The sequence below is a fragment of the Providencia sp. PROV188 genome (assembly GCF_027595165.1).
GTDB classification, from domain to species: Bacteria; Pseudomonadota; Gammaproteobacteria; order Enterobacterales; family Enterobacteriaceae; genus Providencia; species Providencia lanzhouensis.
In genome coordinates this window covers 576,714-692,056 of record NZ_CP097291.1, presented here as the reverse complement: position 1 = coordinate 692,056, position 115,343 = coordinate 576,714, and the positions used below count along the sequence as shown (strand labels likewise).

Below are 115,343 nucleotides of genomic sequence, written 5' to 3'. Positions count from 1 at the left end.
TTTATTAACTAATTCTTAAATACAACTCATTTACTATAAACGAAAAAGGTAAGTTGTTATAGAATAGCCACTCATTGATTACTCATATCTGTTCTGTGAGTCGTATTGCCTGGGGATATCCATGGATCAAACAAATATTATTCGCGACCTTCTTCGTTGGATAGATGATAACCTTGATAAACCATTGTCATTAGATAATGTTGCCGCGAGAGCGGGTTATTCAAAGTGGCATTTACAGAGAATGTTCAAGGATGTGACCGACCAAGCAATTGGTGCTTATATTCGCGCTAGACGCCTATCTCGTGCTGCGGTTGCACTGCGCTTAACGAGCCGTCCCATTCTTGATATTGCATTACAGTATCGATTTGATTCACAACAAACTTTCACTCGCGCTTTTAAAAAACAGTTCAATTTGACGCCTGCATTTTATCGCCGCACTGAAGAATGGTGCGCAACCGGTATTTGTCCACCGATCGTGTTGGATGAACATTCTCCATTGGATTATGAATTTGTCACGATGGTCGAGCAGCCATTGGTTGGTTTGGAGCAAAGTTGTTCCTATGTGCTTGAAGAGTGGTCAACTGCCTGCTCGCAAATGCGTCAGTCTTTCTGGCGCTATTATTTAGAGCACACCACCAAAGTGGCTTCTGAAGTCTTTGGCTTACATCATGCGATTCATAGTGCCGAGAAAGATGATGAGCAAACTGTGTTTTACACCACCGCAGTGAAACCCGAAGATGCGAGCTTTAGTAACACCGAATATAGCCATGTTACGATCCCCGCAGGCGAATATGTGAAATTTAATTATCGCGGTGAGACGACGAGAGAAAGAATGCAGGAGTTCCTTTACCATGTTTATGGGGTCTACTTGCCAAAACTGAATCTCACTCGCCGTCCAGGCTATGATGTAGAAAACTACAAAATCAAGAATGTGACGCACAATGAGATAACGGATACGGATCCAAGAACTCACATTGAATCATTCAGCTATTATGTTCCCATCAAAAAGCCTGAAGCTAATTAAGCAGTCATAATCAGACACCCAAAATAAAGGCGCTTCATACACTGAAACGCCTTTTTTCTTTTTCGCTGATTTATTTCTTAACCTTGCTGTTCATCAAGAGCAGGCTGAGAAAGATGTGTCACCTCCCCCGCGGTTTCCACAATCCAGCCATTGGCTAACCATGGGCTATTTTGGTAATCAACGCGAGATAACGAGCAGTTACGCAGACGTAAACGTCGTGGAGAGTTTGCAGGCACACCTAAGATACGACTTAATAATGTACTGAGCGCCAAGCCATGACTAACCAATAATGGACGGCTTCCTTCTGGTAGTTCAAGGCAATTATTTAACGCCGCAAACATACGCGTGAAAAGTTCATCCATCGATTCCCCTTCAGGAATACGACCACCTTCGACACCATTTATCAGGCTTTGACGCCACTGTTCTTCTTGTTCAGACAACGAGCCAATTTCTCGTTGCTCCAAGACACCCATATTTAATTCACGCAAACGCGGTTCTGTGATAATTTCACACCCGCACACTTGTGCAATAATTTGTGCAGTTTCAAGTGTGCGTCCCATATCACTAGTGATAATATGGGTAATACCTTCGGATTTAACCCGTTGAGCAACCTGCATGGCCTGTTGACGACCAAGTGAGGTCAGCGGGCTATCAGATTGTCCCTGTATGCGACGTGCAACGTTCCATTCAGTTTCGCCATGGCGAACAAGATAAACCTGTAACATAGATGTGTTCCGTTATTACTGTACAAAGTATGTGTTCAAAGGAAAATAATTAATGTACCAAGTTATAGCTGCAACGACGAATCCAGCCAAAATTAAAGCGATTCATCTTGCTTTCGATGCCGTTTTTGGGCCTGGCAGTTATCAAATTGAAGATATTAATGTCGATAGCAGTGTTCCACAGCAACCTATCGGTAATAATGAAACCCGTACAGGAGCAAGACAACGTGTGATGGCATCACGCCAAGTACGCCCAGAAGCTGACTTTTGGGTAGGTATTGAGGCGGGTGTTGAAGATGACATGACATTTGCATGGATTGTGATTGAGCACCATCAAATCCGTGGAGAATCACGCTCTGCCAGTATTATGATCCCAGAAAAAGTGCTTGCGGGGATCCGTGAAGGTCGTGAGCTGGGTGATGAAATGGCTGACCTTACTGGTATTGATAATATCAAACAACAAGGCGGTGCGATTGGCTTCTTCACCAATGGCGTATTGACGCGCACCAGCGTTTATCAACAAGCACTCATACTGGCTTTAGTTCCTATTAAACACGAAATTTATAAAGAGCTAAATCACATAGAAGACTAATTATACTCAAAACGATTTAAAATGCATGTGGGGCTCTTAGCAATAAGAGCCCCACATTTATTTTTAGAGAATAATCATTGGCTGCTATAAAAGATAATCAAAAACTACAGTAGCTTAGATTCCAGCCACTCTTTTACCGGAATAGGGGCTGATTTCAAACTGTTTGAACCACGAGTAATGGTGGCAATGCCTACACCGAGCTCATTTTTTAATTCACGCTGGCTCATTTCACCGCGCATTAATTCTTGAACAATCCTAACGCGAGTCCCTAAAGCCGTCCGTTCATCCGGTGTGAGTAATAGCTGAAGAATCGAATCCTGTATATTTTGCTCAAAGGCCATTTGTAGCAGTTCCACAAAACGTTGCCAATCCGCATTTTCATCGGCGGTTAACGCCGGGTCTGGTTTATATTCTACAGTCATCATTCTACCCTTCCATACTATTAAACTAGTACAAATAATAGCACAGAACACTATTTCGTATAGTTAAAAATACAGCGCTCATCTTGTTGGAGGTAAACCAAACCGACCAACAAGATGAAACGCCATACAAATTAATACTTCATATTCCATTCGTTCACGGATAACACATTGCCTTTTTCACCTAAGAAATGTTTATAAAACAAATCATAAGAGAGAACATTTTTTACATAACCACGGGTTTCTGCAAACGGAATACTTTCCACAAAAGCCACCGCATCGATACGCCCTGCGCTGTTACCTAACCAGCGAGTCACTCGTGATGGGCCGGCATTATACGCCGCACTGGCTAAAATACGGTTATTACCAAATTGCTGATAAACATCGTCAAGATACGCGGTACCTAACTCAATGTTCATCACAGGGTTAGTCAGTTGCCCTGCATTCACATAACCAGTGATGCCTTGCTTTTGCGCCGTATGTTTTGCTGTCGCTGGCATTAACTGCATTAAGCCTGTCGCGCCAACTGGAGATTGTGCTTGCGGGTTCCATGCGCTTTCTTGACGAGCAATGGCCATCGCATAGCTTTTTTGGATCATTTTACTGCGAGTGTAATTATCAAACTGTTTTTCCCATGCCAGCGGGAAACGCTCTTCAAGATGATCCCACAGTTTTGCGGTTATCGTGGCTTGAACGCTCAGATCTGCCCATTTATTATCGAAGGCATAACGGGCGAGCTGCTCTTGTTGATTAGGTGACATGGAAGAGACCAAATTGATCCACTCGGAGCGCGCCAGATTATCCATCTCCCAATACATTAGCTCACGGATGCGCTGAATTTGCGGCATGCTATGAATACTGGAGTCTGGTTTCACGGCTTTATTCACCATGACTGGGTAATCCATTTTTAACTGCTGAGCGGCAACCATTGGGTAGAATCCACGCTTCGACGTTAACTCTCGCAGTATGCTTTCACCTTCAGCAGTTTTACCTTGATCAATCAAGGTGATAGCCTGCCAATATTGCCACTCTTCCTTATTTTTTACGTCGTTCGGTAGTTGTCGCAACCATGATGCTAATCCCGTTTTATCCCCTTCTCCCAGCGCTAAACGTACACGGCGCTCTTTTAAGGCGGCAGAATTAGTTTCACGGATCACTTCATCACGCCACATTTCCTGCTCAGGAGTGACATCAACTCCCATATATTGCCACGCAATGCTATCTTTCATTTGCTGGTTTTCTGCCATATTCATTTTCTGGGCAGAGCTGATCCCTGCTAATGCAGTACGGGCTGCATCAGGGGATTGACGCGCATAGCGGCTAAATCCAGCTAATGTGGCTTGACGCGTAAAATCCGTCGGCGTCAATGTTTTCGCAAACGAGACAACCGAAGCGGGGTCATTTTGTAGTTTAACCAACGCATCAGAGATAGTTTTGTAGCTGCTTGGTAAGCGTTTCGCGAGGTAAGTTGCCGTTGAGGTGTTACCGTCTTTAATCGCAAGGTGAATACGCGCCAAAATCATATCCGTTGAAAGATATCCGGCTTTTTCCCATTCAGTAAACAGTTTGTCACATGCAGCTGGCATGGAATTACCATTGAGCCACATTTTTTCAGCGCCCTGCCACGCGACCTGTTTATTTCCTGTCGCCCAATTCGCAAAATAGAAATTACATTGTGCTTCCGCAGGTTGTGGCGGCTCAGGGCTAAATGCCAATAACGATGTCCACTCTTGGCGACGCGCCAGCTCATTCACAAACCGGCTTTTGAGGGTTTTCGCCACAGGCAACGTTGGGTATGCATCGATAAATTCTTTCGCTTGTTTTGGCGAGATAATATCTAAATCTTGCGACAGCTCGCGGTATTCCAAATACGGATACAGCGGGTAATCACGTAAGGTTGGTAATAAACGCTCGACTTCATCCATCTTATTGGCATCCCAAGCGACTTTAATTGCTTGATAACGTTCACGTTGTGCCTGTAAAGAATCTGCCCAGACTGTTGTGGATACCAACAGCATGGTGACCGGAACTGCCGCTAACCAACCTTTCATGTTTATTCGCTCCATCGCTTAAATCTTGTTAGAGATTGCTCTCAAACATACTCAAAGCATTCATTAGATATATCAATAATGTTAATGCTACCTAAAGTTTTCAGCCAGCGACAGAGGAGATTTCTTGAAATGGTTGGGTTTACAATCTTTTACTTATTCGATTCGTTAACCCTGACAACACGGATAACCTAGACCAGCCTAGGGGCAATCGGGTATAGGCCTCTGCCGACTTTCCCTAAAATAAGATAATTATAATTAGATTTTCTGCCCTACTATTGCAAAGGTCATATTCAAGAAGCAGGTTTGACAGAAACTCAGATAGTGAATATTTAAAATTTGTTGAGTTTGGCATGTTAGAAAGTTCCAAGCCGAAATGTCTCAATTAAAGTAGGGAGATAGAGTTATTTATTATCTTTTCATTTTTATTGAACAAAATTAAATTTTGTAATGATAATCATTTCCATTTACGGATGTTATATGTAATATTTTTTTTATGCTTTTTTGACAAACTAAAAGTGGATTTGTATATGAATTTTAGTTGTAAGCCTAATGTATTAATGTTCAGTATTGTGCTAATTCCTTTCTTTACAAATGCATACTCGATGCATAAAGGAGATTCGTTTGGATTTATCCCTTCTATTGCGGTACAGGATGCCGCTACATCTGCATTAATGGAAAATATTACTGGTAAAAACATCTACGCAGCTTATGCAACTGGCTTAATAAAAAATAATAAAAACAAAAAAGTATCTCAACACTTATGTAATGGAAAGGATGAAGTTGTAAATACTGCCTTAATTGGAGGGTGTTCGTTAGTTGAATCCGATTCATTTACTTTATTAGAGACTAAGCATTTCATAAATAAAAACGGTGAGATGGTAGAAATTGATGTTCATGATCCTAATACAATTATAACTCCCACAATGAGAGTAACAGTCAAATATATCACTGAACCAAATCCTCTAATTCGGCAAAACAGTTGTAATGACTATCGCATCAATGACACACCAACCTCTTGTTTTGTTTTCAAAATAGCACCTTTTATTTTTGATAATTTACAACAAAGAGAACTAGTCATTAATGCCATGGAAAACCCTTGTGCATTTTTAACCTCTGTTGAAGATGCAAAAAAATTTACCAACTTAAAATATCCATACATTTCATACTTAGGCAGAACAGGAGGTGAGGCACGTTACATTCTAGATTGTGATACAAAAAATCCAGAAACTTACTCGTCGATTGTAGATGAAAAGATGCAATCAATATTACTTATTCGCAATAAAAAATAAGGATATTTTTTATGGCTCAACCATATATCCGTATTAATCAGTTTGAGGCTAATTACTCTGATGTAGGCGTTAAATCTGCAACAGGGCATGTTAATTTTACTTTTATCGATGGTAATGGTGTTAATAAAGGAACTTTTGGTGCAAATCTAAAAAATAAAGATCGCCCATCTGGTGTATCTAATGAAGAAAGTGATAATCGACGTAAAATCGATGCAAAATCACCGCATCATTTCAGTTACGCAAAGTTGTCATCTAATGATTTTACGAACGCGTTAAAATATGCCCAAAAAGCACATCATGAATCTAGTATTGGTAATATGAAATATACGCTGGCTTGTGGCAATTGTGTTGACTTTGGAATGCAAGTATTTAATCAAACTACTTTAGGGCGTAGTCAATTGCCTAATTATTTACAACCAAATACTGCAGTGAGTATTTATGCAAACCTAAGTAATGCTCTTTGCTCTGGCGATAATTATCAAATTAAAGAAGCACGCAAAGTGGTATTAACCCCTAATAGATGGAGACCTGAACAATTACCTAATTGGGCTCAACCGTGTATAGATGCTGTTGTGCCAACTACAATTTCAGGGGGGAAATGGCTTGACACTAAATCAACGGATGCATGGGATGTTGCCAAGCATTTTACTATGGAACAGGGAACTTGCGAACTAGAAGTTCAGGAATTTGTGGTTAAGAACCTCACTGTTGCTTCACCGATTGTTATTAATCTAGACGGCTGTGGCATAAAAACGACCTCAATTTTTGATCAATCCGTTCAGTTTGATTTATTAGGAATTGGCCATAACGTTACCTCCGCGTGGATTATGCCAACTTCTGGTTTTTTAGTTTACAACAAACAAGGTATTGACAACGTAACTAGCGTTAATGATCTGTTTGGTGGCTCTGAGCGCATGGAAGGTTTCTTTAAACTTGTTGATTTGGACAAAGACAAAAAAGGATATATCGACAAAAATGATGAAATTTACGCTTCATTGCGCATATGGGTAAATCATCAAATGGACGGCATATCTCATGCAGGTGAAATATATACGTTACAAGAATTAGGTGTTGAGCGAATTAATACAGATTTCGACATTGTTGATTTTATTGATGAAAATAGTAACCTTATTGGCGAACGTTCTACAGCTATTATAAATGGTATCGAATGTGAAATGTCTGAGGTTTACTTCACTTATCTTTAATACCATTACTTCATATATTGGGGTCTAGCCGTTTGCAGTTCAGATCCCATCAATTATCATCCCAACCCTACTCAACACCTATTTCGAGCCTTTTGTTATATGTAATAATCGACATCAATAATGAATTAATATTGATTGCATGATGAGGTGATAGCCCCCTGAATTGTCATCACTTGCATGGGAAGTTATTGACATAAAGGCAGGAACAATTACAGTTAGACGCAATTACTTTTGAGTGGCTCGTTTTACACACTTTCGCTTTTGGAATCTCACTATTCGCCTTGAATTTATGAGTTCTTACAAAGTGAATAACCGAGCGATGCGATTAAAAATTATGTTATAAAACAAAAGGTAAATAAATTGGCTCAATACGTTTACAGTATGTATCGAGTGGGAAAAGTGGTTCCCCCGAAACGTCATATTTTAAAGAACATCTCTCTGAGCTTCTTCCCTGGGGCGAAAATTGGTGTTTTAGGTCTCAACGGCGCGGGTAAATCAACATTACTGCGCATCATGGCTGGCATTGATACTGAGATTGAAGGGGAAGCACGCCCTCAACCAGGTATTAAAATTGGTTACCTGCCACAAGAACCGAAACTGAATCTGGAACATACCGTTCGTGAAGCCGTTGAAGAAGCGGTCAGTGAAGTTAAAAATGCTTTAACTCGCTTAGACGAAGTGTATGCACAATATGCCGATCCAGACGCTGACTTTGACAAGCTTGCGAAAATCCAAGGCGAGCTGGAAGCGATTATTGCCGCACAAGACGGTCATAATTTAGACAACCAACTGGAACGTGCTGCTGACGCACTGCGCCTGCCAGCTTGGGATGCGGTTATCGGCAACTTGTCTGGGGGTGAACGCCGCCGTGTGGCTATCTGCCGCCTGCTGCTGGAAAAACCAGACATGCTGCTGCTCGACGAACCAACCAACCACTTGGATGCTGAATCCGTTGCTTGGTTAGAGCGCTTCCTGCACGACTACGAAGGCACCGTTGTGGCGATCACCCATGACCGTTACTTCCTCGATAACGTTGCAGGTTGGATCCTTGAACTTGACCGTGGTGAAGGTATTCCATGGGAAGGTAACTACTCTTCTTGGTTGGAACAAAAAGATGAGCGTCTGGCGCAAGAAGCGTCAACAGAAGCGGCTCGTCGTAAATCCATTGAGAAAGAACTTGAGTGGATCCGTCAAAACCCGAAAGGTCGCCAATCCAAAGGTAAAGCGCGTCTGGCTCGCTTTGAAGAGCTTAACAGCGTGGAATACCAAAAACGTAATGAAACCAGCGAACTGTTTATCCCACCTGGACCGCGTTTAGGTGACAAAGTTATCGAAGTGGAAAACCTGAGCAAGTCTTATGGTGATCGCGTTCTGATCGACAACCTGAATTTCTCGATCCCGAAAGGAGCGATTGTCGGGATCATCGGTCCAAACGGTGCAGGTAAATCTACCCTGTTCCGTATGATTTCCGGTCAAGAGCAGCCAGATTCTGGTTCAATTACCTTGGGTGATACCGTGAAAATTGCTTCTGTGGATCAGTTCCGTGATGCAATGGATGACAGCAAAACTGTATGGGAAGAGATTTCCAACGGTCAAGACATCATGCGTATCGGCAACTTTGAGATCCCAAGCCGTGCTTACGTCGGCCGCTTTAACTTTAAAGGCGTTGACCAAGGTAAACGCGTGGGCGAGCTGTCTGGTGGTGAGCGTGGTCGTTTACATCTGGCAAAACTGCTGCAAGTTGGCGGTAACGTATTGCTGCTCGATGAACCAACCAACGACCTCGACGTTGAAACCTTACGTGCGCTGGAAAACGCCCTGTTAGAATTCCCGGGCTGTGCAATGGTTATTTCCCATGACCGTTGGTTCCTTGACCGTATCGCAACGCACATCATCGACTACCAAGATGAAGGCAATATCACCTTCTTCGAAGGTAACTTCTCTGAGTACGAAGATTACAAGAAACGTACTTTAGGTGCGGATGCACTGCAGCCACACCGCATCAAGTACAAAAAGATGACTAAATAATTCGTCTATTACGATCAAAAATGGCACCCTTGGGTGCCATTTTTTTATGCGGAAAGTGAATCATCCAGCATCAATAATTGCTGAACCAAAGAAACGCACTCTAAGAAGCGTGAATCGTAGTCTGACGACTCCACATGCACAAATTCAATATTATTTTTCTTCAGCATTTCAATCAGTAATGTTTGAAATTCCATTCTGTCTTTATCACTGCCTAAGCTGCGTAGACCATCTGCTACCCACGGAGTATTATTTTCCAGCAAGATAACAAGGTCAAAACGGTATTCATCGATCAGCGCCTGCACAAATGGGTGTTCTTTCCCTTCATAGCGCAAACAGAATGCTTGCGTGGTGACAAAATCCGTATCAATAAACGCCACTTTATTCGCATATTTAATTGCAAAATCAATATATTGAGCGTGACCCAACGCAATTTTATCGTAATCAGAATATTGCAGCGCCATCTCGTCACCGCCAAGGTGGCTAAACACATAATCGCGCCCATATTCCCACGCACTGGTAGTATTAAAGATATTGGCTAATTTATTGACGAGGGTGGATTTACCGCTTGATTCACCGCCTAACACCGCCACTTTACGCACAAAGAATGGCTTCACTTCGGTTGGAATATATTCCCAATAGCGGAATGGCGCTTGGCGAATTTGGTTGCCGCTAATATTCATAAATGTGCGTTCAGGATCGATAAGAATAGTTTCAATTCCCAGGTATTTTTTATAGCGATGCACATCGTGAGGCTCGCCGGAATAGATAAAGCTCGGGTTGATATTGTGCTTTTTCATAAAGCCTTTCATCCCGTCGCTCCATACTTCCCAACCGTGAGGGTATGGCTCTATCCCTTGCTCATCAAAAGAGTGAATATGAATATTTTTCTGATACTTAAAGGTTTGTAATAACCAACGCAGGCGGTCACTGACAGTAGGCTGTTGTGACATGGAGCTATTCACAAACAGTTCTTTATCACGAGGCTCATCATGACAGAGGATCACGTGCAACTCATCCACTTGGCTACAAGCCCGTTGAATCAAATAGATATGCCCTGTATGGAGCGGATAAAACTTACCGAAAACAACACCAATCGTTTTTTGTTGAAGCGGATACTCTAAGCCTAAAAAGCGATGAAGCGCCGCGATTTTGTGCGCGCTGGGGCTTTTAATTTTGTCATTAATTAACTGGCTGAGATAGCCTTTGGTCATCTCGGTCGCATCCGCTACTTGCTGCAATGTGTAACCCGCACCTTTGATGGCACTCTTTAGATAGTCAAATTCAGCCATATTATTTATCCTTTCGCTTTTATTCCCTTTTTAACAGAGAATCTTTTCTCTCGCTATCTCATCATTATCTGAACATTATATTATCTAAATGATCCGTGTTGTCGCTAGGCGCTAAGTGCCGCTAATCCCTAGGAGCATACACAAAGTATGTGACTAGGGTTAGCAAGCGCAAGCAACAATGCGACAGCTCGGAGCATGACGATAATTTAGAATTCATCGAGAATACTAAGCGCATCCGCCAACTTCTTCACCCCATAAACCTTCATATCGGCAGGTAACTTTTTCGGCATATTGGCGTGAGGCACAATGGCCCGCTTGAAGCCATGTTTTGCGGCTTCGGAAATACGTTCTTGCCCACTTGGGACTGGGCGAATTTCCCCAGCCAGCCCCACTTCACCAAATACCACAAGGTCGCGAGGTAATGGGCGATCACGGAAACTTGAAACCAATGATAATAGCAGCGCGAGGTCAGCACTGGTTTCCGTCACTTTTACCCCGCCCACGACGTTCACAAACACGTCTTGGTCGGACATTTGTAATCCACCGTGGCGATGCAATACCGCCAGCAAAATCGCTAAACGGTTCTGTTCCAGCCCCACCGCAACACGGCGCGGATTCGACATCATAGAATGATCGACAAGGGCTTGGATCTCCACCAGCAATGGTCGCGTACCTTCCCAAACGACCATCACAGAACTGCCCGAGGTAATTTCATCTCCACGACTTAAGAAGATGGCGGACGGGTTACTGACTTCTTTTAAGCCTTGTTCCGTCATGGCAAATACGCCCAGCTCGTTGACGGCACCAAAGCGGTTTTTGTGGCTGCGTAAGGTACGAAAGCGGTTGTCGGCATCACCATCGAGCATAATGGAGCAGTCAATACAGTGTTCAAGCACTTTAGGTCCTGCTAATGAGCCATCCTTGGTGACGTGACCCACCATAATAATCGCCACGCCGCGAGTTTTTGCGAAGCGAGTTAGATATGCCGCGGTTTCACGCACTTGCGCCACACTGCCCGGCGAGGATTGAATATCCGCCATGTGCATCACTTGGATGGAGTCGATGACCATCAGCTTGGGTTGCTCTTGCTCTGCGGTCAGGCAGATTTGTTCAATACTGGTTTCCGACAGCATATTGAGTGAATCAGTCGGTAGTCCTAATCGGTGGGCACGCATGGCAACTTGCTGTAAGGATTCTTCCCCCGTGACATACAGGGTTTTCATCTCCCGCGATAGTAAGCACATGGTTTGCAGCAGCAAGGTACTTTTCCCCGCTCCGGGGTTTCCCCCTATCAGGATGGCACTACCTGGCACAACCCCACCACCTAGCACGCGGTCAAATTCTTTAAATCCAGTGGTAAAGCGTGGCAGTTCTTCGAGGCTAATCTCAGAGAGTTTTTGGACTTTACTGACGCCCGCCGCATTACCGGCATAGCCCGTCAGCCTATCCGTACGTGCCGCAGTCGTCGATGCCAAACGCACTTCCGTAATGGTATTCCATGCATTACAGGCACTACACTGCCCCTGCCAGCGCGGATAATCCGCCCCACACTCATTACACACAAATGCCCTTTTCGCACCTTTCGCCACAGCCACTCCTTAATCACCCAAAAAAAATGTTTAACGCTTTATCTTTAAATCTTTAAATCTTTAACTGACACAAGTTCTAATCTTCAAAATTATTCGCGTGACAACTAGGCGGCAAACGCAGACAGCCCTAGGAGCATACACAAGTATGTGACTAGGGTGGCTAAGAGCAGCCAACAACGTTGTCACGCTAAGAATGAAGAAGATTTTAGCGTTCTTCGTGCTTGAGGCCTCCGCTAAGGACACAAAGGACTCCCATGAGGTCCGCATGCTTAATCCCCACTTTCGCCCTTGCAAACACTTTTGGTTTTGCATGATACGCTATCCCCAGTCCTGCTTTTCTGAGCATTTTCAAGTCGTTTGCTCCGTCACCGATGGCGACGGTTTGCTCCATTGGGATATTCAGTTTTTCTGCCAGTTTAACGAGGGTTTGCGCTTTGTATTTTGCATCGACAATCGCCCCTTTAACTTTACCTGTCAGTTTGCCATTTTTGACTTCGAGGTGATTGGCAACTGCCGCGACCAGTTTTAATCGCTGGCGTAGGTTATCGGCAAAGAACGTAAATCCGCCGGAAGCAATAGCAATATGCCAGTCCATCGCTTGTAACTTACGAACTAAGCTGGTTAACCCCGGCATTAACGGTAAGGTTTCGAGCACTTGGTCGAGAATAGCCGCGTCGGCACCTTCGAGCAGTGCCACACGAGCACGTAGACTTTCTGTGAAATCGAGCTCCCCTTGCATGGCGCGTTCGGTCACTTCAGAGACTTGATCGCCGACTCCTGCCAGACGGGCGATTTCATCGATACACTCGATTTGGATCGCGGTGGAATCCATATCCATGAGTAAGATCCCTGGGGATCGTAAACGTGGGATTTTACCGAGTGGCACCACATCCAATTGGCTTTCATCTGCCAATTTTTTGATGCGAGGGGTAATGCTGCCCGCGATGCGCACAACTTGGTAATCATCAATGCGCCAAGAGGAGACAATCACAATCGCTATCCCTAAACGCTGTTGGAAATCACTGATACGTGCTTTATCTAAGCCGCGACCATATAACAACCACCCAGTGTCCCCCGCACGATAATCCAATGGCATCACTTCTTCACCACTTAGCGATAAGGGTAAACCCGGCCATTTTTGAATTTCATCAGGCAGATAACAGTAGGTCAAACTCGTTGGCATGAAAATTAGCTCCTGTTGTGGATACAACTTTTTTTATAATGTATACCCTGCATAAAATTACTATACTTAAATTTTCCAGCAAGTTAACGCTTCATAACTTTGCTAATTGCGATAAAACAGACAAAGAGCACGATTATTCCTATGAAACTCCCATTTAGGCTGCACAAAACCGTTATTATCATTGTTTGCGTTGCGCTGATAACCTTCCTAATGCACGGGGTTTCATATTTAGGTTATAACCAAAGCCAGAGCAGACTAGAGCAATTTAAGCAATTAACTCAAGTATTAGCTGAGCAAGTGGCATTCAGCTTATCCGATTATGTGGTTCCCGGCAGCAAAGATTTTAATTTAGAACGAATTAATGCCAATTTAAATCATCTAGCTAAAGATCACTATATTTTGGATGTCGGTTTATACACGGCGGCAGGCGTGTTAGTCACCCAAGTGGGGGAACCCGCCACGGTCAAAGAGCGACTTTCCCTCGAAGGAAACACTGGACTACAGAATTTTCAGTATCAATTAGTGGTTCCCGTTCAAGGCGCCAAAGAACCTAAAGGCTATTTACGCCTGACCATCGATACTGAGTCGCTCACTACTGATCTTCAGCAAGCCGATAACACCGTTAATATCATGCGCGTATTTATTTTATTATCTTTGTGTATTGGCTTTATTTTGGCGAACACCCTAATGCGCCTGAAGAAAAAGAAAGGTCAGCAGCAATTGATTATCGAACCTGACGAAAACGCGGAAGAGAGTGAAGATAAGCCCGAGGAACAGAGCATAGGGACAAATGGGGCTAAAAATACACGTAGCCCCTTAAAATCACCACGCGCCAAACGCCGAAAAGAGCCAAGTCCACATCGACCAAGACGGGTGGCGCGCAAGTTTACAGAAAAACAATAACCGTTAATTCCGCCTAGATTGACGTCGTATCAAACACGATCGGTGCAATTAGTTCCACTTTTCCGTTGGCTAGCAAAGTCTCAGGTGGCATCGGAAACGGTGCTGCGCGTTCGATAGTCGCTAGCGCTTCTTTATCGAGGAGCTTGGTACCTGACGAATTAATCAAGCTAGCACTCACTAACTGGCCTTGATTATCCACAATAATTTTGACTTGAGAAACGCCCGTTGAACGAAAACGCAATGCAGCGCGTGGGTATCGCTTTGCTTTCGCTAATCGTTGATGAACTTCACTTTCCCACCCATGATGACCACTGACGGGTGCAACGGCACTGCTCGCAAAATTCGCACTGCTATTCGAAGCGCTGCCAGAAGTTGGCACCGACGTCACTTCGGATTCTTGAGTCGAAACGGGAGCTTCTTCCACCACTTTTTTCTCTTGAACTGGCTTTTTCTTTGGCGGGCGTTTTTTCTCGGTGACGCGCGTCAATGTCCCATTATCAACCAGTGGTGTTTGGGGTAACTTCTCTGCTTTTTCAACAACTTCAGGCTCAATTTCTTCTCGTGTTGCCATCTGCTGTTTAGGCGCATTATTAACTTCAGGCTCCTGCTGCTGTTCCAGTTGATAAAGCCCTAATTGTAAAGAAATTGCGGGGGGTAAAACCCCAGTTTTAGGTAGGTTTGATGTAAACCACCCAATAAAAAGCATTGCCAGTATTCCATGGAAAACAAGACTTCCACATAAACCGCCCAGAGGACGAAAAATTGGGCTTCCCAGCTGCCCCACACTGCTGTTCATATTTTGCCTCACATCTTTATTTTTCGCTGATTATAGGCATAATACAAATCAAAATGATATTCATTATTATTAATAAAATAACAATAGTAACTACAAGATATTGATTTAATTTATAAAGTCAATTTGAGCTAATTATTAAACTATTTTCACTTTTGACACCAGAAAATGACTATCGATAAATCCCTTGCCCGCAAAATCAGCGGCGCATATCAATCAACCTACGGTCAGCTTGTGCGATTTTTCCGCAGTCGACTAGGTAATAGTAACGATGCGGATGATTTATCACAGGATGTGTTTACACTATGGCTAAACCGTAAAGCGCAGGATCCTGTGAAGGAAAACCGTGCTTATCTGTTTAAAATCGCTAGCAATGTGTTAATTGACCATTGGCGACGGAATCATCAACAGAGCCAGTCCCATACCTCGATTGATGAAGTGGTGCATGAACAAAGTTTTGAGCAAACCACCGCCGACCCTAGCGAAATTTTAGAGCACCAACAGCGAATTGCGCGACTTGGCGAGGCGATTGATCTTTTGCCTCCACGGCGTAAAGAAGCCTTTTTGCTGTATCGCTTTGATGGGTTATCTCAAAGTGAAATTGCAGAGCGTATGGAAATTTCGATCAGTATGGTGGAAAAACATATTGCAGCGGCATTAGTGCATTGTAAAAAATATCTAGACGATAAGAGCAATCATCCGTAATGGCAAACAACCAAACCCAGCAGCCAGAAAATACCTCGTCAGTCGAGCAACAACGCATCGACGAAGACGCGGCGCTGTGGTTTACCCGTGTTCATAGTCAACAGCTCAGTGACCAACAATCTCAAGAATTTAAAATTTGGTTACGTGCTTCAAAAGCCCATGAGGATGCCTATGAAGCAATTGCGGGGATTTGGCAAGATATTGAAAAAGTTCCGCGCCCTGCGCTTGTTAAATCGACAGCGTCAAAATTTGGTTTTTCATCGTTTTGGAAGCCTCTCGGTCATCTAGTTGCCGCCTGTTTTATTGCTGCCGTCCTGTTTTTACCTTACAGCCAGCTTCCCTCCATGTTGCTCAATAACATGACGCTGGTTTCCACTGACTCCACCAAAGAAGTGACATTGTCAGATGGCTCTCAGCTGTTTCTCAATCGCGATACCCGCATTCGAGTCGCTTATGAAACGCCAATCCGCCAGCTCTACTTAGACCAAGGTTCCGCTTATTTTAAAGTGAAATCCAACCCTTATCGCCCGTTCGTTATCAATGTCGATCAACGGCGAATTCAGGTCGTCGGAACGGAATTTGAAGTGAATAAAAAAGGCGAGCAGGTGGCGGTCAGTGTCAGCCAAGGCATTGTGAGTTTTCAAAGCCTCAACAGCCAAAAACCCGTATTACTGCTTGCCGGACAAGGGGCGTTAAGCCCGAGCATCAATGGAAAAATCGCGCTCAATTCAGTCTCCCCGCAAGAGGTGGCAAGATGGCGTTTCGGTGAGCTCAACTTTGTGGATAAGCCCCTCGGTGAAGTTTTGTCTGAATTAAAAACCTATTCCGACTTTCAGGTTGAACTCTCTCCGAGCAATTTAGCCAACCGGAAAATATCCGGACGCATTAACCTTCAGCAGCCAGATGCCTTTTTTCAGGCACTTCCCTCACTCCTTCCTGTGCAAGTCGTGTATCAGGATAAAAATAACCTACTGATTATCCAAAACAAAAAAAATAAATAAAAAATATTTTCATTTGCAGGTGAGGATAATTCTCATTTCACCCTCTTCTTAAGTAGCTTCATTTTATTGATGACTTTTTAGCACATTTTTCGTGCAGCTTAAGAATAAGGGATATCCATGGCAATTCAATTCACACTCGGTCGATTCAAGCCGATTGCGCTGTCACTGGCGGTCACCAGTGCTTTAGTCAGCCAATCTGCTATCGCCCAAGAAATTACTTTCTCATTACCAGAACAAGGATTGGCAAGTGCGATTGAGCAAATCAGTCGCCAAGGTCAGGTTTCACTGCTGTATGACAAAAGCCAGCTCAACGGGCTACGCGCACCCGCCCTTTCTGGCAGCTATACCCCGCAAACCGCATTACAAAAAATTCTTATTGGTAGCGGGTTAGAGCTGGTTAACGAAAACGGCATGCTGGTTATTCGTCCTCAAAACTTAAACCAAGGCACGTTAGTTTTACCTGAAACCCAAGTGTCGGGCGTGGTACAAAATCATCCTGCCATGGACGTCATGTCTGCACCGCAATACGTCACCTCAGAAGAAATCAGCCAAAAAAATACTGGTGACGGCAATATTACCGATTTAATGAAAACCAACCCTGCCGTGCAGTTTGCGAATAACGATAGCAACTCCATGAACCAAGGGGAAATTAAGCCTTCGCGTATTTCTATTCATGGTTCCAGTAGCTACCAAAATGCCTATCGCCTTGATGGCGTGAGCTTCAACAATGACTTTGACCCTGCCGACAGTGGCTTAGGTGAAACCGCCACACGACTGAGTAGCAGCGACCAAGGGATTTACATCGACAGTCGCTTGATTGATAGCATGGCCGTTTATGATAACAACATCCCAGTGGAATTCGGTGGTTTTACGGGAGGAACCGTTGAGGTAAACAGCCGTCGTTGGCAAGGTGAAAATAGCGCTCACGCTTACTACCGCTTAACCCGTTCTGGCTGGAATAATCTGTTCAACGATCCGAGCCAGCCCATTGATACCACCAAAAATGACACTGCCAACCCTGCTCGTTTCCAAGATCGTTACGATAAAAATGATTTTGGTGGCTGGTTTGAATTGGGTGTGACAGAAAACTCAGGTGTGGTGTTCTCCGCATCTCGCCGTAGTTCGACGATTCCGATGACGGTGACGGGTGGAACGGGAGTGACACTCAATGGTAGCGGTGAACTAGAAGAAATTTATTCCGCAGAAGGCACCAGAAAACAGCGTCGTGATTCCGATAACTTTTTCCTGAAATATACGATGGATTTGACTCCACGGGACTCTGTTGACCTTTCTGTAAACTATGCAAAATACGATAGCTATCTATTCGCTAGCTCAGTATTAAACTCAGGCTATGACAGCACTCATGATGGTCTTGGGTTTACTGGTGTATTCAAACATGAATTTGATATCGGAAAATTAGAGTTAACCGCCAGCACACAAGATCTCAAAGATGATCGTAAAAATGATCAGAAAGATTATGTGGAGCTGCTGGATTATAGCGATTGGAAAAACCCACAATCCTTACGCAGTGGTGGTCAAGGTGACTTAACCACAGAGCAAAGAATGCATTCTGCAAAAGCAGTAATGCGTTTAAACTCAATGGTAGATGGACTCGGAATAACCCACCAGCCAACACTGGGCTCCGAAATTGCGTATACCAAAGGTACCTATAAGCGTGATAAAGACTATTATCGTTACCGTTTTGTGGGCAATGCGGATGATCTCCAATGGGTTGGCGCGGCACAAAATATCACGCGATTCCAAGCTGGCACTCACTCGGCTGATTACACCAATTACGCTATCTTCCTCGATGATAATCTGCAATATGGCAAATTAACCTTACGTCCCGGCGTTCGCCTTGATCGCGATGACTTTGTTAATCGTACTAACGTTGCCCCTCGTCTTTCAGGCACCTATGACCTATTTGGCGATAAGCAAACCCTACTAATTGCAGGGGCAAACCGTTATTACGGTCGCTCAATGCTGACTTATGCCCTTTATGGTGCGCAGAATGCGGGAATGCAGAACTGCACCTTTATGTGCGATGTTGATCCTAATAAAAATGATTGGGATGACGCCCGTGACTACGAAGGGATCGATTCTCTTAAAACCCCTTATAACGATGAGCTAACCCTCGCGCTACAACAAGAAATTTTATCGACCACTTGGCGCTTACAGTATGTTCATCGTGAAGGCTATGACGAAGTGCGTACCCGCACCAAATACGACAGTCGCGATGCCAATAAACGTAGCATTCGTATGTACGACAACGGTGGGCGCAGTTCTCACGATACCGTGACATTATCCGTCAACAATAGCCAACCGTGGGAATGGGCAGAGGCATCACATGTCATGACCGCCTCGTTCACATGGCAGCAAAGCGAAAGTAATACACCAAAAGACTCTGGCTATAACTCATTCGATCCAGGTAACAAAGTTAACCTCAACAAAGTGTGGTACGACGGCAAAGTGATTGATTCATCAAAACTGCCATCCACCAGCTTTAACTCGCCGATTAAGCTTAACCTAGAGATGACCAGTGTTTGGGATGAGTATGACGTCACATGGTACAACCGCCTTCAATGGTGGGGTTCTCGTGACCAAGCGGTTCGTTATGACAACGCTTACTACACCGATCCTGAATATGGTCAGTTACGCAAATACACCAAGCAAAACTTTGCGAGCAAATACACATGGGATACCCGCCTAGGCTGGAAACCTGACTTTGCTTACGGCTTTGGATTCTCGGTTGAAGTAAATAACGTACTGAATAATAAAAATATTGCAGACCGCTTTATGTTCAATGACCGCACGATCAAATCTTATGATCCGGGTCGTCAGTTCTGGCTGCAAGTGAATTACGATCTCTAAGTGATAGCCGTGCGCAATGTCAAACACATAACCTAAGAAATCGAGTCATGAAGACCATTAAACAATTTCTCTATTTAGTTAAACCTTTTTGGGGGCAGCGTGCTGCCCTTTTGTGCTGGGTGCTGCTGTTTGCCTCGTTAGGGCTTACCCTTTCTTCCGTCTGGTTCAATGTCAAAATGAACATGTGGAACGGGGATTTCTATAACGCCCTGCAAAAGCTAGACGGACAAGCACTGTATGGGCTGCTGCAATACTTTGTGATTTTAGTCAGTGGGCTGATTTTTGTGGTGGTGATGGGCACCTACCTCAAGCAGATGCTAATTATCCGTTGGCGTAAAGGCATGACCGAGCAAGTACTTGGTCGCTGGCTTTCGGGCAACAGTAAGCACTATATGCTGAGGCTCGCCTCCCAAGAGCCAGATAACCCAGACCAACGTATTGCGGAAGATATTCGCTTACTGATTGAATCCACACTGAATCTGTTAGTCACCTTCCTGCACTCAATGCTGACATTGATCTCCTTTGCCGCGATTTTGTGGACCCTTTCAGGAAGCCTTTCATTTAATTTCGCCGACAGCGATTGGACCATTCCGGGCTATATGTTCTGGGCCTGTATTATTTACACCATCATCGGCATCGCGCTAACCCAGCTCATTGGTTTCCCACTGCGCCGCCTGCATATGGATAAACAGCGCCGTGAAGCAGATTACCGTAGCTCGTTAATCAATTGCCGCCAACATGGGGACGCTATCGCAGGGCAACGGGGTGAGCCACAAGACCGCAAAGAGCTGATGGCCCGCTTTAGTGAAATTATCCGTAACTGGAATCAGTTAATTCGCTGTGAACGTAATTTATCGTTTTATACCGTTGGCTATCAGCAAGTGACCGCTCTCGCCCCTGTGTTACTCGCATTACCTAAGTTTTTAGCGGGTGAGATTATGCTGGGTGGATTAATGCAGCTACGCCAAGCTTTCACCAGTGTTGCAACTTCATTGGGCTGGTTTATTTTTGCCTATAAAGAGATTGCCGCATGGCAAGCCACCGTCGCGCGTCTGTATAACTTCGTGGTGTTATTGGAAAACGATAAAACCCCAGAGGCCACTATCAACGAAGATAGCGTACCATTAACGGCAAACTTGAGCCTGTTTACGGCAGATCATCGCCCACTACTGAGCACCGTCTCTCTTAGCATCAACAGCGGTGAGCTGATGTTGATCTCCGGCCGTTCGGGTATTGGTAAATCCACGTTACTGCGCACATTAAGCGGTCATTGGCCATTTTTTGACGGCAAAATTACGCGTACGGATAACTTAATGTGGATCCCGCAGCGCCTTTATTTACCAATAAGTCGTTTAGATAATTTATTGGCTTACCCACAAGATGCCAGCCAATTTGCAGCGTCGGATCTGAAATATGCGCTAACCCTTGTTGGGCTGGAAAAACTTCATTCACAACTGGCTTTGGAAACCGATTGGAACAACCGACTTTCTGGCGGGGAACAGCAGCGCATTATGTTTGCGCGACTGCTTCTGAATCGACCTAAGTTAATGCTATTGGATGAAATGACCTCCGCTCTTGATGAGCCAAGTGCACTCGCTTTACTGAACATGCTGAAAGCTCAGCTTCCCGCCAGCAGCATCATTTTGGTTAGCCACCAAGGCTTTATTGACCAATTAGCTGACAAGCATCTGCGTTTATCTGAAACAACGCGAAATACCCCATTTATGACAGGAGCCCCAGAATATGCTTCGTAAAATTACCTTGGTCGCCGTCATTGCCGCACTTTTAGGCGGCTGTGTTAACGGCACACCTAGACAATCTGGCGAGCAAACATTGCTGCCAGTACGCCAAGATCTGCAACATTATCAACTCGATAATGGGCTGCAAGTTTATCTGCTTCAGCGCAATCAACCCGGGGTCGAGCTGCGTTTACTGGTCAATGCAGGTTCATTGCAAGAAACCGAGCAGCAACTCGGTTTAGCTCACTTCACTGAGCATATGGCGTTTAAAGGCACCCAACATTTTCCGGGTACCACTGGCTTTAAGCAATTAGAACAACAAGGGCTGAAACTCGGTAGCCACGTCAATGCGATCACCAGCATCAACAGCACCCTATATAAATTATCCTTGCCAAATGCCACGCCAGCGCAAGTCAGCACAGGATTACAAGTGATGGCGGATTGGGCGGCGAATATGACCTTCGATGCAGAAGCATTTGAAAAAGAGCGCCCCGTCATTATTGAAGAGTGGCGTTTACGCCAAGGCATGGGCTATCGCATTAATGACAGCCTCGAAAAATTACGTTACCACGGTAGCCGCTACGCAGAGCGCAATCCTATTGGCTCTCTTGATGTGGTTCGCCAAGCCCCTATTGAACAAGCCAAAGCCTACTACAAAACGTGGTATCAGCCTCAGCGCATGAGCTTATTGGTTATTGGGGACTTCAGCGCATCAACAGTACGTGATGAAGTAAAAACGTTGTTTGCGTTACCAAAGCCGGAAAAAATTTCCCAAGACTCTCCAGAATGGAAGCGCTTTACCGATTCCAACAATATGCTTGTTCAAGGGGTCTTTGATAAAGAACAAGGTGCGCGCTACGTTCAGTTTTCACTGCAAAAAAATGTCTCCGCGCCGCTGAATACTCGCCAAGGTCAAACTGACGATCTGATGGATAATTTATGGTTAACCATCTTGAATCAGCGTTTTTCCGTGATGGTCGATAATGGTATTTTGCCGTCGATTAGTATTAATGAACAAGGAGCAATGCTAGATAACCAACGCCTTCAGCAGCTCATGATTATCCATCCAAAAGGTAATGATTATGCGGGTGCAACCGAAATTTTGTTTACTGAGCTACAACGCCTAGCGACCGAGCCTGTGACGCAGCAAGAGCTGGATAGCGCTAAACAAGGCATGCTGAAGAAACTCAGTCAACAAGCCAGTTCCGAGCAGCGTTACAGTAATGAATACTTAGCAGGGCAACTGACCACCGCACTCGAATATGAGATGCCGATGTGGAACAAACGCCAGCAGTTGGATAATAGCTACCAATTAACCAAAAATATCCAGCCTCAAGATTTACAACGCCATGTGGCTAACCTTTTACAGGTGGCATCCCCACGCTTAGCGCTGATTGGCCCTGATACCGATGAAAAGGCAGTGAACAAACAAACCTTCAGTGAACAGTGGCAACGTATTCGCCAAACACAGCCGGGATCGTTCACACTACGCTCGCAAGCCATTAGCCTGAAATTACCTGTCGTAGCAAAAGGCACAATTACCGAGCAGACGTCACTACCTATCGAAAAAACGGAACAGTGGACACTCAGTAATGGCATTAAAGTGATTGTTAAAACGGATAAAAATCTTAAAGATGATATTCAGTTTAACTTACAGCTACCGGGTGGACGTTCCCTTGAAACCCTGCAAACCGCAGGCTTAACCGACTGGGCAATGAAGCTGCCAGAAAGCAGCGGTTATGGCAATTACAGCGCCCGCGACTTAGCATTGTTGGCGAAACAAAATCAGGTCAGCGTTCGCCCTTATAGCGAATTACTCAACCACGGTTATCGCGGTAAAACCCCGGTAGATAATCTTGAAACGGCGTTGCAATTACTGAATTTAAAACTGACTGCACCGCAATTTAGTGGAGAGAAACTCGAGCAGCAAAAGCAGGCTTTCGCACTGAACTTATCGAAAATGCCTGTAGAGCGCACCTTCCTTGACCATATTAATCAGCAAAGTTACCAACATGGTGAGCTGCTGGTGATCTCCCCTGAAGGCGCTTGGAAAACCTTTACCGCTCAGCAACTTCAACAAGCCAACCGTCAATTACTCTCCTCCACATCAGATATGACATTGGTGATCACTGGTGCGATGAATGCCCGCGAACTGAAACCATTATTGGAGCAGTGGATTGCGACGCTACCTGCCCATGATGGAAAACTGGCATGGCGCAACCAAGGGATCATGCCGAAGATGACGAGCTTTAATCAGCAGTATCCGATCAGTAGCAGCGATAAGAGCATGATCAGCATTCAATTTGCTGCACCTGCCCAGTGGTCTCAGCAAGATCAGCTGGCTCTGCAACTGATTGATACCATTGTTAGCCAGCGCCTGCGTAGCGAATTGCGTGAAAAAGCCAGCGGTATTTATGCCCTTAGCTTCTCGCAAATGTTAGCGAAGAAACCACAACCCTATTATACCGGACGCTTAAATTTCACCACCGCGCCTGAACGAGCTTCAGAGATGGTGACGTTGGCACACAATACCGTTGCGCAGCTGCGCCAAACGGGCGTAACGGAAAAAGAGTTAACGGAAGCCAAAAATATTTGGCTCACTGAAAATGCGCAAGTCACGGATAGCTCTAGCTATTGGACTGAAGCCCTCGCGCAAGTTGCGGCGGATGATGGGCAATATCAGCGCCTCACGCAAGAACGTGCGGTGATTGAATCCTTAACACTCCCACAGATAAATCAATTAGCTAGTAAATACTTAGGTCAAAATCAGAAAGTATTTATGATGACGCCATAAGATCGGCAGCAAAAAATCAACCGCTTAATTTATCAAGCGGTTGATTTTTGTAGCCACATTAGCCACACCCTTATTTAAATGCATGTCTTACATTATAAATGAAGTTTAACACCCGATTATTTAAGTCATTAAATAATGAATAAAAACGCTCTTTAAATGATGGTTTCTTGGATTTTGCCATTTCAACCTCTGCTCGTAATTCATCTGTTGAAATATTCAGATAGTGTTCAATATCGTTAGCAATTTTGTTGGCCTTGACTCTCTTACACTGAAGAATATCGATAATTAAGTCAATTTTAGAGGAAAAAACATCTACCTCCGTGCTACTTCTTTTTTTATTAATAATTTCAAACACAGCACCCACAATATTTTTAGATATGGATTTCATTACTAACATTGATTTAACTCTATTAATACCAGTCTCTATAACTTCATTTTTCTCTTTAATGTACTTATCATATACGATTTTTTCTTCGTCGCGTTTGGCATTATATTCAGATTGTAATAATTCAATACCCGAATTCATTTTCTCTTTGATAAATTCAATAATGCGCCCATCTTTTACATCATGGCTCAGCTCCGTTAAAAACTTTCTATTCTCGCTGGTAAATTCATTTTCGGAAAGAATACCTTTGATTAAATGGATTTTTTCAATACTTTCAACTCCCTTAAAAACCTCAAAATCCGAATGTTTCTTTATATTTTTAATGAACTGTTCATACTCAGGCTCATTTATTTTAAGTTTACAGAGGTATTTATAAGAATAATCAATAATATAATCTTTGATTTTCTTGATTATTTCTCTAGGGAATCCTTGTTTCTCAAGTAAATAGACTACTGCACAAGTTTCAACTCGACAGGATGCGTTATATATAGAAATGAAGCGCTGCTCTTTAAAAACTCTATGAACTATTTTCTGTTTATCAACATCATGGTTTAATGCGTTAATAATAATCTTGAAAAGATTATCTAATTCTACTCTTACCTTATCTTTTTCATCAATAGTTTTTTTCGATATAATATAGCTCATCAACATTTTTATATAGCTCAAATCGTTTTTGGATAAGCTTTCTCCGTTTTTTAAATTATCGATAAACTTATCATAATCACTATAGTACGTTTTTTTTTCCTCTAAGCTCTCTTTATTTTCATTTATTTCTTTTAGCTTATTTAAATCAAGCTTATTTTTTACCTCTGCTGATAATTGAGTAAGCGTTCTCTCAATTTTTTCCAACACAGGGTGTGATTTTACTTTTTTCTCGCCAGAAGGAGAGGCTTCAGTAAGTTTATCTGGTGAATTTTCGCTTTTCGGTTCTGATTTTAAATTCGCCTTTACACATTCATTTTTCATAATACTCACAACCTTTAAGGCTTTATGAAAATACTTTTCAGCTTTTCTTTTCGCTTCCTTACACCCATTCTTCTTAGCAATGTCCCATGCCTCACTTATTTCTTTTCCACCATCCGAACTATTATTGTTAACTTTTTTTATTTCATTGATGATAATATATTTTCTCCCTTCGAAAACTGTTGGGTTTTTGACTATTTCCCTTACCATATCGCTTAATGAATAATTCATTAATATAGAATCTTGCAGTTTAGTTTGAAAAATTCTCATATATATTCCTTTTTGTATAAACTAGTTTAGCTTTAAAAAAGAGCTTATCCTTGGTCTTAATTAAGAAACAAGCTCTATTGAGAATGGTAAAATTACTTTATTAAAATTATTTACTTAAATTTTTCCTAACTATAGTAGCATCGTGAAAATCTAATCCATTAATTATATCCCCATGGGTCTCTTGTAAATTAAAATATTCATCAGTTATTCCCTTGATTTTATTTTCAAAAACGAAAGGGTTATTTTTATTACTGTTTTCCTCATCAACTTTCTCAATCGAAGGAATAATATTAATATTTTTATCGAGAATATATTTTTTGTTTTCAGCTAAATTCATTTCAGTACTAGGATGTTCTTTATTATAATAAATATCAATTCCAAATTTACGATTAAGCATATCGCTAATTTTATCACGTACAGGTTTATTAGCTTCTCTCGTTTTAGATATGATTGCTTCATTAACTCCCTTACAATCTAGGAAAGATTTTTTCTTGTAAATTTCCGTGATTTTATGCTCTATTTTTCTTAGTGATTTTTCTGAAATATCATTATTCGCTGACTTAAATTCAATGGCTTCAATAACTGAATGATAGCTTCTAATTATTTTTTTACGGAAAACCATTTCACTGATTGAATCAAGATTATTTTTAATAGATAAAATAAAGCATCCAATCTTTGCATTCAATGCATTTTTGAACCCAGGATTTTTCTGAATATCATAATTTATCGACTTTTCCAGGGAAATATTGTTGTTGTTTTTAACTGAACTATGTTCAATAAGAGACATACTCACTTCCTTAATTTTAATGACATAAAATAAAAATAATAATATTTTTTTAATTTCCTCAACGATATCAAATATCGCCACTTATATATTTCCCATATAAAAATTAATATTTCTTATATTAATCCAAGGAGATAAATCATTTACTTCGTTGACATACATTGCTTTTAATGTGATTAATATTCTTCTAAAAAACGATAATAAAAGGAAAAATTTGTGAACAACGTAATAATACGTAGAGCCACCTTGGACGATGTCCACGCTATCACACAAATGCACGCGGATTACTCCGCTTATGCCAACACTTTGCAATTGCCTTATCCCACTGAAAAAACCTGGGAAGCACGACTGGGAGCCAACGATCCGCTGGTGACTCAATTTGTCGCCACACTCGATAACGCAGTGGTTGGGTTACTTGTCGTGCATCAACCAGCTCAAATACGCCGCCGACATGTGGCGAGTTTCGGTATTACCGTGAGTCAGGCTTATCAAGGCAAAGGAATTGGTTCGAAATTAATGCAAGTTATGGTGGATTATTGTGACAATTGGCTGAATGTTCACCGCATTGAATTAGAAGTCTTTGCCTCTAATGGTAGCGGCTTGGGTCTATATGAGAAATTTGGCTTCAAGCAAGAGGGGATTTTACGCGATTATGCTTTTCGTGATGGTGAGTATGTGGATGCTATTGTGATGAGTCGAATTAAATCAAAAATTTAAGCAGATTTATAAATCAAAAATGCCACGTTTAAAGTGGCATTTTTGTATTCAGATTAGAGCGCTAATCAACGATTATTTATCACCTAACAGAACTGAATCCAGTGCAATTTCAATCATTTCATTGAACGTGGTTTGACGCTCTTCTGAGGTTGTTTGTTCGCCAGTTTTGATGTGATCAGAAACGGTACAAATAGTCAGTGCGCGGGCACCAAACTCAGCAGCCACACCGTAGATACCAGCAGCTTCCATTTCCACACCAAGGATGCCGTATTTTTCCATCACTTTAAACATGTCTGGATCTGGGGAATAGAACAGATCCGCAGAGAACAGGTTACCAACACGAACGTTTACGTTACGCGCTTTTGCCGCTTCAACAGCGTTATGCACTAAGTCATAATCTGCAATTGCCGCAAAATCATGGTCTTTGAAACGCTGACGGTTCACTTTAGAGTCTGTGCATGCGCCCATACCGATAACCACGTCACGCAGTTTCACATCATCCATGACTGCGCCACATGAACCAACACGGATCAGCGTTTTAACGCCAAAATCAGTGATCAACTCTTTTGCATAGATGGAGCATGAAGGAATACCCATTCCATGACCCATAACGGAAATTTTACGACCTTTATAAGTCCCTGTGAAACCTAACATACCGCGTACGTTATTCACTTGGCGAACATCTTGAAGGAAAGTTTCTGCAATGTACTTCGCGCGCAGTGGGTCACCTGGCATCAGTACGACGTCTGCGAAATCACCCATTTCTGCATTAATATGTGGAGTAGCCATTCGTATTCCCTTTTAATCATTAAAATTGTGCACAATAAATAAGGCAGTTTCCTGCCTTATTTTCAAATCACCCTGTCGCAAGCTTAAAACATCGGCTTACCGTATTCCATCGGTGATAAATCAAAATAATTCGCGACTGTCTGGCCAATATCCGCGAACGTTTCACGGTGACCTAAAGAACCAGGTTTAACTTTTGGTCCGTAAACCAGCACTGGGATGTGTTCACGAGTGTGGTCTGTGCCTGGCCAAGTTGGGTCGCAGCCATGGTCAGCGGTTAAGATCAGAATGTCGTCTTCTTTAACCAGTTTCAGCATTTCAGGTAAGCGGCTATCGAATAGCTCTAATGCTGCGGCATAACCAGCAACATCACGACGGTGACCGTATGCAGAGTCAAAATCTACAAAGTTAGTGAAAACGATGGTGTCATCACCCGCGATTTTCATCTCTTCTAAGGTTGCGTCAAACAGAGCATTAATACCTGTTGCTTTGATTTTTTTGGTGATACCAACGTGTGCGTAGATATCGGCAATTTTACCGATAGATACCACTTCACCTTGTTTTTCTTCCACTAATTTTTGCAGAACGGTTGGCGCTGGTGGCTCTACCGCTAAGTCATGACGGTTCCCCGTACGCTCAAAGTGACCCGCTTTGTCGCCAACAAATGGACGCGCAATGACACGACCGATGTTGTAACCACCTTTGGTTAACTCTTCACGGGCAATTTCACACAGCTCATACAATTTGTCTAAGCCGTAAGTCTCTTCATGGCACGCGATTTGGAATACAGAGTCCGCAGAGGTATAGAAAATTGGCTTGCCAGTTTTCATGTGCTCTTCACCCAATTGGTCCAGAATGACCGTACCCGATGAATGGCAGTTACCTAAGTAACCCGGTAAGTTGGCTTTTTCTACCAGTGTATCCAGCAATTCTTGTGGGAAACTGTTTTCGTGTTTTTCGAAATAGCCCCAATCGAATAGAACAGGAACGCCCGCAATTTCCCAGTGACCAGACGGCGTGTCTTTACCTGAAGATAACTCGCTTGCATAACCATATGCACCGATAATTTCTGCATTTGGATCCAGACCCGCAGGGAATTTTCCGCTTGATTCTTCCCCTGCTTTTCCTAAACCTAATTTAGTTAAGTTCGGCAGGTGTAATGGACCTTTACGACCTTTGTCTGCTTCCCCGCGAGCACAAGCTTCTGCGATATGACCCAGAGTGTTCGAACCTTCGTCGCCGAATTTGTGGGCATCACCTGCAGCGCCGATCCCGAAGGAATCCAGTACCATGATAAATGTGCGTTTCATATTTATTCTCCTGCGATACAGCTTATCTGTTCATCGCGTCATCTAACCCGCACCCTTCTGTGAAAGATGCGGATATCGGTTTATTCACTAATTTGACGATAGACCATTGGTGTCGCTTCTGGGGCTTTATCCCCAATAATCATAGCAGCGCGAACTTCTTTCGCCGCCTCTTCCCATGATTTTTCGCTATTGGCATGAATGATCGCAAGTGGAGTTTGGGTATCAACTTTGCTACCTAATGCTGCGATATCACTTAAACCAACGCTGTAATCGATAGAATCTGAAGCTTTACGACGACCACCCCCTAACGTTACCACAGACATACCCAGTGCTCGTGTGTCCATTTGTGTGATAATGCCCGCTTGAGGCGCGTAAACGGCTTTACTGAGGACAGCTGTTGGCAGATATTTGCTGTAATTCTCAACAAAATCTTTTGGCCCTTTTTGTGCTGCGACCATACGCCCAAACACTTCAGCCGCTTTACCGTTATCCAGCACCGCTTGTAATTTCTGACGCGCATCGTCACGATCCGATGCCAATTTACCTGAAACAAGCATCTCCACACACAGCGCCATGGTGACTTCGAACAAACGTGGGTTACGGTATTCGCCCGTCAAGAATTGCACGGCTTCGCGGACTTCAACGGCATTACCGGCGCTAGATGCCAGTACCTCGTTCATGTCAGTTAATAATGCGGTGGTATTGCAGCCTGCTCCATTGGCGACTTGCACGATAGATTCAGCCAGTTGCTCTGATTTTTCGTAGGTTGGCATAAATGCACCAGAACCCACTTTAACGTCCATCACTAACGCATCTAACCCTTCGGCTAATTTTTTACCTAAGATAGACGCGGTGATAAGCGGAATAGAATCCACAGTCGCCGTGATATCGCGAGTCGCATAGAAACGCTTGTCAGCGGGCGCTAGTGAGTTGGTTTGACCAATAATCGCTACGCCCACATTTTTGATAATGTCGCGGAAACGCTCATCGTCAGGGAAGATATCAAACCCAGGGATAGCTTCGAGCTTATCAAGGGTTCCACCGGTGTGACCTAAGCCGCGACCGGAAATCATCGGAACATAACCACCACATGCAGCAACCATAGGTCCCAACATGAGTGAAGTCACGTCACCCACGCCACCGGTGGAGTGTTTATCCACGAGTGGGCCATTAAGATTCAGTGATTTCCAATTTAATACGGTACCTGAATCACGCATCGCTAGCGTTAGAGCTACACGCTCAGGGGTTGTCATATCATTGAAATAGATGGTCATTGCTAGGGCTGCAATCTGACCTTCAGAAACCGTGTTATCACGCACACCATTGATGAAGAAGCGGATCTCTTCTTCGCTTAATGGTTTGCCGTCACGTTTTTTACGAATAATTTCTTGAGCGAGAAACACAATAGGCTCCTTAATTCACATCGAATTCTTCGGCTAAATAGTCACGGCTGTTGCCCAAGTGAGATTGGGCAACAGTCTGATGTCACTAATAATTGCGATTATTAATAGCTGCTGGAAGATTTTTTAACGTCAAATCCCAGCGTATTTAATAAATTCGCTAATAAGCTAGATGCGCCGAAACGGAAATGGCGAGCATCAGCCCAGTTATCGCCTAAGATTTTGCTTGCTAAGGCTAAATATTGTGCTGCTTCTTCAGCGGTACGAACGCCGCCAGCAGGTTTGAAACCAACACTTTTCGCAACGCCCATATCATGAATGACTTGCATCATGATTTCTGCGCTTTCTAAAGTGGCATTCACAGGCACTTTACCTGTAGATGTCTTAATAAAATCAGCACCTGCATTAATTGAAATTTCAGACGCTTTACGGATTAAAGCGGCATCTTTTAGTTCGCCAGTTTCAATGATCACTTTAAGTAATACATTTGCAGCCGCACAAGCATCCTTACATGCTTTCACTAAATCGAAACCGATTTTTTCATTACCAGCCATCAGTGCACGGTATGGGAATACAACGTCAACTTCATCCGCACCATAAGCAATGGCAGCTTTAGTTTCTGCTAAAGCAATCTCAATATCATCATTACCATGTGGGAAGTTGGTGACGGTTGCAATGCGGATATCTGGCGTTCCTTGCTCACGTAAAGTTTTACGTGCGATAGGAATAAAACGAGGATAAATACAGATAGCAGCGGTGTGACCTGCTGGGCTTTTTGCCTGGTGACATAAGGCGATCACTTTTGCGTCAGTGTCGTCGTCATTTAACGTGGTTAAATCCATCAGGGTCAGTGCGCGTTGCGCTGCTGCTTTTAAATCAGTCATATAACTCTCCAACGATGTTAATTCTTTCAGAACGATACGTTCTTTGTTGGCGAGCGGGCTTGTTCCATAAAGATGCTAGTTAGGTTTTCCAAACTCAGCAGCTGAGATCCATCTCACCGCACGATGCCCTAGAGCCAGTTGACTCTATGAACTATCAGTTCCGTGGCAACTTACTGTTACCTATTTGACCACGTAACTGGGGTATTTTATGCGCTACAAATCACATTTATCGACTGAACGTTACATTATTAAATATATATTCGTGAACGATATCACAATTCCATAGGTAATTGCTCACTCTTTGTCAGCCATTATACAGGCTGCAGCCTTCTCGTCTTAAATTGATTACGTTAAGAATAGTTGAAAAAGTAAGAGTTACGATAAAAACCAGAAAAAGAATATCGCAGAAGAAAATGACAGCGGAAAGACCAATCGCCTTTCCGCTACACAAACAGGGGGATTACATTGCGGTCATTGCAGCTAATGTTAAGAAGAAGCCAGCAATCGTTGCACTCATTAAGTTAGAGAGTGTACCCGCCATAACAGCTTTCATACCTAAACGAGCCACATCACTACGGCGATTTGGTGCCATTCCACCTAAGCCGCCCAGCAAAATTGCCACAGAAGATAAGTTCGCAAAACCACACAGCGCGAAGGAAATAATCGCTTTAGTGTGATCAGACAGAACTTGTTTGCCCGCCGCAATCACATCCGCATCTGCTTTCATATATTCGCCGAAGTTCATGAAAGCAACGAATTCGTTTACAACCACTTTTTGCCCGATGAAAGAACCGGCAATTGTCGCTTCGCTCCACGGCACACCAATCAGGTATGCGATTGGGGCAAATACCCAACCTAGTAATAATTCGAGGGATAATTGCGGATAGTCAAACCAGCCACCCACGCCACTTAAAATACCGTTAATTAATGCAATTAATGCGATGAACGCCAGTAACATTGCCCCCACGTTCAGAGCCAGTTGCATACCGGATGCTGCACCAGATGCGGCTGCATCGATGATGTTCGCTGGGCGATCTTCTTCTGCCACTAAATCTTTAGCATCCACATCATCTTTAGCAACTTCAGTTTCAGGAACCATTAACTTAGCAAACAGTAATCCACCCGGTGCCGCCATGAAGGATGCCGCAATCAGATATTCCATTGGAACACCCATTTGCGCATAACCCGCTAATACTGAACCCGCTACAGACGCTAAACCACCACACATGATGGCAAACAGCTCAGAGTTAGTCATGGTAGAAATATAGGGACGAACAACCAGAGGCGCTTCAGTTTGACCGACGAAAATATTCGCGGTTGCAGACAGTGATTCGGTTCTTGACGTTCCCAGTACCTTTTGCAGACCACCACCTAGAATTTTGATGACCAGTTGCATGATGCCGAGATAATACAGGACTGCAATCAGAGATGAGAAGAAGACGATGATCGGCAATACACGGAAAGCAAAGATAAAGCCGCCGCCGCCAAATAATTCAAACATTTTGTCGGAAACTAGACCACCAAAGATGAAGCTCATCCCATCTTGACCGTAACCGATAACTTTAGAAACACCGTCGGACATGCCTTGTAAAACGCTACGTCCCGCTGGGGAGTAAAGAACGAATGCGCCGATAGCGACTTGGATTAAAAAAGCACCGCCGACTGTACGAAGTCTAATTGCGCGACGATTGCTGGAGAAGAGAACGGCTATCGCAATAAGCACCGCCATCCCAACAATACTCAAAATGAGTTGCATGGAAGTATCCCTGTTCACTTAATTCTAGGTTAATGTATAAAGAAACTCGCAAGATTCCACGAATCTTAGTTCGATGATTATAACCAGTCATCATTAATAACCCCCAACATTCATCACAAATCCAAAGTGCAATAAGTAACATAAATTCAAATATTGTGACGAAAATCACAATAGAAGATCAGTTTAGTCTGGAAAAGCACTAAAGCGATAGTCGAAGAGGTAAAAAGCTGAATGGATTTACTCGGATAACTACATAAAATACTTAAGAAATAATTATTAATTGACTAATTATAGTCTAAATTAGATTAAATAACGTCCGGCTATTGTTGTAAAGTTGTTGTGCTATTTCATCCGGAGATTCGTGGCGCAGCTCACACAAAGATTGAAATACCCATTGAATACGCTCAGGCCGATTAGGCTCACCTTGAAAACCGGATACAGGCATATCCGGTGCATCGGTTTCAAACACAAGACAACTTAGCGGGAGTTGAGCCATAACTTGGCGGGTTTTATTCGCGCGCTCATAAGTGATTGTCCCGCCAACACCAATGTAATACCCCAGTTTCACAAAACTTTCGGCTTGAGAAAGGCTGCCAGCAAAACCATGCACTACACCACGTGCGGGGACTTCATAGCGACGTAACATCGCAACCAACTGGTCATGGGTTTTTCGTGAATGCAGAATAACGGGTAAGTCAAACTGCTTAGCTAGCTTCAACTGGCGTTGAAGTAATATTTGCTGCCTTTCAAATTGAGGATCTTCCATATAGAGATCAAGCCCAATCTCTCCTACCGCCACGCACTTCTGGCTTTTACGCATCAGAAAATCCGTCAGTTTTTCAAAATGTGATTCTTGAAACTGACTTAAATATAGAGGATGAAATCCCATTGCTGCATGGAGTTGAGAATACTCATGCGCTAAATTCCATATGCGTTGAAAGTTATCCTGACTAACCGCAGGAATAATAATATCCGTAATTCCACCTTGCTTCGCGGTTTCTAGACTTTCTGTAAGTGCCTCACTGAACGGGGGAAAATCAAAATGACAGTGGGTGTCAATAAATCGAATATTATCACTCATGAGCAGGATTGCCTTGCAGGGCGCTAGCACTTGCTGCCTCAACTGTTTTTCCTGCTAATAAAGACTCTCGCTGATCTTCCATATGCATCAACTCTAATGAATTCGAGTTTTTAGAAAATCGACCGAAATCAGCATCATTACTCGCAAACTGTTGAGCTAATGCCGCAATAAAGTAACGCCCACAGCGTCGTCCGACATGGTAATCTTGGTTTAAGGCACTAATTTTACTGCCTAAAGCACTGCTTTTCAGTGGTGTTGGTGGGTATATTTCAAAAATCTGCACGCCATCGGGTGGATTTTCGATAAATTCCTGGGTTTTTCGATAACTCTTCAAGTGAACTTTTAACATGGCCGCCATGCGTTGCAGCGCCGAATTATCACCTTCCAGCCAGCGTGTCATTCGTTTTACCCATTCAGGCGTAAAGTACATTTGAGAAGGTACAGTGCGGATCACAACTATCGTATCAGCCCCACGACGATAAGCTTCCTCGACAGGGATCGCTGCGCTTATTCCTCCATCGTGGTATCGCACGCCGCTAAACTCTACGCCAGTTCGATAAAATCCTGGAATGGCGCTAGAGGCACGAATGATATCCAACCAAGAATCCGCATCAGGCTGTAAAAATGCTGCTGAAAAATCATCGCTACGACTGGCTCCCATATAGAATTCACGACCAGAATCTAATAATTCAAGCCCTGCATCCATATTAAGTGGAAACTCTTTAGCCGTCGTTTCAATCAACCAATCAAGGTCAATTAAGTTTCCTCCACGAATAAATCTCAGCGGGTTAAAAAAATTAAGATTTGTGGTATAGCGAGTAATAACTCGGCGGGCATATCCTGCTTGACCACAAATATAAGCGGATAAATTTTGGGCGCCCGCAGACGTCCCTATCATCAAATCAAAAGGGTTAAAGTTTTCTATCAGAAATTCATCCAATACACCGGCCGTAAAAATACCACGCTGACCGCCACCTTCGCAGATAAGGGCAGTTTTTCTTCCGTTAATTTCATCAGAAAACGCGAGTGGCTCAATCGTGCCTAAAGTGACTGGAACATGCTTTCCCATAGTAACCCTTTCTCTATATTGACGTGTATTTAATCAATCCCATTATAAATATGATTAAATTAAATGATTCTCATTAAACCGCTTTTCTCAGGGAGAGCAAATAGTAAAATGAGCTTTCGGCTGAAAGCCCATTTAAAAGAAATTACTTGTTCGTCAAAACTAAACCATTCTGTACTGATTTTACCCCTTTCGCGGTCGATGCAATCTGTACAACTTGATTTATCTGCTCGCTAGATTTGAGAAAACCAGAGAGGTAAACCACACCCTGAACAGTTTTCACCGACACACTATTACTTGGGAGCCCACTGGTACCTAAGAGTTTGCTTTTAATATCCGCAGTAATGGACGAATCATCAATATAGGTATCGGTGCTTTTCACACCACTAGAGATGGCATTACCTGTATCTTTTCCTGCCATTTCAACAGTTTTAGCTGCGCTGTCCCAAGTTTCTGAAGCTTGTTTTTTCAAGGCACTATCAGATGATGAGCTACAAGCAAAAAGTGCCCAGCTCAATCCAATGACACCTAAAGAACGTAAAACGGCGATCTTTTTCATTGGAACCTTCCTCTTGGTATGATTAATAAACTAACAATGTCATAGCCTAAGTAAAAAACAGGTAAAAATAAAGTCAAATAACTCATCTTACAGAGTATGACTCAAGGTAATTTTTAGTTTTGAGATAATTAATCTTAATTAGATGATTTGAATAAGAAATTAAAAATAATTGTCTAATATCTATCGATGAGAAAAATAGAAAAAGGGTGCCTGTATCACCTAACCCGCAATCAGAGAGAAATGTGGGGGATCGCTCCCCCACCAGACTACTCAACGCATAACAGAGTAGCTTGAACCATTGTGTTTCCACTCACTACGTTAACCGAACAAAGTCGGTCCCGCAGCAGCAGTGAAAGGCACAATACCGTGGCGCACACGGTCATTAGCCCGATAAGAGCAAACTTGGTCATTCCTCTTGACTCCTGTACAAAAAGGAGACAGAATCCAATTGTTGGGTTGGAGACTGCCTCGAGTTACTGTTAATGGAACTCGGGGCTTTCGTCTTTTTGGTCTCACAACTTATTGTTCACTTAAAGCGATTCTTTATTTAAACCAATAGTTTGCTTGAACCAAAATGATCCAAGCACCCACCGCCATCATAGCAGCATGCTCATCGCGAAAAAATATCGATTCGATTAGTTATGACATTGAAAATATTAATAATTAATAGAATAAATAACAAAAATGGCCAACTCAGTTGACCATTTAAATATAAACACATTAATTAGAGATAATGATTAGTGTTCGCGTGTTTTGCGGAATCTCACTTCAGGATAACGTTCACTGGTTAAGTTCAAATTAACCATTGTCGGTGCAATATACGATAAGTTATCACCACCATCTAAGGCTAAGTTTTGCTCATTTTTGCGCTTAAATTCTTCGAACTTCTTCACATCATCGCACTCAACCCAGCGAGCAGTAGAGACGTTAACCGCTTCATAAATCGCTTCAACGTTATATTCGCTCTTCAAGCGAGAAACCACCACGTCGAACTGGAGCACCCCTACCGCGCCCACAATCAAATCATTATTGATTAATGGACGGAAAACCTGCACAGCCCCCTCTTCGGATAACTGAACCAAACCTTTCAGTAGCTGCTTCTGCTTCAGCGGATCACGCAGACGAATACGACGGAATAATTCAGGTGCAAAGTTCGGGATCCCTGTAAATTTCAGCTCTTCACCTTGGGTAAAAGTATCCCCAATTTGGATAGTTCCGTGGTTATGCAGACCGATGATATCCCCTGCATAAGCATTCTCAACTTGAGAACGGTCACCCGCCATAAAGGTCAGTGCATCAGAAATCACCACGTCTTTCTTAATGCGAACTTGGCGCAGCTTCATCCCTTTTTCATAGGTACCCGAGACGATACGCATAAAGGCGACACGGTCACGGTGTTTTGGATCCATATTCGCCTGAATTTTGAATACAAACCCAGTGAATTTTTCTTCTGTGGCTTCAACTTCACGCACATCAGTTTTACGTGCCTGAGGTGCAGGAGCCCACTCAACGAGACCATCAAGCATATGATCCACACCGAAGTTACCTAAGGCAGTACCAAAGAATACAGGAGTCAACTCACCCGCTAAGAATGCATCGTGGTCAAATTCATGGGAAGCCCCTTGAACTAACTCCAGCTCTTCGCGAAGTTGAGAAGCTAATTCATCACCAACAGCCGCGTCTAATTCAGGGTTATTTAACCCTTTAACGATGCGAACTTCTTGAATTGTGTGACCTTGGCCTGTTTGATACAAAATGGTCTCGTCACGCAGTAAGTGGTAAACACCTTTGAATAATTTACCGCAGCCAATCGGCCATGTGATTGGGCAACAAGCAATTTTCAGCTCATTTTCCACTTCATCTAATAGCTCCATTGGATCGCGAATATCACGGTCCAATTTGTTCATAAAGGTCAAAATCGGTGTATCGCGCAGGCGGGTAACTTCCATCAGCTTACGAGTACGATCTTCAACCCCTTTACCGGAGTCGATAACCATTAAGCAACAGTCAACGGCGGTTAGTGTACGATAAGTATCTTCCGAGAAGTCTTCGTGTCCTGGGGTATCTAATAGGTTCACTAAACAATCATTATAGGGAAATTGCATCACAGAGGTGGTGATTGAGATACCACGCTGCTTTTCCATTTCCATCCAGTCTGATTTGGCATGCTGGTTAGAACCGCGACCTTTTACTGTTCCCGCGCGTTGAATTGCGTGTCCGAAAAGTAATACTTTTTCAGTGATCGTGGTTTTACCTGCATCGGGGTGAGAAATGATAGCAAACGTTCTACGGGTGCTAACTTCATGGAGAAAATTCTGATCTGTCATTTAACCGTTCTTTTCGTCTATATCCAGATTTGTATGGGCATCAGGAAGAGGCTCGAGGTGGCTCTAAGCGCAGCAAATCCGTATTGTTAATCGTAATTGGCGGTTATTTTCGCAGATCTTGGGGTTATAAACAATCAGAGCCTGAGATGTTAGGTGCTCCACCCACTGGATGGAGCCCAATAAATTTACATCGACGCTGCCACTAACTGAGCAATTTCTAGTCCTAATTCTTGTGTGCTGGAATTTCCTCCCATATCGCGAGTCAAGTGACGACGTTCACGAATCGCCGTTTCAACCGCTGACATGATCGTATCGTGCATTTCTTGACAACCGAGATGCTGCATCATCATCGCTGCCGCCCAGATAGTCCCAATTGGGTTGGCAATATTTTTCCCAGCAATATCTGGCGCAGAACCGTGTACCGGTTCAAACATCGATGGAAACTGTTTTTCAGGGTTGATATTCGCTGACGGTGCAATGGCAATCGTCCCCGTACACGCAGGACCAAGATCCGACAAAATATCCCCAAATAAGTTTGATCCCACAATCACATCATAAAATTCCGGCATTCTCACTAAGTTAGCCGCAAAAATATCAATGTGGAATTGATCGACTTTCACATCTGGATACTGTTTTGCCATTTCAGCCACACGGCTATCCCAATACGGCATGGAGTGGAATAATCCATTGGATTTCGTGGCTGAACTTAAATGTTTTTTATCCCGAGAACGGGCAAGTTCGAAAGCATATTTTAAAATTCGGTCAGTCCCTTTGCGGGTAAAAATACTTTGCTGGGACACCATTTCATCTTCCGTCCCTTCATACTGAATCCCGCCAATTGCAGAATATTCGCCCTCTACGTTTTCACGCACTACATAAAAATCAATATCCCCTGGTTTTTTATCCGCTAATGGGCATTTAATCCCCTCAAATAAACGAACTGGGCGCAGATTCACATATTGATTAAACGCACGGCGGATTGGTAGTAATAAGCCCCATAAGGAAATGTGGTCAGGAACCCCCGGAAACCCAACGGCACCAAGGAAAATAGCATCAAATTTTTTCAGTTGCTCTAAGCCATCTTCCGGCATCATGCGTCCTGTACGATGATAGGTTTCACACGACCAATCAAAGTGTGTAAAGTTAAGTTTTACACCATGCTTCTGCGCCGCTGCCTCTAAAACACGTAATCCTTCAGGGATCACTTCCGTTCCAATTCCATCACCCGGAATGACTGCTATATTGAATTGTGCCATTTTCAACGCCCTTATTATTATCTATGCATGTCCTCCAGTTTATGGCTTGCTGTGATAAAGTATAGGCATGAACTGTAATCCCTAGGTTTACAAACTATGAACAAGCTACCTTTGCTTGAAGATATCCGTGTATTTGTCACCGCCGCCCGATTGATGAGCTTCTCTCAAGCGGCAGAGCAACTATTGGTATCTCCAGCCTATATATCGAAACGCATTAAATTACTGGAAGAAAACTTAGGGCAAACGCTGTTTTTCCGTAATGCTCGCGCCATTCAATTGACCCCGGAAGGGAAAATTGTTCTGCGTAGTAGTGAGCGGTTGCTGGAAGAATTGGAACGTATGCAGGGAGAATTACAAGCTTGCCGCGAGGAGATCAGCGGAGAGCTGCGTATCAGTTGCAGTACAGGCTTTGGTAGCACCTATCTGAATCCCTTTATTCTGGCATTACGTGCTGATTACCCTCTTTTAGGTATTGATCTGACGTTAACGGATCGATCTGTCGATATCATCAGTGAGAACATCGATCTTGATATCTGCATTGGCGGCACCATTTCGGATCAATTTATTGCACGCCGGTTAGCCCGCAATAGCCGAGTACTTTGTGCCTCACCTGCGTATATTCAAAAATATGGACAGCCTTCTTTGCCCCAAGAGCTAGAGCAGAAACATTTGTGCATTGCCATCAAAGAGCGCAATCAAGCTCCCGCAATCTGGAAACTAGAGCACCAACAAGAAAGCATGACCATCACACCGAATAGTAAATTAATGGTCAATAACGGTGAAGTCGCCAAACAGTGGTGTCTCAGCGGTGAAGGAATTTTATTACGTTCACTTTGGAGTGTACTTCCTGAACTTCAGTCAGGAAAATTAGTGCGCGTTCTACCACAATGGCATCAAGGTGCTGACGTTTTTGCTGTCTATTCACGTAGTTTACGTAATAGTGCTAGTCTTAGAGTTTTCATTGAAAATCTTGAAAAGTATCTCGCCACCCATTTACCACCCATCTTTGGGGATGAATATAACCAATTGGATGCCCATTAATGACCGAACCAGAGACTTTTAAAGAGCGCTTACTCAAGCTATTAAAACAGAAAAAAATGAGCCAGTTAAAAGTTGGGGAACAGCTTGGTGTTTCCCGTACTGCCGTCAATAAATGGACAAAAGGCGGAATGATTGACGAAGATAACCTCAATAAGCTGGCAGACTTACTCGATGTCGATAAGATTTGGCTCAAGTATGGTGAATACACGCAATCCCAACATCCCCAGTCCAGCGTAGGCGGCACACGCAATATCAATGAAGTACATTTACAAGAATCGGCGGAGATAGTCACTTGGGAATGGGATTTATTGACTGGCGAACTGAATTATTCCGATAACGTTGAAGCGGTGTATGGCATAAAAATCACCACCAACGAAGATTTCTGGGCGTTAATGGATCCGGCATCCAAAGATAAGCTGGTCAATGGTTACTCCAAAATTATTAAAGAAGGCGGTGCCCATGAAATGGATTTTAAAATCAACTGGGAAGGTGACTACCGCTGGATAACATCCAGAGCCGCGGGCGTTAAAGGACCTAACGGCAAAGTCACAAAATTAGTTGGGATCAGCTTGGATAATACTGAGCGAAAAAACAATGAGTTACGTCTACGAAAAATCAAATGCTACTTTGATGTGTTACTGACACACTTCCAACATTTGGTTGCCTTTACCGACAAAGCCGGAGAAATCCTCGCCAGCAATCTTAAAAGCCAATCAACAGATATTGATTATTTAGCCTTACAGCGCCTTCTCTATCAGTTAGCCATTAATCATAAAACGTGGCTCGACGATGTTATCCAAACAGGTCGTGGGCAAATTGTGTTTCAGGACAAGCAGATCACCGCCTATCATCATCTTAATGATGAGCATCAATCCTTCTTGATGTTTGAACTAAAACCCTCGTAAATATCAGTAAAAACCCCAGTGATTAAACTGGGGCTTTCCACTACCAATCTACACATTCACCATCATAAATCTAACACCAGCCGCTTCCCCTTAGCCCGAGAAACACACAGCATCATAGTTTTTTGCTCCGCTTTCTCATCATCGTCAAGGTACAAATCACGATGGTCAGCTTCCCCTTCCAAAATTGCCGTTTCACAGGTTCCACAAACGCCATTGCGGCACATACACTCCACCTTTATACGCTTATCCGCTTCGATAACCTGCAAAATGGATTGGTCTTCCGCAACCTGTAAACTGAATCCTGAACGCTGAAAATGCACTTCAAAAGAATCCCCCTCACTCGCCACTTCGCCAAAATTTTCAAAATGCACTTGTGCGCTACCAAGGTGCTGATTGCCCTGTTCAATCACGTCATTAATCAATCTTTCAGGCCCGCATACATACACATGGCTATTTTTAGGTTGGGATTGGATTAATGTGGCGACAGGCATCCGTTGAGCTTGGGATTTATCATAAGTGTATAAACGGGGGCCAATGCGTTCCTGTAATTCATCGACAAACGCCGCCGTCGCTTTATCACTGAACCCGTAATGAAGCTCAAAATCCATTCCTGAGTGCTCAAGCTCATACAAGTAGGATAAAAATGGTGTGATCCCAATCCCTCCAGCGATCAAAATATGTTTGCTGCTCTGCGCTTGCGCTAATGCGAAAAAATTTTGCGCAGGGGATAAATAGAGTGCATCCCCCTGCGCAATGTTATCGTGCATGAAAACAGAGCCCCCTTTCGAGTTCTGGTCACGCAAAACAGAGATACAGTAACGATCGCACTGCTGAGGGTCACTTATTAATGAATAAGCACGTTGTAGCCCAATTTGCTCATCCATATGAACCGTGACATGGCTCCCCGCGCTAAACGGGCTAAGTTGTCCTTTTTGCGCCACGAATTCGAACATTTTAATGGTTGGGCTGACCTGTTCAATTCGGCTAACATTCACCGCTATTTTTTGTTGGCTCATCACAGTTCCTTTTTCCGTTACGCAATATCAAGGCACAGATATTTGATGCTTAAATAATCATCGATACCATAATGGGAACCTTCTTTACCTAACCCCGACTGTTTAACCCCACCAAACGGAGCCACTTCATTTGAAATCAAACCGGTATTGATCCCAACCATTCCGCTTTGCAGCTTTTCAGCCACTCGGTAAATACGGTTTACATCCCGAGAAAAGAAATAAGCGGCTAAACCATAAATGGTGTTATTGGCACGGCTGAGAACTTCATCTTCATCACTAAATCGAATCAATGTAGCAATAGGGCCAAAGATCTCTTCGTGGACGATATCCATTGAATCATCGACATCCACCAGCACTTTCGGATTGATAAAGTGGCCATGCTCCTCAATTTCAGAACCTAATATCACTCGACGGGCGCCTTTAGCGAGAGCATCCTCAAGTAATTGGTTCATACCATCAATTGCCTTAATGGTGATCATCGGTCCAATATCCACACCAGCATCCACGCCATTACCGACTTTCAATTTGGCTACTTGTGCCACAAACTTTCGTTCAAATTCATCAAAAATGACATCATGAAGATAAAAACGGTTAACGCAGACACAGGTTTGCCCACCATTACGGAATTTGGCTTGAATGGCGCTAGTGACCGCTTTATCAATATCCGCATCCTCGAAAACAATAAATGGTGCGTTTCCACCTAATTCAAGCGATGTTTTCTTGATAGTCGATGCACATTGCTCCGCTAATACACGCCCCACTTGGGTGGAACCCGTAAAAGAAAACTTACTGATCAGCGCATGTTTGGTCAGCCTTTCCCCCAAAAAACGTGATTCTCCAGTCACCACGTTAAAAATACCCGCAGGGATCCCCGCTTCATCGGCAAGTTGAGCCAGTGCCAATGCGGTAAATGGTGTTTCTGTAGCTGGCTTGATGATGATACTGCACCCTGCTGCAAGTGCGGGTGCCGCTTTGCGTGTGATCATCGCAGCAGGGAAATTCCATGGCGTAATCGCACTGCATACGCCAATAGGTTGCTTAATCGTAGAAAGGCGATTAGTTCCAACGGTTTGTGGGATAGTTTCCCCATAAACACGTTTTCCTTCTTCTGCGAACCACTCAATAAAAGAGGCGGCATAACGAATTTCGCCTTTTGCTTCATGCAGCGGCTTACCTTGCTCAAGAGTCATCAACAACCCAAGATCATCAATATTTGCCTCAATCAACTCAAACCAACGGCGCAAAATAATTGAGCGCGCTTTCGCAGTTAATTGGCTCCATCCCGCCATCGCGGCATGGGCTTGTTCAATGGCTTCATCAACCTGCGCTGCTGTTAGGCTAGGAATGGTGCCCAGCACAGTTTGAGAGGCAGGATTTGTCACGGGAATTGTTTTCTCCGTTTCCACCCAGCGACCATTGATATAGCAGGCTTGGCGAAATAGCGCGGCATGTTTTAACCTGTTCATCGTCACATCTCCCATCCCTTGCGATTATTCCGTATGAGCGCCAGCCACAATTTTGTGGAAATGAGCAACACCGTGCTCACTGATCCCACTGCGTTGTCTATCAGCCATAATGCGCCCTTGACCACGATATCCACGGGAACGCAGACCTTTTTGTACACTTTCCACCAAACGTAAATCTTCAGGGCGGAATACCGTGCGGTACCATTCCACTAAATTTTTCTGATATTCAGTCAGTTCTTCATTCAGGAAATAGATATCGTAATGCTGCAATGTCTCACCCGCATTCACAGGGAATTCATAAATCACCGTCATAAAATCGCCGCCAGGAGGCATATTGAACATGGTGCTTGGCCAAATCCAAAAACCAAAGAAGCGCGGGTCTAATACTGACTCATCGAACTGATAAGAAGATTCAGATGGCTTGGCTTTGCCGATTTGTACCGTCCAATTATCTTTAAGCAAATGCTCATACACATTCACATCCACCGAACTGGCAAAGCTAACGTGGTTAGTCGGGCAGTGATAGCATTCAATGTAGTTATCAACGATGGTTTTCCAATTAGCTGGGGTATGGCTAACAAAGCGCGCTGCTAATTTCAGGTCATTGATAACCGCGCACGCTTCTTCCATTTTTTCTGCTAAACCAGGTAGCTGCTCTTCAATTGGCTGAGGTTCACCTTCCGTCAGGTTTATATAGATAAAACCTGCGTGCTCAGTCACATGGAAAGAACTTAATGACATAGCATCCGCTTCAAAGTTGTTCACATTTTCACAGTTGGTTGCATGCGCCAACTGCCCATCCAACTTGAATGCCCAAGCATGGTAAGGGCAGGTAATCACATTTTTCATTTTCCCGCCATCACCACTAATTAGTTGATGACCACGGTGTGGGCAAACATTGTAGAAACCGCGCAGAACATCATCACGACCACGAACAATCACAAGGCTTTCACCAATTAGTTGGCGTGTAATATAGGAATTTTTTTCTTTTACCTCACTCACATGACCAACACAAACCCATGAATTAGCAAAAATTTTTTCTTTTTCAAAATCAAAAATGTCTTCAGATGTGTAATAACGTGCAGGGATAGTCCATGCATTATCTATATCAAGGTGATCATTAATCGAAATGACTTTAGCTGCATTGCTCATAATTGCCCTCTCTTTTTGTAAACTTATAGTTAACATATTTTAATCGGATGTTAACGAAGATCGCAATAATGATCAAACAAAATATCATCAGGCTTTATAAAAAAATTATTAATCATAAAATTCAATCAGATAAAAAATAAATACACAAACGCAATGTTAATGCTTGGTTAATTATTTGTTGACTATGCAATCTTTGCATGGCTATTCTTTGTAAACCCAAAGTAAGCATCACCTGCAAAATAACGACTCAATAAAAGAGATAATAAAGAAGTGAGCAACTGGAGAAGAGGTATGATGAATCATAAAAGGTCTGTATTTTACGTATCCCTCGCTTTTAGCCTGATCCTCATCGGCTTAGGGGCTTTTATTCCCGATAAACTGGAAACATTTTCACACTCTGCCCTGAGCTTTATCTATAACAACTTAGGTTGGTTTATCCTTGGTGCCGTGTTTATTTTTTTTAGCTTTTGTATGTACCTTGGATTTTCGAAATTTGGCCATATTCGCTTAGGCGATGATAATGACAAACCGGAATACAACACGGCTACTTGGGTTGGAATGCTGTTTAGCGCATCCATAGGGATCAGCTTAGTATTCTGGGGAGTCGCAGAACCCGTTTCTTACTACATCAGCCCACCAATGGGACCCGGAATGACTGAGCAATCGGCAAAAACAGCGATGCAATATGTCTATCTGCATTGGGGGGTTTCCGCTTGGGCGTGTTATGCCTTAGTCGGGGTTTCTTTAGCTTTTTTCCAATTCAGAAAAAAATTACCATCCTCATTAAGTTCCGTGTTTTATCCATTAATTGGCGATCGTATCAAAGGATCAATTGGAAAATGGGTGGATGTATTGGTCGTGTTATCCATTGTGATTGGTATCGCCACATCCCTCGGGTTTGGTACGCTACAAGTCAACAGCGGAATGCATTATCTGTGGGATTTGCCTGTTAGTATTTATATTCAAATCGCGATTATTGCCGTTGTGACTGTGATTTATATCGCTTCTACCATTTCAGGATTGCAGGGCGCCATCAAGCATCTTTCTAACCTCAACATGTTGCTTGCCTTCGCATTAATGGGGTTTATTCTGTTTGCCGGTCCAACACAAACTATCTTGAAAGTACTGTTCCAAGGTATCGGAGATTACATGCAAAATTTCGTCAGCATGTCATTTCGTACTGAGCCTTATAATGATGGTTCCTGGATTGCTAACTGGACACTGTTTTACTTCGGCTGGTGGATTGCATGGGCGCCATTAGTGGGTAGCTTCGTGGCGCGTATTTCCAAAGGTCGTACAATCAAAGAGTTTATGATTGGTGCCGTATTTATTCCGGTATTAGGTTCATTTGCTTGGTTTGCGGTGATGGGCGGCTCAGCCATCCATATTATCCAAAATCTCGGTGAAGTGGCCTTGGCGGATGCTGTCAAAACCGATGTCACGTCTGCACTGTTTAAATTCTTAGATTATTTCCCAGCACCGACGTTAATTAGTATTTTAGCCATGGTCTTGGTGATGGTGTTCTTTATTACGTCAGCAAACTCAGCGGTATTCGTTTTAGGTATGGTCAGTGAAAATGGTAACCCAAATCCAAGTCATGTGACCAAAACTATCTGGGGAGTGGTAATTGCAGCAATTGCTATCGTGCTTATCATGACCGGAGGGCTAACGGGTTTGCAGTCCGCACTTGTCGCCACAGCAATTCCACTTTCGGTATTAATGTTGATTATGTGCTACTCAACCTATAAAGGTTTGAATGAAGAAGTCAAAACCACGGCCAAAGTAAAAAGGAGCCTGAGAGAAAAAGTTGGTCGCCTTAGAAAACCTATCTTCACGGAAACAGAAAAATCGTAAATTATAGGTTCATTAAGGCATAAAAAAACCACGGTGGCTGCTGACTTTATCGGGTCACTTCAGGCTACCGTGGTTTTTCTTTAGAAAAATGTATTACGCTTTTTGGCTAAACATGTCTTCGCTGAACAAGGTTAATGCCAGTACTAACGCATCTTCTCGACCCGTTTTCGTCGGATAATAGTCTTTACGTACTGTCGCCTGTTGAAAACCAAGTTTATCATACAGATGAATGGCTGAAGCGTTAGACTCTCTCACTTCCAACCACAGCGTTGAAATCCCTCGATTAACAAGATCGTGAATTAATCTTTCTAATAGCATTCGTCCATAGCCATGTCCTTGAAAATCAGGGTGAATAGCAATATTGAACAGCGTAGCTTCATCTAATACATACTGAGTTATTGCATACCCAACAATTTGATTATTAACTGATATTTTTAGATTATGGTATTTTTCACCTTGGTTTCCATAAAAAACTCGCTCAGTCCATGGAAAATCATGACTTAACTTTTCAATTAAGAAGGCTGTCGCGAGATCAGATTGCTTGAGTGTTGAAATTTTCATCATATTGATAAATTTGTTTCCATAGTGCCTGTTTAGCATTGCTGCTTGCTATCAGTTCAGACAAAACAGGAGAAAGAAATGTGACTTTTGAACCTTCGGGATGAATGCCATCCCCTATCACCCAACAAGGTATTGTTATTGGTGTTGGAATGAGTTTGAGCTGATCGGAATTAATGCACACAACGTCAATCTCATCGATCTTCATTGTGAGAAAAATATCTTTTAACAGCTGGCTGTTTAAATCAAGGTTCTCATCAGTGATAATAATAAGCTTAGTCGACTCAGGAATGCGTACACCACGTTCACCACGTAACACAGTCGGATTTCTCACCATCCATTGAGTGATCCCCATTTGTTCTAAAAGTCTGTCACGTCGTGTCATTGCTTTACCCAGTCGTTAGTTAACAACCACATCTTATCAAAGGGGATTAATAGCGCCAACAGCAATGCTATTTATCTTTTTTCTGGTAAGGTAGTCCGCGTGGTTATATTCATTTTAGGAGATAGACAGAATATGTCATTACTGACACCCGCCAGCGAAGTTATTCAACGCCATTTAGAGCACTTTACCGATCGTCATGTTCTTTTGGCAGGCGATATTCAGGATGAACTGGGTGCAATTTTAGAAGCCGCCAGCGTGCGCGTGCTCACTAACCAGTACCATCGCTGGAAAAACTTACAGCCGGCATTGGGTGAAAATGTTCTGTTTGCTTCAACAGCAACCGCGGAATTCGTTAAACCTTGCGACACCTTAATTTACTTTTGGTCTAAGAACAAACAAGAAGCCGCGTTCCAACTTGATGATTTATGTACCCATCTTGCTGCTGGCAGCCAAATTTTTATCGTCGGCGAAAACCGCAGCGGCGTAAAAAGTGCCGAAGCGATAATGGAAGGGATTGCGACACTGCAAAAAATTGATTCCGCACGCCGCTGTGGGCTCTATTACGGTGAATTAGAGCAACCAACCGAATTTGATATTAAGCGCTGGTGGCGTAACTATCAGGTTGATAATGTGAAAATTCATGCACTTCCAGGTGTATTCAGCCATAACGAGTTAGATATCGGCAGTGATTTACTGCTCTCCACATTGACTGAGCCAATGAGCGGTAATGTGCTTGATCTGGCTTGCGGTAACGGCGTACTCGCCGCGGTTATCGGCTCACAAAATCCAGATGTCACCTTAACCCTGAGTGATGTCAGCGCATCCGCGATTGATTCAGCTACAGCAACATTAGCGGCCAACAACCTGACCGGAAAAGTGATCCCAAGCGACGTCTATTCCGATCTTGATGATAAATTTGATTGGATCATTTCTAACCCGCCGTTCCATGATGGGATCAACACCAGTTATAACGCGGTAGAAACGCTTATTTTCCAAGCCCCTAAATACCTGAAAAAAGGTGGGCACTTACGGATCGTGGCGAATGCATTTTTACCTTATCCTGACTTACTGGATAAAGCGTTTGGCGGTCATGTGGTTCTGGCTAAGACAGGTAAATTCAAAGTTTACGAAGCCATTAAGCGCTAAAACGACGAAATTATCTCATTGTCGATTTTGTTTCTAACGGTCAACTTTCTAAGTTGACCGTTTTTTCATCAAACAAAATTACGCGGATAAAAATTTATTGACGTCTGCGCAAATTAGCCTAAAATCCGCACCGTACTATTGATGCATGAGCAATTATGCAAAAGAGTTAGTATTGCGAGGGTGGCGGAATTGGTAGACGCGCTAGCTTCAGGTGTTAGTGTCCTTTGGACGTGGGGGTTCAAGTCCCCCCTTTCGCACCACTTACTCTTCATAATTTCAATTATCTATGCGTTGACTGCTCTTCGCTATCCGTATCACATAGTTATCTATGTATTGAGCATGATATACACAAGTATCAATAGAAAGAATTTTGACAGTATTTGCGAGGGTGGCGGAATTGGTAGACGCGCTAGCTTCAGGTGTTAGTGTCCTATGGACGTGGGGGTTCAAGTCCCCCCTTTCGCACCACTGTTAATGATTCGTAACCTTAATCTTCAAGAATTCAATCTTCAAAGGTTCAATCCTCGATAGCCATTCGCCCACCAACATTCCTAACCTAAATATCGTTTAAACAATCTTAGCTTCGCATAATAAAAATCAGCAAGAAGCAGCCTAAAGACATTACTGCTGGAATAATGAGTAAACGCCGTGAGCCACGATTAAACAGCATGCCTGCCGTCGCAATCATCAAGGTGATCATTGCCACTTTCAGTGGATCAAACCCCATATTGCTCAGCAAATACATAATACTCAGTAACACCACCGCGAAGACGCCCCACAAACCAGCGCCAATACGCCGCAACCCTGTTGCTTTTGATACGCTAGTTCCCATAACGCCTCCCATTTATAGCTAACGAGTCTTTAGCTAACTCATAATTAGTCTATAATTTCGCTAAAGATGATAATGATTATCAATCATATCTGCGTTTCTATAAAAATCAATCAAATTTTTGTGGGGAAAATATTTCCCCCACGGTAAAAACATCACTCAAAAATACAAATAAAGTGAATATCTTCAGGCTCTAGCGCAAACAGCACAGGATCGGGCTTTTCGAGTAGTTCACAGCCCATATATTGATAAAAATGCACCGTATTTTCGGAGGGGGTTGCAGAAACATACAATCCACCAGCGCCTTTCTCCAACGCCCTCTGCTGACATAGTTTGAAAAGCTGGCCGCCCAGCCCTTCACCACGATATTGGTAACTAACATGAAGAAAAGAGAGCTGTAACAGATCCTGATTTTCCCCTCGCCATACATTATCTAAACTCGCTGCGGCGATCAGTTTTTCCTCATCAAAAATACCAAAGAAAACAGCGCCATTATCATAACTTTCCAGCAAATGCGGGGTGTATGCATCGGTTTCACCTTCCGGCCAACCTTTCATATCAAAGCGTTGAGCAGAAAGAACTAACTCTCCTTGTTGGTGAAGATAAAGGTGTTCAATCAATTCAGTTCTATCAATCGACCACACATTTGGGATCTCATCCCGCGTGAGCTCGCGTGTTATTCTCATTTTTATTGGTCTCTTAATGCTTGTATAAAGGCTATATAAATCGGATACATAGAGAGCATACAGGCTACACAATCAAAAAGAAATCAGGGCATGAAGAAGGAAACTTAATGAGGATTTATTGGACTTTATAAACAAAAAAGTTCTCTGTAGCATCCTGCCGCAGAGAACTTTTAACTACAGGGGTTGGTTTATTGCTTCAATCCCATCGCATCGCGCATGGTAAAGAACAAATCGGTTTGGTCAGTCAGACCCATCACGTTCGCGGCGTGTGGACCATAGGCCGCAACACGTAGCTGAGCACCTGTATGCTCCTGTGAATCTTCTTCTTCAGAGTTACCGTAGTTTACGGTCATCACGGTACCATCTTTAGTAATCAGCGCTTGAGTTAAGCCTGATGATTTAGTTCCGTTTGGAATAATTTGACTAGAATGCGAGTGGTCAGCGGTCACGATAACCAGTGTATCACCGTGCTTCTTAGCGAAATCTAATCCCACTTGTACCGCTTGATCCAGCGAGACAGTCTCACCGATTTGACCACATGGATTCGCTTTATGATCCTGCTTATCGATAGAAGCGCTTTCAACTTGTAAGAAGAAGCCATTCGGATTTACTTTCAATAAATCAATCGCTTTTTCAGTCATTTGCGCTAATGTCGGTGCATTCGGGTCTAACTTAGAATTCGGTTTACACTCTAATGCTGCGTTATTTAAGTTACCGTGATAAGTAGCTTTTGGGCCTTCCCACGCCACGGTCATGTTGCCATCATGGAACAGACCTAACACAGGTTTATCTTGGTTAGCTTCTTTGATTGCATCGAGTGACTTAGCATCACGGACGATAGTGAATCCACGCTCTTCCGCTTGTTTTTCCAAGGTTTTCCCTTTGTAATCACCCGCTTTAGCTTCCTGCTTAAAGCTTTTCGCACCACCACCTAATGTGACATCGGCACGGGTGATCATTAACTGTTCAGAGATAGAACCACGACCGCCATTTTCCAGCGCATTGGTTGCACACTTTTCACTGGTCTCTTCAGGACCGTAACATTTACGCCCCGTCACATGAGAAAACTGAGCCGCTGGCGTTGCATCTTGGATTTCAGATGTCGTCACGTTACCCGTTGCTTTACCATTACGTTTCGCAATTTCAATCAATGTGTCATGGTCTTTACCGAATACATCAATCCCTAAAGCGCCGTTATAGGTTTTCACACCGGATGACCATGCTGTTGCAGATGCCGCAGAATCAGTTACATAGTCTGGTTTTTGTGTTTTCTTATCTAATGCGTAATGGGTGTATTGTCCAGTGATTGGCAATGCATCGATTCCTTTAAAGAAACCGCCAGCCCCTTCAGCATAGTTACGTGCGACGGTAATTTCAGAATCCCCCATACCATCGCCGATAAATAAAATGACGTTCTTTGCTTGACCATTATGCAGTGCCGCTTTCATGATATCCGTCTGTTCAGTCGATAAACGGCGAGCACCACCAAACTTAGTGATATCCCCTTTTGCAGCGCGACTTTCTGAAACTGCATCATTTTTATCCGCGGCATAAGCGGGGATTGCAGTTCCTAAAATTAACGTACTTACAGCGACGGCTAACATAGATTTCATAAAATTACCTGTCATAACTTTTATCCTTGCCAATCAATAAAAAGAAGAGTGAATATACTTCGAATAATTGACCAGCATGCTAGAGCAGCCAGATGACAGTTGAATGACGGTTTTATGTCGATATAAAGATGATTGTCATAAACATAGCAGCCATAAACATAACAATCATAAAAGCGAAACGCCCGATCAGGGCGTTATCGATGAGAAAAAATTATTGATGAGGTGTTTGTTGGCTCATGAGTTGAGAAATCAGCTGTAGTGCGCTTAATAAGCGATGTCGCTGCTGATCAGTCAAACGTAAATAACGCCGAGCAGCAGGGAGCCGACTAACCATTTCAGAAGCGGTGTAAGGCTCAATTTCGCAACGCCAAACGCCATTTTTGACAGCAATATGACAGTGAGTGAAATCTAGCTCTTCGAAAGTTTGGCGGATCACGGGGTACTGCTCTAAGCTTTCGACCAAAAATTTCCCTTCCGTTTGTTGGGTCGTGAACTGAACGTGTTTTTTCCGCGCTGACCCTGCTGTTTTCACATCAATCTGTGCCACCAGCGCACTGTCACATTTTCCCGAAACTGCAAAGCGACTATGCACAATAAATGCCATAAACAAGGTTTTCACACGCTCAGTCACTTCCACTTTAATACCTTGAGGCAATTGGATGAGCAACACTCCAGGCGCCCCCCACTCACAAACATAAGGAGCGATATCTTTCTCAATCCGATTTAAAGTTAACCCCGCTTGATACCCTGTCGGGAGGCGTTTTTGAGTTAACCTTTTCCACCATGGTGACTTAGGCAAGGTTACGTAAAGGCTCAAGTTCCACCTCCTCTGCATTGTCATCGTCAAATGAGTTGGACAATACTTGTTCAACCGGAACGGGCTTAAATGGATTCACTTTCTGCACTAACACGGTCCAACCTAATGCATAACTCGCGGTTAATCCCAACATAATGGCAAATGGAATATACACGTCCGCTTTATTCATGCCCGGCGGCGTGATGTAAACAATCGCTAGAATAATCCCCACACTCGAAATAATTTGAGGGATAGGGAAGAATGGTGAGCGATAAGCACGATGTAAATCAGGGCGACGAATACGCAATAGCACCACAGAAATCGTCACTAATAAGTACGCCGTTCCCCACGAACACACAGCCGCCAGCACCAACGGGATAATGCGATCTAAATCCCCTTGGATAGCAAATGCGTGTAAACATGGGATCATCACCGCCACTAAAATACCAAACACTGGCGTTTTAAAGCGAGGGTGTAAATAAGCGAACACTTTTGGTAATGCACCATCTAATGCCATGCCGTAAAGAATGCGTGGAACTGCCGCCATCAATGTATTGATAGTTGCCCCACCCGCCAGCAATAAGGCGATTCCAATCCAGTATTTACCGAAGTCACCCATAATTTGCCCAGCAAACGCAGGAATAGCCATCGGTGTTTCTAATAGGCTCACACCATTTTGAGGGTCAACAATCACGTTTTCGACTTGGTTTGTCAGTGCCGCACCAAACAGGAACATACAGAATGCCACGCCACATAAACCAATCGCCATCGCACGCGGGATCACTTTGGCTGAATTTTTAATTTCCGGCGCCATCGGTGTCACTAATTCACAGCCGACAAACATAAACATCGCCATTCCCACAAAGCTAAGAACAAGGGTCGGGTCAGAAATATTCAGTCCTTGACCAAACCAGCCTTCTGCGGAAACATGGAATGGCATTAGCAGCCCACAAATACTGAAAATCACCAACGTGCTCCACATTGCAAAAGTGAGCACCACTTCCACTTTGCCGAAAGCTTCGATACCAAATGCATTCAATAAGCCGAATGCCACAACTAAACCAACCCCCACCATCCAAGAGGAGTTATTGGTTTCCAGCACTGTATTCAAGCTTTCAAAGTTCACTAACGCCATAATACCGGACAAAATGGTCTCTGCTGTACCTGCAAAAACGTGAACTATCAGATAGGCAGACAGTGCCCCTGTAATCGCCCAAAAGCGCCCCATACCGCAAGAGATATAGTCGTAAACAGAACCGGAGGTCGGTAAAATTGCCGCCGCTTCGGAGAATGTGGTTAATTGAGCCTGCATCATGATAAAGCTCAGTAAAACAGCTAAGGCAAAAGTATCACCGCCGATCCCAAAACCACTGGTTACAGTGAGGATCACAGGGCTTGCCATAATCACGCCAACCGAACTAGCGAGCGTTGTTGGAAAGCCAACCTTACCTTTTTCAATGTGTGATGTTAATTTTGAGGATAAATTCATTTTGCTTCCCTCTCTCTGCTCACAGCCCAAATTGTGAATTTTTTGTAAAAATGAAGTGACTGCATTCTCACTATAGAAATAAGCCTAAACATCTCGCCATCGTCCTTTAGAACGATACCCAGAGAGAGGGGTGCACACAGAGCCTAAAACGAAAAGTACCCTTTTAAAACTCAAATAATATAATAATCATTGAAATATCAATGGTTAGTAAAAAACAACCTCATTAACATATTAACAAACACACTACGAAAGATACCCAAAGGCAGTAAACTCCCTTTAAACGATAAAAAACAAGTTTTAAATAGTGTAACCACGCTCACGTTATTAACATGTTTATTTTATGTTAATCGAATTAAATTACATGATAGTAAGCTGTATATTTTGATGGGGTATGATGATGGTTCAACCGCTATTTAGTGAGAGTCAACAGGGCTTAATCGACTGCTGCCTAAATACAATTGCCCATATCATTCCTATTTCTGCGGCGGTTTATTATCTAGTAAATGAGCACTGGCAGCCAGAAAACCATGTACTATATGGAATTTCTGCACGTATGCATGAAGAGTATCTCTCTGCCTTTTCCCAGCACGACCCTCTACATCCCGACCATTTTCGTGGTGAGGATCTCCGTTTAGTGAAGATGCCAGTGGAAATGCGTCAGCACGATCAAACCTTCTTCCATGATTTTATGCAGCCAAACCATATCGCAGATATGGCAGAGATTTTTATTCGCCGTAAAAATAAGATTGTGGCGGGAATTTCCGTGCTACGCGATACGCCATTTACGCCGGAAGAGGTGATTAGGCTCAATGCAATCTTACCAATTGCGGAGCTTATGACATTTGATGTGCGACCCGATTCTCTGGTTTCCTATACCCCGAAAGAGCAAGAAATTATTCATTTAGTGCGAGAAGGCGCCAGTAATAAGCGTATTGCGCTGCTGTTGGGTGTTTCGCTTTCCACTGTAAAAACCCATCTACGCAATATTTTTACCAAAGCCAATGTGAGCAACCGGACAGAATTAGTTTCCTCCGGATTTATACTGCGCCAAGATAAAATTTTATAAAAAATCCCGGCGCATTGGCCGGGAAAACTGTTGCTTTACAGAAAAAACAAAACTACTAACGCTCTAATAACGCACCATGACGGACTTTAATTCAGTGTAGTGCTCGATGAATGCACTACCAAATTCACGACCAATTCCAGAGGACTTAATACCACCGAAAGGTACTGCTGGGTCGAGGAAGGTGTGCATATTCACCCAAACAGTTCCAGCTTCAATTTGTGAGACCATGCGCATTGCTTTACTAAGATCATTTGTCCATACGCTCGCAGCCAAGCCAAATGGCGTGCTATTCATCATCGTAATCAGCTCATTTTCATCATCATAAGCCAAGAAAGTGCCGATAGGACCAAATGTCTCTTCTTTCATTAACACATCATCTGGGCCATTTGCTCGGATAATCGTAGGCGGAACAAAGTAACCCGCACCAGCAATTGGCTGCCCACCATAGACAATTTCACTGCCATCTTGGCGTGCTTTTTCAAATAGGCTTAAGATCTTATCGTAATGAGCTTTATTGGCTAATGGTCCCATTTCTGTGGTTTCATCCAATGGCGAGCCAACCTTCATTGCCGATAAACGCGTTTTTAGCGCTTCCAGAACCGTATCCATCAATTTAGATGGAATATAGAAACGCTCTGCCGCTGCACAGATTTGCCCTTGGTTTAAATAACCCGCTTCAATGATGCCGCTCACAATCTTATCCACGGATAAATCCGCTAAGAATGCTGCACCATTTTTACCGCCCAATTCTAATGTGACGCGAGTCAGTTTGCCTTCCATCGCTGAGCGCCCTACCGCCAATCCAGTCGGCACTGAGCCTGTAAAGGTCACTTTCGAACAAAGTTCATGGCTAATTAAAGCAGGTCCCACTTCGCGACCACCACCATTTACAATATTGATTACACCATCAGGAATACCCGCTTCTTTGGCTAATTCAGCCACGCGCAACATGGTCAGAGGGGTAAACTCACTTGGCTTCAGTACAATCGTGCAGCCACATGTCAATGCAGCCGCTAATTTCCAAATGGAAATCATAATGGAGAAGTTCCATGGGATAATCCCAGCAACCACCCCGACAGGCTCACGCTGGGTAAATGCCGAGTATTTTTCGCCATTAAATGATGGCAAAGAAACATTCAGGGTTTCACCGCTAATTTTAGTTGCCCAGCCCGCAAAATAACGTAAAAACTGTGCCGCTGAACCTACTTCCAGAAAGCGTGATAACTGAATGGTTTTCCCAGAACTTAAGGTTTCTAATTGCGCTAATTCTTCTAAGTGTTTTTCGAGCAAATCCGCTAAACGATTCAAACAGTTGCCTCGTTCCATCGGCGTGGTATTTGCCCATGAGCCTTTAAATGCGGCATATGCCGCATTCATCGCTGCATCAACTTCTTCGCAAGTTCCTTCTTTCACTTTCGCAATCACTTGCTCGGTGGCTGGATTCACGACTTCAAAATAAGCATCTCCCTTGCCAGAAACAGGCAATCCATTAATAAAATGACCGTGTTGACGGTTCAAGAATTCTCTAACTTCTGGTAACAGGGTTAACTCACTCATCGTTATCTCCACCTCGTTAATTTATCGAATTACGCATTCACGCAGGCTAAATAGTGTTTTACAAAACGTGGTGCGCTGATTTCCCAAAGTACTTCAGTGCCTTTGGCTGCAAACCAAGAGTCGCCTTTATGGTATTCCACGGTGACGCCTGTTTTTACGTCGGTTAATTTCACCGAACCTTCATGGACAGTTGCCATTTCATCAAATGGGTAAACCATCTTAAATTTGCCTGTTGTACAAGCAAAAATACCGCAAGTCAGATTATCTGTTGGCTCTCCGTGGATCATCGCCACGCTTGCTTGTGGATCACCTTCAACAACCACAGAACCTAAATTGCTCACGCTACCAATGTTCAGTAATTCAGGAAGTGCTTTGTTTAACAGTAATGGGCTGATCATCTTTCTTACCTTCTCTTATGTAATAAAATCAAAAATGGACATTAAATTTAGGAAAACTTAGCGGCGACCTTGCCAATATCCTGATAACTGATGCCAACACTTGGCAAGTGACACAATGGCATTACGCATGCTGTCTTTCCCCATAATGTCAGCATGAGGAATCGAACTCATCAGGTCATAGCGGCTGGAGCCTTCAACCATTCCCTCAGCAAGCACCTTGCACACGATCTGGCTTGGCGTAACACCAAAGCCTGAATAGCCTTGTACGTAGAACACGTTTTTATGACCAGGGATCGTGCCAATTTGCGGGAATAAGTTAGCACTACACGCCATTGGCCCTCCCCATGCCAGCTCGATTTTGACGTCTTTCAGGTATGGGAAAACATTCAGCATCAATTTGCGGTTCCACTCTTTCAAGTCGGATGGAATGTATTCTAAAAAGTACGTCGAGCTACCAAATAGCAGGCGATTTTCGTTTGTTACACGGTAGTAATCGATGACTGGGCGAATATCGCTGTATGCCCCGCGAATTGGGCTAATGCGTTCAATTAATTCATCGGAAAGCTCTTCCGTCATTAACTGATAAGCATAGGTGTTAATTGTTTTTGGGTATAACGTCGGCTCAAGACCATTCAAGAAGCCATCGCACGCCCACAACATTTTTTTCGCTTTCACGGAACCCATCGCGGTACGAACCGTTACTGTATCGCCGTACTCAACATTCAAAACTTGGCTGTTTTCAAAAATTTTTGCGCCATATTCACTCACCGCTTTCGCTTCCCCCAGTAACAGGTTAAGTGAATGAACATGTCCGCCTCCCATGTGTTTGATTCCACATGTATAAGCGTCAGATCCGATAATCTGCTTTAAATCTGAACCTGTATAAAATTCAATTTCTTCATCTGGTGCGACGGCTTTAAAATCTGCAAGCCAACTGCGCAATGTTTTTTCTTGGCGCTTGTTACTACCTAAGTAGGCATAACCATGGCAAAAATCCGCATCAATATTGTATTTGGCGATACGGTCACGCATGATCCCCGCGCCCATGTTGCTCAGTTTAAAAATCGTTTCTAAACCTTCAGAACCAACGTGTTTTTTAATCGCATCGAGGTCATGACCAATACCAGCCATCACTTGCCCACCGTTACGTCCTGTACCGCCATAACCAAGATGGCGACCTTCCAAGATAGCAATGTTGGTAATTCCCTTTTCACACAATTCTAATGCTGTATTAATCCCTGAGAATCCACCACCGATGATCACGACATCCACATCAATGTCTTCTTTCAAAGTTGGGAAACGCAGATCATATTTTTTGGTTGCTGAGTAATAAGTTAATGATTCTACTTGGTTATTCATAATGGATACCCTATCTAGTATCTTGCAATAACCTTGATTATCTTAACCAATCATTAACAGTTACATAGCCCTTTAGGGATATTCGAAACATAAAGTTAACATTTGTGACGTGGATACAATATTTACTTATAAATAAGATTAAATCAATTTAAACCTTTTATGTTTTAATTCAAAAGGATAAATATTTATTATTATATTAATAGAAATTATTACATATTTTAGTAAAGGATGAAGGCAAGGAGTATTTCATTGCTAAGAGAAAATACAACTAATTGAAAAATAAAGATTTATCAAGGTTGTCTAGTTTAACCATCTGATATATACAAGAAATACACTAACTCTACTCAATTACTGTTTTATTGGAGTCATTAATAAATTAAACAATTCAACTTGAGAGTTAATCTCTAATTTTTGATAGATATTCTTGCGGTGATTTTTGACAGTACCCAAGCTAATAAACAGCGCCTCGGCAATTTGTGGGGAGCCTTTACCTTCCAAAATTAATTCAACGACCTCACACTCTCTTGGCGTCAAACCAAAGCAAGTTTGTAAGTCAGTATTACGGTAATGGCTGGATACTGAGTTAGGCACGACTTCCTTATGTAATCGAGCGATACTTCGAATAATATCAAAGGCTTCTTTTAATGAGGCTTGTTTATTTTCGTCTGAAAGAAAAGGCTGGTCTTCATTACCAAAGAAAATACCTAATTGTTTATCGGCCGATAGCTCCAGCAATAGCCCCGCCTCATCGCACCAACCGGTCTTACGATAAAAGTTAAGATAATAATCAGTATGATAAAACCCTTTCGGTGCAACTTCTTTCAATGTCAGCACCTTCGAGCTGCCACCTTTTTGTAGTTCTTGATAGAAAGGATCCATCAGATAAGCGCCACGCTGATAAATACGATTGATACTGTCACTATTGCGCTTCTCAACTTTCGACAGAAAACGCGGCGCACCTTCTTTTTCAAAGGCATAAATAATGGCGTTATCAAAGACCACAAAAGAGGACAGCCATGACAACAAATTGGGGTAAAACTGGTTGGTTGCCACGGAGTCAATAAGGTCAGGTAATTTATGCAGATAATGATCCATTCAGCCCTCACTCATTAACTTATTAATAATTTATCACCGTGTATATTCAGGCGAACTATAACCCTATAAAGACCATATTCTGAGAGGAAGCTCAATTTTTTTGTTATTAATATGTTAATTAAATCACAATATATGCTATGGATATTAATAATATTTTATCAATTATTTAATAAGTTGAAGGGGTTCGAAGAAAGTACAGGAGTAATAAAAGAGAGCAGCCCCGAAAGGCTGCTAGAGAACTATTTATTGATAATGGCCTTCAATTTGCTGTAACGACGGATCAAACGCCACTTTAATTTCAGCGTTGTGGCATGCTTCCAAACAATATCCCAGTAACCTTTATCGAAAAACAGCTGAACCATCTGCTTTTGCGTTTCCGGTGACTTGATGGCTAATAGCGCTAAAACAACCCCTAAGCCTTCTTTCCCCACTTGCCATAAGCAAGCCGGTGCTTGTTTCACTTCTTCAGGATGGCGCTTATAGATATCCATCAACATATCTAAGATCTTCAGATAGGTATTGATCTTACGTACTGAGCGCTCATCTCCGGTTAAAGAGTGAGAAACGGATTGGTTATGGATCAGATATTCATAATATTGTTCATTGATAAACTGCACTCGTTTAGCAACGAGCAGCATTTCGGTAGTCCAAGGAATATCTTGATGGTGTAATCTTGGTTCAAAGGAAAAATTGTGTTCTCTAATTAATGACAAGCGATACAGATTCAACCAAGTTACATGGAGAAATTTACGAGAGCTCAAGCCAATTTGCAGCCATTGAGGGCCCGTGATCACGCCAGTAGAAGGCACTTTATTTGGCGGAAAAATAGCTTTTGGCGCATCCCCATTGGTGTACACATAAGTACCATTGCAAGTTGCTACGTCCAGATCCCCCACTAAGGCAATCTCTAATAAACGACCATACATTCTGGCATCAATTTCATCATCAATATCAGGGAAAGTGATGTATTTCCCTGTTGCGACAGCCATTCCGGTATTACGCGCAACGGAAACGCCACCGTTTTCCTGAGTGAGTACTTTGAAATTCTCAAACTTATCTTCGTATTGACGAATGACTGATTCGCTATCATCTGTTGAACCATCGTTCACAACGATCAGTTCCCAGTTTTCGAGCTTTTGGGCAATTAAGCTGTCAAAAAAATGGGGTAAAAACTTTTCGCCGTTATAAACAGCAACAACGATACTCAATACAGGCTGAAGGGACATGGATTAACCTTACGCTCATTAAAAATGATGATAATGACAAAATATATTCTTGTTTTTCATGAAAAATTCATAATCAAATCAAAGCTGTTATGATAAGAGCAACTTTACCTATCCCGATTATTACTCAAATTATCAAATCGCTGTGAACTAATTTTGACTTATCTTACCTAAGAAATGTCAATTATACCTCACCTTAACAAAAGGATCCTCCTGTGGCTGGAAGTAGCTTACTTGCCTTATTAGATGATATTGCAGCAGTTTTAGATGATGTGTCCGTGATGACAAAAATGGCGGCAAAAAAAACATCTGGTGTTCTGGGTGATGACCTCGCTTTAAATGCGCAACAAGTCACAGGCGTTCGCGCTGAAAGAGAGATCCCTGTCGTCTTGGCTGTCGCAAAGGGCTCATTCATCAACAAACTCATTTTAGTCCCACTAGCATTACTGATTAGCGCTTTCATTCCGTGGGCAGTCACACCATTATTAATGATTGGAGGCGCATATCTCTGCTTTGAAGGCGCTGAAAAACTTGCCCATAAGTATCTACACAAACATGAAATCTCACCATCAGAAGCAGCACGAGAAGCTCAGCGTTCAGAACAAGAAATAGCGGCATTTGAAAAACAAAAAATTAAAGGTGCAATCCGTACTGATTTTGTTTTATCGGCGGAAATTATCGCTATTACTTTAGGTATCGTTTCTTCAACAACGCTCCTAAACCAATTTGCAGTTTTATCAATTATTGCCATTGTCATGACTGTCGGGGTGTATGGATTAGTTGCTGGTATAGTCAAACTAGATGACTTAGGCTTCTATCTACAGAAAAAAGCCTCTACTTTGCTGCGTAAATGCGGTAATGGGTTAATTTATGTAACCCCTTATTTAATGAAAACATTATCTGTTGTAGGAACGGCCGCGATGTTTATGGTCGGAGGGGGGATACTCACTCACGGAATTACCTATCTGCATTTATGGATCGAAAAAATGGCAGAAAAGACAGGCAGCATCGGTGTTGTTGGTAATACACTACAATTTTTGACTCCTTCCATTCTTAATTTAATTTTTGGTCTAGTTATCGGTTTACTTATTGTTTTCATTATTAACTTTTTTGCTCGATTTAAAAAAACAAAATAAAGCTAAAAACTGACTAATATCCTTAAATACATTATGGTAATAGTCAGTTTATTTTGTATCAGGAAAAAGAGAGAATGCCGACACTTTACCGACGATTTTCGATCATCAACCAGGTTATTGGGTTAATGCTACTTATTGCTGTTTTAGGCATTATCGGTATGACAATTTCCAACCGTATGATCATCAGTGTACAAGGCAATGCTCATGCCATTAACACATCAGGTTCCTTGCGCATGCAAAGTTACCGCCTACTTTCTTTAACGCCCATAAACCAGCATAGTCAGAATTATCTTGATGAATTAGAGAAAGACTTACTCAGCCCCGAACTCACCCAAGTGGTTAAAATTGAAAACCTTACACCTGAATTTAATAAAATACATGAATTTTGGCTAAACACTTTAAGACCCGCACTCACAAAAGCATCTTCACCTGATGATGCCCGTTATGAAGTCATTACTTTTGTTAATATGCTCAATGAGTTAGTTCATAACATTGATGATAAAACTGAGAAAAAAATCGCTTACGTTGCAATGACTCAGCTGATTTTTATTAGCTTAGTCTTTTTACTGTTGATGGGAACAATCTGGCATTTAAGACGAAAAATTTATTACCCATGGATGAAACTGCTTTCTATGGTTAATGCTATTGGGCGTAAAGACTTTACTCAGCGCTATCCCATGAAGAATAATAAGCAAGATGAGCTCAATGCCCTAGGTGAAACCCTCAATCATATGTCTGATGAGCTGGCGCAAAGTTACCACCAACTCGAAGAACGTGTGGCCGAAAAAACCGCGGACTTACTCGCTAAAAACCGAGTTTTGTCATATCTTTATCAATCAAATCAAATATTACACTCATCGGAAACGCTTTATTCAAGATTACAAAAAGTTCTCGCCGAGCTGAAAAACATTACGCAGCTAGAGAACTTGCGCCTCAAATTATATGAAGATAGCAATGAACAATATTTTCATGAAATCTCTTATGCCACGACCAATCTCGAAATAGATAAAACAAAGCTATCTTCCACTAATCAGCATCCATTACACAATGATCCAGCAAAAGAATATCAAACGTTACAGTGGGATCTCTCTGATAACATGCACCGATATGGTGTAATTATTGGTGAAATTGAGCAAAAACAACCATTTTCTGATGAAAAAAACAGATTGGTTCTTATGCTAGCGAAACAGATTTCAGGTATGCTCACCATGGAGCAACAGATAGAGCAACAGCAGCAGCTGCTAATCATGGATGAACGTGCCGCTATTGCTAGAGAGCTTCATGACTCTATCGCACAATCACTCTCATGTTTAAAAATGCAAATTAGCTATCTGCAAATGCAACCAGAACCATTACCAGAAACAACTCTACATTTGCTCAATGAGATGCGTACAGAAATTAATACTGCATACAGCCAGTTACGGGAATTATTAACGACTTTCCGCTTGAAACTCACTGAATCAGGTCTATTACCTTCACTCAAAAGTACTTTAGGTGAATTTAGTGGGCGTATTGGCTTTAATATTCAGCTTCATTATGAAATTCCAGCGAAAAGTATCTCACCACACCAATCTATCCACATAATACAAATAATTCGAGAAGCACTAAGTAATATTCTGAAGCATGCTAATGCAACTTGGGCTAAAGTTTCATTAAGCCAACATAGAGGCACTGTCACCATTACAATTGATGATAATGGCAATGGTATTGATGACAATCCAAATAAACTTAACCATTATGGCCTCATTATTATGAGAGAAAGAGCACTTAGCCTGAATGGCGAGTGCTACATTACTCAACGTGCCGGAGGGGGAACCGAAGTGAAAGTCACATTCCCCTTATCTGACATCTAAAACATTTGATATTTAGAACACCGGATCAAATCATTCATGGAGACTAAAAATATAATGACCGAAAAATCAACGATCCTACTTATTGATGATCACCCAATGCTCCGAAATGGTGTAAAACAGCTGATTAGCTTAGAGCCTTCACTTAAAGTTATCGGTGAAGCTGGAGATGGAAAAACAGGTATTCAGATAGCAGAAGAGCAAGATCCTGACCTGATCCTTTTAGATCTCAATATGCCTGGAATGAATGGCTTTGAAACCCTAGATGAACTCAGAAAACGTGAACTCTCAGGCAGAATTATTCTCTTTACCGTATCGAATTATAGTGATGATTTGATCAGTGCGCTTAAGCGAGGTGCTGATGGTTATTTGCTAAAAGATATGGAGCCTGAAGAACTGATTATCGCACTCAAAGAAGCCGCAAGTGGAAAAATGGTGGTTAGCCCGACATTAACCTCTGTCCTTGCTGAATCATTAAGAGAAAACCAATCACAAAATGAAAGCGATGCAATCGCACTAACACCACGAGAATCCGACATTTTAGAGCTTATCGCTCAAGGATTATCAAATAAAATGATCGCTCGAAATTTAGATATCGCAGAGAGCACAGTAAAAGTACATGTAAAACATTTACTTAAAAAACTAAATCTAAAATCTAGAGTCGAAGCTGCTGTCTGGGTGCTCCAACAAAAATAATATTTTTTCATCATACCGTCTTCATTCATAGCTAAATGATTGATTCATCTAGCTATGAGTGCACTTATCAATCTCACTGTATAAATTAGCAAGGGCTATTAATAGCTCTAATCTACAAGTCATTTTTTTCCAGTTATAATAAGCTTGCTTTTGACTCTTACTGATACAGATTATCCTTATGATAGAAGAACAACTTATTTTAGTTAATGAACAAGACACGCCAATTGGTAGCATGCCAAAACTACTTGCTCATCAGCAAGGTTGCCTACATCGTGCATTTTCTATCTTTATTTATAACCGTAAGAACGAATTACTCATTCAACAACGCGCATTTCATAAATATCATTCCGCTGGGCAGTGGGCAAATTCCTGCTGTAGCCATCCAAGGCCGCAAGAAGATACCCATGATGCAGCTTTACGCCGCTTAACAGAAGAACTCGGGTTTTCAACTTCATTAACTCATGTTGGTGAGTTTATTTATAAAGCTGATGTGAATGGCGGGCTAATTGAGCATGAGTATGACCACCTATTTGTGGGCTACTATGACAATCAAGTCATTCCTAATCCTGAAGAAGTCAGTGCTACCTGCTGGATTAGCCTTGAAACTTTAGCCCAAGAAATCAGTACTCATCCTGAAAAATTTACTCCGTGGTTCAAGAAAATCTGGGAAAAATACCCGTTACTGAATTTTTCTTCCTAATCCTTCTTTTATATTACGTCAGCCATAACGTATTCCTTTTTTCTCTGTTACCAGATAGTCTTTTCATAAGCAACAGATAGTATAACCAATTAATATATAGATATTTTCTTACAATAGAATAGCTAAAATGGCTTAGACTTTTTTGATCTGAAGTAGAGAGGATTTTAAGACTTATGATTTCTTGAATCATGATTTTTGGGTGGTAGTTTTTGCATAGTGGCCTTTAAATACAGGCATCCAGAGAGTAAGAACAACGAAATTAGTGAGATCTGAAGGGGGCTGTTTCGATAATCACGCTTCAAAGGATGACTATCTTGCCTTTTATCACCTATTTTTTAGGCCCCAAAACGCAAAAAAGCCACCCAATGGGTGGCTTCTCGGCTAATTTAATGTCTGGCAGTTCCCTACTCTCACATGGGGAGACCCCACACTACCATCGGCGCTACGGCGTTTCACTACTGAGTTCGGCATGGGGTCAGGTGGGACCACCGCGCTATTGCCGCCAGACAAATTCTGTTTATTCCCGTCTAAGTTTTCTCTTAAACCAGAAGTTCAATCCTGAACAAGCTGTGTGCCTACCTTTCGGCTTCTCACTTTCTTTGAAAATCAACTCAATCTCTCTTCTCGAAAACACCTTCGGTGTTGTCAGGTTAAGCCTCACGGTTCATTAGTATTGGTTAGCTCAACGTATCGCTACGCTTACACACCCAACCTATCAACGTCTTAGTCTTAAACGTTCCTTTAGGACCCTTAAAGGGTCAGGGAAGACTCATCTCAAGGCAAGTTTCCCGCTTAGATGCTTTCAGCGGTTATCTCTTCCGCACTTAGCTACCGGGCAATGCCATTGGCATGACAACCCGAACACCAGTGGTGCGTCCACTCCGGTCCTCTCGTACTAGGAGCAGCCCCTTTCAATCTTCCAACGCCCACGGCAGATAGGGACCGAACTGTCTCACGACGTTCTAAACCCAGCTCGCGTACCACTTTAAACGGCGAACAGCCGTACCCTTGGGACCTACTTCAGCCCCAGGATGTGATGAGCCGACATCGAGGTGCCAAACACCGCCGTCGATATGAACTCTTGGGCGGTATCAGCCTGTTATCCCCGGAGTACCTTTTATCCGTTGAGCGATGGCCCTTCCATACAGAACCACCGGATCACTAAGACCTACTTTCGTACCTGCTCGAGCCGTCACTCTCGCAGTCAAGCTGGCTTATGCCTTTGCACTAACCGCATGATGTCCGACCATGCTTAGCCAACCTTCGTGCTCCTCCGTTACTCTTTGGGAGGAGACCGCCCCAGTCAAACTACCCACCAGACACTGTCCGCACCCCGGATTACGGGGCTACGTTAGAACATCAAACATTAAAGGGTGGTATTTCAAGGTTGGCTCCACGCAGACTGGCGTCCACGCTTCAAAGCCTCCCACCTATCCTACACATCAAGGCTCAATGTTCAGTGTCAAGCTATAGTAAAGGTTCACGGGGTCTTTCCGTCTTGCCGCGGGTACACTGCATCTTCACAGCGAGTTCAATTTCACTGAGTCTCGGGTGGAGACAGCCTGGCCATCATTACGCCATTCGTGCAGGTCGGAACTTACCCGACAAGGAATTTCGCTACCTTAGGACCGTTATAGTTACGGCCGCCGTTTACTGGGGCTTCGATCAAGAGCTTCTCCTTACGGATAACCCCATCAATTAACCTTCCAGCACCGGGCAGGCGTCACACCGTATACGTCCACTTTCGTGTTTGCACAGTGCTGTGTTTTTAATAAACAGTTGCAGCCAGCTGGTATCTGCGACTGGCTTCAGCTCCATGAGTAAATCACTTCACCTAATGCCAGCGTGCCTTCTCCCGAAGTTACGGCACCATTTTGCCTAGTTCCTTCACCCGAGTTCTCTCAAGCGCCTGAGTATTCTCTACCTGACTACCTGTGTCGGTTTGGGGTACGATTAATGATAATCTAGAGCTTAGAGGCTTTTCCTGGAAGCGGGGTATGAGCTACTTCGCCACCGTAGTGACTCGTCATCAGACCTCAGCATATAGTGAACCGGATTTGCCTAATTCACCTGCCTACATCCTTAAACCGGGACAACCGTCGCCCGGCCAGCCTAACCTTCTCCGTCCCCCCATCGCAATTATCACCAGTACGGGAATATTAACCCGTTTCCCATCGACTACGCATTTCTGCCTCGCCTTAGGGGTCGACTCACCCTGCCCCGATTAACGTTGGACAGGAACCCTTGGTCTTCCGGCGTGCAGGTTTTTCACCCGCATTATCGTTACTTATGTCAGCATTCGCACTTCTGATACCTCCAGCATACCTCACAGTACACCTTCACAGGCTTACAGAACGCTCCCCTACCCAACAATATTTACATATCGCTGCCGCAGCTTCGGTGCATAGTTTAGCCCCGTTACATCTTCCGCGCAGGCCGACTCGACCAGTGAGCTATTACGCTTTCTTTAAATGATGGCTGCTTCTAAGCCAACATCCTGGCTGTCTGAGCCTTCCCACTTCGTTTCCCACTTAACTATGACTTTGGGACCTTAGCTGGCGGTCTGGGTTGTTTCCCTCTTCACGACGAACGTTAGCACCCGCCGTGTGTCTCCCGTGATAACATTCTTCGGTATTCGTAGTTTGCATCGAGTTGGTAAGTCGGGATGACCCCCTAGTCGAAACAGTGCTCTACCCCCGAAGATGAGTTCACGAGGCGCTACCTAAATAGCTTTCGGGGAGAACCAGCTATCTCCCGGTTTGATTGGCCTTTCACCCCCAGCCACAAGTCATCCGCTAATTTTTCAACATTAGTCGGTTCGGTCCTCCAGTTAGTGTTACCCAACCTTCAACCTGCCCATGGCTAGATCACCGGGTTTCGGGTCTATACCCTGCAACTCATTCGCCCAGTTAAGACTCGGTTTCCCTACGGCTCCCCTATACGGTTAACCTTGCTACAGAATATAAGTCGCTGACCCATTATACAAAAGGTACGCAGTCACACCATAAAGGTGCTCCCACTGCTTGTACGTACACGGTTTCAGGTTCTATTTCACTCCCCTCGCCGGGGTTCTTTTCGCCTTTCCCTCACGGTACTGGTTCACTATCGGTCAATCAGGAGTATTTAGCCTTGGAGGATGGTCCCCCCATATTCAGACAGGATAACACGTGTCCCGCCCTACTCGTCGAGTTCACAACACTAACACCTTCGGATACGGGGCTATCACCCTTTACTGCCGGCCTTTCCAGACCGTTCTCCTGATGCTAATGCTGATTAAGACTCTGGGCTGCTCCCCGTTCGCTCGCCGCTACTAGGGGAATCTCGGTTGATTTCTTTTCCTCGAGGTACTGAGATGTTTCAGTTCCCTCGGTTCGCTTCGTTTGACTATGTATTCATCAAACGATAGTGCAACGAATTGCACTGGGTTTCCCCATTCGGAAATCGTCGGTTATAACGGTTCATATCACCTTACCGACGCTTATCGCAGATTAGCACGTCCTTCATCGCCTCTGATTGCCTAGGCATCCACCGTGTACGCTTAGTCGCTTAACCTCACAACCCGAAGGTGTCTTTACCAACTGACCCGACGGTCAATTGAACACATTCACGTTGAGATTTTTGAGAGACTCTCACATTGTTTAAGCGATAAACAATGTGCGTTGTTTTCAATTTTCAGCTTGTTCCAGATTGTTAAAGAGCATAATTGTTAAACCAACTACAACGTAATTGGCTTAATCATTATTTTTGGGGAACGTCTTTCACTCATTCTCCGCGCAATTGGCGTCCCCTAGGGGATTCGAACCCCTGTTACCGCCGTGAAAGGGCGGTGTCCTAGGCCTCTAGACGAAGGGGACACTACAGTCAGCTTCGCAGACGCGCTTTTTGCTCTACTTTCTATCAGACAATCTGTGTGAGCACTTCACAAAAACACTTCAATGGTAAGGAGGTGATCCAACCGCAGGTTCCCCTACGGTTACCTTGTTACGACTTCACCCCAGTCATGAATCACAAAGTGGTAAGCGCCCTCCCGAAGGTTAAGCTACCTACTTCTTTTGCAACCCACTCCCATGGTGTGACGGGCGGTGTGTACAAGGCCCGGGAACGTATTCACCGTAGCATTCTGATCTACGATTACTAGCGATTCCGACTTCATGGAGTCGAGTTGCAGACTCCAATCCGGACTACGACGTACTTTATGAGTTCCGCTTGCTCTCGCGAGGTCGCTTCTCTTTGTATACGCCATTGTAGCACGTGTGTAGCCCTACTCGTAAGGGCCATGATGACTTGACGTCATCCCCACCTTCCTCCGGTTTATCACCGGCAGTCTCCTTTGAGTTCCCGACCGAATCGCTGGCAACAAAGGATAAGGGTTGCGCTCGTTGCGGGACTTAACCCAACATTTCACAACACGAGCTGACGACAGCCATGCAGCACCTGTCTCAGAGTTCCCGAAGGCACCAAAGCATCTCTGCTAAGTTCTCTGGATGTCAAGAGTAGGTAAGGTTCTTCGCGTTGCATCGAATTAAACCACATGCTCCACCGCTTGTGCGGGCCCCCGTCAATTCATTTGAGTTTTAACCTTGCGGCCGTACTCCCCAGGCGGTCGATTTAACGCGTTAGCTCCGGAAGCCACTCCTCTAGGGAACAACCTCCAAATCGACATCGTTTACAGCGTGGACTACCAGGGTATCTAATCCTGTTTGCTCCCCACGCTTTCGCACCTGAGCGTCAGTCTTTGTCCAGGGGGCCGCCTTCGCCACCGGTATTCCTCCACATCTCTACGCATTTCACCGCTACACATGGAATTCTACCCCCCTCTACAAGACTCTAGCTGACCAGTCTTAGATGCCATTCCCAGGTTAAGCCCGGGGATTTCACATCTAACTTAATCAACCGCCTGCGTGCGCTTTACGCCCAGTAATTCCGATTAACGCTTGCACCCTCCGTATTACCGCGGCTGCTGGCACGGAGTTAGCCGGTGCTTCTTCTGTTGGTAACGTCAATCGTTGATGATATTAGCATCAACGCCTTCCTCCCAACTGAAAGTACTTTACAACCCTAAGGCCTTCTTCATACACGCGGCATGGCTGCATCAGGCTTGCGCCCATTGTGCAATATTCCCCACTGCTGCCTCCCGTAGGAGTCTGGGCCGTGTCTCAGTCCCAGTGTGGCTGATCATCCTCTCAGACCAGCTAGGGATCGTCGCCTTGGTGAGCCATTACCTCACCAACTAGCTAATCCCATATGGGTTCATCCGATAGCGCAAGGACCGAAGTTCCCCTGCTTTGCTCCTAAGAGATTATGCGGTATTAGCTACCGTTTCCAGTAGTTATCCCCCTCTATCGGGCAGATCCCCATACATTACTCACCCGTCCGCCGCTCGTCAGCGAGAAGCAAGCTTCCCCTGTTACCGCTCGACTTGCATGTGTTAGGCCTGCCGCCAGCGTTCAATCTGAGCCATGATCAAACTCTTCAATTAAAAAGCTTGATGCTCAAAGAATGTTACTGTCGTTTGATTTCCGAAGAAACCAAATTACCTATTAGTTCATATATATGAATTAACGTGTTAGTCACTCTTCAAGACTTAAAATCAAATATTTTTTTGATAGTGTCCTGTGAGTGCCCACACAGATTGTCTGATAAATTGTTAAAGAGCGGTGCGACTTAATCTTTTGATTATCGACTTTAGGTCGTTGTCGCGAGGTGTCGTATACTACGTTTTTTATTTAGAAAGTCAAGCGATTATTTTCAACTATTTTCTTTCTTCACCTCTGTTATCACGGGGCTTCGAGGTTTTCTTCGAGCCGGTTTGTCGTGACAACGGATGCGCATTATAGGGAGCTCGAAAAATCTCGCAAGTGTTTTTTGAATATTTTTATTCAACCGTTTCCTTTTTAAACAAATCGTGCAAAACAGCCACGATTCGTTTAAATATCGAGCTAGAGATTATCAAATTCAGTTGCGAAAGCCGCAACATTATCCCAATTGGTATATTCAATTTCTGTATTTGGGTCGGTTGGTCCGTCTGTCATTTTCATAATGAGCCGGATCATCACTCTATCAAACCATTTATAGCGAGGGTAAAACAGCGCGCCTGCAAAAACAGACTTCACGGTCGGCTGCCATGGGCACTTCTCTAAGAACTTACGAGTATAGGCATTCGTCTCAACGGTATTCTTGCCTTCTTTTCTTGCTGTAAGGTTAACGGCAAAGAACCCCGTTTTCATCGAATTAAGCTGAGTCTGATGGGTTGTGGCAAAACGTACTAACTGCTTATTGAAATGTCCATAACGAATAGAAGCTCCCACTAGCACCTTTTCGTAAGCAAATAAGTTAAAGCTTTTATCTGAATTCAAATCACGAATATCACACTCACGCCCAGCGCGACGTAATTGATCTGCCATTTTAAGTATGATTTTTTTGGTTTGCCCATCGGTGCTTGAGTGCAAAAGTAGATAACTCATTTTTATTCCTAATCGTTACTATCTATATACGTTAGCGGCGCAGCTATATTACTCACGCCAGAAAGTAGGGGTCAGTAATACTAATAAAGTAAACACTTCCAAACGACCAAACAGCATCGTGACAACTAAAATCCATTTACCTGCAGGATTCATTGTCGTGAAGTTATCAGCAACAGTACCTAAGCCAGGGCCTAAGTTATTCAACGTTGTCGCAATCGCTGAGAATGCAGAAAACTCATCCACCCCAGTGGCGATTAAAAGCAGCAAGCTAACCACGAAAACTAAAGCATAAGCAGAGAAGAATCCCCAGACAGCTTCAATGATCCTTTCTGGCAGCGCCCGTTGTCCTAATTTAATGGTATAGACCGCATTAGGATGCACTAATCGTTTTAACTCTCGGGAACCTTGCAGGAACAGTAAAAGGATACGAATCACTTTTAATCCCCCACCCGTTGACCCTGCACAACCACCGACAAACGCCGCACATAGTAGAAGCATTGGCAAGAACAGCGGCCAGCCAGAAAAACTGTCAGTGGTGAAACCCGCAGTAGTCGCCATCGAGACCACTTGGAAAAAGGCTTGATCCAACGTTTGCCCAAAGCCAGCATATACGGAGTGATACATCAGCACCGCGGTACAGATCACGACTAGAACAAACTGGAAACTGATGAACATTCTAAATTCAGGGTCGCGCCAATAAATTCCGAGGCTTCTTCCCGTTAAAACCGCAAAGTGCAAGCCAAAGTTACAACCCGAGATAATTAGAAACACGCCAATAATGGTATTAATGGAAGGACTATTAAAGTAGCCTATGCTGGCATCATGAGTAGAAAACCCACCGATCGCGATGGTTGAAAAACTGTGTGATATCGCATCGAACACATCCATACCGGCGATCCATAATGCAATCGCACACGCGATAGTTAGCAACACATAAATAAGCCAAAGGGTTTTTGCCGTTTCCGCAATTCGCGGACGCATTTTGTTATCTTTTAATGGCCCCGGCATCTCTGCACGATAGAGCTGCATCCCCCCGACACCTAAGAGAGGCAAAATCGCGACGGCGAGTACAATGATCCCCATCCCTCCAAGCCATTGCAGCATCTGCCGATAGAATAAGATCGCTTTCGGAAGAGAGTCTAATCCCGTCAGAGTTGTTGCACCAGTGGTTGTTAGCCCAGAAAAGGACTCAAAGAAGGCATCTGTAACAGATAAATTGGGTTTTTCAGAGAAGATAAACGGCAGTGCCCCGACACTCCCTAGCACCGTCCAAAACAGAACAACAATTAAAAAACCTTCTTTTGCTTTTAATTCATGTCGACTATTTCGCGTAGGCAGCCATAAAAAAAGCCCAATCAGCAACGCCGTTATAAAAGTTTGACTGAATGCTCGTCCCGCACCATCGCGATATATCAGTGCGACAATACCAGGTATGACCATAGTAAAAGAGAAGATAATGACGAGTAACCCGACAATACGAGTTATTGCGCGAAAATGCATTCGGCCGGTTCCTTGCTATGCTGTTTGCTCTTGTGACGGTTCTAAGAGAGTAACTTCCCCACGACTGATATCACGTAATTTATCATTGACCTCCTGCTCACAAGTAGCAGGAATAGAAATTTGCAAAGATACAGACTCATTATAATCACTGAGCAATATAGTACCATTTACCTGAGCTAATAATTGCTCAACTCCATTGATAAGTGAGTAATCACATACCACATTGAAGATTTTTTGAGGGACTTTAGTTTGTGTTGGGAGCAACTTCAGCGCCTGCTGAACCCCACTGCCATAAGCACGGACTAACCCACCCGTACCTAGCTTTATTCCACCAAAATAACGCACAACAACGCAAGTGATCTCACCTAAGTTGCTACCTAATAGCTGCGCCATAATGGGTTTACCTGCCGTTCCCGTAGGCTCTCCATCATCGGAAAAACCTAATTGCTGGGAATCATCAGGTCGCCCCGCAACAAATGCCCAGCAATGGTGCCGGGCATCGGGGTATTGCGCTTTAATCGATTGAATATAATCTTTCGCAGCGTCAATACCCTCGGTATGAGCGATATAAGTAATAAAACGGCTTTTTTTGATCTCTTCCGAAAAAGAGATCGTTTCTGCCGGAATTGAGTACGCTTTCATTACGGTAAATGCAAATCTCGAGTCATATTTTCAATATGGTTATGATGGATAACGATATTATCTTCAATTCGAATACCACCGTAAGGTTTGAAGTGCTCGATTTTATCCCAATTAAAGTGCTGACTGAACTCCCCTGTACGCCAGGCAGAAAGCAAGGACTCAATAAAGTAAAGACCCGGTTCGATAGTTAACACCATTCTTGGTTCCAAAATACGAGTACAGCGTAAGAATGGATACATTTTCGGCGCTGCTAAATGGGTACCGTCTTCATCCTGCATAAAACCTGCTACATCATGCACTTGCAAACCTAATGGATGACCTAATCCGTGTGGTAAAAATGGTGTTGTTAAACCATTTTCAACCATAGCATCTTCGCTAATCCCTTTCACAATTCCATGCTTAGTAAGTAATTTCGCAATACGGTGATGCATATCTACATGGTAATCGGTATAACGCACGCCAGCTTTAATTGAAGCGATCAAAGCGAGTTGTTCTGTATTCAAATCTGCAACTAATTCTGCAAATTCGCTTTTGTTCTTAGCGGCATAAGTACGAGTAATATCAGCGGCATAACCGTTATACTCAGCACCAGCATCAATCAAGAAGCTACGTAATTCACTCGGAACCGTTTGCTGTAATTTAGTGTAGTGAAGCACGGCTGCATTTTCATTTAAAGCTACAATGTTACCGTAAGGCACATTCGTATCACGATGCCCTGTCGCTTCTAAATAGCTAATATTAATATCAAACTCACTTGCCCCAGCTTGAAAAGCTTCGAAAGCTGATAAGTGACCATTCACCGCCATTTTTTGGGCTTCGCGCATGCAGTACAGCTCATAGTCTGTCTTATATGAACGGTGATAGTGATAATAATCGAGTACAGGTTTTGGGTTGATATTGTGTGTCGAAATACCTAAAGATTCGGCTTTGTTTGCAGAGGAGCCGATATAAGCTAGATGCTCTTTCGGTAAATTCGCTAAAAAGCCTTTAATTTCATCCGCATTTTTCAGATGAATAAGCTCAACTTCTTTCGTCCAGAAGCTAGTTGGTAAAGGTTCAACGCTATGCCAATAATCAACTGGTGAGTAAAACCATAACTTCGGTTTATTCACTCCATCGACTAATAACCAAGAATGCGGGACGTCCGTCACTGGAACCCATGCTTTGAAATGTGGATTCACTTTAAATGGGTAGTCACTATCATCGAGGAAAATGCGAATTGGCTCTCCTGAATGAATCAAGATGGCATCTAATTTACTGCGTTGCAAAACTTGCTGAGTCGTTTTTTGTAGCGTTTTAATATGTTCTGCGTAGAGTCCAGCCAGTTTTTCCATTTCGTTCAACCTTTCAGTATTAGTTAGAAAAATCAAGCTTATCACGTTCTGCTAATAACGTGTATGCACTCAATGACAAGATAAGTTTAATACATTGATTATTAATAGAAATATCATTTTCACCTTGTGTTATTTACCTTAATTCCTGTGAGCCGCCTTCCAGTTTTGTTATTAATCATTTGCATTTAATTAACATTATCGTCACACTGATTTTCATCTGGTCATACCAGATAAGACCGCCACATAAAGGAGAACAGCATGCTTTATCAAAGTGAGACAATCTCTATTCAATGGTTGAAAAAAGGTATTGCAGAACTGGTGTTTAACTCATCAGGACCAATCAATAAATTGGATACTCATACCGTCGCTTCACTTGATGAAGCAGTTGCAGTACTCGAACAACAAAGCGATTTACAAGGCGTTATTTTGCGCTCAGATAAACCCGCTTTTATTGTTGGCGCAGATATTAAAGAATTTTTATCTCTATTCGAAGCATCCAAAGAAACCCTCAGTGACTGGCTTGGTTACGCGAATAGTATATTTAATCGCCTTGAAGATCTCCCTGTTCCAACTATTAGCGCAATTAATGGTTATGCCCTAGGCGGTGGATGTGAGTGTGTACTCGCTACCGATTTTAGAATTGCGTCACCCGATGCCAGAATTGGCTTACCTGAAACAAAGTTAGGAATTATGCCTGGCTTTGGCGGATCAGTCCGTTTGCCTCGACTTATTGGTCTTGATAGCGCTCTGGAAATTATCACTGCGGGTAAAGATGTTAGTGGATCTCAAGCATTGAAACTCGGTTTAGTGGATGCGATTGTCGAAACTGAAAAATTACCACAGGCAGCCTTGCACATCATCGAACAAGCTATTTCTGGCGTATTAAATTGGCGTCAAGCACGGCAGCCAAAACTTGAGCCGCTAAAACTTAGCGCACTAGAGCAAGCAATGAGCTTTAACGTTGCTAAAGGTATGGTCTATCAAGTTGCTGGAAAACACTATCCAGCACCAATGAGTGCAGTCAATACTATCGAGAAAGCTGCAAACTGCACTCGAAATGAGGCACTGAAACATGAAACTGCTGCTTTCGTCCCGCTGGCTCATAGTGATGTTGCTCGTGCATTAGTTAGCGTTTTTCTGAATGATCAACAGGTTAAATCGACCAGTAAAAAAATCGCAGGTTCCTCTACTGCACCGGCACACGCAGCTGTACTGGGTGCAGGCATTATGGGTGGAGGTATTGCTTATCAATCTGCGAGCAAGGGTGTTCCCGTTCTGATGAAGGATATCAATGAGAAATCCTTAGATTTAGGTATTGATGAAGCTAGAAAGCTGCTTAATGGTCAATTTGAACGAGGAAAAATCACTGCAGATAATATGGCAACAACCTTAGCCTCTATCCATCCGTCTTTATCTTATGCTGGCATTGATAATTCTCAGGTGATCGTTGAAGCTGTCGTTGAAAACCCTAAAATAAAAGCCGCCGTGTTATCCGAAGTGGAATCACTAATCACATCAGAGACTATACTGGCTTCAAATACTTCAACTATTCCAATCACTGAACTAGCGAACTCTCTTAGACGCCCAGAAAACTTCTGTGGTATGCATTTTTTCAATCCTGTTCATCGCATGCCTTTGGTCGAAATTATTCGAGGTGAAAAAACCAGTGATGCCACCATCGCTAAAGTGGTTGCTTATGCGAATAAAATGGGAAAAACCCCTATTGTTGTAAATGACTGCCCTGGCTTTTTCGTTAACCGCGTTCTTTTCCCTTATTTCGCTGGGTTTAACTTATTACTTCAAGATGGCGCCGATTTTAGAGAAATCGATAAAGTCATGGAAAAAGAATTTGGTTGGCCAATGGGGCCGGCTTATCTACTTGATGTTGTCGGGATTGATACCGCATTTCATGCAGAGCAAGTCATGGCTCAAGGATTTCCGCAAAGAATGCAAAAAGTCGGTAAGAACGCCATCGATATTATGTTTGAACAACAACGTTTTGGTCAGAAAAATGGCAAAGGCTTTTATCAATATGAAAAAGATAAAAAAGGAAAACCAAAGAAAATTGATGACCCAAAAACCGATGAATTATTAAGTTCGATTCGCCAAAGTAAGCGTTCATTTACTAAAGATGAAATTATTGCTCGAATGATGGCGCCAATGGTGAACGAAGTGGTTCGCTGCCTTGAAGAAGGCATTATACACAGCCCTTCAGATGCCGATATTGCGCTAGTTTATGGACTTGGTTTCCCGCCATTCCGCGGAGGTGTTTTCTGCTATCTTGATACACTCGGTAGCCAGTCTTATGTCAAAACTGCGGAGTCCTACTCCCATTTAAGCCCGCTTTATCAAGTTCCAAATGGATTGAAAGAAAAAGCGGCCACTAACGCCAGATACTATCCGCAGCCACCGGTTGTGGCTATTGATGTTAAAAAAGTTGCGAGAGGTTAATCCTATGGAAAATGTCTTCATTATTGATGGTATACGCACACCAATGGGCCGTTCCAAAGGCGGTGTATTTCGTCATGTAAGAGCAGAAGACCTCTCTGCACACCTGATGAATGCAATTTTTGAACGCAATCCCAATGCGAAAAAGAAAGAGTTGGATGACATTATTTGGGGATGTGTTCAGCAAACCTTAGAGCAAGGTTTTAACATCGCAAAAAATGCCGCTTTATTGACTGATATTCCTCATACAGTTCCTGCGGTCACGGTCAATCGCCTATGTGGTTCTTCGATGCAAGCCATTCATGACGCAAGCCGTTTCATTATGACTGGAGATGCACATTCCGTTTTGATTGGAGGTGTTGAGCATATGGGTCATGTTCCAATGACTCACGGTATTGATTTCAATCCAAAGCTCACATTACGCGTAGCAAAAGCCTCTGGAGCCATGGGTTTAACTGCCGAAATGCTCGCCAAAATGTATAAAATCAGTCGCGAAGAACAAGATGCCTTTGCATTGAGATCTCACCAACGCGCGGCAGCGGCAACTAAGAATGGTAAATTTAGCCGTGAAATCGTTCCGATTTCAGGACATGACGCTGATGGCAAACTTATTTCAATCAACTATGACGAAGTCATCCGTTTTGATGCCAATTTGGAAGGACTTGCTGCATTAAGACCCGCTTTCGACCCTGTCAGTGGTACCGTGACCGCAGGTAATTCGTCAGCACTGTCCGATGGTGCTTCAGCCATGCTACTTGCCAGTGAGTCTTATGCCAAACTGCATGGATTGAAACCTCGTGCAAAAATTCGCGCCATGGCCGTGGTTGGTTGCGATCCTTCAATCATGGGTTTTGGGCCAGTTCCTGCCACTGAATTAGCATTAAAGCGTGCGGGGCTGACGTTGAATGATATTGATATTATTGAACTTAATGAAGCTTTCGCGGCTCAGTCTATTGCTTGCCTAAAAGGGCTGCAAATTTCAGAAAGCCAAGTGGATCAGAAAGTGAATTTAAGTGGTGGAGCAATCGCTTTAGGGCACCCTCTCGGTTGCTCTGGCGCAAGGATCACAATTGCGTTACTTAATCAGTTAGAACAACATGATAAGCAGTTTGGTTTAGCTACAATGTGTATTGGATTTGGGCAAGGCATCGCCACAATTATCGAAAGAGTCTAATTCATTTTGCCGTTACATTGTCGTATCTTGCAATGTTCCCGCCTAGTCAGGGGCGGGATTTTTTTATCCACGAACCAGCTCAGTGAAATCAATCAATCAATCAACCAATCGACCAATCAACCAATCAACCAATCAACCAGAATATTGAATACAACTCAGTTCATCCCCTAAATAGTTCAGGTCACAGGTAGGCGGCAAGTAAAGCTATCCCTTGAGCATACTGGAGTATGTGATAGGGTAGCTTTATGAAGCTAACACCCCTGTGGCTTGAAATATGACGGGGATACTCAAATCACAAAAAGTCGAAGGCATCGCCGAACAACTGGGTGGACTTTGCCCCCCTCTCATTACAAAACCTATCCCGCGCAATCTTCGCCATCTCAAAACGACCCGCAATATAAATATCATGCCCAGATAAGTCACCGAAATCTTCTAGCACGGTACTCAAAACAGTTCCTGTTCTTCCACGCCAATTTTCATCCGGTTGCTCGACAACAGGGACCACTTTCAGATTAGGATAACGCTCACTAATAGCCTGCAATTCACCGAGGTCATACAAATGCTCTAACTGGCGACCGCCCCAATAGAAAGTAATATCCCGTTGAGGGTTTTCAGCCAAAGCAGCCAATAGAATAGAATGGGTATAAGAGAAGCCGGTACCGCCTGCGATCAAGATCATCGGGTTTTGGCTATTTTCGCGGAACCACGCTTTACCGTGAGGAATATCAATATCAATACGTTGCTGTTCTAAAATGCGATCCATCACCGCCATAGCGTATAAATTAAATTCCGACGCGCCAATATGCAGTTCGATAGATTGATTATTTTCGGGAGTAGAGGCCATAGAGAATGGTCGTTTGTCTCTTTCATCCATAACGACCATAAGATATTGACCCGCTTTAAAATGAAAAGGTCCGTCTGGCAACAAAATAACCCGATAAACTGTATCCGTGATAGATTCAACAGATGTGACTTTACAGCTCAAAGTTGCCATGATTTTCCTCTTACTTTTCAATAATATTTAACTGTTCCCAGATATCATCTACGCGGGATTTGACACTCTGCGTCATGACAATAGGGCGTCCCCATTCACGGTTGGTTTCTCCCGGCCATTTATTGGTCGCATCCATTCCCATTTTGGAACCAAGCCCAGAAATCGGTGATGCAAAATCGAGATAATCAATCGGCGTGTTTTCCATCATGACAGTATCACGAGCAGGATCCATACGTGTTGTGATGGCCCAAATAACATCTTTCCAATCACGAGCATTGATATCATCATCACAAACAATCACGAACTTCGTATACATAAATTGGCGCAGGTAAGACCAGACGCCCATCATTACTCTTTTTGCGTGTCCTGCATACTGTTTTTTCATGGTAACAACCGCCAGACGATAGGAACAACCTTCTGGTGGCAAATAGAAATCCACAATTTCAGGGAACTGCTTTTGCAAAATAGGCACTAAAACTTCGTTCAGCGCTTCCCCTAATACTGCAGGTTCATCTGGTGGACGGCCTGTATAGGTAGAGTGATAAATCGCATCGCGACGTTGAGTCACATGAGTCACAGTAAATACTGGGAAGTCATCAATCTCGTTATAATAACCAGTGTGGTCACCGTAAGGGCCTTCTGGTGCCATTTCGCCCGGTTCAATATATCCTTCAAGGATAATTTCCGCCCCTGCAGGAACCTCTAAGTCGTTAGAAATACACTTTACGACTTCCGTTTTATTGCCTCGGAGTAACCCAGCAAAAGCATATTCAGATAGCGTATCAGGAACTGGTGTCACTGCGCCTAAAATCGTTGCGGGGTCAGCACCTAGCGCCACAGCGACTGGGAATCGTTCACCTGGATGTGCCTGACACCACTCCTGGAAATCCAGCGCACCACCACGATGAGATAACCAACGCATAATAACTTTATTTTTGCCAAGGACTTGCTGGCGATAGATACCTAAATTTTGGCGTTCTTTATGGGGACCTTTAGTGACCGTTAAACCCCAAGTAATCAGTGGCGCAGCATCTTCCGGCCAGCAATGCATAACGGGGATCTTAGTCAGATCAACATCATCACCTGCCCAAATTTCTTCCTGACAAGGCGCTGAGCTTAAGCGTTTAGCTGGCATATTCAGCACTTGTTTGAATTTCGGCAACTTGTCCATTAAGTCACGAAAACCCTTAGGAGGATCCGGTTCTTTCAAGAAAGCGAGCAACTTACCCACATCATGTAAGGCTTTAATATCTTCTTGCCCCATTCCCATAGCAACGCGCTTGGTTGTACCAAACAAGTTACACAGAACGGGCATATTATAGCCTTTAGGGTTTTCGAATAGTAAGGCTGGTCCCCCTGCTCTTAGTGTACGATCTGCGATTTCAGTCATTTCCAAATAAGGGTCGACTTCCATCGTAATGCGTTTTAGTTCGCCTTGCTTTTCAAGCTGCGCGATGAAATCTCTAAGGTCACGGTATTTCATTATCTTCTTTTACTATTACAGGGGGAACCTCATTATAAGGTTCCCAGCCAAGGTTACAAGTTGCTGTTAAACATACTTAATAATCAATATCTTCAGATTAAGTATATCACTTTACTTGCAATCAAACGGAACATAATCCTTTAATGATACGGTATCAAATTGCTCAGGGAATGTTTTGTTGTGCTGAAACAGCTTGAAACCTTCATTTTTACCACTGAAGTAGCTTAATTCATTTCCTTTGATCTGTAATCCGCTACCTTCGCGTAACGCGACAACAACTTCATGAGGGTTAATAACACAGAATTCTTGTAAGCGCTCATCTCGTGTTTCACCCATATGCCCAGAAATATGCGCATCGATATAATGTGGGTTAATTTGCATTGGAAACAGCCCTAAAGACGGCATGATAACCGCATTGCTCACAGGCATATCATTCGTTGTACGAATACTTGGGGTCGCCACGTTACAACCCGCACTCCAACCAATGTAAGGTACACCGCGTTCACGTACTGCACGTTGGATAGCAACAATTAAGCCATTCTCATGCAAGCATTTGTTTAACCACCATGTATTACCGCCACTCACAAGAATACATTCTGCTTGTTCGATGGCTTCGACTGGGCTTTCAAAATGTTCAATCGAAGTTACCTTAATGCCTAAAGCATCGCTTAACTGCTCTGCACGCTCATCGTGAGAACCACGTAAAACAGCATAAGGCACTAATACTGCTGACTTAATCTGTTTACGTTCAATCATTTCGCTAATTCTTGGTAATGCGTAACTTAGCCATACAGGGTTGCCGGAAAGTTTGCCATTACTCAGTAAAAAGATATCCATGGTGTCTCCTACAAAAAGTGTATTAACTGCTATGTTTATTGTGTATCTAATTTCGTAACTATCGAATTAATCTATACTTGTGTAGATGAATAATATTGTGCAACTCATCATTAGTCACATTCTTATGCCTTAATTTGTTATCATGAGCATAAATTTGTTGGATGGGATCAAAAAATGGAAAAATGGTATTTGCTGTATTGCAAACGAGGGCAACTGGATAGAGCGGTTGAGCACTTAACTCGACAGCATGTGACTTGTATGACTCCAATGACTGAAATGGAGAAAGTCGTTCGAGGCAAGCGCACAGTTATTACTGAAGCGTTATTCCCCAATTACCTGTTTGTGAAATTCGACCATGAGCAAATTCATACAACCACCATCCAATCTACACGCGGTGTCAGCCACTTTATTCGCTTTGGCGCATTACCGGCTGAAGTTCCTGAAGAGATAATTGAACTCATACAACAAACGCCCGTCAGCCATACTCAATCACCGGATCTCCCCTCTCAGGGAGATAGTGTTGTCATTACTGAAGGTATTTTTGCCGGCGTTAAGGCCATCTTCAATGAACCAAATGGTGAGTCGCGCTCAATCCTCTTGCTTAACATCTTAAATACCACTGTCGCAAAAGTCATTGATAATACGCAATTTAGAAAAGAGTCTGAATAAGTTTTTCACGATATGTTTGCTTCAAACTGGCATAAAAAAAGCCCATCGATTGAATGGGCTTTTTATTTCACAATAACGTTGTCACCGTGATTATTCTTCAGGCTCTTCTTCGTCATCACCTCTACGTCGACCTTTGCCAACATAGAAATTAGACAGTAATACCCCAAGCTCAAACAGCAAATACATCGGTACTGCAAGTAGAGTTTGTGATAAAACATCTGGCGGAGTCAGGAACATCCCGACAATAAACGCACCCACTAAGATATATGGACGTTTACGTCTAAGTGATTCTGGAGTCGTTACGCCAGTCCAGCATAGTAAAATAATCGCAATTGGTACTTCAAACGCAGCCCCGAATGCCATGAACAATGTCATGACAAAACTGAGGTATTTGCTGATATCAGGTATAAAGTTAACACTTTCTGGTGTTGTTTTTACAAAAAAACCAAAAGCTAACGGGAATACCACAAAGTAAGCAAAAGCCATTCCTAAATAAAATAGGAAGCTACTTGATACCAGTAACGGCAGCATTAATCGACGTTCATGCTTATACAGCGCAGGCGCGATAAATGCCCAGACCTGGTACAAAATGACGGGTATCGAAACAAATACAGATACCATCATGGTTAGTTTAATCGGAGTAAAAAACGTCGATGCTACGTCTGTCGCACTCATTTGAGAACCAACAGGCAGCTTATCAATCAAAGGCGCAGCAACAAGGCGATAAATATCATTTGAAAAATAAGCGAGCGCCGCAAAGACGATTAATACCGTAATCAAACAGTTTAGTAGCCGCTTTCTTAGTTCAATCAGGTGGCTAATAAGTGGTTGAGCATCATTGACAGCCATGTGTTATTTTTCACTTTCTGTTTGATTGGAGTTTGTTACTTTAGCATCGAGTGGCTTAGAGTCTGTTGGTGTTGCTGAAGCAGGTTTTTCTTCAACAACGCCAGCCATCTTAGCAGCATACTCAGGATCAGGATCTGACTCTTGAGTTTGCGAAGAACTAGCATGGGATTCCTTTACCGCAGCATCGTAGTTTTCTGTGATCTCTTTTGCTTTGTTCAACTCAGATTGGACATCATTGGTTGTTGCCTGATAACCGCTTTGTAAAGACAAAGCAGCATGACGCAGGTCATCCATCGACTTTTTAAGTTCCGGAGAAAGAGTTTCCAAACCCGCCTTCTCTTCAACTTTTTTAAGAGTCTCTTGCAGTTCTTGCAATTTCAGTTCTTGTGATAGCTCATTCTGGACATTAGCAGCCATAGAGCGCATAGCACGAATCCAACCAGCAACAGTTCTCACTGCCACTGGTAGACGTTGGGGGCCTAATACCACAAGACCGATGATCGCAACTAGCAGTAGTTCACTAAAACCTATGTCAAACACGGTTTATCCCTGCTCTTTATTTTTGCTCTCAACTGGGCTGTCTTTTTTCTCAGGAGCCTGTTGTTCAGTGATGTTTTTCGGTGCAAAATCAGCATCTTGCTTCTCTTGCTCTGCTTTCGCTTTTGCAGCTTCATCATCGCTCATTGCTTTTTTGAAGCCCTTAAGTGATTCGCCCAGATCAGAACCTAAAGAACGTAATTTCTTGGTGCCGAAAATTAAAATGATAAGCAAAGCAATGATAATTAATTGCCAAGGACTACCGAAAGCAGCCATTGCAAAAGTTGATTCCATTGTTAATACCTCTATAGTTTTGGGATCAATTGTAACTAACTCTATTATATACAACCAACGCTAAATACGGAAATGATCACAGCCTTATAAACTTGTCGCAAAACAAAGTCTACTTAATTATCCTCTCCTTTACACCAACCTACAAGCCACGACAATGCACCTACAGCCATAAATGCTGCTGCAATTCGGGTTAAGTCAGAAATAAAGAATAAGCTACCACAAAGAATAAAGGTCGCCCCAATTCCTAATAGGTACTGTGATTTACGTTGTTTAGTGCGTTGGTGCTTTAACTCTTGTGTAAGCTGTTCAATATTGGACTGCAAGAAACGGTGCTGCTTTAATGCCCCATAGATCAAATCAGGGATTTCTGGCATTTTCTCTGCCCAATATGGCGCTTTTTCCTTTAACGCTTTGGTAATAGCCGGAATACCCACTTGGCTATGGATCCAATCCTCTAAGAATGGTTTTGCTGTTTTCCATAAATCCAACTGCGGGTATAACTGACGACCAAGACCTTCAACGTACAATAAGGTTTTCTGCAATAACACCAATTGCGGCTGAACTTCCATATTAAATCGACGAGCGGTATTGAACAGATTCAATAACACATGCCCAAATGAAATCTCAGCTAATGGCTTTTCAAAGATAGGCTCACAAACGGTGCGAATAGCAAACTCAAAATCTTCAACATTAGTATCTGGCGGAACCCAACCAGAATCCACATGCAATTCAGCGACTTTACGATAGTCACGATTAAAGAAGGCAATAAAGTTTTCAGCTAAATAGCGCTTATCTTCTTTGTTAAGCGAACCCACGATCCCACAATCAATACCAATGTAGAGCGGATCTTCTGGATGATCGTAACTAACAAAAATGTTGCCCGGGTGCATATCTGCGTGGAAGAAACTGTCACGAAATACTTGAGTAAAGAAGACTTTTACGCCCCGCTCTGCCAGCAATTTCATGTTCGTACCTTGCGCTTCTAATGCCTCAATATCCGAAACAGGAATACCGTAGATACGCTCCATGACCATCACGTTTTCACGGCAATAATCAGGGTAAACTTCTGGGATATACAGCATAGAGCTGTTTTCAAAGTTGCGTCGTAACTGGATAGCGTTAGCAGATTCGCGAAGAAGATTTAGCTCATCAATCAAGGTTTTCTCGTACTCGCGCACAACTTCTTTAGGACGTAAACGTCGTCCATCAGGAAGAAGAGGAACCCAATTGGCAATACGGTACATCAGCTTAATGTCCGCTTTGATGACAGGCAAAATATCAGGGCGAATAACTTTCAAAACAACATCTTTGCCATTTTCTTTCAATGTTGCAGTATGAACTTGGGCGATCGATGCAGAGGCAAGAGCCTGCTCATCAAAGTTATCAAACCACTGCTCTAATGGACCACCGAGTGACTCTTCAATATAACGACGGGCTAATTTACCATCGAAACTCGCCACTTTGTCTTGTAACAATGACAATTGATCAGCAATTGCAGGAGGGAATAAATCTCGGCGGGTCGAAAGCATTTGACCAAATTTTATCCAAACCGGTCCTAATTCTTGCAATGCTAAACGTAACCGTTCACCAAGATCTTTATCTTTGTGTTTATTTTTGATCCAGAAAAAACCTAACCGCCCGATTCTTAAAGGCAATGTCAGCTTAATTTTAGGGATCAGCTCATCTAGTCCATAAGAGAGAAATACCCGAATAATGAAGTAAAGACGTTTTATTTCACCGGGAGTCATTCTTCTCCTCCAACTGATTGAGTCGTTGTTCTAACTGACTCATTGAATTTGAAACCTGCTCAACTTCATCGCTAAAGTGCACTAATTCCAGCTGACTTGGTGCCATTTTCCACTCTTCCAGAATAATGTCTTTAACGTATGTTTTTTGACGACTAACTAATCGAGAAGCGAGGCAAGCTCCTTTACCCAACACTTTACTGATGCCTTCTGCCGCAATATCACCAATATAAGGCGATAAATAATGAGCTGGGTTCCAGATAGCTAAATCCAGTAATGAAGACCAGTGTTGAACAATTTGCATATCGCCTTCAATCACAATGTCGCCATTATTGATAAGTTGTGAAAGCTGCTGCTTATCTTTCAACTTAATCAACGTAAACAGTGACGTTTTGATAGTGCAATCTGCAGGTTCCTGCCATTCACTTAATACATCTACATGATTTTCAGCAAAAATAAGTGTCAGAGTTTTATTCAGCTCTTTAAGCTCAATCCCCATCACTTTACCTGCTAAACGCATTCTTGCAGGTTGCAGGACTTTTTCCTTGAACAACATATGGTTCAAGGAGGTTTCCATTAATGCCGTCATCAAGGAATATAAAACAGTATTAGGATTTTCAATATGCGCTGATGGTGCTTCCATCTTAGAATTTAAACCCTTTATGTAATGCAACAATACCACCGGTCATATTGTCATAAGAGACTTGCTCAAAACCTGCGTTTTCCATCATCCCTTTCAAGGTTTCTTGATTTGGGTGCATACGGATAGATTCAGCAAGGTAACGATAGCTTTCAGGATCATTCACAATAACTTGACCGATACGCGGTAAAATATGGAATGAGTAAGCATCGTAAGCTTTGTTCAGTGGTTCAAGAATTGGTTTAGAGAACTCAAGCACTAACAGGCGTCCACCCGGCTTCAATACACGGAACATGGAGCGTAATGCTTTATCTTTATCGGTGACGTTACGTAAACCAAAAGAGATGGTAATACAGTCAAAATAGTTATCAGGGAATGGCAACTCTTCTGCGTTAGCTTGTACGTAATTAACATTACCAACAATGCCTAAATCGCGCAGTTTCTCGCGTCCCATTTTTAACATTGAATCGTTAATATCTGCGAGAACCACTTCACCTTTTTCACCCACAAGGCGAGAGAATTTTGCAGTGAGGTCACCAGTTCCACCAGCAAGGTCAAGTACGCGTTGATTACGACGCACACCACTCGCTTCGATTGTGAAACGTTTCCAGATACGATGAATACCAAAAGACATTAAGTCATTCATCAGGTCATATTTAGAGGCTACAGAGTGAAAAACATTTGCTACTAGGCCAGCTTTTTCTTCTTTCTCTACAGTACGGAAACCAAAATCGATGGTTTCTTTTGTTGGTTCGGTCATTTCTATTATGCCTGTTAATCGTTCAAACTTTTTTGTGAAGTGTACCAGCCTTTGAGTGAAAACCCTATTATAACTCTAAGATTCCGCACAATTAGACTTGTCAGCCCGCTCAGCTAGCTGAGGGTCTATAGATTGCTTAACTTCCACACCTAACTCTTTAAAACTTTCCGCTTGAGCAAGCAAATTACCTCGGCCTTCAGCAAGGCGCTTCATTGCTGAAGAATAAGTGTGATTTGCTTTCTCTAAACTCGAGCCCAATACCTGCATATCATCAATAAATAAACGCAGCTTATCGTACATTTTAGCGGCTCTATCTGCGATTTCTTGAGCATTTTGCTCTTGCCGTTCATAGCGCCATAAATTATTAATGGTACGCACTGCCACCAGCAAGGTGGATGGGCAAACCAACATGATATTCAGTTTTAATCCTTCATCAAGTAGTTCAGGCGCTTCTTTTAATGCTAATAAATACGCAGGCTCAATCGGAATAAACATGAGCACATAATCTAAAGAGCGAACTCCCGGTAATTGATGGTAGTCCTTGCGACTGAGCATTTTCATATGGTTACGAATGGAAGCCACATGCTCTTTTATGCCTTGCTGCTGCTGTTCTGGGTCATCACTATTAAAATAGTGTTCATAAGCCACCAGCGACATTTTCGCATCGACCACCACATCCTTGCCTTCAGGAAGATGGATAATCACATCGGGTTGGTATCGGCTATTGAAGCCGGTGTTGATACTCACCTGAGTTTCAAATTCACTGCCTTTTCGCAGCCCTGAAACTTCTAAAATCCGCGTTAAAATCGTTTCCCCCCAGTTCCCTTGGATTTTGTTATCTCCTTTTAGGGCTCGAGTTAAGTTGACCGCTTCTTTGGTCATTTGATTATTTAACTGCTGTAATTGGCGGATTTCATAAGTGAGTGTATGGCGCTCTTTGGCTTCTTCGCCATAGCTTTGCTGCACCTGTTGGCGAAACCCTTCAAGTTGCTCACGAAACGGTGACAGCATAGCCATTAAATTTTTCTGATGTTGTTCGGATGCTCGACGTTCGTTCTGCTCAAAAATACGATTAGCTAGATTTTCGAACTGAGCCGTAAGGCGCTGCTCGCTATTTTGTAAAATCCGTTGTTTTTCTTCATTGGCAAGTTGCGTCTGTTCAAAGCGGGTCATCACTTCCCGCAGCTCTGCTTCTTGTTCGCGGTTAATATCTCGCTGTGTACGTAGCTCCTGATCGAGCCTGTCACATTCCTCTTTCCACAGCGCTAAATGCACATTTTTTTCATCACTCGCCGCCAATTGGCGGTATACCTCTTGTAGCTCTCGTTCTTTTCCCGCTATTTTTTGGACAATAGAAAACCAGACCGCTAAACCGCCGACCAAAATGCCACTTAAGGCGCCAATAATTGCATATAAAAGAGAGGTATCCACGAATCAATCCTTACTTTTTAAAATCTAGAGTAAGGTAATGGGATACTGTATAAGTGTCCAGAGGTAAATCTCCCAACGGCTACTTTTTGCGAGCGGCTTCGCAGCTTATCCCATCCAGCTCGCAAACCAACGTAAACCAAGCGCACCGGGGGCTAAAATACCAAATGCCCAAATCATCGCAGAGGCTAAGTTAGCGACTTGGAAATGTCGTTGCCGCATTTCACAAATCCCTGCAACAAGCGGTACCACCGCGCGTAATGGTCCAAAGAATCGACCGAAGAATATTCCCCAAACGCCCCACTTCTCAAAGAATCGATGTCCTTTGTCGATCATTTCAGGATTGCGGGAAATTGGCCACATTTCACGAACTTTTTCTTTATAGTGAAAACCAAACCAATAAGAGACCCAATCCCCAAAAAATGCACCTAATGCAGCGGCTAACCAAATCGGGAAAAAGGCAATTTCACTTTCACCAATCAATGCGCCCAGACCAAGTAAAATAACGGTCGCAGGGAGTAATAACGATAAAAACGCGAGGGATTCACCAAACGCAAGAATGAAAACAATAGGGATCGCCCACACTTCATGAGCGCGAGTAAATTCTGTAATGACCGTGACAATTTCATTAATACTCAAGGGCGAATTCCTACAGTTTAAGATTGATTTGTTAACTATAAGTCGACTAAGTAACTATTATTCAGCTAAGTAAACATATTATAGTTCTTGGAAGTAAATAAAGTTGCAACAAAACTGACGCGTTGCAACTTCAATTCCGCAGAGGTTTATTCGAGGAAGTAACTTTGAAGTACACCGCGCTGAGCGTTATCTAAACCAAAGTCTTTTTCTAGCCAGTTATCCACGCTTCCATAGTTATTTTCTATGCTTTTCAATGCAGTTTGTAAAAACTCTTCACGAACAGAAAATACATACTCGAATTTTTTCACCACATTTTCACTCATGGTCTTGGAAAATTCTTCGAGTAAATGGTTACGAAATGGCGCTAACGTCTCGTTCGTTAAAAGGTAATCATCCATCACAGTATTCACATCTGCGCCCAGCGCAAACAGCACGAGAGCCGAGCCAACCCCTGTCCGGTCTTTACCCACAGCACAGTGTTGCACAAGCCCACCTTTTTCTGGCTGCTTCAACATGTTCACTAATTGGTGATAAGCGGCATTGTTCAACGGAAGCAACTCATAGAGGCGGAACATAAAGGCTTGAGGATCAAACTGTTCCAGCACTTCAGGAGTGAGTTTATCAAGGTTTGCACTCACTTCTTTTGCCAGCGGGTTTGCAGGGGCATGCACATAATGAGCACCACTCCACACCACATCTGGTTTATCTAAAATTTCAGCTTCATCGCGATAATCGATAATTTGGAAAAGGTTTTGTGACTGTAAGACTTTTTCATCATCTTGGGTTAAGCGGTCGAGCGCCCCAGAACGAAATAAAACACCGGGCTTTATTTTTCCGCCATTGGACAGTTTTTTTCCCCCTAAATCACGAAAGTTAATTCCACCGGTTAAAGGCAGCACAGAGGGGTGAAGGTAAGGTTTGGTTGACATACGTTTTCCCTTTTTAGCTCTGTCATTGCTCAAACTAAAAATAAACGAAATCATCAATTACTTGTAATTTGAGTAACTTAAGAGGCTTCTATTAATTGTTTTAAATGACAATAACAGATTCATAGATGAAGGGAATAAGAAAAACGCGAGAAAATAAATTTAGCGCTGATCATTTAGAGATACAAGAATATTTAAGATACATGGGTATAAGGATGATAACTGAACCCGTTTACCGAAAATCCACAACCGAGTGAAATCAGTAAACGGGTCAGCTAATTAGGATTACAGCAGGCGGCGAGCAGCTTCGACAACGATGCTCAGAACATTACCTTCTGTTTTTTTCAGTAGCGCTTCATTTGGAATTTCTTGCTGAGTACGGTTTACGATAACCCCAGCCACCATACCCGCACGCAGGCCTTGGCTTGCACACATAGTTAACAGTGTTGCTGATTCCATTTCATAGTTCATCACGCCCATGTCTTGCCACTCTTTCATTGAGCCTCTGAAATGGCGCATTACGCGACCTGTGTAGGTGTCGTAACGTTCTTGACCTGGGTAGAAGGTATCGGAAGATGCGGTAATACCGACGTGTACGGTTGCACCCGCTTCTGTCGCCGCAGCATACAGCGCATTAGTACAAGTGAAGTCAGCGACTGCTGGGAATTCCAGTGGTGCAAAGTGCTGGCTTGCGCCATCTAAACGAACAGCACCTGTGGTGACAAGTACATCACCCACATTGATGTTTTCTTGGATTGCACCTGTTGTACCAATACGTAAGAAAGTACGGATACCTAACTGAGCCAGTTCTTCAACTGCGATAGAGGTTGATGGACCACCAATACCGGTTGAGCAGACAATCACAGCTTTGCCATCAAGCTCGCCACGCCATGAGGTGAATTCGCGTAATGAAGCCAGATGTACAGGGTTGTCCATCAGACGTGCAATTTTTTCAACACGGTTAGGATCCCCAGGAACAATAGCAACGGTTGCACCCTGTAAGTCACTCTTTTTTAAACCTAAGTGGAAAACGTCAGACATATCAAACTCCTTTACACAATGGCATCATTGAATTAGTACATTATTGTCAATATAGCGCTTAGCTTTGATTAATTTAGTGACCAATATCTACTTTAATGGAAACAGATTCACTTGAATTTCATTAAAACGAGATCACGATCACAAATAAGTCTTATTGAGATGAATGTGAATAATGAGATACACCCAGTATAGATGAATGTTTGTGATTATCGAAAGAAAGCGCCCGAATGGGCGCTTTTATTAGGCAGAAGAAAAAAACACTATAATATCAATATGCTAAATTTACAGCACGACATCAAGGATCAAGACCCCAACCAACCCGATAGCCCAAGCTATTGTTGTTGGAATAGACCAAACAATCATTTGTTGTTTAACGTCTTTGATCCCCATCATTCTGTTCACCACCCAGTAAAGGCTGTCGTTAAAGTAACCGAAGAACAGAGATCCCATCGTTGCCGCTTGGGCCGCAACTAATAAGTTGATATCAGGAATTTGGCTAATGATTGGCGCAGAAATCGAAGCTGCGGTGATCATTGCTACCGTTCCTGACCCTTGAATTAAACGCACTAATGTCGCGATAATAAACGGGATTAATACAGGTGTAATCGGTAAATTCGCGACATGCTCCGCAAGAATTGTTCCCGTTCCGCTGTCACGCAATACTGCGCCTAATGCTCCACCAGCACCGGTTACAAGCAAGATGATACCCGCCGCTTGCAAACCTTCTTCCATACGGTCGATAACTTCTTCTTTCGACGCTTTTGGCATTAACGTATAAACCGAAATCAGGACGCTAATGGATAAGGCGATAATCGGTGCCCCTAAGAATTGGAATGATTGGAAATACCAGTTATCATCCATGCCTTGGAATGCGGCAGTTTTCAGTAATAATCCGTTGATAGCATTAATAAAAATCAACAGAATTGGCGTGATGATTGGTAACAATGATAAGAATAAGCTTGGTAATGGTTTGTTGGCTTTTTCTTCCATGTAACGCGCATGCACTTCTTTTAAATCTTCGCTGCCCGTTTCATCTGGCATGAATTCAGGGTATTTAGTTCCCAACCATTTGGCGTAGAACACAATCCCGATGACACACGGCACTGCCAGCGTCATACCCGCTAAAATCATGGCACCAACGTCAACCCCGAAGATCCCGGCAACACCGAGAGGACCTGGAGTTGGCGGCACAGTATGGTGGGTAACAACTAAACCACCCGCCAATGCAACACCAAGAGTTAAAATACTGCGTTTTCCATTCTTCGCTAACGCTTTTGCCAGCGGATACAAAATGACGAATGCAGAGTCTACAAAGATAGGAATACTGACAATATAACCGGTAATTGCCAGCGCCCACTCTTCGCGTTTTTTACCTAACCATTTGATAAAACTATAAGCTATCTGCTCAGCAGCACCGGACACTTCCAGCACCCTTCCCATCATTACCCCGAGACCGATAACAATACCAATGCTACCGAGGGTCGAACCAAAGCCCTTTGTAATAACGGTGACGGTTTCCGCCGCAGTTAATCCCCCTGATAACCCTGCGATTGCAGCCGCAATCAACATCGCTAACAAGGCGTGAACCCGCGTTCGCAATACTAAAAAGATAAGGACAAATATGGCCACCGCGAGGCCAATAATAGGAATATAGGACATTATTTAATCTCCTATTTTGCACAGCCGTGGTGCTTAATGAAGGAACGGATCGCATCGCTAAATGACCCATCAGCTTTAAAACCTAAATCCAGTGCACGGCGAATATCGAATTTACCCGGCCAGCTTGCCACAATGCGGTTGACGGCTTCATCAGGCTCAAAACGAATTAAATCAACCGCTTGTTGACCAGCGACATCACGCAGGGCATCAATCATCTCTTGCACTGTCACGGTAATCCCCGGCAGGTTCACAGTACGTGAAAGACCAAATTTCTCTGCTGGAATTGAAACCGCATGGATGAAGTTGTTGATCACCGTTTCTGGGCTAGATAACCATAACGCCAACTCTGGAGACACTGGGCAAACACTCTCAATCCCATTTAGAGGCTCGCGGATAATGCCGCTAGCAAAAGAAGATGCTGCTTTATTCGGGACTCCAGGGCGAATACTAATGGTAGGTAAGCGCATCACGCGTCCATCCACATAGCCTTTACGGGAATAGTCGTTCACCATCAATTCACACATGGCTTTTTGAGCACCATAAGAAGATTGCGGGTTAACAACACACAAGTCGGTGATCACATCGGGTAATTCACCGCCAAATACCGCAAGGGAGCTGGTGAATAAAAACTTGATGGCAGGGTTTTTCGCACGAGCGACTTCAAGCAATTGGCGAGTCGCATCGAAATTCACTTTCATGCCTAAGTTAAAATCACTTTCAGCATGGCTACTGACAATCGCCGCAAGGTGGAATACCACGTCAGTTTGCGCATCAATCAGCTTATCTGCGGCTTCTGGCTGGGTTAAGTCTAATGCAACGCAGCTCACACGAGGGTCTTCAATAGGCGATGTAGGGCATTGAATATCCGCTAAAACGAGCTGGTTAAATTTTAATCCTTGGTTGTTTTTAAGCAAAGCAGCGGCTAGCTGCTGGCCCAGAAAACCTGCGCCACCAGTAATAATAACTTTCATTGTCATTCTCCTTGCTATAACCCTGCCGGGTTATGCATCAGTAGGTAAGATGTTTTTTATGTATTTATTAAATGAAGTTTTATGTTTTTTTCGAGTATCCGTTGCACCACATCAGACGGTAAATGTTGGTCACAAATGATGTCGTGCAATTGATCTAATGGGCAGACACGGAACATACCGTATTTACCGAATTTACTGCTATCTGAAACCAGTACACACCGACGAGCGACATCCAATAACGTTTGTTTTATTTGGACTTTTTCCTCATGCGGTGTGGAAACCCCATGTTGCAAATCCCATGAGCTGGTACTAATAAACGCAATATCCACGTTTAGTGTTTGCAACATAGCGGCCGCCGTATTGCCAACACAGGAATGGTTGCGTTTATCAACCTGCCCACCAGTGTGGTACAGGTTAAGTTGTGATTTATTCATCAAATACTGCATGATGGAAAAATCATTGGTCACGATAGTGAGATTAAAACGCTCACCCAATACGCGGGCAATTTCAAACGTGGTGGTGCCTGCATCGAGGTAAACCACCTGACCATCTTCAACTAGTGAACTGGCAAATTGACCGATTTCGCGTTTCGTTTGATGATGAAGTCTTGCCTTTTCGCTCCACGGTAGCTCTTGGCGTAACGCATCATTTAACCGAACACCACCACTAATTCCGACAACCTTCCCTTCCTCTTCCAACATGCGAATATCACGTCGAACCGTCATATGAGAGACATTCATTAAACCCACTAAGTCATTGATAGACACAGTTTGGTGCTCATAGACATAGCGATAAATAAAATCACGACGTTCGGAAGGGATCATTCGGTTCTCCTAGGAATTAGCTTGCTTTAGCCAGCCTAAACCGTCTTCGGTGCGTCCTGCTGGGTGGTATTCACATCCCAGCCAGCCTTCATATCCCATTTCATCGAGTTGATTAAAAATCCATGGATAATTGACTTCACCGCTATCAGGTTCATGGCGAAAAGGTACTGATGCTATCTGAATATGACTAAATTTACCCCAAAGACGCTCAATTGTTTTCAATAAGTCACCTTCCATAATCTGGCAGTGATACAAGTCCAATTGAATAAACACGTTTTCGCGATTGATTTCAGGTAACAGCGCTTCAGCCTGCTTTTGGGTCGTTAAGAAATACCCTGGCATATCGCGGGTATTAATCGGCTCGATAAGCACACGAATTCCGTGCTCAGCCATCACATCCGCAGCATGCTGTATATTCTTAATAAAACACGCTTTTTGCTCTTCAGGTGTGAATTTCTCATCCACTTTACCCGCCATGGCATGCACTTGTTTACAGCCTAATGCTAAAGCGTATTTCAGGGCAGTTTGTACCCCTTGAGCGAACTCGGCTTCACGACCAGGAATAGACGCCATTCCACGCTCGCCAGCGCCCCAATTCCCCGCAGGCATATTAAATAATGCTTGGGTAAGTTGATGTTTTTTCAATTCACCCGCAATAACATCCGCATCTTCTTCATAAGGGAAAAGATACTCAACGCCCTTAAAACCAGCCTGAGCGGCACGTTCAAAGCGTTGAATAAACGGAACTTCGTTAAACATCATACTGAGATTTGCTGCAAATTTAGCCATGTCTATCGCCTCATTTCTGTGGATAACGGCTTTCGAGCTCATGAACCTGCTCTTGCGTTAACGTGGTGAAGCCGTGTGGGCGCAATGTAATGTATAGGCGCGCGGTATCTTCTAATTCTTCCGCATTGAAAAACGCCTGCCTTAAGGTTTTTCCGCCAACAACAGGGCCGTGGTTAGAGAGTAAAATCGCATTATGATGAGGTGCTAATTTTGCGATTTCTTCACCAATACGGTCATCACCCGGTGGTAAATATTCAATCAAAGGTAATTTGCCCACACGCATCACGTAATAAGGTGTGATCGGTGGTAAACAGTTTGCGGTATCTAAATTCGGCAAACAGGATAGAGCCGTTAGCCAAGGTGAATGCAGATGAACCACCGCTTGGCAATCTGGACGCTGCAAATACATTGCCATATGCATGGAAACTTCTTTTGTTGGTTTGTCACCATCAATCCAGTTACCTTGCGCATCGAGCTTGCTCAGGCGCTCAGGATCTAAATCGCCAAAGCTCGAGTTAGTCGGGGTGACAATAATACAGCCATCCGGCAAGCGTGCGCTGATATTGCCTGCACCACCGCTGCTGTATCCGCGATTAAACATTGACTTCGCCCAATCCACTAACTCTTGGCGTAGCGCCTTTTCATTACTCATTAACCATCTCCTGTGCTAACTGGAAGAAATTCTCTTGACCAAAATTGCCTGATTTCAGTGCTAACCAGTTACCGCTTGCTAAGTCTTGTACCCAAGGCACACCCGGCGCGATAGGTGAGCCAATACTTAATTGTTCAGTTCCAAGGCTTTGAACTACTTTTCCAGACGTTTCGCCGCCCGCGATAATAAAAGTGTTATAACCTTGCTGCTGAAGTAACGTCACTACTTGCCCAAACACATTTTCTACCGCGGTACTCGATAATGCGGCACCGTATTTTTCCTGCGTTTGCTTCAATAACTCTGGTGGTTGGGTGGCATATAACAAAGGCGCTAACCCAGTGATTTTCTGGTCTTTAACCCATTGTGCCAATACGGTTGCATAGTCTGAATTATTGATGCATTCACCCACATCTAGCGCTTTGCTAGGTGCAACTTGCTGATAGCTTTGTACTTGTTTGTTGGTCATTAGAGAGCAGCTTCCCGATAGAATGACCGTTTTTCTGTCTTTCCCTGTCGGCTTACTGCCACGGCTTTCCCCTTGTCCCCAAGCCACTTGGCTATCAATATTCGCAAGGGCAGCCCCCAATCCTGACCCGCCCGTTAATAAAGGCAGTGATTGCGAAGCCTGAGCAATAGGCAGTAAATCATCCATCGTGAAGCTATCCATAACCGCATAACTGATACCCTGCTGGCGTAGCTGTTCTAACTGTTCAGTGATGGCGGCGCTGCCCTTTTGCACTGTCGCAAGATTAATCAGCCCTGCTTTACCGGCTGACTGTTTTTCCATTACACGCATTAGGTTGGCATCAGTCATTGGTGTGACTGGGTGGTGCTGCATTCCACTTTCATTGAGCAATTGACCATTAACAAACAGGTGCCCATGTACCACGGTTCGACCGTTAACGGGCAATGCAGGGCATACTAATGATAATGACGTACCCAGCTGCTTCATCAGTGCATCGGTTACTGGACCAATGTTGCCTTTCTCTGTTGAATCAAAGGTTGAGCAATATTTAAAGAAAATCTGCTGACATTTCGCTGATTCTTTCAGCCAGCGACATGCATTTACCGAGGCACTAATGGCTTCATCTACTGGACAAGAACGGCTTTTCAAGCTCACCACAATGGCATCCACATCTTGAGGGATTGGAGTGTTTTCATTCGGCTCATTCAGTAGCTGCACCACTTTCCAGCCGTTTTGCACCATAAAGCCTGCAATATCTGTCGCGCCGGTAAAATCATCAGCAATCACACCTAATTTCACTGTCATGCCTTTTTCTCCGGTAAAGTAATGCCCTTAAAGGTTTTGATAACGGCGCTATCATCCTGTAAACCAAAACCTTCATTGCTGGCTGAGATAAACATTTGATGCGCCGTTGCTGCCAGTGGCAGTGGGAAATTCAGCGCTTTTCCGGTTTGCATCACCAAACCGAGATCTTTCACAAAAATATCGACTGACGATTTAGGGGTATAGTCTCCATCAAGCACATGCTGCATACGGTTCTCAAACATCCATGAGTTGCCAGCTGCATGGGTGACGATGTCATACATCACATCTAAATCGATGCCCGCTTTTGCCGCCAGCGCCATACTTTCCGCTGCAACCGCAATATGTACCCCCGCCAATAGCTGGTGGATAGTTTTCACTGTGGAGCCAAGACCGATTTCATCTCCGACACGATAGAGACGCTCTGAAATTGCATCAAACACCGTAGAAAGCTGAGCGAATAGCTTAGGGGAACCCGATGCCATAACGGTCAGTTTACCTTCTGCCGCTTTAATCGCTCCGCCAGATATAGGCGCATCGACTAATGGAAGCTGGTATTCAGCAAGGCGCTGCGCGATCTGTTTTGTCTGCTCCGCAGCCAGTGTGCTGTGCAACACAATGACAGTATTTGGACGAAGCTTCTCTACCAGTGGCTTCTCACCACCAAATAAAATCGCCTCAACCTGCCGACCATTGACGACCACCATAAGTAGCGCGTCTAGCTGTTGTGCATACTGTGCGGCATCTTGCCCTGTGGCTTTCGCCCCATATTCGAGTAGCGCCTCGCATGCCTGTGGATTTAAATCAAACCCATAGGTTGGGATCTTATTTCTTATTAGTGATTGCGCGATCCCCATCCCCATCGAACCCAGACCAATAACGCCAACATGGTTAACGGTATTTTTCATCTAGCCCCCTGATGTTGTCAGTTCCAACAAATGATAAATTCTGGTGAATACGGTTAGTTTTGGTAAACACTGTGAATTCTGGTGAATGTTGTGAATTTTCACATAACCAAATTCACAAACACATGACTAGCATCACACTAAAGATAATATAAATTTTAAACAATTAATTATTAATATATTGATATATATGAATTTTTATATTTAACATTCTTATACTACCCTTCACAAGAAAGTGTGATAAAAATTGTGATCGATTTGGTTGTTTTCTGATCTGCTGGTTTTTATACCTATTAAATTCCCTCTTTGTCTCTGATTTTCATTGACCTGTTGAGTAAATTCCCCAAAATAGCCGCCTATTATTTTTTGTAAAATGTTCCATACTTGGTATTGAACGCATCAATTACGTTATCGAGGAGTCAAAATGGGTCTGTTTGATCAAGTGTTAGGCATGGTTGCAGGCGATAAAATGCAACAGTTTCAATCTGTTATTGATTGGGTTGAAAAGCAAGGCGGGCTCTCAGGTGTCGTCGATAAATTTAACACTGAAGGCTTAGGCGGGATCGTTTCATCATGGGTTGCTGAAGGTGAAAATTTGCCAGTTAATGCTAGCCAGTTAATGCAAGTTTTCGGTGATTCAGGGATCCAAGAACTCGCTCAACGCGTTGGTTTAGATCCACAGCAAGCAACAGATATGGTCGCTAAATATTTACCGACTATCGTAGATAGCGCGAGCCCGAATGGTGTGCTACCAGAAAATATCGATTTAGCCTCAATTGGCATGAACTTACTGAAACAAAAACTGTTCGGTTAAGCCCAGTCTTTGGCACAAATAAAAGCCCACTTTAAAGTGGGCTTTTTACTAAACTAACCCGTTACTAGCTTTGATACTCATTTCGCAGTTTTTTCGCCGCTTCCACCATGTTTGCCAGTGCTTGGCGAGTCTCCGTCCATCCGCGGGTTTTTAAACCGCAATCTGGATTCACCCATAAACGCTCCACTGGCACTCGCTGTGCAGCCTTACGTAATAGCGCTACAATCCACTCTACATTTGGAACGTTAGGCGAGTGAATATCATAAACCCCCGGACCAATTTCATTTGGGTAATCAAAATCTTCGAATGCATCTAATAAATCCATATCCGAGCGCGAGGTTTCAATGGTGATAACATCAGCATCCAGCGCAGCAATCGAATCCATGATGTCATTAAACTCGCAATAACACATATGGGTGTGAATTTGCGTCTTATCATCGGCGATGGCTGCACTTAATTTAAAGGCATCCACCGCCCAAGTCAGATAGTCATTCCATTCATCGCGACGCAGCGGTAACCCTTCACGTAACGCTGGCTCATCAATCTGAATAATGCCAATACCCGCTTTTTGTAAATCATCCACTTCGTCACGCAATGCCAGCGCAATTTGCTTGGCTATCGTTTCACGGCTGGCATCTTCCCGAGGGAATGACCAACACAGGATGGTCACCGGACCTGTCAGCATTCCTTTCACCGGTTTATCCGTCAACGACTGCGCATACTTGGCCCACTCCACTGTAATGGCTTCTGGGCGGCTAATGTCACCAATAATCACCGGTGGCTTCACACAGCGAGAACCGTAACTCTGTACCCAACCATTTTGCGTAAAGACATAACCATCAAAGTGTTCACCGAAGTATTCCACCATATCATTTCGCTCAGCTTCACCATGCACGAGGACATCAATATCCAGCAGCTCCTGCTCCTTGATAGCTTGTTTGATGTGCTCACTGATACTGGTGCGGTAATTCAGTTGGTCTACATTCCCTTTTTTGAAATCAAGGCGCAAAGAACGAATTTCACTGGTCTGCGGGAAAGAGCCGATTGTCGTGGTTGGCCACAATGGCAGATTAAAACGTTGGCGCTGAAGTTCAGCACGCTCTACATAAGGGCGAGTACGCTCGGTATCTTTCGCGTTAATTGCCGCTAAGCGCTGAGCGACCTGTGCATTATTGACTCGAGAAGAGGTGCGTCGATCACGAATTGGTGCACTATAGGTTTCTAACGCTGCGATATTTTCTGCCGTTGGTTGATTGAGTGTTTTCGTCAATAGCGCCAGTTCTTCACATTTTTGCAGCGCAAATGCAAACCAGCTTTTCACTTCGGCATCCAGACGCGTTTCATCATTTAAATCAATTGGGCTATGCAGTAGCGAGCAAGATGAACCAATCCACAGAGTGCGCTCTCCTAGCAGCGGTTTCACCCGTTGGAATTTCTCGCCTAAATCCCCTTTCCATACGTTGCGGCCATTAATTAATCCGAGCGAAAGCACCCAGTCCGCAGGAAGCGCTTGATGCAATGCTGCGATATCATCCTTACCCGCAACCACATCCACATGCAGTCCTTGCACTGGCAGTTGTTTGATGACATCCAAGTGATGGCTAATACCGTCAAAATAGGTGGTTAACAGTAAGTTAGTTTTACCTGCGAGGGATTGATACGCTTGTTGGTAAGCATTCTGCCATTCAATAGGTAAATCGAGTACCAGTGCTGGCTCGTCAATTTGCACCCATTCCACGCCTTTTTCAGCCAGTCGAGCAAGAATTTCTTGGTAAGCAGGCAGCAGATCCTTCAGCAAGGATAGGCGGTCAAAGGCTGGTCCCTTCACTTTTCCTAACCACAGGTAGGTAATTGGACCAATGACGACAGGTTTAACGTTATGACCGAGTTTTAATGCTTCGTCGACTTCGTCAAACAGTTGATTCCACGACAGTTTAAATTCTTGTCCTTGCTGGAATTCTGGCACGATATAGTGATAGTTAGTATTAAACCATTTCGTCATTTCCCCCGCTGCCGCTGGCTTGCCTGTTGGCGCACGACCCCGAGCTACACGGAATAAGGTATCTAAATCGACAGAGCCATCTTCATTTTGATGACGCGGTGGAACGTTTCCTAGTAATAAACTAGTGGTTAAAACTTGGTCATACCATGCAAAGTCACCGACGGGTAGCAGGTCTACACCTGCATTTTTTTGTTGTTCCCAGTGACGAACACGTAGTTGGTAACCTGTTTCAAGAAGTGCAGATTGGTCAATTTTGCCTGCCCAATAATCTTCTTGTGCACGTTTGAGTTCTCTTTTCAGACCGACACGTGGAAAACCAAGTGTATGATTTATAACAGACATATTGACCCCTTAAAATATTTAGCCGTCTAGATGTTTACACATCTATAATCAACAGGTACTGTATAAAGCACAAGCGCAAATTATTCATCGTCTACTTGAAGGTTTCTCATGATCGAATTAAAACATTTAAAAACGTTGCAGGCGCTCAGCCAATACGGATCATTAGCTGCCACTGCGACGCACCTGCACCAGACTCAGTCTGCGCTATCTCACCAATTCAGTGATTTAGAGCATCGCTTAGGCTACAAACTATTTGTTCGTAAAACTCAGCCCGTCCATTTCACGCCGCAAGGGGAAGTTCTCCTGCAATTAGCGCAACGTATTTTGCCAATGGTGAAAGATGCCATTCGTGTCTGCAATGAACCGACAGTCAGTACGCTACGTATCGCGATTGAATGCCACAGCTGTATTCAGTGGCTGACCCCTGCATTGCAACAGTTTAGACAAGCATGGCCACAAGTGACCGTAGATTTTAAATCTGGCGTGACCTTTGACCCGCAACCCGAGTTACTTTCGCGAGAATTAGATATCGTGATGACCTCTGATATTCTTGCGGATCAAGATTTGCACTACACGCCGATGTTTGATTATGAAGTGAAACTGGTCGTGGCGAATGATCACCCTTTAGCTAAAAAACCGTTAATTGAGCCTCATGATCTTGCCAAAGAGACATTGCTGATTTATCCAGTTCAGCGTCAACGTTTTGATATCTGGCGTCATTTCTTACAGCCAGCCGGTGTTTCACCTAACATTAAAACCGTCGACAATACGCTGATTTTAATTCAGATGGTGGCGGCTAAAATGGGGATTGCGGCACTGCCACACTGGGCGGTGGATTCCTTTGAAAAGCAAGGTTTGATTACGACGAAAACGTTAGGAAGTGGGTTATGGAGCCGACTGTACGCTGCATGTCGTGAAGGAGAACAGCGCCAGCCAGCCATTGAAACATTTACCAATACCGCTACTGATCACGCGGTGGAGAATTTGTCTTACGTGAAGCCGGTGCGAGGATCCAGCGCTTATGCACCCACAGAGACGCAATTATCAGGCTCGACCCCATGGTGAAACTGAGCCAATTAGGATGTTGCTGCCAAATGGCAAAGTTCACTAATAAACCTGCTGGAACCATCATGTTATTCATTATCGCGAGGGTTCCGGCATCCACTTTCGTCGCACCATAGTTCCACAGAAAATAGCCTATCCCCGATGCAACCACACCCAACCAGAGTAAAACTATCCATTGAGCTTGGCTTGTCGGCACCATCGCCTTATTCCCAAACAGTAGCCATCCCATCAAGGCAATCAACGTCGCCCCGAGATAGAACCATGAAAAGGCTTGATGCTGGGGAATCGGGTGCACTTCCATTAAGCGCTTATAGCCTACTTGCCCAAGTGCAAAGAAGATGTTGGCGAGCTGTACAAACATCAATCCAATCCAAAATGATTCGCTGAGGTGGTCATAACGAATAATGGCAGCACCAATCACGGCTAATATCGAGCTAAACAGGTAGCCTTTACGTAGGCGTTGGCGCTCTAAGAGATCGTAAATTAACGTGACATACAGCGGGGTTAATACCGTAAATAGCAAAAATTCTGCCACGCTCAGGTATTTATAGGCTTGGAAAACAAAGTAATACATGATCCCCAGCTGGCAAGCGCCCACCAGCATATACAGTGAGATCACTTTGGCACTGAAGTTACGCCAACGCAGGAAAGGTAGGAATACCAGAGAAGCTAAACTCACGCGGATAAGCACAGACAACCAGCTATCCACCTGCCCTGCGAGGTATTCCCCCATTAAACTAAAAGACGCTGCCCAGAGCAGCGTCGTGAAAACGAGTAACCACATTGTTGTTCACTCTCAAGCACAATGATTTAACAAACAAGATGCCTGTAGAATACTCGTTTTTTCGTTTTAATGCTCTTTTTCAATCAGCACGGCTTCTAATAAATCCAAATCCACCAGCAAGCTTTGCAAGGTTTCATTACTGATTTTCCGTGTTGCACGTAAGTGATAGAGCTCACCGCGTTCTGCACGTAGCGCCGTTAAACGAAAACGCCGTTCAAGATCTTCAATCTGCAAGTTGTGTTCCATCTCGTCTTGGTCGGCGGTTCGACGACGTAAATGACCAATCACCCTTGTCGCGACCTCGTTGATGTCTTCCGAGTCTAATTGCTCTTCCACATCCGCAGATAAACGCTCTTGCATCTTGTTCAAGCTGACAATTGCCACTTCAGCCATTGCTGCTTTCGCCATACGGATTTCGTTAATATCCGCCTCTTTATCCCCCACTTTAAAATTGCGCAGCAGGAGTGGTAACGCCACAACGCCCGCAAAAATAGAGAATAAAATAACCCCAGCGGCGATAAATACTAGCTGGTACCTTGCAGGGAACGGAGAACCATCGGTTAAAAACAGTGGCACCGAGAGCACACCGGCTAAGGTAATCGCCCCGCGAACCCCAGCAAACGACGCTAACCACAATTCACGGACGGTATAGCTCGCGAACTGTAATGGGCGTTTTTTCAGGAACAGACGGCTGAATCTCTTCATCAACCATAACCAGCAGAAACGTAAAATCAGCAAGGCAAAATAGATGATAACGACCGCGGTAAACAGCATCCAGGTTTCGACGCTTGGGTCGAGTTCTGCTTGAATAACCGATGTTTCCCAAATCCCCGGTAATTGCAGACCGAGCATAATGAACACTAAGCCGTTAAAGACAAACTCTAACATCGACCAAACGCTATCAGCACGTAAACGCATCGCCAAAGGCGCATTGCGGATAACGCCGGATTTGGTGATAGTCATACCCGCAGCAACCGCTGCCAAAATACCTGAAAAACCGATATGTTCCGCAATCATGTAAGAGGCAAATGGTAACAGCAGCATGAAGACGATTTGCGTTGCTGGGTCATCCCCACTCCAGCGGCTCATTAAGCGCAGAGACTTGCTGTATAACCATGTAACAGCAACACCTGCCAACAAACCACCGACTGCGACTTTAAAGAATTCGATTGTGACGCCCGATACGCTGAAGACCATCGTTCCCATAGCAATCGCCACGGCGAACTTCAACGCCACCAGACCGGAAGCATCGTTCATCAATGCTTCCCCTTCGAGTACGCTCATCATGCGTTTGGGAATTCGCCCTTTCCCGACGATAGAGGACAATGCCACCGCATCTGTTGGGGAAAGTACAGCAGCCAGCGCAAAGGCGGCAATAAGCGGGATACCAGGCATCAGCCAGTAAATCAAATAACCAATCCCGATAACGGTTACCAATACTAGCACTAATACCAGAATGAAAATTTCTCGTCCATTCTGGAAAAATTCACGGGTAGGAGTTTTCCAACCATCGACGAATAACAGCGGTGGAATCAACAGAACCATAAAGAGTTCAGGGTCAAAAGAGACGTGTAACCCAAACTGAGGCCACGCTAATAATGCACCGATAGCAATTTGAATAAGAGGAAGGGGAATACGGATGGGAATGACTTTCGTCACCACACCAGAAACAGAGACAGCCAAGATCAAAATAAGAATAGTAAAGAAAATTTCCATGTTGCCCTTACTTATTAACTAATGCATACCCTAAATATCGCAGCTTAAAGTATAACGGGAGAACCCAAAATTTGCCTGCCGCCGCATAGTAAGAGATAGCACCGTCCAGACCATGAGATTTTCAGTCAAGGCAGCCACTGGTTAAAAATAGGCATTTTCACTTCATTTACCGCCTTAGCACTATTCTATCCTTAACAGGCTATCTGACGGGAAAATAATTTGGACTTTAGAACGAATCGCAACAATCCGTTAAAGGGCGACAGCAGCTGCCGCCCTATCATTAGAATTACCTTTAGATAGCGAGGTCGGCAGCATAAAACGCTACCAGCAGAACTGCGATAACTACGCTACCAATATTCAGTTTACGCCACTCACCCGCACAAATACGCCCGATAACCAGTGATGCGAAACCTAACATAATACCGGTGACGATATTACAGGTTAATACGATGAATACCGCACACAGTAAACCTGACATCGAATCCACAAAATCATCGAAATCTAATTTCGAGACATTGCTCAGCATCAGCAGACCCACATACATCAGCGCTGGTGCTGTTGCATAGGCAGGTACCAGATAAGATAATGGCGATAAGAACAAGATAAATAAGAATAAAACACCAACAACTACGGCGGTTAAACCTGTACGGCCGCCTGCTGCAGTTCCTGCTGCGGATTCAATATATACCGCAGCGGGTGATGCGCCGATCGCCCCAGCAAAAATGCTGCTGACAGAGTCAGCGGTTAATGCTTTTCCACCATCGATAATCTGACCGTCTTTATCCAGCAAGTTCGCTTGACCCGCAACAGCGCGGATAGTCCCTGTTGCATCAAAAACTGCTGTCATCACTAATGCCAGAACACTTGGCAGAACCGCCGCTTGAAGTGCGCCCATGATATCCATACTGAACATCAGCGCTAAACCATCTTCACCGAATGAAGGCAGTTTAAAGAAACCTTGGTATTTAACGGCTGGGTCGAAAATCAAACCAATAATCGAAATCGCGATAATGACTAATAACACCCCACCTGGTACACGGCGTTTTTCTAAACCGAAAATTACCGCTAAACCAATCAGAGACATTAAAACAGGGAATGAAGTGAATTCACCCAACGCAACAGGTAAACCTGCATTTGGGTTTTTAACCACTAAGCCAACGCCCGTTGCTGCTATCAACAATAAAAACAGACCGATGCCAATACCCGTACCGTGAGCCACGCCCATTGGCATGTTACGTAAAATCCAACTACGGATACCTGTCACAGAGATAATGGTGAATAAACACCCCATTAAGAATACGGCACCCAGCGCAACTGGAATACTAATATGTTGCCCTAACACCAAGCTAAAGGCAGTAAACGCGGTTAATGAGATTGCACAGCCAATTGCCATTGGCAGATTCGCCCATAACCCCATTAATAAAGAACCGAAACCTGCCACTAAACAGGTTGCGATAAACACAGCAGTAGGTGGAAAGCCTGCTTGTCCTAACATACCCGGCACCACGATGACAGAATAAACCATCGCTAAGAATGTCGTTAATCCCGCAATGATTTCGCGGCGCACTGATGAGCCACGCGCTGTGATCTTAAAATATGAATCCAATTTGCAATTGGATGAAGCCTGTTGGCCTGCCATGGTATACCTCTGCTATTAATTTTAGAAAATTCTATGTCACTATTTTTGCTAAGTTTTTTATAAGCATTTATTCATTTTTGCTTGATAACTTAGCGAATATCACCTCAAACTGAAACTCACGTAAACGATTACCTTTTTGATAAATGTTCACTGAACCGAGATAACTGGTGAACAGAATGACTCTCTAGGAACAGTGCGCAAACGTTTGGCTTTTAGAACAAAGTGAGGCGAATTGTGAAGAGCGTAATTATCGTTCGAAAGGGGGGAATTGATCAAGTGTTTTATGGCTGGCCATTTTTTAACCATGAACCATAAAAACTGTGTCATATTCTTACAATCTTCCATAAAAGTCAGTCATATTCCGTTCTATATACTCTTTGTTTAAATATACGCGTGAGAGTGTTGCTAAAATCCCCACTAATATTGAGTTTTTAATAAATAGTCTGTTTATGAACATATTTACTTTCTAATACTAATTAACTAACTCATTTCCCTGGTGATTATTTTTATAAATATATTTTTTAATAATACTTAACACTCGCTATAAATATTATGTCAACCATTACAGCCTCAATTAAAACAATACCAAAAAGTGCCTTAATACTTTTTGCTGTATTTTTACTGATTTATCTCCTTCCCGGGATTTATGGGCATAGTCCATGGAAGCAGGATGAAAACTACAGTTTTGGTATTATTCAAACGATGTATGAAACGGGTAATTGGCTGGTTCCTACCAATGCGGGTGAGCCTTTTATGGAAAAACCGCCATTCTATTATTGGACGGCGACGGTTTTTGCTCATTTATTATCGGGAATGATGCCGTTATACGATGCCGCACGCAGTGCGAGCTTATTTTTTTCTATTATTAATTTTTCATTTTTTATTTTATTAGCTCGTCGCTTTTTTAAATCCGACAGCTTTTCTGATGCCCGTATTTGGATAGCCTTTGCACTGTATGTTTGTGCACCAGGAATATTACGTCACACCCATGAAATGTTCACGGATGTTTCATTAATGACCGGAGCAACCATCGGTTTATATGGCTTATTAGGGTTAATTCAGCAACAAAAAATTACCGCGTCCGCCTTCTGGCTGTGCCTTGGCACCATTATCACCACCTTATCTAAAGGCGTGTTTATTCCCGGCGTTCTGTGGATCAGCCTATTTTTGGCACCTGTATTTCTTATTCAATGCCGATCTAAACAGTTTTGGCTACCCGCACTATTCGCGGGTTTGGTTGCCCTCATTGCAATTCTACCTTGGCCAGTCATGCTGTATGTACAGCATCCCGAGCTGTTCGTGACTTGGTTTTGGGAAAATAACATTGGTCGCTTCCTTGGATTCTCCGTTGAGAAGTTAGGGGCTAAAGCCAATTTCACGCGTATTCCTTCTGCAGTCGCATTTTTTGCGCTTCCTGCTGGGCTACTGGCAACTGCCTATTTTTTACGTCATCCGCTCAGACGCCTGCGTGATCATAATGAATATTTGATTGCCATATTTCCTGTCCTTGGCGTGGTATTCTTGCAAATGTCTGCCAGTGGGCGAGCGCTCTATTTACTGCCCTTTATTGCTCCGATGGCGCTCCTCGCTGTACAGGCTCTTGGCTGGTTTTCAGAGAAAGTCTTAAACGCATTCGCACGCTTCGCCGCCTTCTTCTGGTCTGGGGTAATTCTCTTTCTGTGGGCTTGCTACGCTATCGTATTAACGGGTCATCACGCCCAATGGTTGCCTGTTTTTGGTCGTTGGCTACCTCTTGATTACCAAATGCATTTTTCTGTATTTGCGTTGATAGCGGGTATTTTTATTACCTGTTTTTGGTTCTTCCGCAATCATCTTATTTCCTCATCAAGCAGCGCTTTCCAAGCGATAAGAAACTGGTCACTGGGAATGGTGAGTGTGTGGAGCATTATTCTCACATTATTTGTTGGTTGGATTGATTATTCAAAAGGCTACGAAGGGGTTTTCCTGGATCTTCGACATCATTTAGAAGGGCAATTTACCCAAAATGACTGCATGGCTTCCGAAAACCTTGGGGAATCAGAAGCGCCGATGCTCTATTACTACACCGGTATTTTGCATCAAAGACAGATGGAATTTGAAAAACCACAACAATGCCGATGGCTGATTGTATTATCCAAAGAAATTCAACCCGCTCCTGAAGACATGGAATTGTTTTGGTCAAATCATCGTCCTGATGAATTTCGCGAAAATTTAGTGGTTTATCGAGTAATAGAATAGTTGGTTGCGAATAAAAATCCCCGAGACAAAACTCGGGGATTTTTTAATACATTGGTGATAAAAAGACGTTACTGAGCTTGTTGCTCAATGGCTTGAGCACCATATTTTTCACGGGTAAACCATAAAAATAGCCCCGCTATTCCAATCAATAATATTGGCAGACCTGATGGCGAAATCGCCGTTGCAGCCCCTGCCAATAACGGACCAGAAAGGTTACCTATACCCCATAACATTGCCGCTGCGGCGTTAGCAATAATCAGCTCATTCCCTCTGAAGTATTGACCAATCTGCACTAAAGCGATGGTGTAAATGGCGCCAGCTGTCGCCCCCAACACAAACAATAAAACCCAGATAAAGTAAGTGTGAGTAATTAAGAATGGCAGCAGCATGCTGGCTCCTAACGTCACCACGCCACAAATACGATACAATTTTTCGCGATTCATATGATCAGCTAACCAACCAAACGGCATCTGCATAATCGCATCTCCTGCCAAAATTGCACTGATCATCATCGCCGCAACCGCCTCGGTATGCCCCATGCCCATCCCGTAAATTGGGAACATCGACAAGATAGTGCCATCGAAAAAAGCAAAAAATAGGATTCCGGCACAAATTCCAGGGGCAACTTTCACGAATTGCACAATTGAAAAGTTAGATTCTGACGCCGTTTCTGCGAGCCTATCTCCCACTTTCTGATCCATCAGTAGGAATAAAGCCACAGAAATTAAGTGAATCAAGGTACAAATAAACAGAGGCGATTTATCTTCCACACCGTAATAGGCAATAAATGACGGACCTAATAATTGGCTCACAGTAAATACCGTCGTGTAAATAGCCAATATCCGCCCTCTCTTGTTTTCAGGGGATAATTCGTTGATCCACGTTTCCCCCAAACAAATCATCACACCACTTGCAAGTCCCGTAATCAACCGCAAAGGGAAAAGTAGCCATAAAGGCAATGAACTTAGTAGTGGCAGTAAGCTAATGGCGGAGATCACCGTCGCGATTAACATAGCTTTGCGCTTTCCACACCACTTCACAATACGCTGTACCACAGGGGCAATCAAAAACATTCCCAAGGCAGGAGCCGCAGAGATAATGCCAATGTACAATTCACTCACACCAAAATTATTCAGTCGCAGCGCCACCATCGGGATACTGAGACCAATCACGATGCCGATAACGGCAATGCTGGTTGTAATCGTAAAAATAGCAAAAGAAGCAGAACGTCGAAAATGTTGAAAACTCGAATTAGCAGGGCTCATTTTTGTATTAATCTGCTCAACTAGGATTAATTGTCAGATATAAACTCCGAAAAGATATTATTTATTTGAAATAAAACACTGTGACACATTCAGTCATTAGAATAATACAAATTAAATTATATCATGAATTTATTCAACAAAATAACACACTGAAAAACAATAAATCTTATTTTTATAACTGTGTATTTAAAAAATAATTTTTAGATTATTTTTCCATTTATTCGCATTCAGCAAAATATTATTTTCATAATATCGGGTTTCTGACATTTCATATTTAAGATGTTAGAATTGGCAGCAGAAATGAGAATTTATAAAAATAATATTGTGGAAGACAGTGTCGTGGAAAATAAAATAAATATAAAAATTGGCCAGAAAGTACGTCTGTTGCGTCAGGCGAGAAACCTTTCTCTGAGTGAGCTTTCCCACTTATCAGGGATCTCCAAAGCCGCTCTTTCTAAGTTGGAATCAGGGGATTCAAACCCGCGCATCGACACCTTAGAGTCCATTGCAGCTGCGCTACGTTTTCCGCTCAGTGACTTATTTACACGCCAAAATGAATCTTATCCCTATTTGGTGAAGGCCACACAGCTTGAAGGCGATTATTTAGAGCAATTTAAATTCCGTATCAGTATGGGAAACGTCTCTGAAATTTGGCAACTCAGTATGAAACGAGGTGCAATTATTAACAGCCCCGCGCATATGGTCGGCACCCATGAACACATTATGGTACACGCGGGCTCCCTTATGCTGCGCTTAGACGATGAGCAAAATGTCGTTCTTGAGGCTGGAGATTTTTACGCTTTCAGCGGAGACTTTCCTCACGCTTACTTATGTATTGAGGGGGATGTACACGCCACCGTCGTGATGACCTATTCACATTTGAGTGATGGAGTTTAATAAGTCAGCCCACAATCCTTGTAGGCTGACCACATTCATTCAGAATTACTGCAAATAATCCTGCATGGTTTCAAACACACGCAAGTCATCGCTAAAACGAACTTCGCGGACGTCTTCCAATTTCTCAACTTGGTTGACCATCTGCGATAAACGCTCATCTTTCTGAACTAATAACCAAATTCGGCTTTCGTCCTTATCTTTAATTGGCATACATAGGATACCATCCACGTTAAAGGCCCGACGCGCAAACAACCCACAAATATGTGACATGACGCCCGGATGGTTGCGAACAATTAATTCTAAGGCGATTGGTTGATGTTCAAATACCATAATTACGCTCCGATCATATCAATATTAGCGGCACCAGGAGGAACCATTGGATATACCTTCTGATTGACATCAATCAGGGCATGAATTAAGCAAGGTCCTTTAGTGTTCATAATCGCTTCCAGCGCCATTTCAGGGTCGGATTCATTATTTAAATCGCACGTTTGGAAACCAAACCCAGAGGCAATTTTAATAAAGTCGGTCTGATACGGGTAAGCTGCTGCAAAGATACGATTCTCAAAAAACAGATCTTGCTGCTGATGAACCATGCCCAGTGCTTGGTTGTTCATTAAAACTATCTTAATGTTTAATTGATGCTCCGCCGCCGTTGCCAGTTCCTGAATATTCATCATCAAGCTACCATCACCAGAGAAACAAACGATGGTTTTATCTGGGTGAGCCAATGCCGCGCCAATGGCTGCCGGTAAACCAAAGCCCATGGTGCCCAAACCACCGGATGTTAACCATTGGCGAGGTCGTGATAATGGGTAAGCTTGCGCCGCCCACATTTGATGTTGCCCAACATCCGTTGTAACAATCGCCTCTTCCCCTGCTGCGCGTGCGGTGGCTAATACCAAACCATAATGATCTAATGGATCATCCGCATTGGCTAAATTCAGCGGATAATTATTTTTCAGATCATTAACTTGCTGAACCCACTCTTGACGATCATTGCGCTCAACTAATGGCAGCAACAGCTCCAAAATCTGCCCCGCATCCGCATGGATAGCAATGTCTGGACGTTTGATTTTACTGATTTCCGCTTTATCGATATCAACATGAATAATTTTGGCATTCGGGCAGAACTTTTCCGCTTTACCAATGGCGCGATCATCAAAGCGAGCACCGATAACAATCAGTAAATCAGACTCTTCCATGATCATGTTCGTGCTTCGTGCCGCATGCATACCCAACATGCCCAAATACAGCGGGTGACGCATTGGGATCGTTCCCAACGCCATCAAGGTCATTGTCGTTGGTAAAGAGGCTTTTTCCGCAAAAGCGATAGCCGTCGCGGTTGAATCTGAGCTAATCACCCCTCCACCGAAATAGAGTACAGGACGCTTCGCACGGTTGATCATTTCCGCCGCTTGGATTACTTTTTCCATATCAAAACTTGGGGCTTTATCTTTCGGTAAAATCTCTGGCAGCGCATCTAACTCAATGGTCGCAGTCTGTACATCTTTTGGAATATCAATCCAAACAGGTCCTGGACGCCCAGACTCAGCAATACGAAATGCTTCGCAGATAACACGAGGTAGGTCTTCAATGCTGCGTACCAAATAGTTGTGTTTCGTAATTGGAATTGAAATACCGTAAGTATCAACTTCCTGAAACGCATCGGTACCAATCATCGAAGATGGCACTTGCGCAGTGATGCATACCAGTGGAATTGAATCCAGCTTAGCATCCGCAATGGCTGTCACTAGGTTAGTGGCACCAGGACCGCTTGAGGAAATACACACCGCTGCTTTGCCTGTGCTACGTGCAATTCCCTGTGCAATAAAACCCGCACCTTGCTCGTGACGCGCCAGTATGTGGCGAATTTTTTTGCTTTGCCCCAGCGCATCATAAAATGGCAATGCAGCCCCACCAGGGATACCAGAAACGATGGTAATGCCATGTTTTTCCAACAAATGGACTATCAATTCTGCGCCTGTAAAACAGTTTTTTTGTGGTGATGTTGTGCCCGACTCGCTCATAATTTTTTATTCCTTCACTAGCCTGCGGATCCGAGTTTTAGGTCATAAAAAAACCCCGCTCGGTTTGCGCCGGCGGGGTTTCTAAATCGCGTGATTTGTTCCCGTTACGGCGCTAAGCCCACGACCACCACCACACGCACGACTACCGCGGCTAGTGGCGCGGTAAGTAGTAGGTTTGAACGGTTAGCAGTCATTTTCACGAGAGTTTCCTGTAATTTAATTCTGTCTGATTTAGCTAAAATCCATATTTAATGAATTTCTTGTTTAGCTAAAGTCTGTCTGATTTTTCATTTTTGTGTTTGCTGCATCTAAGAAACCATAAAACCCTAACCTTCACAACCCTTTTTTTCGTTTTTCTTGGTTGTGGATTTCAAATGAGAGGCATATCACAGAATGTTGTTGAGTTGTGATAATTTGAGTTGAATTTGCTCATAAAAAATTAAAGCCCTTAAAATTAAGGGCCTTAATCGATGATTTTGATTTTCTAATTTAGAAATTAGAATGGGATATCGTCATCAAAATCCATTGGTGGTTCATTGGTTTGTGGCGCTGGTGAACGCGCTGGAGCTGCGCCGCCGCCACTGAATTGTTGTGCTGCTTGTGGCTGTTGTGGTTGACCCCAACCGCCTTGACCGCCACTTTGACCTTGTGATGGTGCATCGCCGCCGCGACCACCCAGCATTTGCATTGAACCGCCGATATTCACCACAACTTCGGTGGTGTAGCGATCTTGACCGCTTTGGTCTTGCCATTTACGGGTTTGCAATGAACCTTCGATATAAACTTGTGAACCTTTTTTCAGGTATTCACCAGCAACTTCTGCTAATTTACCGAAAATCACAACACGGTGCCATTCGGTTTTTTCACGCATTTCACCGGTTTGCTTGTCACGCCAACTTTCAGAAGTTGCCAGAGTCAGGTTAGCGACAGCTCCGCCGTTAGGCATATAACGGATTTCTGGATCTTGTCCTAAGTTACCGATAAGAATTACTTTATTTACGCCTCTGGTGGCCATTTATTACTCCTGATGCATTGAATTTTTAATCTCTGGACTGACCGTGAAGTTTACCACGACCTATCTGTATTGCACCATAAATTGAGATTGCTGATGAGAAGTTGCGAAGCGCTTTCCAAATTTAAGTGAAATCTGCATTACTGATTTTTAGTATAGACGCTAATTATTGGCGTCACAGATAAGTTGCTATCAGTCCCCTATGGAATGAAATATAAAGAGCACATATACTGTATATCCATTCAGCAAATTTTGTGCAATACTAAATCGTTTATTAATACTGGCTCGTTAATTAAGACTACCAAGTTCAT

General features: G+C 43.4%; 96 protein-coding genes, 3 tRNA genes and 3 rRNA genes. 30 read left to right on the top strand and 72 right to left on the bottom strand.

What is annotated here, in order from left to right:
- The first annotated feature begins 121 nt into the window (after positions 1 to 121).
- Positions 122 to 1,024 (top strand): MDR efflux pump AcrAB transcriptional activator RobA, encoded by a 903-nt coding sequence (gene robA / locus M5X66_RS03035; protein WP_154637590.1) that lies wholly within the window; start codon positions 122 to 124, stop codon positions 1,022 to 1,024.
- Positions 1,025 to 1,101: 77 nt separating this feature from the next.
- Here robA and gpmB read toward each other — a convergent pair whose 3' ends face one another.
- Entirely contained in the window at positions 1,102 to 1,749 is a 648-nt protein-coding gene (gene gpmB, locus M5X66_RS03030; RefSeq protein ID WP_036950261.1) for a 2,3-diphosphoglycerate-dependent phosphoglycerate mutase GpmB, read from the bottom strand.
- 52 nt (positions 1,750 to 1,801) lie between these two features.
- On the opposite strand from gpmB, the gene yjjX reads away from it, so the two are divergent.
- The gene (gene yjjX / locus M5X66_RS03025) at positions 1,802 to 2,338 is read left to right on the top strand and encodes an inosine/xanthosine triphosphatase (protein ID WP_006657125.1); all 537 of its coding nucleotides are present in this window, start codon (positions 1,802 to 1,804) and stop codon (positions 2,336 to 2,338) included.
- 104 nt (positions 2,339 to 2,442) lie between these two features.
- Here the strand turns inward: yjjX and trpR are convergent, their stop codons facing one another.
- Positions 2,443 to 2,760: a trp operon repressor gene (trpR, locus tag M5X66_RS03020; protein ID WP_036950344.1), complete on the bottom strand. Its 318-nt coding sequence runs from the start codon at positions 2,758 to 2,760 to the stop codon at positions 2,443 to 2,445.
- Positions 2,761 to 2,891: 131 nt separating this feature from the next.
- Positions 2,892 to 4,808 carry a murein transglycosylase gene (sltY, locus tag M5X66_RS03015; protein WP_270103868.1) on the bottom strand — a complete coding sequence of 639 codons (1,917 nt, stop codon included), beginning with the start codon at positions 4,806 to 4,808 and terminating at the stop codon, positions 2,892 to 2,894.
- Positions 4,809 to 5,335: 527 nt separating this feature from the next.
- Here sltY and M5X66_RS03010 point away from each other — a divergent pair.
- The 3 genes from M5X66_RS03010 (at position 5,336) to ettA (ending at position 9,330) form a co-directional block, all read left to right on the top strand.
- Positions 5,336 to 6,097: a hypothetical protein gene (locus tag M5X66_RS03010; RefSeq protein WP_036950255.1), complete on the top strand. Its 762-nt coding sequence runs from the start codon at positions 5,336 to 5,338 to the stop codon at positions 6,095 to 6,097.
- An 11-nt stretch (positions 6,098 to 6,108) separates the two neighbouring features.
- Positions 6,109 to 7,302, top strand: a complete 1,194-nt coding sequence (locus M5X66_RS03005; RefSeq protein ID WP_270103867.1) for a hypothetical protein — start codon at positions 6,109 to 6,111, stop codon at positions 7,300 to 7,302.
- A gap of 360 nt (positions 7,303 to 7,662) precedes the next feature.
- Positions 7,663 to 9,330: an energy-dependent translational throttle protein EttA gene (ettA, locus tag M5X66_RS03000; RefSeq protein ID WP_108479217.1), complete on the top strand. Its 1,668-nt coding sequence runs from the start codon at positions 7,663 to 7,665 to the stop codon at positions 9,328 to 9,330.
- A 44-nt stretch (positions 9,331 to 9,374) separates the two neighbouring features.
- Here ettA and nadR read toward each other — a convergent pair whose 3' ends face one another.
- From nadR to serB, 3 genes are all read right to left on the bottom strand, one after another.
- A complete protein-coding gene (nadR, locus tag M5X66_RS02995; RefSeq protein WP_036950251.1) occupies positions 9,375 to 10,619 on the bottom strand; it encodes a multifunctional transcriptional regulator/nicotinamide-nucleotide adenylyltransferase/ribosylnicotinamide kinase NadR in 1,245 nt (414 codons plus the stop codon).
- A 206-nt stretch (positions 10,620 to 10,825) separates the two neighbouring features.
- A complete protein-coding gene (gene radA, locus M5X66_RS02990) occupies positions 10,826 to 12,208 on the bottom strand; it encodes a DNA repair protein RadA (RefSeq protein WP_036950249.1) in 1,383 nt (460 codons plus the stop codon).
- Positions 12,209 to 12,413: 205 nt separating this feature from the next.
- A complete protein-coding gene (gene serB, locus M5X66_RS02985; protein WP_036950248.1) occupies positions 12,414 to 13,391 on the bottom strand; it encodes a phosphoserine phosphatase in 978 nt (325 codons plus the stop codon).
- A gap of 141 nt (positions 13,392 to 13,532) precedes the next feature.
- Here serB and M5X66_RS02980 point away from each other — a divergent pair, with 141 nt between their 5' ends.
- Entirely contained in the window at positions 13,533 to 14,294 is a 762-nt protein-coding gene (locus tag M5X66_RS02980; protein WP_036950246.1) for an AhpA/YtjB family protein, read from the top strand.
- A gap of 13 nt (positions 14,295 to 14,307) precedes the next feature.
- On the opposite strand, the gene M5X66_RS02975 is transcribed toward M5X66_RS02980, so the two are convergent.
- The gene (locus M5X66_RS02975; RefSeq protein ID WP_036950244.1) at positions 14,308 to 15,090 is read right to left on the bottom strand and encodes an energy transducer TonB; all 783 of its coding nucleotides are present in this window, start codon (positions 15,088 to 15,090) and stop codon (positions 14,308 to 14,310) included.
- A 165-nt stretch (positions 15,091 to 15,255) separates the two neighbouring features.
- Between M5X66_RS02975 and M5X66_RS02970 the strand changes: the two genes are divergently transcribed.
- The 5 genes from M5X66_RS02970 to M5X66_RS02950 all read left to right on the top strand — a co-directional run bounded on the left by M5X66_RS02970 (position 15,256) and on the right by M5X66_RS02950 (position 24,197).
- On the top strand, positions 15,256 to 15,792 hold the full coding sequence (locus tag M5X66_RS02970; RefSeq protein WP_036950242.1) for an RNA polymerase sigma factor: 537 nt from the start codon (positions 15,256 to 15,258) through the stop codon (positions 15,790 to 15,792).
- Complete coding sequence (locus M5X66_RS02965) at positions 15,792 to 16,793, top strand: FecR family protein (RefSeq protein ID WP_154637587.1); 1,002 nt, start codon at positions 15,792 to 15,794, stop codon at positions 16,791 to 16,793. The genes M5X66_RS02970 and M5X66_RS02965 overlap by 1 nt, the downstream gene beginning before the upstream one ends.
- 117 nt (positions 16,794 to 16,910) lie before the next feature.
- Positions 16,911 to 19,664 (top strand): secretin and TonB N-terminal domain-containing protein, encoded by a 2,754-nt coding sequence (locus M5X66_RS02960; RefSeq protein ID WP_154609729.1) that lies wholly within the window; start codon positions 16,911 to 16,913, stop codon positions 19,662 to 19,664.
- 47 nt (positions 19,665 to 19,711) lie between these two features.
- Positions 19,712 to 21,418 carry an ABC transporter ATP-binding protein/permease gene (locus tag M5X66_RS02955; protein WP_154633885.1) on the top strand — a complete coding sequence of 569 codons (1,707 nt, stop codon included), beginning with the start codon at positions 19,712 to 19,714 and terminating at the stop codon, positions 21,416 to 21,418.
- On the top strand, positions 21,408 to 24,197 hold the full coding sequence (locus M5X66_RS02950) for a M16 family metallopeptidase (RefSeq protein WP_270103866.1): 2,790 nt from the start codon (positions 21,408 to 21,410) through the stop codon (positions 24,195 to 24,197). Before M5X66_RS02955 ends, M5X66_RS02950 begins: the two co-directional genes overlap by 11 nt.
- A gap of 70 nt (positions 24,198 to 24,267) precedes the next feature.
- Here the strand turns inward: M5X66_RS02950 and M5X66_RS02945 are convergent, their stop codons facing one another.
- Together M5X66_RS02945 and M5X66_RS02940 are read right to left on the bottom strand one after the other, a co-directional pair.
- Positions 24,268 to 25,815, bottom strand: a complete 1,548-nt coding sequence (locus tag M5X66_RS02945; RefSeq protein ID WP_270103865.1) for a hypothetical protein — start codon at positions 25,813 to 25,815, stop codon at positions 24,268 to 24,270.
- Between the two features lie 106 nt (positions 25,816 to 25,921).
- On the bottom strand, positions 25,922 to 26,683 hold the full coding sequence (locus M5X66_RS02940; RefSeq protein WP_154633888.1) for a hypothetical protein: 762 nt from the start codon (positions 26,681 to 26,683) through the stop codon (positions 25,922 to 25,924).
- A gap of 132 nt (positions 26,684 to 26,815) precedes the next feature.
- On the opposite strand from M5X66_RS02940, the gene M5X66_RS02935 reads away from it, so the two are divergent.
- The gene (locus tag M5X66_RS02935; protein WP_036950229.1) at positions 26,816 to 27,316 is read left to right on the top strand and encodes a GNAT family N-acetyltransferase; all 501 of its coding nucleotides are present in this window, start codon (positions 26,816 to 26,818) and stop codon (positions 27,314 to 27,316) included.
- Positions 27,317 to 27,388: 72 nt separating this feature from the next.
- Here M5X66_RS02935 and deoD read toward each other — a convergent pair whose 3' ends face one another.
- The 11 genes from deoD to M5X66_RS02880 all read right to left on the bottom strand — a co-directional run bounded on the left by deoD (position 27,389) and on the right by M5X66_RS02880 (position 39,741).
- Positions 27,389 to 28,105 (bottom strand): purine-nucleoside phosphorylase, encoded by a 717-nt coding sequence (gene deoD / locus M5X66_RS02930; protein ID WP_006657106.1) that lies wholly within the window; start codon positions 28,103 to 28,105, stop codon positions 27,389 to 27,391.
- 83 nt (positions 28,106 to 28,188) lie between these two features.
- Positions 28,189 to 29,412, bottom strand: coding sequence for a phosphopentomutase (gene deoB, locus M5X66_RS02925; RefSeq protein WP_036950225.1), 1,224 nt, complete (start codon positions 29,410 to 29,412; stop codon positions 28,189 to 28,191).
- A gap of 80 nt (positions 29,413 to 29,492) precedes the next feature.
- Complete coding sequence (deoA, locus tag M5X66_RS02920; protein ID WP_036950222.1) at positions 29,493 to 30,815, bottom strand: thymidine phosphorylase; 1,323 nt, start codon at positions 30,813 to 30,815, stop codon at positions 29,493 to 29,495.
- A 101-nt stretch (positions 30,816 to 30,916) separates the two neighbouring features.
- Positions 30,917 to 31,696, bottom strand: a complete 780-nt coding sequence (deoC, locus tag M5X66_RS02915; RefSeq protein WP_108479208.1) for a deoxyribose-phosphate aldolase — start codon at positions 31,694 to 31,696, stop codon at positions 30,917 to 30,919.
- Positions 31,697 to 32,156: 460 nt separating this feature from the next.
- Entirely contained in the window at positions 32,157 to 33,452 is a 1,296-nt protein-coding gene (locus M5X66_RS02910; protein WP_036950218.1) for a NupC/NupG family nucleoside CNT transporter, read from the bottom strand.
- A 295-nt stretch (positions 33,453 to 33,747) separates the two neighbouring features.
- A complete protein-coding gene (locus tag M5X66_RS02905; RefSeq protein ID WP_108479207.1) occupies positions 33,748 to 34,533 on the bottom strand; it encodes a TatD family hydrolase in 786 nt (261 codons plus the stop codon).
- Entirely contained in the window at positions 34,526 to 35,602 is a 1,077-nt protein-coding gene (locus M5X66_RS02900) for a patatin-like phospholipase family protein (protein WP_036950214.1), read from the bottom strand. Before M5X66_RS02900 ends, M5X66_RS02905 begins: the two co-directional genes overlap by 8 nt.
- 142 nt (positions 35,603 to 35,744) lie before the next feature.
- Positions 35,745 to 36,158, bottom strand: a complete 414-nt coding sequence (locus M5X66_RS02895) for a BON domain-containing protein (protein ID WP_036950212.1) — start codon at positions 36,156 to 36,158, stop codon at positions 35,745 to 35,747.
- A 266-nt stretch (positions 36,159 to 36,424) separates the two neighbouring features.
- Positions 36,425 to 36,541: a Hok/Gef family protein gene (locus tag M5X66_RS02890; protein WP_224061125.1), complete on the bottom strand. Its 117-nt coding sequence runs from the start codon at positions 36,539 to 36,541 to the stop codon at positions 36,425 to 36,427.
- Positions 36,542 to 36,895: 354 nt separating this feature from the next.
- Complete coding sequence (gene prfC / locus M5X66_RS02885) at positions 36,896 to 38,485, bottom strand: peptide chain release factor 3 (RefSeq protein ID WP_036950211.1); 1,590 nt, start codon at positions 38,483 to 38,485, stop codon at positions 36,896 to 36,898.
- 185 nt (positions 38,486 to 38,670) lie between these two features.
- On the bottom strand, positions 38,671 to 39,741 hold the full coding sequence (locus M5X66_RS02880; RefSeq protein ID WP_036950209.1) for a tartrate dehydrogenase: 1,071 nt from the start codon (positions 39,739 to 39,741) through the stop codon (positions 38,671 to 38,673).
- A gap of 96 nt (positions 39,742 to 39,837) precedes the next feature.
- On the opposite strand from M5X66_RS02880, the gene M5X66_RS02875 reads away from it, so the two are divergent.
- Both M5X66_RS02875 and M5X66_RS02870 read left to right on the top strand, forming a co-directional pair.
- Positions 39,838 to 40,782 carry a LysR substrate-binding domain-containing protein gene (locus M5X66_RS02875; protein WP_036950207.1) on the top strand — a complete coding sequence of 315 codons (945 nt, stop codon included), beginning with the start codon at positions 39,838 to 39,840 and terminating at the stop codon, positions 40,780 to 40,782.
- Positions 40,782 to 41,687: a helix-turn-helix domain-containing protein gene (locus tag M5X66_RS02870; protein WP_036950205.1), complete on the top strand. Its 906-nt coding sequence runs from the start codon at positions 40,782 to 40,784 to the stop codon at positions 41,685 to 41,687. The genes M5X66_RS02875 and M5X66_RS02870 overlap by 1 nt, the downstream gene beginning before the upstream one ends.
- A 62-nt stretch (positions 41,688 to 41,749) precedes the next feature.
- Here M5X66_RS02870 and M5X66_RS02865 read toward each other — a convergent pair whose 3' ends face one another.
- From M5X66_RS02865 to M5X66_RS02855, 3 genes are read right to left on the bottom strand one after another with little or no spacing between them, the layout of a single operon-like run.
- The gene (locus tag M5X66_RS02865; protein WP_270103864.1) at positions 41,750 to 42,703 is read right to left on the bottom strand and encodes a PDR/VanB family oxidoreductase; all 954 of its coding nucleotides are present in this window, start codon (positions 42,701 to 42,703) and stop codon (positions 41,750 to 41,752) included.
- 17 nt (positions 42,704 to 42,720) lie between these two features.
- A complete protein-coding gene (locus M5X66_RS02860; protein WP_270103863.1) occupies positions 42,721 to 44,169 on the bottom strand; it encodes an NAD-dependent succinate-semialdehyde dehydrogenase in 1,449 nt (482 codons plus the stop codon).
- Positions 44,170 to 44,193: 24 nt separating this feature from the next.
- The gene (locus M5X66_RS02855) at positions 44,194 to 45,321 is read right to left on the bottom strand and encodes an aromatic ring-hydroxylating oxygenase subunit alpha (protein ID WP_036950201.1); all 1,128 of its coding nucleotides are present in this window, start codon (positions 45,319 to 45,321) and stop codon (positions 44,194 to 44,196) included.
- Positions 45,322 to 45,612: 291 nt separating this feature from the next.
- Here M5X66_RS02855 and M5X66_RS02850 point away from each other — a divergent pair, with 291 nt between their 5' ends.
- Positions 45,613 to 47,175: a BCCT family transporter gene (locus M5X66_RS02850; RefSeq protein WP_148444757.1), complete on the top strand. Its 1,563-nt coding sequence runs from the start codon at positions 45,613 to 45,615 to the stop codon at positions 47,173 to 47,175.
- A 93-nt stretch (positions 47,176 to 47,268) separates the two neighbouring features.
- Here M5X66_RS02850 and rimI read toward each other — a convergent pair whose 3' ends face one another.
- Both rimI and M5X66_RS02840 read right to left on the bottom strand, forming a co-directional pair.
- Entirely contained in the window at positions 47,269 to 47,739 is a 471-nt protein-coding gene (gene rimI / locus M5X66_RS02845) for a ribosomal protein S18-alanine N-acetyltransferase (RefSeq protein WP_036950199.1), read from the bottom strand.
- Positions 47,708 to 48,118: a DNA polymerase III subunit psi gene (locus M5X66_RS02840; RefSeq protein ID WP_036950197.1), complete on the bottom strand. Its 411-nt coding sequence runs from the start codon at positions 48,116 to 48,118 to the stop codon at positions 47,708 to 47,710. The genes rimI and M5X66_RS02840 overlap by 32 nt, the downstream gene beginning before the upstream one ends.
- A 132-nt stretch (positions 48,119 to 48,250) precedes the next feature.
- On the opposite strand from M5X66_RS02840, the gene rsmC reads away from it, so the two are divergent.
- From rsmC to M5X66_RS02825, 3 genes are all read left to right on the top strand, one after another.
- The gene (rsmC, locus tag M5X66_RS02835; protein WP_270103862.1) at positions 48,251 to 49,264 is read left to right on the top strand and encodes a 16S rRNA (guanine(1207)-N(2))-methyltransferase RsmC; all 1,014 of its coding nucleotides are present in this window, start codon (positions 48,251 to 48,253) and stop codon (positions 49,262 to 49,264) included.
- A 174-nt stretch (positions 49,265 to 49,438) separates the two neighbouring features.
- Positions 49,439 to 49,524 (top strand) — tRNA-Leu (locus M5X66_RS02830).
- A gap of 122 nt (positions 49,525 to 49,646) precedes the next feature.
- Positions 49,647 to 49,732: transfer RNA gene (locus tag M5X66_RS02825), tRNA-Leu, on the top strand.
- A gap of 109 nt (positions 49,733 to 49,841) precedes the next feature.
- On the opposite strand, the gene M5X66_RS02820 is transcribed toward M5X66_RS02825, so the two are convergent.
- The 5 genes from M5X66_RS02820 to M5X66_RS02800 form a co-directional block, all read right to left on the bottom strand.
- Positions 49,842 to 50,096: a DUF1435 family protein gene (locus M5X66_RS02820; protein ID WP_036950193.1), complete on the bottom strand. Its 255-nt coding sequence runs from the start codon at positions 50,094 to 50,096 to the stop codon at positions 49,842 to 49,844.
- A 152-nt stretch (positions 50,097 to 50,248) separates the two neighbouring features.
- On the bottom strand, positions 50,249 to 50,779 hold the full coding sequence (locus M5X66_RS02815) for a GNAT family N-acetyltransferase (protein ID WP_270103861.1): 531 nt from the start codon (positions 50,777 to 50,779) through the stop codon (positions 50,249 to 50,251).
- 188 nt (positions 50,780 to 50,967) lie between these two features.
- A complete protein-coding gene (gene phoA, locus M5X66_RS02810; protein WP_270103860.1) occupies positions 50,968 to 52,407 on the bottom strand; it encodes an alkaline phosphatase in 1,440 nt (479 codons plus the stop codon).
- Between the two features lie 196 nt (positions 52,408 to 52,603).
- Positions 52,604 to 53,209 carry a DUF3156 family protein gene (locus tag M5X66_RS02805; protein WP_230083374.1) on the bottom strand — a complete coding sequence of 202 codons (606 nt, stop codon included), beginning with the start codon at positions 53,207 to 53,209 and terminating at the stop codon, positions 52,604 to 52,606.
- Positions 53,184 to 54,677, bottom strand: a complete 1,494-nt coding sequence (locus M5X66_RS02800) for an APC family permease (RefSeq protein WP_036950184.1) — start codon at positions 54,675 to 54,677, stop codon at positions 53,184 to 53,186. Before M5X66_RS02800 ends, M5X66_RS02805 begins: the two co-directional genes overlap by 26 nt.
- Before the next feature lie 397 nt (positions 54,678 to 55,074).
- On the opposite strand from M5X66_RS02800, the gene M5X66_RS02795 reads away from it, so the two are divergent.
- Complete coding sequence (locus tag M5X66_RS02795) at positions 55,075 to 55,743, top strand: helix-turn-helix transcriptional regulator (RefSeq protein ID WP_132496283.1); 669 nt, start codon at positions 55,075 to 55,077, stop codon at positions 55,741 to 55,743.
- 63 nt (positions 55,744 to 55,806) lie between these two features.
- On the opposite strand, the gene M5X66_RS02790 is transcribed toward M5X66_RS02795, so the two are convergent.
- From M5X66_RS02790 to M5X66_RS02770, 5 genes are all read right to left on the bottom strand, one after another.
- On the bottom strand, positions 55,807 to 57,300 hold the full coding sequence (locus tag M5X66_RS02790; protein ID WP_270103859.1) for an aldehyde dehydrogenase family protein: 1,494 nt from the start codon (positions 57,298 to 57,300) through the stop codon (positions 55,807 to 55,809).
- Positions 57,301 to 57,329: 29 nt separating this feature from the next.
- Entirely contained in the window at positions 57,330 to 57,698 is a 369-nt protein-coding gene (locus M5X66_RS02785; protein ID WP_036950178.1) for a cupin domain-containing protein, read from the bottom strand.
- A 57-nt stretch (positions 57,699 to 57,755) separates the two neighbouring features.
- Positions 57,756 to 59,057: an NAD(P)/FAD-dependent oxidoreductase gene (locus M5X66_RS02780; RefSeq protein WP_036950176.1), complete on the bottom strand. Its 1,302-nt coding sequence runs from the start codon at positions 59,055 to 59,057 to the stop codon at positions 57,756 to 57,758.
- Positions 59,058 to 59,405: 348 nt separating this feature from the next.
- On the bottom strand, positions 59,406 to 60,152 hold the full coding sequence (locus M5X66_RS02775; protein ID WP_036950174.1) for a helix-turn-helix transcriptional regulator: 747 nt from the start codon (positions 60,150 to 60,152) through the stop codon (positions 59,406 to 59,408).
- 239 nt (positions 60,153 to 60,391) lie between these two features.
- Positions 60,392 to 61,378 carry a glycosyltransferase gene (locus tag M5X66_RS02770; protein WP_036950171.1) on the bottom strand — a complete coding sequence of 329 codons (987 nt, stop codon included), beginning with the start codon at positions 61,376 to 61,378 and terminating at the stop codon, positions 60,392 to 60,394.
- Between the two features lie 212 nt (positions 61,379 to 61,590).
- Here M5X66_RS02770 and M5X66_RS02765 point away from each other — a divergent pair, with 212 nt between their 5' ends.
- The 4 genes from M5X66_RS02765 to idi all read left to right on the top strand — a co-directional run bounded on the left by M5X66_RS02765 (position 61,591) and on the right by idi (position 65,757).
- On the top strand, positions 61,591 to 62,511 hold the full coding sequence (locus M5X66_RS02765) for a DUF808 domain-containing protein (RefSeq protein WP_036950169.1): 921 nt from the start codon (positions 61,591 to 61,593) through the stop codon (positions 62,509 to 62,511).
- A gap of 74 nt (positions 62,512 to 62,585) precedes the next feature.
- Complete coding sequence (gene narX / locus M5X66_RS02760) at positions 62,586 to 64,364, top strand: nitrate/nitrite two-component system sensor histidine kinase NarX (protein ID WP_108479617.1); 1,779 nt, start codon at positions 62,586 to 62,588, stop codon at positions 64,362 to 64,364.
- A gap of 54 nt (positions 64,365 to 64,418) precedes the next feature.
- Positions 64,419 to 65,057: a two-component system response regulator NarL gene (narL, locus tag M5X66_RS02755; RefSeq protein WP_036950165.1), complete on the top strand. Its 639-nt coding sequence runs from the start codon at positions 64,419 to 64,421 to the stop codon at positions 65,055 to 65,057.
- 178 nt (positions 65,058 to 65,235) lie between these two features.
- Complete coding sequence (idi, locus tag M5X66_RS02750; protein ID WP_154599534.1) at positions 65,236 to 65,757, top strand: isopentenyl-diphosphate Delta-isomerase; 522 nt, start codon at positions 65,236 to 65,238, stop codon at positions 65,755 to 65,757.
- A gap of 391 nt (positions 65,758 to 66,148) precedes the next feature.
- Here the strand turns inward: idi and rrf are convergent.
- The 8 genes from rrf to pepQ all read right to left on the bottom strand — a co-directional run bounded on the left by rrf (position 66,149) and on the right by pepQ (position 75,697).
- Positions 66,149 to 66,264 (bottom strand): 5S ribosomal RNA (rrf, locus tag M5X66_RS02745).
- Positions 66,265 to 66,403: 139 nt separating this feature from the next.
- Positions 66,404 to 69,309, bottom strand: a 23S ribosomal RNA gene (locus tag M5X66_RS02740).
- A gap of 226 nt (positions 69,310 to 69,535) precedes the next feature.
- A tRNA-Glu gene (locus M5X66_RS02735) sits at positions 69,536 to 69,611 on the bottom strand.
- Positions 69,612 to 69,696: 85 nt separating this feature from the next.
- Positions 69,697 to 71,236 (bottom strand): 16S ribosomal RNA (locus tag M5X66_RS02730).
- Together the 16S, 23S and 5S rRNA genes with 1 tRNA gene alongside form the textbook arrangement of a ribosomal RNA operon.
- 460 nt (positions 71,237 to 71,696) lie before the next feature.
- Positions 71,697 to 72,221 (bottom strand): menaquinone-dependent protoporphyrinogen IX dehydrogenase, encoded by a 525-nt coding sequence (gene hemG / locus M5X66_RS02725; protein WP_036954913.1) that lies wholly within the window; start codon positions 72,219 to 72,221, stop codon positions 71,697 to 71,699.
- Between the two features lie 48 nt (positions 72,222 to 72,269).
- A complete protein-coding gene (trkH, locus tag M5X66_RS02720) occupies positions 72,270 to 73,721 on the bottom strand; it encodes a Trk system potassium transporter TrkH (RefSeq protein WP_036954916.1) in 1,452 nt (483 codons plus the stop codon).
- A 15-nt stretch (positions 73,722 to 73,736) separates the two neighbouring features.
- Entirely contained in the window at positions 73,737 to 74,363 is a 627-nt protein-coding gene (locus M5X66_RS02715; RefSeq protein WP_036954919.1) for an IMPACT family protein, read from the bottom strand.
- Complete coding sequence (gene pepQ, locus M5X66_RS02710) at positions 74,363 to 75,697, bottom strand: Xaa-Pro dipeptidase (protein ID WP_154634633.1); 1,335 nt, start codon at positions 75,695 to 75,697, stop codon at positions 74,363 to 74,365. Before pepQ ends, M5X66_RS02715 begins: the two co-directional genes overlap by 1 nt.
- A gap of 258 nt (positions 75,698 to 75,955) precedes the next feature.
- Between pepQ and fadB the strand changes: the two genes are divergently transcribed.
- Positions 75,956 to 78,148, top strand: coding sequence for a fatty acid oxidation complex subunit alpha FadB (fadB, locus tag M5X66_RS02705; RefSeq protein WP_270103858.1), 2,193 nt, complete (start codon positions 75,956 to 75,958; stop codon positions 78,146 to 78,148).
- Between the two features lie 4 nt (positions 78,149 to 78,152).
- Entirely contained in the window at positions 78,153 to 79,319 is a 1,167-nt protein-coding gene (gene fadA / locus M5X66_RS02700) for an acetyl-CoA C-acyltransferase FadA (protein ID WP_270103857.1), read from the top strand.
- A gap of 292 nt (positions 79,320 to 79,611) precedes the next feature.
- On the opposite strand, the gene fre is transcribed toward fadA, so the two are convergent.
- The 3 genes from fre to pepE form a co-directional block, all read right to left on the bottom strand.
- A complete protein-coding gene (gene fre, locus M5X66_RS02695) occupies positions 79,612 to 80,313 on the bottom strand; it encodes an NAD(P)H-flavin reductase (RefSeq protein WP_036954929.1) in 702 nt (233 codons plus the stop codon).
- Between the two features lie 10 nt (positions 80,314 to 80,323).
- Positions 80,324 to 81,796: a 4-hydroxy-3-polyprenylbenzoate decarboxylase gene (ubiD, locus tag M5X66_RS02690; protein ID WP_006658346.1), complete on the bottom strand. Its 1,473-nt coding sequence runs from the start codon at positions 81,794 to 81,796 to the stop codon at positions 80,324 to 80,326.
- 111 nt (positions 81,797 to 81,907) lie between these two features.
- Entirely contained in the window at positions 81,908 to 82,633 is a 726-nt protein-coding gene (pepE, locus tag M5X66_RS02685; RefSeq protein ID WP_036954932.1) for a dipeptidase PepE, read from the bottom strand.
- Between the two features lie 174 nt (positions 82,634 to 82,807).
- Here pepE and rfaH point away from each other — a divergent pair, with 174 nt between their 5' ends.
- Positions 82,808 to 83,302, top strand: coding sequence for a transcription/translation regulatory transformer protein RfaH (gene rfaH, locus M5X66_RS02680; RefSeq protein WP_036954935.1), 495 nt, complete (start codon positions 82,808 to 82,810; stop codon positions 83,300 to 83,302).
- A 90-nt stretch (positions 83,303 to 83,392) separates the two neighbouring features.
- On the opposite strand, the gene tatC is transcribed toward rfaH, so the two are convergent.
- The 17 genes from tatC to ltnD all read right to left on the bottom strand — a co-directional run bounded on the left by tatC (position 83,393) and on the right by ltnD (position 99,231).
- Positions 83,393 to 84,151 (bottom strand): Sec-independent protein translocase subunit TatC, encoded by a 759-nt coding sequence (gene tatC, locus M5X66_RS02675; RefSeq protein WP_154609723.1) that lies wholly within the window; start codon positions 84,149 to 84,151, stop codon positions 83,393 to 83,395.
- Between the two features lie 3 nt (positions 84,152 to 84,154).
- Positions 84,155 to 84,691: a Sec-independent protein translocase protein TatB gene (gene tatB / locus M5X66_RS02670; protein WP_270103856.1), complete on the bottom strand. Its 537-nt coding sequence runs from the start codon at positions 84,689 to 84,691 to the stop codon at positions 84,155 to 84,157.
- Positions 84,692 to 84,694: 3 nt separating this feature from the next.
- Positions 84,695 to 84,982 (bottom strand): twin-arginine translocase TatA/TatE family subunit, encoded by a 288-nt coding sequence (tatA, locus tag M5X66_RS02665; RefSeq protein ID WP_036954943.1) that lies wholly within the window; start codon positions 84,980 to 84,982, stop codon positions 84,695 to 84,697.
- 113 nt (positions 84,983 to 85,095) lie between these two features.
- Positions 85,096 to 86,730, bottom strand: coding sequence for a ubiquinone biosynthesis regulatory protein kinase UbiB (gene ubiB, locus M5X66_RS02660; RefSeq protein ID WP_036954945.1), 1,635 nt, complete (start codon positions 86,728 to 86,730; stop codon positions 85,096 to 85,098).
- The gene (locus M5X66_RS02655) at positions 86,717 to 87,370 is read right to left on the bottom strand and encodes a ubiquinone biosynthesis accessory factor UbiJ (RefSeq protein ID WP_036954948.1); all 654 of its coding nucleotides are present in this window, start codon (positions 87,368 to 87,370) and stop codon (positions 86,717 to 86,719) included. Before M5X66_RS02655 ends, ubiB begins: the two co-directional genes overlap by 14 nt.
- A 1-nt stretch (position 87,371) precedes the next feature.
- Positions 87,372 to 88,127 carry a bifunctional demethylmenaquinone methyltransferase/2-methoxy-6-polyprenyl-1,4-benzoquinol methylase UbiE gene (ubiE, locus tag M5X66_RS02650; RefSeq protein WP_036954951.1) on the bottom strand — a complete coding sequence of 252 codons (756 nt, stop codon included), beginning with the start codon at positions 88,125 to 88,127 and terminating at the stop codon, positions 87,372 to 87,374.
- A gap of 75 nt (positions 88,128 to 88,202) precedes the next feature.
- Complete coding sequence (rmuC, locus tag M5X66_RS02645; protein WP_051422791.1) at positions 88,203 to 89,558, bottom strand: DNA recombination protein RmuC; 1,356 nt, start codon at positions 89,556 to 89,558, stop codon at positions 88,203 to 88,205.
- Positions 89,559 to 89,663: 105 nt separating this feature from the next.
- Positions 89,664 to 90,194 carry a DedA family protein gene (locus tag M5X66_RS02640; protein WP_036954954.1) on the bottom strand — a complete coding sequence of 177 codons (531 nt, stop codon included), beginning with the start codon at positions 90,192 to 90,194 and terminating at the stop codon, positions 89,664 to 89,666.
- 146 nt (positions 90,195 to 90,340) lie between these two features.
- Positions 90,341 to 91,123 carry a tyrosine-protein phosphatase gene (locus M5X66_RS02635; RefSeq protein WP_036954957.1) on the bottom strand — a complete coding sequence of 261 codons (783 nt, stop codon included), beginning with the start codon at positions 91,121 to 91,123 and terminating at the stop codon, positions 90,341 to 90,343.
- Positions 91,124 to 91,405: 282 nt separating this feature from the next.
- Positions 91,406 to 92,161 carry a uridine phosphorylase gene (gene udp, locus M5X66_RS02630; protein ID WP_006658334.1) on the bottom strand — a complete coding sequence of 252 codons (756 nt, stop codon included), beginning with the start codon at positions 92,159 to 92,161 and terminating at the stop codon, positions 91,406 to 91,408.
- Positions 92,162 to 92,443: 282 nt separating this feature from the next.
- Complete coding sequence (locus M5X66_RS02625) at positions 92,444 to 93,820, bottom strand: GntP family permease (RefSeq protein ID WP_036954960.1); 1,377 nt, start codon at positions 93,818 to 93,820, stop codon at positions 92,444 to 92,446.
- A gap of 11 nt (positions 93,821 to 93,831) precedes the next feature.
- Positions 93,832 to 94,791, bottom strand: a complete 960-nt coding sequence (denD, locus tag M5X66_RS02620; RefSeq protein ID WP_036954963.1) for a D-erythronate dehydrogenase — start codon at positions 94,789 to 94,791, stop codon at positions 93,832 to 93,834.
- 56 nt (positions 94,792 to 94,847) lie between these two features.
- Positions 94,848 to 95,615 (bottom strand): DeoR/GlpR family DNA-binding transcription regulator, encoded by a 768-nt coding sequence (locus M5X66_RS02615; protein ID WP_036954967.1) that lies wholly within the window; start codon positions 95,613 to 95,615, stop codon positions 94,848 to 94,850.
- Between the two features lie 9 nt (positions 95,616 to 95,624).
- On the bottom strand, positions 95,625 to 96,404 hold the full coding sequence (gene otnI / locus M5X66_RS02610; protein ID WP_154609722.1) for a 2-oxo-tetronate isomerase: 780 nt from the start codon (positions 96,402 to 96,404) through the stop codon (positions 95,625 to 95,627).
- Between the two features lie 10 nt (positions 96,405 to 96,414).
- Positions 96,415 to 97,056, bottom strand: coding sequence for a 3-oxo-tetronate 4-phosphate decarboxylase (gene otnC / locus M5X66_RS02605; RefSeq protein ID WP_036954976.1), 642 nt, complete (start codon positions 97,054 to 97,056; stop codon positions 96,415 to 96,417).
- Positions 97,049 to 98,326 carry a 3-oxo-tetronate kinase gene (gene otnK / locus M5X66_RS02600; RefSeq protein ID WP_036954980.1) on the bottom strand — a complete coding sequence of 426 codons (1,278 nt, stop codon included), beginning with the start codon at positions 98,324 to 98,326 and terminating at the stop codon, positions 97,049 to 97,051. The genes otnC and otnK overlap by 8 nt, the downstream gene beginning before the upstream one ends.
- The gene (gene ltnD / locus M5X66_RS02595) at positions 98,323 to 99,231 is read right to left on the bottom strand and encodes an L-threonate dehydrogenase (protein WP_036954985.1); all 909 of its coding nucleotides are present in this window, start codon (positions 99,229 to 99,231) and stop codon (positions 98,323 to 98,325) included. The genes otnK and ltnD overlap by 4 nt, the downstream gene beginning before the upstream one ends.
- Before the next feature lie 421 nt (positions 99,232 to 99,652).
- On the opposite strand from ltnD, the gene M5X66_RS02590 reads away from it, so the two are divergent.
- Positions 99,653 to 100,042, top strand: a complete 390-nt coding sequence (locus M5X66_RS02590) for a YidB family protein (RefSeq protein ID WP_036954990.1) — start codon at positions 99,653 to 99,655, stop codon at positions 100,040 to 100,042.
- A gap of 64 nt (positions 100,043 to 100,106) precedes the next feature.
- Here the strand turns inward: M5X66_RS02590 and metE are convergent, their stop codons facing one another.
- Entirely contained in the window at positions 100,107 to 102,386 is a 2,280-nt protein-coding gene (gene metE, locus M5X66_RS02585) for a 5-methyltetrahydropteroyltriglutamate--homocysteine S-methyltransferase (RefSeq protein WP_270103855.1), read from the bottom strand.
- A 108-nt stretch (positions 102,387 to 102,494) separates the two neighbouring features.
- Here metE and metR point away from each other — a divergent pair, with 108 nt between their 5' ends.
- The gene (metR, locus tag M5X66_RS02580) at positions 102,495 to 103,451 is read left to right on the top strand and encodes an HTH-type transcriptional regulator MetR (protein ID WP_036954997.1); all 957 of its coding nucleotides are present in this window, start codon (positions 102,495 to 102,497) and stop codon (positions 103,449 to 103,451) included.
- On the opposite strand, the gene M5X66_RS02575 is transcribed toward metR, so the two are convergent.
- The 3 genes from M5X66_RS02575 to M5X66_RS02565 form a co-directional block, all read right to left on the bottom strand.
- A complete protein-coding gene (locus M5X66_RS02575; protein ID WP_036983738.1) occupies positions 103,348 to 104,235 on the bottom strand; it encodes a carboxylate/amino acid/amine transporter in 888 nt (295 codons plus the stop codon). The genes metR and M5X66_RS02575 overlap by 104 nt on opposite strands.
- Before the next feature lie 66 nt (positions 104,236 to 104,301).
- Positions 104,302 to 105,951: a Na+/H+ antiporter gene (locus M5X66_RS02570; RefSeq protein ID WP_036955001.1), complete on the bottom strand. Its 1,650-nt coding sequence runs from the start codon at positions 105,949 to 105,951 to the stop codon at positions 104,302 to 104,304.
- A 292-nt stretch (positions 105,952 to 106,243) separates the two neighbouring features.
- Positions 106,244 to 107,590 (bottom strand): NCS2 family permease, encoded by a 1,347-nt coding sequence (locus M5X66_RS02565; RefSeq protein WP_036955005.1) that lies wholly within the window; start codon positions 107,588 to 107,590, stop codon positions 106,244 to 106,246.
- Positions 107,591 to 108,142: 552 nt separating this feature from the next.
- Between M5X66_RS02565 and M5X66_RS02560 the strand changes: the two genes are divergently transcribed.
- Positions 108,143 to 109,828, top strand: a complete 1,686-nt coding sequence (locus M5X66_RS02560; protein ID WP_270103854.1) for an ArnT family glycosyltransferase — start codon at positions 108,143 to 108,145, stop codon at positions 109,826 to 109,828.
- A 68-nt stretch (positions 109,829 to 109,896) separates the two neighbouring features.
- Here the strand turns inward: M5X66_RS02560 and M5X66_RS02555 are convergent, their stop codons facing one another.
- On the bottom strand, positions 109,897 to 111,093 hold the full coding sequence (locus tag M5X66_RS02555; RefSeq protein WP_108479336.1) for an MFS transporter: 1,197 nt from the start codon (positions 111,091 to 111,093) through the stop codon (positions 109,897 to 109,899).
- A gap of 339 nt (positions 111,094 to 111,432) precedes the next feature.
- Here M5X66_RS02555 and M5X66_RS02550 point away from each other — a divergent pair, with 339 nt between their 5' ends.
- Positions 111,433 to 111,990: a helix-turn-helix domain-containing protein gene (locus M5X66_RS02550; protein WP_036955464.1), complete on the top strand. Its 558-nt coding sequence runs from the start codon at positions 111,433 to 111,435 to the stop codon at positions 111,988 to 111,990.
- Positions 111,991 to 112,035: 45 nt separating this feature from the next.
- Here M5X66_RS02550 and ilvN read toward each other — a convergent pair whose 3' ends face one another.
- From ilvN to M5X66_RS02530, 4 genes are all read right to left on the bottom strand, one after another.
- Complete coding sequence (gene ilvN / locus M5X66_RS02545; protein ID WP_036955016.1) at positions 112,036 to 112,320, bottom strand: acetolactate synthase small subunit; 285 nt, start codon at positions 112,318 to 112,320, stop codon at positions 112,036 to 112,038.
- A 2-nt stretch (positions 112,321 to 112,322) separates the two neighbouring features.
- Positions 112,323 to 114,020, bottom strand: a complete 1,698-nt coding sequence (gene ilvB / locus M5X66_RS02540; RefSeq protein WP_036955019.1) for an acetolactate synthase large subunit — start codon at positions 114,018 to 114,020, stop codon at positions 112,323 to 112,325.
- A gap of 104 nt (positions 114,021 to 114,124) precedes the next feature.
- Entirely contained in the window at positions 114,125 to 114,214 is a 90-nt protein-coding gene (ivbL, locus tag M5X66_RS02535; RefSeq protein WP_108479355.1) for an ilvB operon leader peptide IvbL, read from the bottom strand.
- A 302-nt stretch (positions 114,215 to 114,516) separates the two neighbouring features.
- Positions 114,517 to 115,035, bottom strand: coding sequence for a single-stranded DNA-binding protein (locus M5X66_RS02530; protein ID WP_036955024.1), 519 nt, complete (start codon positions 115,033 to 115,035; stop codon positions 114,517 to 114,519).
- Positions 115,036 to 115,343 lie beyond the last annotated feature (308 nt).

Excerpts from the sequence above, each read along its gene's own strand:
- metE (WP_270103855.1), bottom strand. The coding sequence starts at position 102,386 with ATGTCTGTTATAAATCATACACTTGGTTTTCCACGTGTCGGTCTGAAA.
- M5X66_RS02815 (WP_270103861.1), bottom strand. The coding sequence starts at position 50,779 with ATGAGAATAACACGCGAGCTCACGCGGGATGAGATCCCAAATGTGTGG.
- M5X66_RS02975 (WP_036950244.1), bottom strand. The coding sequence starts at position 15,090 with ATGAACAGCAGTGTGGGGCAGCTGGGAAGCCCAATTTTTCGTCCTCTG.
- pepE (WP_036954932.1), bottom strand. The coding sequence starts at position 82,633 with ATGGATATCTTTTTACTGAGTAATGGCAAACTTTCCGGCAACCCTGTA.
- udp (WP_006658334.1), bottom strand. The coding sequence starts at position 92,161 with ATGTCTGACGTTTTCCACTTAGGTTTAAAAAAGAGTGACTTACAGGGT.
- sltY (WP_270103868.1), bottom strand. The coding sequence starts at position 4,808 with ATGAAAGGTTGGTTAGCGGCAGTTCCGGTCACCATGCTGTTGGTATCC.
- otnC (WP_036954976.1), bottom strand. The coding sequence starts at position 97,056 with ATGAGTAATGAAAAGGCGCTACGCCAAGAGTTAGTGGATTGGGCGAAG.
- M5X66_RS02905 (WP_108479207.1), bottom strand. The coding sequence starts at position 34,533 with ATGAGTGATAATATTCGATTTATTGACACCCACTGTCATTTTGATTTT.
- M5X66_RS02575 (WP_036983738.1), bottom strand. The coding sequence starts at position 104,235 with ATGTGGTTACTCGTTTTCACGACGCTGCTCTGGGCAGCGTCTTTTAGT.
- M5X66_RS02895 (WP_036950212.1), bottom strand. The coding sequence starts at position 36,158 with ATGAAAAAGATCGCCGTTTTACGTTCTTTAGGTGTCATTGGATTGAGC.
- narX (WP_108479617.1), top strand. The coding sequence starts at position 62,586 with ATGCCGACACTTTACCGACGATTTTCGATCATCAACCAGGTTATTGGG.
- M5X66_RS02860 (WP_270103863.1), bottom strand. The coding sequence starts at position 44,169 with ATGAACAGGTTAAAACATGCCGCGCTATTTCGCCAAGCCTGCTATATC.
- ubiD (WP_006658346.1), bottom strand. The coding sequence starts at position 81,796 with ATGAAATACCGTGACCTTAGAGATTTCATCGCGCAGCTTGAAAAGCAA.
- M5X66_RS03010 (WP_036950255.1), top strand. The coding sequence starts at position 5,336 with ATGAATTTTAGTTGTAAGCCTAATGTATTAATGTTCAGTATTGTGCTA.
- M5X66_RS02775 (WP_036950174.1), bottom strand. The coding sequence starts at position 60,152 with ATGGATCATTATCTGCATAAATTACCTGACCTTATTGACTCCGTGGCA.
- M5X66_RS02790 (WP_270103859.1), bottom strand. The coding sequence starts at position 57,300 with ATGAGTGAGTTAACCCTGTTACCAGAAGTTAGAGAATTCTTGAACCGT.
- M5X66_RS02880 (WP_036950209.1), bottom strand. The coding sequence starts at position 39,741 with ATGGCACAATTCAATATAGCAGTCATTCCGGGTGATGGAATTGGAACG.
- M5X66_RS02955 (WP_154633885.1), top strand. The coding sequence starts at position 19,712 with ATGAAGACCATTAAACAATTTCTCTATTTAGTTAAACCTTTTTGGGGG.
- ilvN (WP_036955016.1), bottom strand. The coding sequence starts at position 112,320 with ATGGTATTTGAACATCAACCAATCGCCTTAGAATTAATTGTTCGCAAC.
- M5X66_RS02565 (WP_036955005.1), bottom strand. The coding sequence starts at position 107,590 with ATGGCAGGCCAACAGGCTTCATCCAATTGCAAATTGGATTCATATTTT.
- yjjX (WP_006657125.1), top strand. The coding sequence starts at position 1,802 with ATGTACCAAGTTATAGCTGCAACGACGAATCCAGCCAAAATTAAAGCG.
- fadB (WP_270103858.1), top strand. The coding sequence starts at position 75,956 with ATGCTTTATCAAAGTGAGACAATCTCTATTCAATGGTTGAAAAAAGGT.
- phoA (WP_270103860.1), bottom strand. The coding sequence starts at position 52,407 with ATGACAGGTAATTTTATGAAATCTATGTTAGCCGTCGCTGTAAGTACG.
- M5X66_RS02855 (WP_036950201.1), bottom strand. The coding sequence starts at position 45,321 with ATGAGCAATGCAGCTAAAGTCATTTCGATTAATGATCACCTTGATATA.
- robA (WP_154637590.1), top strand. The coding sequence starts at position 122 with ATGGATCAAACAAATATTATTCGCGACCTTCTTCGTTGGATAGATGAT.
- ubiB (WP_036954945.1), bottom strand. The coding sequence starts at position 86,730 with ATGACTCCCGGTGAAATAAAACGTCTTTACTTCATTATTCGGGTATTT.
- M5X66_RS02865 (WP_270103864.1), bottom strand. The coding sequence starts at position 42,703 with ATGAGCCAACAAAAAATAGCGGTGAATGTTAGCCGAATTGAACAGGTC.
- M5X66_RS02965 (WP_154637587.1), top strand. The coding sequence starts at position 15,792 with ATGGCAAACAACCAAACCCAGCAGCCAGAAAATACCTCGTCAGTCGAG.
- rimI (WP_036950199.1), bottom strand. The coding sequence starts at position 47,739 with ATGATGAAAATTTCAACACTCAAGCAATCTGATCTCGCGACAGCCTTC.
- gpmB (WP_036950261.1), bottom strand. The coding sequence starts at position 1,749 with ATGTTACAGGTTTATCTTGTTCGCCATGGCGAAACTGAATGGAACGTT.
- M5X66_RS02870 (WP_036950205.1), top strand. The coding sequence starts at position 40,782 with ATGACCGAACCAGAGACTTTTAAAGAGCGCTTACTCAAGCTATTAAAA.
- otnI (WP_154609722.1), bottom strand. The coding sequence starts at position 96,404 with ATGGCTAAATTTGCAGCAAATCTCAGTATGATGTTTAACGAAGTTCCG.
- M5X66_RS02875 (WP_036950207.1), top strand. The coding sequence starts at position 39,838 with ATGAACAAGCTACCTTTGCTTGAAGATATCCGTGTATTTGTCACCGCC.
- fadA (WP_270103857.1), top strand. The coding sequence starts at position 78,153 with ATGGAAAATGTCTTCATTATTGATGGTATACGCACACCAATGGGCCGT.
- M5X66_RS02590 (WP_036954990.1), top strand. The coding sequence starts at position 99,653 with ATGGGTCTGTTTGATCAAGTGTTAGGCATGGTTGCAGGCGATAAAATG.
- M5X66_RS02850 (WP_148444757.1), top strand. The coding sequence starts at position 45,613 with ATGATGAATCATAAAAGGTCTGTATTTTACGTATCCCTCGCTTTTAGC.
- nadR (WP_036950251.1), bottom strand. The coding sequence starts at position 10,619 with ATGGCTGAATTTGACTATCTAAAGAGTGCCATCAAAGGTGCGGGTTAC.
- M5X66_RS02785 (WP_036950178.1), bottom strand. The coding sequence starts at position 57,698 with ATGATCAGCCCATTACTGTTAAACAAAGCACTTCCTGAATTACTGAAC.
- fre (WP_036954929.1), bottom strand. The coding sequence starts at position 80,313 with ATGGCAACTTTGAGCTGTAAAGTCACATCTGTTGAATCTATCACGGAT.
- deoC (WP_108479208.1), bottom strand. The coding sequence starts at position 31,696 with ATGACTGATTTAAAAGCAGCAGCGCAACGCGCACTGACCCTGATGGAT.
- otnK (WP_036954980.1), bottom strand. The coding sequence starts at position 98,326 with ATGACAGTGAAATTAGGTGTGATTGCTGATGATTTTACCGGCGCGACA.
- M5X66_RS02635 (WP_036954957.1), bottom strand. The coding sequence starts at position 91,123 with ATGTCAACCAAACCTTACCTTCACCCCTCTGTGCTGCCTTTAACCGGT.
- narL (WP_036950165.1), top strand. The coding sequence starts at position 64,419 with ATGACCGAAAAATCAACGATCCTACTTATTGATGATCACCCAATGCTC.
- M5X66_RS02770 (WP_036950171.1), bottom strand. The coding sequence starts at position 61,378 with ATGTCCCTTCAGCCTGTATTGAGTATCGTTGTTGCTGTTTATAACGGC.
- M5X66_RS02980 (WP_036950246.1), top strand. The coding sequence starts at position 13,533 with ATGAAACTCCCATTTAGGCTGCACAAAACCGTTATTATCATTGTTTGC.
- serB (WP_036950248.1), bottom strand. The coding sequence starts at position 13,391 with ATGCCAACGAGTTTGACCTACTGTTATCTGCCTGATGAAATTCAAAAA.
- M5X66_RS02560 (WP_270103854.1), top strand. The coding sequence starts at position 108,143 with ATGTCAACCATTACAGCCTCAATTAAAACAATACCAAAAAGTGCCTTA.
- idi (WP_154599534.1), top strand. The coding sequence starts at position 65,236 with ATGATAGAAGAACAACTTATTTTAGTTAATGAACAAGACACGCCAATT.
- ilvB (WP_036955019.1), bottom strand. The coding sequence starts at position 114,020 with ATGAGCGAGTCGGGCACAACATCACCACAAAAAAACTGTTTTACAGGC.
- tatA (WP_036954943.1), bottom strand. The coding sequence starts at position 84,982 with ATGGAATCAACTTTTGCAATGGCTGCTTTCGGTAGTCCTTGGCAATTA.
- M5X66_RS02655 (WP_036954948.1), bottom strand. The coding sequence starts at position 87,370 with ATGGAAGCACCATCAGCGCATATTGAAAATCCTAATACTGTTTTATAT.
- M5X66_RS02795 (WP_132496283.1), top strand. The coding sequence starts at position 55,075 with ATGGTTCAACCGCTATTTAGTGAGAGTCAACAGGGCTTAATCGACTGC.
- M5X66_RS02555 (WP_108479336.1), bottom strand. The coding sequence starts at position 111,093 with ATGAGCCCTGCTAATTCGAGTTTTCAACATTTTCGACGTTCTGCTTCT.
- denD (WP_036954963.1), bottom strand. The coding sequence starts at position 94,791 with ATGAAAGTTATTATTACTGGTGGCGCAGGTTTTCTGGGCCAGCAGCTA.
- M5X66_RS02950 (WP_270103866.1), top strand. The coding sequence starts at position 21,408 with ATGCTTCGTAAAATTACCTTGGTCGCCGTCATTGCCGCACTTTTAGGC.
- M5X66_RS02970 (WP_036950242.1), top strand. The coding sequence starts at position 15,256 with ATGACTATCGATAAATCCCTTGCCCGCAAAATCAGCGGCGCATATCAA.
- hemG (WP_036954913.1), bottom strand. The coding sequence starts at position 72,221 with ATGAGTTATCTACTTTTGCACTCAAGCACCGATGGGCAAACCAAAAAA.
- ubiE (WP_036954951.1), bottom strand. The coding sequence starts at position 88,127 with ATGACCGAACCAACAAAAGAAACCATCGATTTTGGTTTCCGTACTGTA.
- pepQ (WP_154634633.1), bottom strand. The coding sequence starts at position 75,697 with ATGGAAAAACTGGCTGGACTCTACGCAGAACATATTAAAACGCTACAA.
- trpR (WP_036950344.1), bottom strand. The coding sequence starts at position 2,760 with ATGACTGTAGAATATAAACCAGACCCGGCGTTAACCGCCGATGAAAAT.
- ivbL (WP_108479355.1), bottom strand. The coding sequence starts at position 114,214 with ATGACTGCTAACCGTTCAAACCTACTACTTACCGCGCCACTAGCCGCG.
- M5X66_RS02800 (WP_036950184.1), bottom strand. The coding sequence starts at position 54,677 with ATGAATTTATCCTCAAAATTAACATCACACATTGAAAAAGGTAAGGTT.
- tatC (WP_154609723.1), bottom strand. The coding sequence starts at position 84,151 with ATGGCTGTCAATGATGCTCAACCACTTATTAGCCACCTGATTGAACTA.
- M5X66_RS02820 (WP_036950193.1), bottom strand. The coding sequence starts at position 50,096 with ATGGGAACTAGCGTATCAAAAGCAACAGGGTTGCGGCGTATTGGCGCT.
- M5X66_RS03005 (WP_270103867.1), top strand. The coding sequence starts at position 6,109 with ATGGCTCAACCATATATCCGTATTAATCAGTTTGAGGCTAATTACTCT.
- M5X66_RS02780 (WP_036950176.1), bottom strand. The coding sequence starts at position 59,057 with ATGAATAACCAAGTAGAATCATTAACTTATTACTCAGCAACCAAAAAA.
- M5X66_RS02945 (WP_270103865.1), bottom strand. The coding sequence starts at position 25,815 with ATGAGAATTTTTCAAACTAAACTGCAAGATTCTATATTAATGAATTAT.
- M5X66_RS02530 (WP_036955024.1), bottom strand. The coding sequence starts at position 115,035 with ATGGCCACCAGAGGCGTAAATAAAGTAATTCTTATCGGTAACTTAGGA.
- M5X66_RS02615 (WP_036954967.1), bottom strand. The coding sequence starts at position 95,615 with ATGATCCCTTCCGAACGTCGTGATTTTATTTATCGCTATGTCTATGAG.
- deoD (WP_006657106.1), bottom strand. The coding sequence starts at position 28,105 with ATGGCTACTCCACATATTAATGCAGAAATGGGTGATTTCGCAGACGTC.
- M5X66_RS02960 (WP_154609729.1), top strand. The coding sequence starts at position 16,911 with ATGGCAATTCAATTCACACTCGGTCGATTCAAGCCGATTGCGCTGTCA.
- M5X66_RS02890 (WP_224061125.1), bottom strand. The coding sequence starts at position 36,541 with ATGACCGTGTGCGCCACGGTATTGTGCCTTTCACTGCTGCTGCGGGAC.
- metR (WP_036954997.1), top strand. The coding sequence starts at position 102,495 with ATGATCGAATTAAAACATTTAAAAACGTTGCAGGCGCTCAGCCAATAC.
- prfC (WP_036950211.1), bottom strand. The coding sequence starts at position 38,485 with ATGACAGATCAGAATTTTCTCCATGAAGTTAGCACCCGTAGAACGTTT.
- rsmC (WP_270103862.1), top strand. The coding sequence starts at position 48,251 with ATGTCATTACTGACACCCGCCAGCGAAGTTATTCAACGCCATTTAGAG.
- M5X66_RS02715 (WP_036954919.1), bottom strand. The coding sequence starts at position 74,363 with ATGAAAGCGTACTCAATTCCGGCAGAAACGATCTCTTTTTCGGAAGAG.
- rfaH (WP_036954935.1), top strand. The coding sequence starts at position 82,808 with ATGGAAAAATGGTATTTGCTGTATTGCAAACGAGGGCAACTGGATAGA.
- M5X66_RS02910 (WP_036950218.1), bottom strand. The coding sequence starts at position 33,452 with ATGCAACTCATTTTGAGTATTGTTGGGATGGCGGTGCTTATTGCGATA.
- trkH (WP_036954916.1), bottom strand. The coding sequence starts at position 73,721 with ATGCATTTTCGCGCAATAACTCGTATTGTCGGGTTACTCGTCATTATC.
- M5X66_RS02570 (WP_036955001.1), bottom strand. The coding sequence starts at position 105,951 with ATGGAAATTTTCTTTACTATTCTTATTTTGATCTTGGCTGTCTCTGTT.
- M5X66_RS02900 (WP_036950214.1), bottom strand. The coding sequence starts at position 35,602 with ATGGGAAAGCATGTTCCAGTCACTTTAGGCACGATTGAGCCACTCGCG.
- ltnD (WP_036954985.1), bottom strand. The coding sequence starts at position 99,231 with ATGAAAAATACCGTTAACCATGTTGGCGTTATTGGTCTGGGTTCGATG.
- M5X66_RS02625 (WP_036954960.1), bottom strand. The coding sequence starts at position 93,820 with ATGTCCTATATTCCTATTATTGGCCTCGCGGTGGCCATATTTGTCCTT.
- deoB (WP_036950225.1), bottom strand. The coding sequence starts at position 29,412 with ATGAAACGCACATTTATCATGGTACTGGATTCCTTCGGGATCGGCGCT.
- M5X66_RS02840 (WP_036950197.1), bottom strand. The coding sequence starts at position 48,118 with ATGACACGACGTGACAGACTTTTAGAACAAATGGGGATCACTCAATGG.